Source organism: Erythrobacter sp. YT30 (assembly GCF_001542875.1).
Lineage (GTDB): Bacteria > Pseudomonadota > Alphaproteobacteria > Sphingomonadales > Sphingomonadaceae > Erythrobacter.
This window is the reverse complement of the sequence record NZ_LMAF01000003.1, coordinates 170,896-284,293: the sequence shown is the minus strand read 5'-3', so window position 1 is coordinate 284,293 and position 113,398 is coordinate 170,896. Positions and strand designations below refer to the sequence as shown.

The window sequence follows — 113,398 nt, the reverse complement described above, 5'->3', positions numbered from 1 at the left end:
GCGCCATCACTTTTTGGCTCGCCAGCTTATCGCCGCTTGCGCTCTGGATAAGCGCCCCATCATGGAGCGAATACTCGCGCGTTGGCTGGGGGTGAGAGGCCTGACGCGATAATTGCAGAACCACCATCGCGCCCTTCACCGACACGACTTGGCGCGCTTCGCATGGGCCATGGGTGACGATGATCGCGCCCGGACGCCAATACACGGAACAAGTGTCGATGAGGGTGTCGATCCCGTCGCACTGGCGCACCTCATGCATCACACCATCGGCGGATCCACTAATCACACATTCGTGCATTTGGCGGTCAGAAAATACCGCTGATTTGGGCTTCCTGACTGTGTTGGCTTCCTCATAAACGGTGATTCCAAGCGACGCATTGCCTTTAGCCATCAGGATGATGTTGGCTAGGGCATCAGCCCCGCGATGCGCGAATGTTGGAATGCCGAGCGGATACTGGCGCAATGCCGCGATCATGCTGCGCTGCCAAACCTGCACGAACGCCGTTGCAAAAACCGCGTCTGACAAAAGCCGATCAAGCTTTACGCAATCCTTGAGCGGCCGGCCTTCAGCGTAAGCCTCAACATCTTTCCTGATCGCGATCGTATTGGCGTGTGTCTGCCAAGGCTCAAGAGCGTCGAGAAATTCTTCCTGCATAACCCGCTGCGCTGCGCGGTCCGCGCGCAACGCGGCAATAGCCGGGTGGACCTGCATGGCCCGCGCGCCTTATCCCTGTGACTTTCCGAACGCTTCAGGCGGCAGGACATCGTAGAGATAAACCATGATATCCACGATCGTTTCGTTGTAGATCGGGCCTGATTGCTGCACGAGAGACCCGAACAATCCCTGCGAAGTTTCAAGGCCAGGAAGTGACGTGAGTTCGATCTTCGCCCCATTCATTGTGTTGTCCTCCACGACAAGCGGTCAGTATCTATCACCGTCTGACTCGCACGCGGCATGATGTGTCAGCCATGCTTTGCGACCGAATTAAAAGCCGTTAGTGGCGGAACAAACGAGATAAGGGGCGTATGAGCAAAACACTTGCCAGGTTTGATGCCAAGGAAGCATCCAAGTTTTTCTTTCGCCACGGTCACACAGGCTGGCTAGGCCTGCGATACAGCGCGCACGGTGAAAACTGGGTCGAGCTTGAACTGCCATGGCGCGAAGACTTGTTGGGAGAGCCTGGCGCGGTGCTAGCCTCTGGCCCAATCGTAAGCCTGATGGATATGGCGAGTGGCATGTCGATCTGGCAGACGAAGGGCACCTTTGTCCCGATTGCTACCCTCGATCTGCGTGTCGATTACCAGCGCCCCGCGCGCGAAAGGCTTGGCGTGTTTGGCAGGGTCGAATGCTATCGCACCACGCGCTCTGCAGCTTTCGTTAGGGGCGTCGCCTACGATCAATCGATCGACGAACCGGTCGCACATGTGGCCGGTGTCTTTATGACCATCGCCAAAGATCCGCGCACGGCTGACGTTGCAAAAAGCGAGGGCGAGGCCGATGACTGACACGCACGACATCAGCCCCCTTCCCGCCTATGCCTGCTCTTTGGGGATCACAGTTGCGGACGAGGCGGGAGAGATGCCCATCCTGACAGTCGCCTTTGGCCCCAATATCGAAGGAAGGCCCGGGTACTTCCACGGGGGGGCAACCGCTGGACTGCTCGAAAATGCAGGCTATGCCGCTTTGCGCACCGTTTTGGTGCAAGAGGGCCGCGATATTGTGATGAAGCCGATCAATATTACGGTGCAATATCTCTCTGCAGGCAAGCCCAAGCAGACTTATGCCGAAGGACGGATCACCCGGCTTGGCCGCCGCAATGCCAATGTCACTGTGGAGGCATGGCAGGATGATCGCTCTCGACCCATTGCAAGCGCGGTGATGAACATTCTGGTCGGTTAAAGCCAGTCGCTTATGGCTCGGCCGGCTCCACCGCGAGCCCGTTTTCATCCAGCCTCAGGTCGACGCTTACACCGTCAACCTCGGTGGTGAGCGTCACGCCGTCGGGATCAAAGCGCATTTCGGTGCCTTGATCATCCAGCGGGATGGTTTCACCTTCTTCAATGTCGAATTGCTCCAACGGACCTTCGGGATCGGGCGATGCTTTGGGCTTTGGTGCAGCTTCAAGCGACAATGCCCCACGCATGAAATCTTTCCAGATACGCGCAGGTAATCCACTTCCAGAAACCTTTTCCATGGGTGAATTATCATCATTGCCGACCCACACGCCGACCACCAGATCACCAGCATATCCGACGAACAATGCATCGCGATTGTTCTGTGTGGTTCCGGTTTTGCCGTAATTGGCAATGGGCAGTGTAGCAGCTCTTCCCGTCCCCCGATTGATCGCCGCGCGAAGCATGGACTGAAGCTCCTCATGCTCCCCGCTGGAAATGCTTTCCTCTTTTGTGGTGAGCCATTCCCACCATCCTTCCTCCTTTTTCGGGAATGCATGGGGCCGGACGGGGAATTCATTCGCCGCAATCCCGGCATAGGCAGATGTCAGCTCGAGCAGGGTCATGCTCGATGTGCCGAGTGCAAGGCTGGGATCACCTTCAGGCAGCGGGGAAGTAACGCCAAGCGAGCGCGCTGTCCGGATCACTCGTTCACTTCCCAACTCGTTGAACAAACGCACCGCGGCAACATTGCTGGACGTCGCCAGTGCATCTTCCAAGGTGATCTCGTCCGAATATTTCTCGCCCGCATTCTTGGGCCGGTATGATCCTTTTTCGATCGGGGTGTTCGCAATGGTGTCATCCGGCTCCCACCCCGCTTCCAATGCGGCGAGATAGACGAAAAGTTTGAACGTTGATCCTGGCTGCCGCTTCGCCTGTGTTGCGCGGTTGAAAGGAGATGCGGCGTAATCCTTGCCCCCGACCATCGCGACAACTTCGCCTGTTGGCCGCATGGCTACCAGCGCCACCTGAGCATCACCCAGCCCTGCTCTGCTTACCACGCGCCCGGCTAGCTTTTGAAGCCGCGCATCAAGCGTCGTTGTCACAACTTGCGCAGAATAGCTCGTCTCCATGCCAGCGCGCGCAAGCGGGAGCGCCCAATCTGCAAAATAGGTGCCCGTTGGCAGATCATCGCGAGTGCGAACATCAAGCCGCGGCACGGGCAGCGCATCGCGTTCGTCCTGCGTCATGTAGCCCGCATCAACCATCGCTTGCGTCACCAAGTACATACGAGAGCGGGCTCTTTCAAAATGCCGTGTTGGATTATACCTCGAAGGCGCCTGTAGGAGACCGGCCAGCATAGCCGCCTGTTCTGGAAGGAGGTTTTCAGGCTTGCGATAAAAATAATGCAGGCTCGCGGCCCGCAAACCATACTGATTGTCGCCAAAATAGGCGTTGGACAGATACCGGCCCAAAATCTCGTCTTTGGTCAGCCACGATTCCATCCAGAACGCAATCAGGGCCTCGCGTGCTTTTCTGCTGAGTGTCTGTTCGGGCGTCAGGAATGTGAATTTCGCAAGCTGCTGTGTTATCGTGCTGCCGCCGCCTCTACCGGTGAAGGCTGCGCGCGCTATGCCGCGCGGATCGACGCCCCAGTGCGAATAAAACCGCCTGTCTTCGATGGCGAGAAATGCTTCCACCACGTGATCGGGCAGCTGCTGCACCTCGACTGGCGCAGCCACCATTGCCCCACTTCGCGCGATCGGTGTCCCGTCGCTCGCAAGCAATGTCACCTGCGGCGGCGCAATCGGTTCAAGACTTTTGGAAAGCGGCGCGGTAACAGCAAGCCAACCGACGAGCAGGATGAAAAGAAACAGACCAAGCGCGACAATGCGCACCGCCCACCAGCGTTTCTTGCGACCGCGATAGCTTGCAGGTTTCCACCATGGCAGGCGCTTTCGTTCTTCCTGCTCGACATAACCATCAAGCTGGTCCAGCCGATCATCCCAGCTGGCATAATTAGGGGTAGCGCGCGCCGAGCCTGCAGGCTCCGGCGTCAGATCATCATCATCGAAAACAGGGCGTTGGCTTTCATAAGTCGCGAAGTATTCGCCAGCCGGGCCATCATCCCCAGCATGCCGATCGCGCCCCCGCGAACCTTTCCAGAATCGACCTAATACGCCCATACGCCTACTGTGTTAGCAGACTATAACACCAGTCTGCAATATGGGCTTGTGCGACGGCGCCTGTCTGGCGCCTTTACGCGCCGGCAGCCGCTGCCCCTTCGGGCAAATCCTCACCAAACACGCGCTGATAATACTCGCTTACCAGCACCCGCTCTGCCTCATCGCACTTGTTGAGGAATGAGAGGCGGAAGGCAAAACCTATTGAGTTAAAGATCGCCGCGTTTTGCGCCCAGGTGATGGCCGTGCGCGGGCTCATGACGGTGGAGATATCCCCGTTCATGAAACCCTGCCGAGTGAGATCGGCAACCTTGATCATATCAGCGATCACCTTGTCATCGGTCTCGGGCGTTTTCGATTTCACGATGTTCTGCTCGATTTCGGCGGGCAGATAATTCAACGCCACCACCACATTCCAGCGGTCCATCTGCGCCTGGTTGATCGCCTGCGTGCCGTGGTAAAGCCCAGACGTATCGCCCAGCCCGACCGTGTTGGTGGTCGCGAACAGGCGGAAGTAGGGGTTTGGCGTGATCACACGGTTCTGATCGAGCAGAGTCAGCCGCCCATCAAATTCGAGCACGCGCTGGATCACGAACATCACATCGGGACGTCCCGCATCATACTCGTCGAATGTCAGCGCCACCGGATGCTGAAGCGCCCACGGCAGGATGCCTTCTTTAAATTCAGTGACTTGCAATCCGTCTTTCAAGACAATCGCATCGCGGCCCACCAGATCAATCCGGCTGATATGCGCGTCGAGATTCACGCGGACACTGGGCCAGTTGAGGCGCGCCGCGACCTGTTCGATATGCGTCGACTTGCCCGTCCCGTGATAGCCCTGCACCATCACCCGGCGATTATGCGCAAATCCGGCAAGGATCGCGAGAGTGGTTTCGGGATCAAAGACATAGTCCTTGTCGAGCTCGGGAACGTGCTCGGTTGGCTCGGAAAAAGCAGGCACTTGCCAATCGACGTCGACACCAAAGGTATCGCGCACATCCACGGTCGTGTCGGGTGTATCAGGAATGGCGGTTGCGCCAGCGGTGTTCGGTGTTGCTGGAGAATTCATTACGCGCCCCGGTTAGAGGGACAGGGCGCGCGCTGCAAGCATGGTTTACTATATCACCGTCAACATTTTAATCAGGGCCGAAGGCTCCTATATCGCCAATAATGCCTGATCCGATTGAATCCTTGCGGCTAAAACTCGTCGACCAAGTGCGCGGTGTCTTCAACGACACGTCATCGGGCCAAAAGCCCGTGCCGCCTTCGGATGAGGCGCTGTTTGCGCGCGATACGCCTATTCGCATGGTTCATGCTGATCTGGTGGGAATGATGACGGGCGGTATACGCGGGTTGCTCTTGCAGATGCTGCACCCGCATGCGTTACAAGGAGTGCTCGATCACTCCAATTTCCGCGAAGACATGCATGGCCGCTTGCGCCGTACGGCTCGCTTTATTGCGGTGACGACTTTCGGGCATCGTGACGAAGCGATGAAGGCGATAGATCGGGTGAATCGCATTCATGCAAAAGTGGGCGGGACGCTGCCCGATGGTACGCCCTATCAAGCCGACAATCCGCGCACTTTGGCCTGGGTGCATGTGGTAGAGGCGCAGAGCTTTCTTGCCGGATATTTGCGCCATGTGCGCCCCGATATGCCGAACGCGCAAATGGATGAATATTACCGCCAGTTTGCGATTATCGCGCGGGCTTTAGGTGCGGACCCTGTGCCGGAAACGCGCAACGAGGCTGATGCCATCTTCCGCGAATTGCGCACCGATCTTCGCGCGTCACCCGAAGCGCGCGAAGTCGCGCAATTGGTGCTGACCCAACGACCACCTGGGACACCTCCCGGAGTGCAAGCGATGCTGGGCGCAGAAGCTGTATCCATGCTTCCCGACTGGGCACGCGGCATGCTGCGTTTGCAGCGCCCTCGTCTCACCGCCTTGCCTGCTCGCGCGGCGACATGGGGTGTGGGCCGCACACTGCGCTGGGCTTTCAAGCAAAACTGATTCCCTGGCTACTTCGGTCTGATAAGGTCCACCCACTCGAGTCGTCTGGAGGGAGGACAATCAATGTATGTAGCCATTGCCGTGCTGTCGGTGCCTGAGGCCAACCGCGAAGAATACGAAAAATCCGCCAGTTTCATGGCCGATTGGTCCATGAGCCATGGCGCATTGGAAGTGATGGAATTGTGGGAATCCAATGTGCCTGATGGCAAAACCACCGATCTTCGCAAGGCAGTCGCAGCGCCAGACGGCGAGAAGATCGTCGCAGGCTGGATCGTCTGGCCGGACAAGGAAACGCTTCAAAAAGCGCAACAGGCCATGGGCGAAGGCGAAGGGTTCGAAGGCTATCCCGAAGGCGATCCACCGTTTGATGGCTCTCGTCTGATTTGGGGCGAATTCACTCCTGTTCTGACGAGAGGACGCGACTGATATGGCCGAATTCACGTTTTACACCGTCGCGATGAGCCGCGGGCAGATATCGCGCTGGGCCTTGCACGAGGCGGGTGCGGATTATGATCAAGTGGTGTTCGATTGGGCGAGCCGGCCCGACAATTTCACAGACATCAATCCGATGAACAAGGTGCCTGCCCTTGTGCATCACCATGGCGATCATGATCATATCATCACCGAAGCTGCCGCGATCAATCACTACCTCGCCGAAACGCATCCCGACAAAGGCCTGTTGCCCGATGCGCATGAGAAGGCCGCATACTTTCGATGGATGTTTTTTGGCGCCGGTCCGCTGGAGCAGGCCGTGTTGGCTAGGACTCTTGGTTGGGAGATCCCTCCAGAACGGGAAGCAACAGCAGGCTTTGGCAGCCTTGAGCGGGCCTTGTCGGCAATGGATGGCTGGCTGTCCGCCAACGACTTTGTCGTCGGAAGCCGCTTTACGATGGCCGACACTTACGTCGGTAGCCAATTCGTGTGGGGCCTTCGCTTCGGCTCAATACCGGAAACGCCCGCATTTAAGGCCTATGTCGATCGCGTCACACAGCGCCCCGCTTATGCTGAAGCCAACGCAATCGATGCGAAATTGATCGAGGAGGCGCAGGGCTCATGAATGAGCTTTCCGTCACCCGTTTCATAGCCGCCCCTCCGGACAAGGTCTGGGAAGTCATGGCTGACCGGCAAGACGAATGGTGGTGCCCTTCCCCCTGGCGTTCAGAAACCAAAGTCATGGAACGCAAATCGGGCGGACGCTGGTTCGGGGTGATGCATGGACCAGAAGGCGAGGAGATTCCCAATGACGGCCTGATGCTTCATTGGGACGAAGGGCGAAGGTTTGTGGGAACTGACGCTGTGCAGATCGTCGACGGTGAGTATGTTCCGGCGCAAGCTTTCATGATTGGCACATGGGAGATTGAACCTGCACAAGAAAACGGGGTCTCAGGCACGCGATATACAGCGACTGCACGGCACTGGACCGCAGAAGCCTGCGAGCAGCACAAGGACATGGGGTTCATCGAAGGATGGAAAATCTGTGCCGAACAACTCGCGTCACTTTGCGAAAACTGAGGAACGCTGATTTTTAGGCTATCGCCTTGCTCTCACGCAGCAGCTGATAAGCTTCAACCACCTTGCCAAGGCGCGCCTCGTATTTGCGATCGCCGCCGTTCCTGTCGGGGTGATACCGCCGCACCAACTCTGAATAGCGCCGGCGCAATCGGCGGCGATCGGTGTTGAGGCCGAGGCCCATCGTCTCCAAAGCTTCAGCCTCATCTTTGGAAAAGCGTCCATCCATGGCCATATCGGCTTGTCGCTGGGCCTTGCTCTTGATGCCCGCGGCGCGCGCGGAGATCGCATCAAGTGGATCATCAAAGTCTGACCAGCGCGGCATTCCATCGACATGGGCGCGGGCTGAAAAACCGGGGCTTTCGGTGCGCCAACCGGCCATTGGGGACTGGGCGTTGAGGATTTCTTCCGCGCTCATCCCTTCGAACCAATCATAGCCCGCATTAAATTCGCGCACATGCTCAAGGCAGAACCAGCGCCATTCCCCAGGCCCATCAAATCCGGACGCGCGATAGCCCGGAGCGCGGAATTCGCCTGGCTCGGTGCAGCCTGGGCGCTCACATTGCCGGTCTGCGCCTTCGTGGCGGCCATGGAATCGAGTTTGAGCCATAAAGCTCTTGAGAATGGTGTCTTATATGCCAAATGCCAAGACATACACTTTGAGGAAAAGATGATATGCCCGGCGCAATAGCAGATGAGATGCAAGCGATCCTGACGGACACTTTTGTCCCAACCAAGCTCGAAATCATCAACGATTCCGCCAGCCACGCAGGCCATTCAGGCGATGACGGATCGGGCGAATCCCATTTCACGATTGTGATTGAAGCAACCGTTTTTGAAGGAATGACAAGGCTCGCCCGCCAACGCGCGGTGATATCAGCGCTGGGAGATATTGTTGGACAGCGCGTGCATGCTGTCGCGATCAAGGCAAGCGCTCCTGCTGCGTGATCGATCAATCCTCTTCAACCTTGCGCATCCGCCGGTCCGCGCGGATCATCGTGCTCGATCCGCTAGTTCGCGCGCTCATGTTCCGCTTCGACGTACCCGACAGGCCGCCTTTTTGGGTAACAGCAGGCGGCGAGTGCGAGCCGGGTGAAAGCTTTGAAGAAGCCGCCCGGCGCGAGCTTTTCGAAGAAACTGGCATCACCGCCGATCCCGGTAAGCAGATCGCGCGCACCACACCGCAGTTCGTCACTGTCGAAGGCGAACCGGTGCAGGCTGATGAACGCTACTTCCTCATCCGCGTGGCAGAGGCTGTCATCACTACGACCAACCACACCGCGCTCGAACAAAAGCTGATGACGCAGCACCGCTGGTTTACGCTTCCCGAGCTTGATCAGTGGCCTGAAGCGGTGTTTCCTGAGACTCTCGGCCAGATGATAAAGGAGCTTGCATAGATGATCACGCAGACCATCACGCCTGTGACCCACGATCTGGGCGACTTCGAAGTTCGCCGCGTACTCCCATCGCGCGAGCGGACAATGGTCGGCCCCTTTATCTTCGTCGATGAATTTGGTCCTGCCAATCTCGCGCCGGATACGGGCATGGCTGTGCGTCCTCACCCCCATATCAATCTGGCAACCGTCACTTGGCTGTTCGAAGGTGCCATCAATCACCGCGATAGCCTTGGCAGCTTTGCAACGATCCGTCCCGGCCAGGTCAATTTGATGACTGCGGGCAAAGGCATCGTCCATTCAGAACGCAGCCCGGCAGACGAGCACGCTCGTCTTGCACCGATCTTCGGGATGCAGACATGGCTTGCCCTGCCCGATGGGCGCGAGGAAATTGATCCTGCATTCGAGGCTGTCAAAGACGTGCCCGTGGTCGAAGACACCTGCGTCAAAGCATGGGTCATCATGGGCGATTTGTGGGGTAAGTCTGCCTCCACCACGACCTATGCCGACACGATCTACTCAGAAATCCTGCTCGCCCCGACCGGCGCGATACCAATCGAAACTGAAGCCGATGAACGCGCCGTTATGCTGGTGAGCGGTGAGGCCAGCGTCGATGGAACCGCGCTTGTTCTATACGAATTGGCGGTGCTCGCGCCGGGTAAGCAAATGGTTCTTGAAAGTGAAAAGGGTGGCCGCGTGATGCTGCTCGGTGGTGAAGCTTTCACCACAAAGCGCCATGTCTGGTGGAACTTTGTCAGCTCCAGCCGCGATCGGATCATTCAGGCGCGCGAGGACTGGGCCGAGGGGCGCTTTCCCAAAGTGCCGGGGGACGAGGAAGAGTTTATTCCCTTGCCCGGAAAGCCAAAGACCGTCAGCTATCCATAAAACAGAGGCATACTCAGGGGAGCTAGGAATGGATTTCAACGGCAAAACTGCGTGGATCACAGGCGCATCCTCAGGGATTGGTGCGGCTTTGGCGCGCGATCTTGCGGGACGCGGCGCGTATCTGGTGCTTTCAGGACGCGATGAAGCGCGGCTTGCAGAAGTGGCTAAGGAATGTGGCGAGACGCTGATCCTGCCGTTCGACGTGCGCGATGATGCAGCGCTGGCCGATGCGACTGCCAAGGCTATCGGATGGAAAGGCGGCGTTGATCTCGCATTCGCAAATGCCGGCGTGTCGCAGCGCAGCCGTGCTCTCAACACCGACATGCAGGTCTATCGCGATATCATCGATATCGATCTCACCGCGCAGATCGCATTCTCACAAGGGCTTATCGGGCACATAGCCGAAAGAGGATCTGGCGGCATCGCCTTCATTTCATCCATCGCTGGTAAGGTGGGAGTGCCGATGCGAACGGCCTATTGCGCCGTCAAATTCGGCCTCGCGGGATATGCCGACGCACTTCGCGCAGAGCTCTCGCAGACCGGCGTCAATGTCCATGTCATCTATCCTGGCTCTGTTGCCACAAATGTCGCGCGCAACGCTTTGGTTGGCGATGGAGCGAAAAGGGACAGGTCGGACAAAGCCATTGATGAAGGCATTCCCGCAGATGAGGCTGCCAAAATCATGATTGATGCCATCGCTAAAGGGCAGCGCGAAATCATCGTTGCGCGCGGAATGGAAGAGCAAATGGGTGAGATGCGCCGAACGCCGGATGCTCTATTTGATCAGGTCGCAGCGATGGTTGCAGCAGGCTACATGGAGAAGATGGAAGCCTGAATGGGGGCAAAAAATAGCCCAGCGTAAGGGGGCAAAGCGTCGGGGGGTCGCACCGCCAGTGTTTTCACGCAATTACAAGCCGTCGCCAAAACTCGCGCCCTATGTGCGCGACTATTACATCTTTCAGGCTCCCTTACCCGACGATCACGTAATCGATGATTTTCTGCTCGCTGAAACCGCGTTCGTGCGCTGCCTCATCAAAGGGGATTGGCGCGGCGGTGATGCGCCTGAAGAATTGGCTCGCGGTGGTACAGCCGTTTTTTCAGGTGCCAATAGCCGCCCTTTCAAAGTGCGACTTCGGGGCACTCTCGACAATGTCGGCATTGCCTTTCGCGCAGGTGGATGGCGCGGGCTCTTCACTCAATCACATGCCGATTATACTGACACCATGCTCTCGCTGCACGATTTGTGGGGCTCGCTTGCCGTTCAGCTCCATAACAGAGTCGCTGCCGCCCAAGAGGATGAGGAAAAAGTCGCCATCGTCGAAGACATTTTGGCGAAAAGACTGGAGGACGTGGGCACGTATGAAGTCGATGAAGCGATGGCGCAGTTTGAACGCTTTTCTCGCCAGGACAGCACCATCCGCATCGATGATGCTGCCGAACAGATCGGGCTCTCCGTTCGGCAGATGGAAAGACGCTGTAAATACCATTTCGGCCTGACGCCAAAGGCCGTTCTAAGACGCAGCAGGTTCCTTGACATGGCAGCAGCCCTGCGGGGTATCAGCAGCCCGAGTGACCAGGTGCTTGCAGAGCTGCGATATTTCGACGATTCACATCTCAACAAGGAATTCAGGCAGTTTGCCGATATGACGCCGGGACAATTCAAAGAGGCTGTTACGCCCCTGCAAACCGCCGGGCTGAGCTTTCGCGAGCACAGCCGTTATGAAGACTAAGGCTACACACTAAAAGGCACCGTCACCTTGGAACAAAAACGCGTCTCTCTTTCCAATGGCATTCATCTCGACATCGTTGATGAGGGCCCCGTCGATGCCCCGCCATTGATCTTCCTCCACGGTTTTCCCGAAAGCCATCGAACTTGGCGGCATCAGATCGCGCATTTCAAGGACCGCTATCGCTGTATTGCCCCTGATCAGCGCGGCTATCGAGGGTCATCAAAGCCGCAAGAGGTAAGCGCATACACACCGGACAAGCTGATCGGCGATGTATTCCTGCTCGCCGATGCGCTTTCGCTGCCAAGGTTCACGATTGTCGGCCATGACTGGGGCGGCGCGATTGCATGGGGAGTTGCTCTCGGCGGCCAGCACAGCCGCGTTGAACGCGCGATAATTGCCAATGCGCCTCACCCCGCAATCTTCCAGAAACTGCTCTACATCCATCCCGGCCAGCGCGAGGCGAGCCAGTACATTCGCGGATTTCGCGATCCGGCCAACGACGCGCTTGTCAAAAATCAGGGGCTGACCGGCCTGATGCTGAAAGAGGTCAAATGGGACCGGCCAAGCGCAATGGAACCCGAAGAGCGCGATGCTCTCTTGCGCGATTGGCAAAACCGCGATGCGGCGTTCGGGATGCTCAATTACTACCGCGCAAGCCCGATGGTTGTGCCGACAATGGACGAGCCTTTTGAACTGCCAGCCGATTATACGCCGCTCGACCTGCCAAAGCTCACCATTCCGACACTCGTGATCTGGGCGCTCGATGATCTCGCGCTTCCACCGGAAAATCTCGAAGGGTTGGAAGATATGATCGACCCGCTGACGATCGAGCGCGTGCCAGACTGCGGGCATTTTGTCCCTTGGGAGGCCCCGGATAAGGTGAACGCAGCGATAGAAAAATTTCTGCAACTTTGAAGGTTTATGCGCAAGGGAATCAGACACAGGAGTGCCCCCTTGCCATGACTGACAATCCCACCCGCGACGTCACCAAAACCTACACCACCGAACAAAACATCCAGAAGCTCGAGCGGCTCGTCGAGGCGCTCAAAGACGGCAAGGCGTTCGAAATCCAAGTGGACAATCAACGCCTTTACGTGCCTGCAGGCACGGAATTCTCAATCGAGCACGAACAAGAAGGCCCGATGCACGAATTGGAATTCCAATTCCGCTGGCGCACTGACGAAGACTAATATAAGCATATGATATACAAGGAGAATTGCAATGGTATATCATATCCCGGCTGATTGCTGCGATTGCGACTGCGCGAAATGTGAAAGCGGTGCAACCTGCTCAAACTGCGACTGCTGCTGAACTCGTTCAGTCAGCCAGCGCGTGGGCAATCCCGAATTCGTCTCGAATAGCTGAGACTTGTTGCTGACGATATTGGGCGTTGTCTGACCAGCGCCATTTCTTACGCATCTTACGTGAGCGCCACGCTATAGCGGCATAGTCTGGCAGGCTCGCAAAAAATCCTTTTGCGAGCGCCCACCACCCCACTTCCTTAATCACGCTCTTCTCTTCTGGCAGCTGCATGAACGTGCGGATGTCCTGCATGCCGATGTCGCTTGCCATGAGTGTCCATCCATCAGCCTGTGCTTCGTCGCGGAGATTGGTAGTCAACCCGAACAATACGTGGATTATATCGTGTCGCTCAAAGTGCATTTGCGCCTTCGCGCCCATTGCATCGTATTTGTGCGTTAGGCCGCTTTCCGCCCGAAACTGTACCAGCGCCTCTTCGAGCGTCAGATCAGCATAGGGAAGCGGTTTTCTCGTCACGTTCAGCGTCCTACCAATTTAGATTGCAAAATGCAACTTTAATTGGCAGTAACCTCGTCCCACTCCACCCACGCGCCATGCGGGTGCGCGTGTGCGAGTAACGTAGGCTCGCCTGATCCCGATAAACCATCCCATATCCGCACTTTCAATTCGTGGCGGAAAGTCGCCGGATCGGTTTCAAGACTGATCCAGGCAAGCGGTTTTTGAGGCGTCGCGCGCGCGCCTGCTTCGTCAAATGCCTCTTCAATCGCTTCCTGTGTTTCGGCGGGCATGTATTGCCACATGATCGAATGGAACATGGCCTTGGTAATCCCTTCGGCGTGCGGCTTGGCAAGTTCACCCAAGGCGAATTCCGCCGCGTCCATCTGCACGAGATCAGGCGCTTTTTCTGCAGCAAGCTGAATGGCGGCATCGATCCGTTCAAGACGCGCAGACGCATCGGGCCAGACATAGGCTTTGAGACGCAAGGCGCTGTCGGGATCGGCAAGGTTGATCGGGGTGAGATCGCAGCCTCTTGCGGACACAATTTCAAACGCCTCTGGTGGAGGCGGCGGTGCGCCCCTCCCTCGCCATTCGGGTGCGATGTGCATGGGGGAATTCTTCGGACCAGCTTCGACCCCGCCGAGATTGTAGTAATAACGATCAATCATGGTGTTGACCCCGGCACTTGCACCGAGCTCGAACAGGTCGAAGCGCGGGTGAACTCTCTGAGCCGCCCATAAAAGCCCCGCCATAATGCTCGCAGAGCGCCCAGCTTCATTGGTTTGCGGGGGGCCATCGAGCCATGGGACAAGCTGCGCGTCATGCTTGCTCACAATATCGAGGACCAGCGCGTCTATCTCCTCCTGATCGGTCAGATCGCTCGCATAGACGGGCCGTAAACGCTCATCCACGCTGGTCAGCACGAGGTGATGCAGCCCGCCCGTCACCCGCAAAGGCATCGCGTCCTTAAGCGTTAGCCCTTCCCAATTCGCCATGCGGCGGCCGAGCTGGGTATCACTTTGCCTAACTTGAGAAAGCGCCCGGATCACCCGCGCGGTGCATTCAGCGCCATTGTTCGCCGCGTGATCAGCCTGCCATTTGATGGCCGCGTCAAACTCTTCGATCAGCATGATCTCGCGCGTGTCCATGGGACTGGTCCTTTCGCTTCTGCCATTCTCTTCTGGTTGCCCTTTTGCAGGCCGCACCCTAAGTGCCGCAGCGCAATGACACCTTCCGCATCACAATCGCCAAAAGGCCAGCTGACTTTCGCCATTCCCAAAGGACGCATCCTTGATGAGGCGCTGCCCGTCATGGCGAATGCAGGCGTCGTGCCCGAAGATGGCTTTTTCGACAAGGCCAATCGCAGCTTGTCGTTCGCGACGAACCGCGATGATATGCGCCTGATCCGGGTGCGCGCATTCGATGTTGCGACCTTCGTTGCACATGGCGCTGCGCAACTGGGAATTGTGGGGTCAGACGTGATCGAAGAATTTGATTACGATGATCTTTATGCGCCTGTCGATCTTGATATCGGCCATTGCCGTTTATCGGTGGCGCGCCTCAAGGACGACGCGGCACCGAGTGCCCATGCGAGCCATTTGCGCGTTGCGACTAAGTATCCAAGCCTTACGCGCAGGCACTTTGAAAATCAGGGTGTGCAAGCCGAATGTGTAAAGCTTAACGGCGCGATGGAACTTGCGCCCTCGCTTGGGCTGGCCGGGCAGATTGTCGATCTTGTTTCAACTGGCACGACTTTGAAGCAAAATGGCCTTGCCGAAACGAGCCGCATTCTTGACGTGTCGGCGCGCCTTATCGTGAACCGCGCTGCGCTGAAAACAGATGCGCGTATTGCCGAATTGGTCACCGCTTTTCGCGAGGATGCTGAACGGCGGCAATCAAGCCAGGATGATAAGGCAGCCTGATGCAGAAATTCGCAACTCTCGATCCCGATTTCGAAAAGCGTTTTGAGCGGCTCGTTAATGCGCGCCGCGATGCGGATAGCGATGTCGCGGGCCAAGTGCAGGGCATTTTGTCCGCCGTGGCAAGCCGCGGCGATGATGCGCTTAAGGAATATACGCAGCGTTATGATGGATACGCGCTCGCGCAGGATGCCGACTGGACGATCACCAAAGAGCGCTGCGAAGAGGCGTATCAGACGATTGAGCCAGAATTGCGCGAAGCCTTAGACCTCGCCGCCAGCCGCATTCGTGCCTATCACCTCGCGCAATTGCCCGAAAACCGCGACTACACCGATGATGCGGGCGTAAGGCTTGGTGCAATGTGGCGACCTGTTGATGCCGCAGGGCTTTATGTACCCGGCGGCCGGGCGGCCTATCCCTCGTCGCTGCTGATGAACGCAATTCCTGCGCGCGTTGCTGGGGTTGAACGATTGGTGGTGGTGACACCAACACCCAAGGGGCAATCGAACCCGCTGGTTCTGGCTGCGGCGCATGTCGCGGGTGTTGACGAGATCTGGCGCGTTGGCGGGGCACAGGCGGTGGCTGCGCTTGCCTATGGGACAGACACCATCAAACCTGTCGATGTCATTACGGGCCCCGGTAACGCTTATGTCGCCGAAGCCAAACGCCAGCTTTATGGCCGCGTCGGCATCGATATGGTGGCGGGCCCATCAGAAATCCTCGTCATCGCCGACGGAGAGAATAATCCGGACTGGATCGCAGCCGATTTGCTGAGCCAGGCGGAACACGACCCGACTTCGCAGTCCATTCTCATCACCGATGATGCGCGTTTTGCTGCCTATGTCGAAGACTGCATCGACGTGCAGTTGGCGCAGCTTTCGACTGGCAAAGTGGCGAAGGAAAGTTGGGAAGCGCATGGCGCAATCATCATCGTCAACGATCTGGTTGAAGAAGCGCCGGGCCTTGCCAACAGGCTCGCTGCTGAACACGTCGAATTGGCGATTGATGATGCCGAAGCGATGCTGGACAGGATCCGCCACGCTGGCAGCATTTTCCTTGGCCGGATGACACCCGAGGCGGTTGGCGACTACGTGGCTGGGCCCAATCATGTTCTGCCCACAGGACGCCGCGCGCGTTTTTCAAGCGGGCTTTCAGTCCTCGACTTTATGAAACGCACCAGTTTTCTTGGCCTTGATAAAGAATCGTTCGAAAAGATCGGCCCTGCCGCCGCCACCCTCGCCCATGCAGAGGGCCTGCCCGCGCATGCCAAATCGGTGGAGCTTCGCCGCAAATGAACACGCCTGCCAAATCCCAATCCCGCTCTGCGGCCCGTCTCGCCGCAGTGCAGGCGCTTTACCAGCAGCAGATGGAAGGCACCCCGCTCGCCAAACTGCTCAATGAATTTCACCAACACCGCCTTGGCCGCGAAGTTGATGACGAAGATTACGAAGGCGAGGTTTATGCCGATGCTGAGACCGATTTTTTCGATGATCTGGTGCGCGGAGTCGATGCGCGGCGCGATGAAATTGACGGCATTCTGCTGGCAAAACTGGCTGAGGGCTGGACGCTAGCCCGCCTCGATAAAACCATGCTCCAAGTCCTGCGCGCCGGCGCTTACGAACTGCTGGCCCGCGCCGATGTGCCAAAGGCAAGCGCGATCAACGAATATGTCGATGTTGCAAAAGCATTCTTCGATGATCGCGAGGCGAAATTTGTGAATGGCGTTCTGGACGCTGTCGCAAAAGACGCGCGCGCCTAAGGATCCTTCGCATCGAGGAATGACAGCGGGATATCAACCCGTTGCGCCCATGCATTCTCTTCGTGCTCTGCGCCGAAGAAGACCCGGCTTTCATAGGCAGGAAGCTGCCATCCCAACTCTGCCATCATCCCATCGAACTGTTTGAAGTATGGCGGATAAAACGCATCGAGCGTGCCAGTTCCATGATCGACGTAAATCCGATTGCGCGCGGGATTGATCTCACTTTCGCTGAAATACTGGCGAAATGCTTCGGAAACTTGCGTGGCGCGCTCGTCCGGATCTCCGCCTTCGGGGCCTGTCAGCGGGAGATGTGTCGAAACTCCCGCAGCCTGGCCGAACACGTCCGGATATTCAGCAATGATATAGAGGCTGATAAGGCCGCCCATCGATGATCCCATGACGGCAGTGTCTTCAGGCGTGGTGAGTGTCCGAAACTCACTGTCGATCTTCGCTTTCAGATCGACTGCGACCACTTTTGCATACTCATCCCCACGCAGGGGAAATCCAGCCTCGATCCCTCCCATCTCAATGCCCGTAACGCCTTGTTGATAGCTTTCGGGAAGCAGGCCAAAGAGCTTTTGGGGGAAAAGCGTTTGGTACCGGTTTTCAGGGCTACTGAGTCCCACCAAGATCCATTCACGCAGATCGCCGCGCGCCGCCATCCGTGTGATCGCCTCATCCATGCCCCATTCCTTGTCAAAATTGGAAAGGCGGCGATCAAACAAATTTTCCGCATCGTGCATGTAGAGCACTGGGAAGCGTTTTCCCGGTTGGGAGGCGTAGCTTGGCGGGAGCCAGATCCAGATGTTGTCGACACCCACCGCTTCGGCCGGGGCAAAGTCCGGCCACCACACGATTTCACCTGATGAGACGATGGGAATATCGGGCTTTGGAGTATCCTCGGCCTGCACTTCGGCACATGAAGCAGCCAGGAATGCGCTCAACAAAATTGTGAAACGTATCAGCATCGGCGTTCAGCCCCTCTCCCTGCTTTCACCGTCATGCCGCTTTGCCCGCGCCATGGGAAGCGGTAAGGCGCGCTAAGTTCATTGAGGTTTGCTCAGAATACGAATGCAGATAAGCCAATAAGGCGGAATAAGCGGACACCATCACCAGCATGAACGAGTTGGAATTTTTGAAAGCCTTGCGCGCGCTGCCCCTGCATGATGGCGCGTGCGGGCTTGAAGACGATTGCGCGGTGCTTGAGGTCGGCAGTGAAACGCTGATCCTTACCCATGATGCCATGGCAGAAGGCACGCATTTCCGATCGAGCGCTGATCCGTATGATGTTGCCTGGAAATTGGTCGCGACCAATCTTTCCGATCTCGCAGCAAAAGGGGCAGAGCCCATTGGAATCCTGATCGGCTACGCGCTCGGCGAAAATGATGCGCGCTTTATCGAAGGACTGCGCGCAGTTTTGAGCGTGTATGATGTCCCTTTGCTTGGAGGTGACACAATCTCTGCCAATGGCCCGCAATCGCTAGGCCTAACGGCAATCGGGCGCGCGACGCACACGCCAGTTCCGATCCGAAGCGGGGCCATTGTGGGCGATGCCGTGTATGTCACCGGCATTCTTGGCCGCGCGATGTTGGGGTTTGATGGTGACCCAAATCATGCGGAGGCGTTTAATCGCCCTCGCCCCCTCCTTTCGGAAGGAAAAGCACTCGCCCCGCATGTGACTGCAATGATGGATGTGTCGGACGGACTGCTACTCGATAGCTGGCGACTGGCGCGGGCAAGTAACGTGACGATCCAATTAGACAGCGAAGCGGTGCCAGTTGCCGATCCCACGAGGCGGGAAGATGCGATCCGTTGGGGCGATGATTACGAGCTGCTCTTCACTGCGCCCGCCGACATGCGGCTGCCCGTTGCCGCAACTCGCATCGGCGTAGTTGGCGGAAGTAATATCGCCCCCCTGCTGCTCGATGGTGAGCCTGTCTCAACAGATGACAGCCTTGGTTACGAGCACGCCTCAAACAGCTGATCTCACCCCCAAAATAGGCAAGAGCCACAGGAATCCGACGCTTTCGCCTTGTCACCCGTGCTCAAGCCGATATGACTGCGCTCCACGCGCCCGATGGGATTTCTACAAGAGGCGCATTTTCCACGCTTTGGAGAGGGGATTCTACGTGGACCTTATACTCATATCTATTGGGCTGGGTGTGCTTGCCGTCGTGTATGGCTTTGTCACCAGCCGTCAGGTTCTCGGCGCAAGTGCCGGGAACGAAAAAATGCAGGAAATTGCTGGCGCCATTCAAGAAGGCGCACAGGCTTACCTCAACCGCCAATATACGACGATCGGCATGGTCGGTGTTGTGGCTGCGGTCCTCGTCGGAGTGTTCCTCGGCGTGGTTCCGGCGGTCGGATTTATCGTCGGCGCGGTGCTTTCGGGCGTTGCTGGCTACATCGGAATGAACATCTCCGTCCGCTCGAACGTTCGTACGGCTGCCGCTGCGGAAGCTGGACTGCAACAAGGCCTCACCATCGCTTTCCGCGCTGGAGCGATCACCGGTATGCTGGTCGCAGGTCTGGCGCTTCTCGCTATTGCGGTGTTCTTCTATGTGCTCGTAGGTCCAATGGGCCTTGAGGCGAACAGCCGCATCGTGATCGACGGTCTTGTCGGCCTCGCCTTTGGCGCATCGCTCATCTCGATCTTTGCGCGTCTTGGCGGCGGTATCTTCACCAAAGCAGCTGACGTCGGCGCTGACCTCGTCGGTAAAGTCGAAGCCTCGATCCCAGAGGACGACCCTCGCAACCCTGCTACCATCGCCGATAACGTAGGCGACAATGTGGGCGACTGCGCTGGTATGGCTGCTGACTTGTTTGAAACCTACGTGGTGACCGTTGGCGCAACCATGGTTCTGACCGCCCTGCTGTTCAGCGAGCAATTGAGCGCAGCAGGTCTGCTGCTTCCCTTGATGAGCTTGCCGCTGCTGATCGGCGGCGCTTGTATCGTTACCTCGATCATTGGCACCTACTTTGTCCGTCTTGGCAATGGCACCAATGTGATGGGCGCGATGTACAAGGGCTTCATCGTCACCGCAGTCCTCGCCATTCCGCTGATCTACCTCGTCACGCAATATGCGCTTGGCACTGCGGGCGCGGATATGAGCACTGGGATCGGCACCGGCCCCGGCGGCGTTGAGTTTAACGGGATGGACCTGTTCTACTGCTCGCTAATCGGGCTTGTGCTCACAGGCATCATCATCTGGATCACCGAGTACTACACCGGCACCAATTTCCGCCCGGTGAAGTCAATCGCCAAAGCCTCAGAAACGGGCCACGGCACGAACGTGATCCAGGGTCTGGCGATCAGCCTTGAATCGACCGCTCTTCCAACCATCGTCATCATCGCGGCGATCATTGCTGCGTACCAATTGGCTGGCCTTATCGGCCTCGCTTATGGTGCGACCGCGATGCTGGCGCTTGCTGGCATGGTCGTGGCGCTCGACGCATATGGTCCGGTGACGGACAATGCTGGCGGTATTGCCGAGATGTCGGGTCTTGATGAAAGCGTTCGTGAAAAGACCGACCTTCTCGATGCGGTTGGCAACACGACGAAAGCCGTGACCAAGGGCTATGCCATCGGTTCGGCAGGCCTTGCAGCGCTGGTGCTGTTTGCCGCCTACACCGCCGACCTTCGCGAATTCTTCCCGAATGCGGATGTCGATTTCAGTCTTGAGAACCCTTACGTGATCGTCGGCCTCTTACTCGGCGCGCTACTGCCCTATCTTTTTGGAGCGATGGGCATGACAGCGGTGGGCCGCGCGGCTGGCGATGTGGTTGTCGATGTGCGTGACCAGTTTGCGAAGGATGCGGGCATCATGGCCGGCACAAGCCGTCCGGACTATGCTCGCACGGTTGACCTTGTCACCAAGGCGGCGATCAAGGAGATGATCATCCCGTCGCTCCTTCCAGTGCTTGCTCCGATCGTCACCTACTTCGTGATCTATGGACTTGCCGGACAGGACAACGCCTTTGCAGCGCTCGGCGCTCTGCTTCTCGGCGTGATCGTGGGCGGTCTGTTCGTCGCGCTCTCCATGACCGCTGGCGGCGGTGCGTGGGACAACGCGAAGAAATACATCGAAGACGGCAATCATGGCGGCAAGGGCTCAGAAGCTCACAAGGCCGCTGTGACGGGCGACACCGTGGGCGATCCTTACAAGGACACCGCGGGCCCGGCTGTGAACCCGATGATCAAAATCACCAACATCGTCGCGCTGCTTCTGCTCGCGGCCTTGGCTGGTCACTGATCGCCTGGTCATTAAAGCCATCGCCTAGAGCGATAAGAATTGGCCTCGCTGCACCACCGTGTGGCGGGGCTTTTTCGCGAGGCCATGGATGATTGAGCCACCACCGCTTGACCTTCCATGGCCCTCACAGCATGGCGCATAGCCATGAGCGACACACCCACAAACGAGCAATTGGTCGAAGACCTCGTCCGCCTCCTAACGGTTGAAAAACGCGCTGCCGATATCTTTGAAGGCGGCCAGCAGATCGATGGATTTGGCAGAGTATTTGGCGGGCAGGTGCTGGCACAAGCGCTGCAAGCGGCCCAATCGAGCGTTCCCGACACCAAGACCGCGCATTCGCTCCACGCCTATTTCCTGCGCGGCGGGCGAGAGGGGCATCCCATTGAATACAGGATAGAGCGAGATTTTGACGGGCGCAGCTTTTCCAATCGCCGCGTTGTCGCTGCGCAAGAGGATGAGGAGGGACGCGCCGTTCCGATCCTGAACCTCACCGCCAGCTTCCAGGTGCCCGAACAGGGCCTTAAGCATGAAGACAGCCCAATGCCCGATGTCGCCGCGCCTGAAAGTCTCAAAACCGATATGGAAATGCGCCGAGCGATGGCTGACAAGATGGGCGACAAATTGAGCGAGGGCCAACGCGCGCTGATGCTGCGTCCTCGCCCTATCGAAATGCGCACGATAGACCGGCTTCACTGGATGAATTCAGAGCCCAAACCGCCGCGCGCGCACAGCTGGTTCAAGACGGCAGCGCCAGTCACGGGTGATGCCGACACGCCCGCGCTACACCGCGCTATCATCACCTATGCAAGCGATTACACCCTTCTCGGCACCAGTGCCCTGCCCCATGGCCTATCATGGATGCGCGGAGAGCTGGTCGGTGCCAGCCTTGATCATGCCATCTGGTTCCACCGCGAAGCGCGCGCTGATGAATGGCTGCTCTATTGCACCGACGCCCCATGGTCAGGCGCGGGTCGAGGTTTCAACCGCGGCCGCATCTACAATCAGGCAGGCGATCTAATTGCCAGCGTCGCCCAGGAAGGCATGATGCGCAAGCGCAAGTCGAAAAGCTGATGCCGCAACGCGCTGCCGCAATCAATGCGCGAGGAAGATTGGCAGTTGCGGATCGGTGAGCGATCTGCGGGTCACACCGCCGAACAAGGCCTCCGTTATCCGCATATGGCCATACGCGCCCATGACAACCATGCCGCAATCCTTGGCAAAGGCGTTCGTGAACAGCGTGTCTGACACTTTTGCCTTGCCCTTTGGAATTTCGAGTAATTCTGACTCGATGTCGTGGCGGCTGAGATAGAGTGATCCTTCGATCATTGGAAACTCTTCTGCCTGGCTTTCCTTTTCTTCGATCACTCGAGCAAGGATGACCTTGCTCGCCGTTTTCAGCATCGGCACCGCATTGCGCAGCGCTATGCATGCCTCAGGCGAACCGTTCCACGCGACCAGAACGGGCGCAGTCGGATCATAGCTTTTCCACTTTTGGGGCACCACGATAACGGGCGTTGATGATCGCAAGAGAAGCTCACCCACCATGATTGAGGGATGGCGCCGCTTTTCACCCACATCACGTGGGCCAACCAGAACAACATCCTGCAAGGCCGCCAATTCTAGCAGCTTCGTTTCTGCCATCCCGGGCTTGTATTGCCATTCCCACGAAACATCCTCTTTCGTGAGACGCTCTTCCAGCTCGGTTCTCAACTCATCAGCCGCCTTCTGAAGCGCAGGAAGCGCGGCTGCCATGGCAGACCCATAAAAATCGCCCGGCGCAAAGATCTCGAAATTCACCGCCTGAAGGCAGGTGATATGGCCGTTATGTGCTCGCGCGAGGTCCAGCGCGAATTGCAGACGCGCCTCCATGCAATCGTCGGCTTCGATGTGAAGTAAAATGGATTTCATGTCGCTTCTCCCTTCGACAAGTTTTTGCCGAACCAGCTAAACCTGTTCATTGATCGAAATCAAAACAAGCAAGGCGTCTATGTGTCGTCCCTTCCCCCGCTCGACACCTTTCGCTACGCTGAGAGTCGGGAGAAAATTCGATGCAGATCACACGCCATCCGCCTGTAAAAACGAGCTTGAAGCCGTCCAATCACCCCTACCTTTCGGGTCCTTGGACGCCTTGCCATGAAGAAGTGGACGTTGAAGAGCTGGAAGCGATTGAAGGGGATATCCCGGCTGATATCGACGGCATCTATCTGCGCAATACCGAAAACCCCGTGCATCAGCCTTTGGGCAGGCATCACCCGTTTGATGGGGATGCGATGGTGCATCAGGTGAGCATTTCAGGGGGCAAGGCGAGCTATCGCAACCGCTTTGTGCGGACATCGTGCTTTGAAGCTGAACAAATCGCAGGCGAGGCCTTGTGGGGCGGATTGATGGACCCGCCCGCGCTTTCCAAACGCCCGGGCTTTGGCGCGCATGGTAGTCTCAAAGACACCGCTTCCACCGACATCATCGTTCACGCGGGCACTGCGCTTGCGACACTCTATCAGTGCGGTGAGGCGTGGCAATTGGACCCGGTGACTTTGGAGAATTTGGGCAAGGCATCGTGGGGGCCGCTTGACGGTGTTTCAGCGCATCCCAAGGTGGATGAGGAAACCGGAGAGCTCATGTTCTTCAACTACTCGAAACACGCGCCGTTCATGCATTATGGAGTAGTAGATCGCGCAGGGAAGATTGCGCATTACGTACCCATTCCTCTCCCCGGCCCACGCCTGCCGCACGATATGGCGATCACGAAGAACTGGTCGATCCTTAACGATATGCCGCTTTTCTGGGATGAAGAGCTTCTTAAGCGCGATATCCACGCAGCGCGCATCCACGAAGGCGTGCCCACCCGTTTCGCGCTGATCCCGCGCTATGGCCAGCCAGAAGACATTCGCTGGTTCGAAGCCGATCCTACCTATGTGCTACACTGGACGAACGCATATGAAGTTTCTGGCTCGGAAGGCGACGAAGTCATCCTAGAAGGTTACTTCCAGGAAAAGCCGATGCCCGATCCACTCGAAGAAGCGGGAGAATACAGCCACATGATGGCCTATGTGGATGAGCATTCGTTCAAACCAAAGCTCCACCGCTGGCGCTTTAATCTAGAAACCGGTGAAACGCGCGAAGAAAGACTGTCCGATCGGATTGTTGAATTTGGCATGATCAACCCGGCCTACCTTATGCGCAAAAGCCGATATGTCTGGTCGACCACGACAAAGCCCGGCTGGTTCCTCTTCAACGGATATGTCCGCCACGACACTGAAACCGGTGAAGAGCAGGTTTTAGAACTTCCCGATGGCGTATATGCGAGCGAAAGCCCGATGGTGCCCCGCAAGGGTGCAGATTTAGAAGACGATGGCTATCTGATCACATTCCTGATTAATGAGAACACAGGAACATCCGAGTGCGCAATCCTCGACGCGAGCGATGTGACCAGAGGCCCGGTCTGCCGACTTGCCCTGCCGCACAAGATATCAAGCGGCGTGCATTCGACCTGGGTTGAACACGAACAGCTTCGAAAGGACGCTGAGTTCAAAAGAGAATTGCTTAGCGCTTGAGGTCCAGACCCTTTTCAATCGCATTTGCAACCATTACCGCCCGTGCGCGTTAGATTACGTGACACTTTCAATCTCTAAACGAGAGGGACCATTCATGGCTTTCAAACTCATCGACCTGCCCTATCCAGACACCGCTCTTGAGCCTGCGATTTCCGCTCAGACTCTCTCATTCCACCATGGCAAGCACCACAATGCCTACGTCTCCAAGATGAACGATGCGATTGACGGCACCGATCATGCTGACAAGTCGCTGGAAGAGATCGTCTCGGCCGCTCGTGGCAGCAATCAAGGCTTGTTCAACAACGCCGCGCAAAGCTGGAACCACGCCTTCTACTGGCATTCGATGGCTGCAGAAGAAACCGCGCCATCCGACGAACTCAAATCAAAAATCGAAGCCAAATTCGGATCGATCGACGAATTGAAAGAACAGCTGAAATCGCGTGGCGCAGGCCACTTTGCGAGCGGTTGGGTATGGCTTGCCGAAAAGAACGGCGAACTTTCGATCGAAGAAACCCATGACGGCGACACACTGGCCGACAGCGATTTCAATCCGTTGCTGACCATCGACGTGTGGGAGCACGCCTACTACCTCGATCACCAGAACGCACGCCCATCCTACCTTGATCACGTGGTCGGTTCGAAAATCAACTGGGCCTTCGCCAGCGAAAATCTCGCACGTGGGACGACTTGGGCTTATCCGAACTAAGTTTTGCCGCCATTATCGGTTGAAAGGCTCGGCTCATCATTAATGGGTCGGGCCTTTTCGTTGCTGCGTGCGACACTAACCGCCCTCGATTTTCACAGACTGTCCGTATCCCCGCCCAACACCGCCTTTGATGTAATCCGCCATCAAATCATAATACCCTTGAGTGACCCGGCGAAATTCACGCGTTCCATCAGGCGCCTGATTATATTCCCACATTCCGTGATCGGTGTCCGGAAACATGTAGATCGATATATTGCTTCCTTCGCCGCGGAGCGTTCGGAGCCGATCAAGTGTCAGGTCGATGGGTGCCTCGCGATCCTCCCCGGCAAGAACCCAAAGCTGCGGGACTTCAACGCCGCGAAGAACGGTCATCGGGTTCAAAGACCAGTCAATATCCAAATCCTTGAACTGCGGCACCCCGCGTTCTCGCAACTCATCTGGCGACGTGTTAAGCAGCACTCCGGTGTAGCCTCCACGGATGACCGAGAACCAATCTTCCGATGAGTATCGACGCTGGATTTCAGCCAGCTCTTCTAGTCCATCAGTGTAATCAGACGACGCGATGCGCGCGGTCACATCGGTAATGTCACGCGCTAAATTGAGCACATCAGAGCTGTAGCCAGCCTCGCGAAGCTCTTTTTGAACCTGGTCAGCGTCTTCCTCTCGAATGTCAGCGACCAAGCCATACCCGATCGCAATAAAATCCGCTTGAGCTCGTTCAGCGGCAAGCGGCGCAATCCAACCACCTTGGCTCAGGCCGACAAGTCCAAAGCGTCCAAATTTGCCACTGGCCAACCGCTTGGCTTCAGTCGAGGCCGCGACCAGATCATCAGCTAGGCGGGGGAAATTTTGCGAATACTTGCCCTCCGAAAGCCCAGTGCCTCGTTTGTCATAGACAAAGACCGAAATGCCTCGTCCGACCATTTGGTAAGGGTCACGAACCGTACCAATCCAGCCTGTCGGTTCTGATCCGTGGGCGTAAACAACAAGAGGTGTTGTTGTGTCGGCGTCTCTTGGCTCAAGAAGCCGACCCGCCAACGTGACGTCGCCGGATTTGAAGCGCGTGTCTGTTTCTCGAATGGGAATCTGATCCCACACCTCTCGTTGGTCGATACGTACGGAATTTATGCCGCATTCCACTCGATCGCCGTCTGGCGCTGCATCTCCAATGATGCCGTTGTTGAATGAGTGCCGGTAACCTTCAGAAGACCGAGTGATCGCCACGAACGCGCCTGCCCCATCACCGTAAATGCCAACTGCGCAGTCCGAGGAAGAAAAGTTCTCGGCGGGATCTTCGGTTTGTGCCGGCTCAATGCTCGATCCAGTAGCCGCACAAGCGGACAGTCCGAACAGAACGGCAATTGATAAAATTCTAGGTGTCATACTTATATAATACACCTGTCTCGATGACACGCAACATTGAATGCCTGCTCAGCAGGGACGATGACAGTCGACAATTACTCAGCCACTCGCGTGGTAGAAATCGTAAATCTGCTGCGCGACTTTGTCTGATACACCGGGAGCGCGTTGCAGGTCTTCCAATGCTGCAGCACGCACCTTGCTGGCCGTGCCGAAGTGCAGCAGCAGGGCGCGTTTTCGCGCCGGACCGATACCGGGGATTTCGTCAAGCGGGCTTGCTGTGATCGCTTTGGAGCGTTTCGCCCGGTGTGCGCCGATCACATAGCGGTGCACTTCATCACGAAGGCGCTGGGCGTAGAATAAAACCGGCGAGTTGGTCGGCAGCATCTTTTCACGGCCGTCCGGGAAGTGAAAGACTTCGCGCCCCTCGCGTCCATGATGTGGGCCCTTTGCGATGCCGATAACTGGCAGGTCTTCGATACCGAGTTCTCCCAATACCTCCATCACCGACGATAACTGCCCCTTGCCGCCATCGACCAGCACCAGATCGGGCCACACGCCCTCACGCTCCCGGTCAGGGTCATCCTTCATCGCGCGGGTGAACCGACGCTCCATGACCTCGCGCATCATCGCGAAATCATCGTTCGTTTGCGCGGTCTTGATGTTGAACTTGCGGTATTGCGACTTCTCAAAACCTTCTGGAGAGACAACCACCATCGCGCCAACAGCTTTCGCGCCCTGAATGTGCGAGTTGTCGTAAACCTCAATGCGCTGCGGCGGTTCGCTAAGCTCAAGGAATTCGGCAAGCTCGCGGTTTACCTTGGCCTTGGTGCCGGTCTCCGCCAGCCTCCGTTCGAGCGCTTCAACCGCATTTCTCTGCGCCTGTTGAAGCAATTTGCGCCGGTCGCCACGTTGCGGGATACTGATCGCGACTTTCTTCTCAGCCAATTCTGCCAACGCCGCTTCAATCAAGTCTTCTTCGGGCAGCTCGCGGTCCACCAGCACTGTCGAAGGCGGCGGGACTTCCTCATAGAATTGCAGCATCACATCCGCGAGAACCTGGGCCTCATCCACTTCTTTGGTGTGGCTGGGAAAGAAAGCGCGATGCCCCCAGTTCTGGCCGCCGCGAATGAAGAAAGCCTGCACACCCACATGGCCACCTTTCGATGCGAGCGCGAATACGTCAGCGTCACCCACACCGCTTGCATTGATGGCTTGCGAGCCCTGGATAAAGGTCGCCGCGCGCAGTCGGTCGCGCAATATGGCAGCGGTTTCAAAGTCGAGATCTTCGGCCGCTTTGGCCATCTGCTTTTCAAGGTCAGCCTGCACCTGCGAGGATTTGCCCGCGAGGAAATCCTTCGCTTGTTTGACCAGCCCTTCGTAATCGTCCTCGCTGATGCGGCCCACGCAAGGGGCAGAGCAGCGCTTTATTTGGTAGAGCAGGCACGGACGGTCACGACGGTCAAAAAAGCTGTCTGTGCAGGATCTTAAAAGGAATAGCTTCTGAAGCGCGTTAAGCGTTGTGTTGACGCTGCCAGCGCTCGCGAATGGGCCGTAGTAATTCCCCTTAGCCCGGCGTGCGCCGCGGTGCTTGTGGATGCGGGGGAAGTCGTGATCGGCGCGCAGAAGGATGAACGGGAAGCTCTTGTCGTCCCGGAGAAGCACATTGAAGGGTGGGCGAAACCGCTTGATCAACTGCGCTTCCAGCAGCAGAGCTTCAGCCTCGGAATTGGTGGTGACGATCTCCATCCCGCGGCACTGCGAGATCATCCGCAAAATCCGCTGCGTCAGCCCGTTGACTTGCGTGTAATTGGCAACCCGCGCTTTGAGCGAACGCGCCTTGCCCACATACAGCACATCGCCCCTTGCATCGAGCATGCGGTAGACGCCTGGGATCGGCTTCAGTGTCTTCACCACCTGCCGGATCGCTTCAATCCCAGCCTCGAGATTTGGCTGCGCACGCGACACAGTTTGAGCCGCGTTCTTCTCATTGAAACGCTCGGCCCCTTGCGGATTGTGGGGAGTGCCTGCCTTGGCCTTGGACATGGGCTGTAGATAGGGATTGCGAGTGGCGATTGGCAATGCGCGCAGACCCTCCTATCGCCAGCCCAATGGAGCAATTTGACGTTATCGTTCTGGGCGCAGGCGCGGCGGGCCTGATGTGCGCCGCGCGCGCGGGCAAAAGGAGCCTGCGCGTGGCCGTGCTCGAAAAGGCGGAGAAACCGGGAAAGAAGATCCTGATCTCGGGCGGCGGAAGGTGCAATTTCACCAATATCCACGCAGGCCCCGAGAACTATCTGTCCAGCAACCCCCATTTCGCGAAGTCGGCCCTTGCCCGTTACACACCGCAGGATTTTATCGACCTGGTCGATACACATGACATCGCGTGGCATGAAAAGACGCTCGGCCAATTGTTCTGCGATGGGTCGGCCAAGCAGATTGTCCAGATGCTGCTCGACGAATGCCCCGAGAGCGTGAACGTGATCTGCGACGCCGATGTCGAGGCGGTTGCGCGGGAGGACGGCGCCTTCGCCGTTTCCGCGAGCGGGAAGCGTTTTTCGGCGCCCAACCTTGTGATTGCGACTGGCGGCCCTTCAATCCCCAAGATGGGGGCAACCGGCATTGCCTACGATCTGGCGCGGCAGTTTGGCCTCAAAGTGGTCGAGCCCCGCCCTGCCCTTGTCCCGCTGACGCTCGGCGGAGAGGATGTCCTGTTCCGCGAGCTCTCAGGCGTATCTGCGCCCGTTCGCGCGCGGGCGGGTAAAGCGACGTTCGAGGAGGCCGCACTGTTCACGCACAAGGGGCTTTCCGGGCCAGCGATCCTGCAAGTATCATCCTACTGGAAGCATGGAGAGGAGATTGGGATCACGTTTACTCCCGAAGCCGGTGGCGATTGGCTTATCGAGGAAAAAAAGAAAAATCAGCGCAGAACGCTTGCAGATATCCTTTCAGACAGCCTTCCCAACCGCCTCGCAGAAGCGCTGGCTGAGCGGATCTCCCCGGAAGTCGGTATCGCTGGCACCTTAGGCGACAACACCGACAAGTCTTTGCGCAAGGTAGAGCAACGATTGTCGGACTGGCGCTTTTCTCCCAACGGCACAGAAGGATTTGCAAAGGCCGAGGTTACGATTGGCGGCATCTCTACAGCTGAACTGTCGTCGCAAACCATGGAAGCCAAGAGGGTCCGGGGTCTTTATGCCATTGGCGAAGCGGTGGATGTGACAGGGTGGCTCGGCGGTTACAACTTCCAATGGGCCTGGGCGAGCGGTGTCGCTTGCGGAGACGCTCTGGCCAATTCAAACGATTTGTAAAAACACGACACGGAAGTAAGATCATGTCACATTTGAGCATCACAATCGGGCGCGTATTGCTGGGTCTCTATTTCCTCGCTCCCGGCCTTTTGAAGGCCATGGGACCTGCCCAAACAATCGCCTATATGGAAAGCCACGCCATTCCTTTCGCAGCGCCCTTGATGTGGTTTTCGACCGCAGTGAACATTATCGGCGGTTTGCTACTTATCTTTGGTCGCCATGTGAAATTCGTGGCCTATGGGTTTGTGATCTATGTGCTTTTGGTGAATTTCTTGCTGCACGATTTCTGGACCATGGTTGAAGATATGGTCGACCGCGAGCGGCAGAATTTCATCAAAAACCTCGGCATTCTTGCCGGTCTGTTGGTGCTCGCCGGCACCGCGCAGGCCCGCAGCATATCGCTCAATGGTTGGTGGCAAAGCGACAGTCAGGCAGTTTAGGCGCGTAATAAAATTGCGCGGATAAGTCGTCCCAGAACAACACTTGCCGTGTGCGTCAGCTTGTCATGACACTGAAACATGCCTACGTGCCAATACGAGCCTGAAAACAGGCCGCTTTTGGAAAGGTTGTTTGTAGGAGGCCCGTTTGCGCCAATTGCAGGGCATGGATTCCTCGTTTGTCGCGTTGGAATCCCCCAATTCGCCGATGCATATCGGCAATCTGCTGATCTACAATCCGGAAACGGCGCCCGGCGGCTTTGTCCGCTTCAAAGACATTCTCGATTTCTTTTCCAAACGTATGCAGCTGTCGAAGACGATGCGCCAAAGACTGGTGCGCGTACCCTTCGATCTCGATTATCCATACTGGATCGAAGATCCGAATTTCGACCTAGAATATCACCTGCGCCACGTTGCACTGCCCAAACCGGGTGATTGGCGGCAGTTGTGTATTCAAACGGCGCGAATCCATGCACGCCCAATGGATCTGACACGCCCGCCTTGGGAGTTCACCGTTGTAGAGGGGCTGGACAATGTCCGCGATTACCCTCCCGGTTGCTTTGCCTTTGTTACAAAGGTTCACCATTCTGCCATCGATGGAATGAGCGGGATCGACATGATGGAGGCGATCCACACGCTTGCCCCCAACGCGCCGCCACCCAATGCACCCGATGAGTGGAAGCCAGAAAAGGTACCCGGCCCGGTCGAGCTACTCGGCAAATCCTATATCAACGCCCTCACAAATCCGGTGAAGCAGGCGCAGGTTGCAGCCCAGGCCGTTCCAGGCGTCGCGAGCGCTATCAAAGGTCTGGTTACCCGCCAGTTTAAGCTTACGAGCGATTATGTACCGCCTCGCACGCGGTTCAACCGCTCAATTTCGCCGCATCGAGTTGTCGAAGGGCGCAGCTTCCCACTGGCCGATATCAAGGCGATCCGCGCGCTTCTTCCCGAAGCGAAGGTCAATGATGTTGCACTCGCGATAATTGGCGGCGCTCTATACAAATATCTCACCGCAAAAGATGATCTGCCAAAGTCATCGATGACGGCGATGGCCCCGATTTCAGTGCGTTCTTCGGATGAAAAGAACGACATGGGCAATCAGGTTTCCGCCATGATCGCGCCTTTGGGTTCGCATATTGGAGACCCGGCCGAACGGCTTGAATACGTGTTCAAGCGGACCAAGAACTCCAAGGCGCTCACGAACGCCATCGGCGCGCGCACCATGACAGAAGTCAGCAAGGTTAATCCGCTGCTTTACATGGCCTTGGGCGCGCAGCTCTTTAACCGCGTCAGCCTTGCCCACCGGGTCGCAATGCCGTTCAACACGGTCGTTACCAATGTTCCCGGCCCGCCAGTGCCGATCTATTCGGCAGGTGCGCGGATGGAGAGCATGGCATTATCGCTTATCTGCCTGACAGACGGATTGGGCCTTGCGCACGTCGTTCAGAGCTATGTCGATGAAGCCTATATCAGCTTTACCGCCTGCCGCGATATCATGCCCGATCCGGAGTTCTACTCTGAGTGTCTACAGGAAAGCTTTGATGAGATGCTGGCAGCAGCGAAGACTGTGAAGAAACCTGCTGCGAAGAAAGCGTCGCCAGCAAAACCTGCGGCCAAGAAAGCGACAGCAAGACAATCTCGAGCCGCAAAAGGCCCGGCAAAGCGCAAACCGACTACGACGATGAGGCGCAAAACCAAACCGAATTAGAACCCTATTTCACACGATAAGCTTGCCGCAAGAGCAGGTCGCAAAATGCCCAAAGGGCCCTTGAGAGGAATACAAGAATGGCAAGCATACCAATCAGCGATCGAGCGGCACCCAAAGCCGTCCCACCCAAACGCATCTGGACGCTCGCAGAAGGGCGCGCGATGTTCGAACTGGGAATGTTTTACGCCAGCCGGCGACTGCTGACTTCGCTTCCCAAAGGCGATGGCCACGCGGTGATGTGCCTGCCGGGCTTTATGGCTTCGAACAGTTCAACAATCCCAATGCGCGGCCTTTTGAGAGAGCTTGGCTATGATGCGCATGGCTGGGATTCTGGCCGCAACATCCGGGTTGATAATGCGCTGCTACACCGGCTTGAAGGTCAGCTGCTGCGTCTTCACAAATCATCGGGTCGCAAGGTTTCGCTGATCGGTTGGAGCCTTGGCGGCGTGCTGGCGCGCGAGATCGCCAAATTGCACCCTGACAAAGCGCGGCTAGTGATCAGCCTTGGTAGCCCGATCTCGAACGATCGTAATCACACCAATGCGCGCAAACTCTTCGAGCGGCTGAACGGCAAAGAGCCAGAGCCGATGCGCGATGGTCGCTTCCTTGATTTGGAAACCGCTCCGCCGCTGCCGACAACTTCGATCTATACAAAGACCGATGGCGTGGTGCACTGGCACGGCAGCCTTCAAGCAGAAGGCGAGCACCCTAGCGAAAATATTGAGGTTCACGCGAGCCATTTGGGGCTTGGCGTCAATCCTTCGGTGATGGTTGCGATGGCGGACAGGCTGTCGCAGGCAGAGGGTAAATGGGCCCCATTCCGGCCTTCACTCAGCCAAAAATGGATGTTCCCGAGGACAAAGCTGCACTGATAACCGGCTGAATTTCAGCTAGAACAGTTTCCGAATATCAACGCCCACAAATCGGCCTGTGGGATCGATTACGAATGGCTGGTAATTGACGGGCGTCGCACCGCTTTCGTCGACCACTCGGCGCTGCGCGTCAAAGAGATTGTCTGCTCGGAACGAGACCCTCAGGTTTTTCAAAAGTGAGCTTTCACTGCCAAGCAATTGATCGATATTGGTAAACAGGCGCAAGTCGAAGGTTGCCAGATCTCCGAAGAAAAGGTCTGAACTCCCTGGAAGGCCTGAACCGTTCAGGCGCGTAGTCCCGGTGTATTGCCCCGAAAGCCGCGCGCCGATGCCATTGCCGAACAATCCCGCTTCGAGCCTGCTTGAATGGCGCGGAAAGCCGAATGCACTGGTGGCATCACCATCCAACTGATCGAGTTGCGCAAGGCCGGGGGCAATCAGGATCTCGTTTTGCAGTTCGATCGTGTGCGTCAGGTTCGCAAAATAGCGCCAAACCTGCCTGCCCCCTCCTCTTCCACCAAACGCAGCACCGATTAAACTGCCACCGCCTCGGCGACGTTGGCTGCCGTTTTGCGGGTTGCTCTGTTGATCGTTATTCCCTGCTACAGGCGACCCCCGGCGCATGGCGGCTGGGTTCATACTGCAAATCCGCTCTCGTATCATGGCAAGCCGCTCGGGATCGATTGAACCATCATCGCCGCGTGCGCGATCGAGCATGGATTGCATGCGCTGCAGATTGGAGCCGGGGATCTCCTCCGACAAGCCTTCGCCAGCCTCTACCCGCTCGATCAGGCGCGATAAGAATGCTGCACCGCCATCGGCGCATAGCTTTTCGCGAAACGCCATGAAAGCTGCTCGGCGCTCTTTCGAGGGCGCGCTCCCCGAGGGCGCTGCGCGAGGCGTGGGCCGATCTGAAGCAGCACCGCGATTTCCTGATCTTCCACCCGATGGGTCACCCCCGCCGAAACTGCCCCTTGTCGATAGGATGAACTGCAATCTGTCTGATCGCGTCTCTGCGAAGGTGACAAAGCGTTGATCGACCGCCGTCAGAACGCCATTCGCATCGCGAGTGATCCGCCCCGGAAAAGCGACCTCAATATCCGGCGTGATCTGAGGAAAAGCGCTCGTTACGTCATCTGAGCGGTTGCGGATGTATTCGATGGTGAAGCGAGAATTGTCCCAAAAAGGCAGATCCCAATTCGCTGCAAATTTCCAATCGCGCTGTGTTTCCGCCAGTAGATCGGGATTGCCTCCGCTCGTGACGGTTGCAAGCACGGTTTCGCCATTGGTGAAATCGAACACCGGCACATTGAAAGTGGTAATCGTGGGACTGCCAAGCGCTGAAAGATCGGGTGCCACCTCACGTTCAATATAGGTCGCCGAAAGATCAATCCCGTCGAATGGCGTCCAATTGAGACCCACCGTGTAGTCACCCAGCGTGCCGAAATCCGACAGGTGATCGAGCCCAATTTGTGCGTTCAGCGTAAAGCTGCCCAAAGCATCGGCAAAGCCGCGCCGACGGGACGTAATGGGCATTGTCAAATTCACGCCCGTCGCAAAGGTGCCGCGCGTCAGATCGCTTTCGGCAAAAGTGCGGGTGTCGGACGTCTCCAGATTGGTCCAGCTATAGCCCGCATCAAATGTCGCCAGCAACTCGCCGCCCGGCAAATTTGCCAGCGGCCCGTTCAGCGTGGTGACGGTTTCCCCGGCGATTGTACGAGACTGCGCAATATCGAACCCATTGTCCGCGTTGCTTGGCAATTCAACGTCTTGAGCAATGAGGCCAGCTGCCGCATCCTGAACAAGTCCGCTCACGTCAAACGGCCGGTCGATCTCTGTTTCACTCTCGGTCAGCGACGCATCGAAAGTGCTGGTGAGTTGGAAAGCGTTCACTCGCTTGCTCAGAGAGCCAGAACTCGAGAAGACATCGGTTGAATTGCGATTTTCAAGCGGGCTGTCTTCGCCAAATGTCCGCGAGACACTGTTATTCCCGCTGTCTGTCAGCGTCACGAAGTTCAGGCCCGATAGGCTGCGCGTGTCGCTGCGATCATAATTGACATTGGCGGAAAGTGTTGTGCCAGTCTCTATGATTGCTTTGGCCCAGCTGACATTGGCTTCCAGGCTGCGGCTGTCACTCACAAGGCTCCGAAACTCCGCCGGATCAGGATCGCTGGCGAGATCGGACAGCGAACCTTCCGTCTGGATGATGTCGCGCTCGCTTTCGGTCAGAAGCGATGTGTCGTTTGCTTCGAGATTGATACTGAAGCGACCCTCAGGCGTGATGCGAAGGTACCCGAATTCCTGCTCATTCACGAAATACCCGCCGCGAGATGGCCCTTCAAACTCGAACTCCACTTCGCGGCTCTGATAATTGTCTTTAAGGATAAGATTTATAACCCTGCGATCCGGGCCGAAGCCGAAACGCAGGGCAACCTCTTCTGGAAAGACTTCGACTTTCTTCAACGCTTCGGATGGATAAGACGCCAGCTCGCGAAAAGAGCCAACGCGGATGCCATTCACAAGAATTATTGGCCGAACGCCGCCGCCACGCCCGCGTGCAGAACCTGTGCGCGCGGTGATCTGGGTGATCAGATCGCTGATCGAAGCAACACCTTCTGCCGCGATATCTTCTTCCGACAGCTCAAGCAGCGGCTCCTGCTCGACATCAAGCTGCCCGCGAAGCCTGTCCGCCTGCACGATAATCTCACCGCCCGAACCGACGACGGCCTCATGCTCCTCGGGTACCTGTTGTGAAGCAGTGCTTTCGTCGCCCGCATTTGGCCCGCGCAGATCATCTTGTGCTGCAAGCGGTGCACAGGTGAGGCTGCCGGCACACACACCCGACAAAAGAAACAGGCGTCGTCGCCTGATAAGGCAAGAGGAGAGGATCATGCTGTGCCTTTTGACCAGTAGTACGTGACGAACAAAGCATTGAATTGTATCACTTTGTACCCATATCGTGGCCGACGATGCTTCTGAGGCACCTATGCGCTCCAACTCGGGTATGCTTCAGGGCCTAACGCACAAGGCTTCCCTTTTGTTCTCCTGATCGTTAAAGGGCGCCACCTGACTGACAGATTACGTTACAAAACCAATCAAAACTACGGCCAACACAAGGGACATACATGGCGAAAGAAGAACTCCTCGAAATGCGCGGGCGCGTGGTTGAATTGCTGCCCAATGCGATGTTCCGGGTTGAGCTTGAAAATGGCCATGAAGTGTTGGGCCACACCGCTGGCAAGATGCGCAAGAACCGAATTCGCGTGCTGGTGGGTGATGAGGTTTTGTGCGAGCTGACGCCGTATGATCTTACCAAGGCGCGGATCACCTATCGCTTTATGCCGGGCCGCGGCGGTCCCGGCCCGCAGTAAACCTCAGCGCTGATGATAGCGCTGCATCTGACATTGGCATCTGCATCCCCCCGGCGGCTTGAGCTGTTGGGTCGATTGGGCATTGCGCCAGATGCGGTGGCACCTGCCGACATTGATGAAACGCCGCGACATCAAGAGCTGCCAAAGGAGTACGCGGCACGGATGGGCCGCGAAAAAGCCGAGGCGATCGATGCACCTGGCTTCGTACTAGCGGGCGACACGGTGGTCGCGTGCGGGCGGCGCATCCTTCCCAAGACCGAAACAGAGGAAGAGGCGCGGGCATGCCTGAAACTGATGTCCGGGAGGCGGCACACAGTCCTCTCCAGCATTGCATTGCGCGCACCCGACGGCACAATTCGCGAACGCCTGTCGGAAAATGTGGTGCGGTTCAAAAACTTGAGCGCACAGGAGATCGACGCATACATCGCCAGCGATGAATGGCGCGGCAAAGCGGGCGGATACGCAATCCAGGGATCGGCCGAGGCGCTGATCCGGTGGATGCGGGGCAGCCATTCGAGCGTGATGGGCTTGCCGCTTTACGAAACCCGCGCGCTGCTGAAATCGGCGGGGTTTGCCATTGGCTGAGTGGCTCATTGAAGAGGGGATCGGCGAGGATCGGGCAGTTCTGTTTGAGAACGGGCAGGTTGTCGCGGCAAAGATCGATTGGCCGGGCGAAATTGCGGCCGGTTCCGTGATCGAAGCAGTCTACTTACGCAAAGGCCGAGTGGTCGGACGTGGGGTGGCGAGATTGCCCGATGGCTCCGAAGCGCTGATCGACAAACTGCCAACGTCGGCAAGCGAAGGAGCCACGATGCGCTTTCGGGTGAAGCGTTCGGCGAGGCGCGAATCCGGTCGTTCAAAGCTGGCCCAGCTAGAGCCAACCGATGAACCTTGCCGCCCCGCCCCTTCGCTCCGCGAGAGGCTCGATGCTCGCCGCGTCAACACGCTCGGTCGCGATGTCTGGGAGGAATTGCGCGCAGGTGCGTGGGAGGGCGAAATGCATTTTTCGGGCGGGTCGCTGCAACTCAGTCCGACACCCGCGATGACTCTCATCGATATCGATGGAGAATTGCCGCCCAAGCAATTGGCCATGCAAGGCACAGAATGGATCGGGAAAGCGATCCGATGCATGGACCTTTCCGGCTCGATCGGCATCGATTTTCCGACGCTGGACAAGCGGTCAGACCGCAAAGAGCTGGACCTCGCGCTCGGAGAAGCGATCGGTGACTGGCCGCATGAGCGCACCGCGCTGAACGGATTCGGCTTTGTCCAGATTGTTTCGCGGGTTGGAGCGCCATCATTGCTTCATCGCCAGCAGCTTCACAGAGAAGGAGCTGCCGCCCGGTGGCTGTTACGACGGGCAGAGCAACATGGTGGCGGAGCCGGGATCATGCTGCTCCGAGCCCATCCGCGCGTGATTTCAGCACTTTGCGATGAATGGCTCGACGAGTTGCGCCGCCGAACAGGCTGGAGCCTGAAGATCGAGCGCGATCCGAGACTTGCGCTGGACGCGCCTGATGTCCAAATCGTTGAACAATGACCAAGATCACAAAACCCTGCCCCATCTGCAAAAAACCGTGTTCAAGCGAGTTCAAACCCTTTTGCTCGTCGCGCTGCCGCGACCGTGATCTCGCCAAATGGTTTGGCGATGGATATGCGGTTCCGGGTGAGCCTGTGGAACCGGCAGAAATCGCCGCACGCGGAATGGACAGCGATCTGAATGATGATTTCTAACGATGCGGGCAAAACAGTCGGCACAGGGCATGCAAAACCTCTTGCCAACCGCGTCCAGCTTCGCCATAGCGCCGCCTTCATTGGCTCGCCGTCTCAAGCGCATCGCGCTATAGATGTCGCCGCAGCGAATGCCCGGGTAGCTCAGGGGTAGAGCAGCGGATTGAAAATCCGCGTGTCGGTGGTTCGATTCCGCCCCCGGGCACCATCGCTGGAGTGGGAGTTCCATACATGTCTCGTCGCCGCCAGATTTACGAAGGCAAGGCCAAGATCCTGTATGAGGGTCCTGAGCCCGGCACGATCATTCAATACTTCAAAGATGACGCGACCGCTTTCAATGCGGAAAAGCAAGGCACTATCAACGGCAAAGGCGTGATCAACAATCGCATTAGCGAGCACGTTTTTTCGCGCCTTTCACACATCGGCATCCCTACCCATTTCATTCGCCGTCTTAACATGCGCGAACAATTGGTTCGGCAGGTTGAGATCATCCCGATCGAGGTGGTGGTCCGCAATGTCGCGGCAGGCTCAATTAGCAAACGCCTCGGCATCCAAGAAGGCGAGCCGCTGCCGCACACCTTGATCGAGTACTACTACAAGGACGATGCACTGGGTGATCCGCTGATCGCTGAGGAACACATCGCCTGCTTTAACTGGGCAAGCCACGAAGAGATGCACGACATCTCCTCCATGGCGATCCGCATCAATGATTTCATGTGCGGAATGTTTGCCGGGATCGACATTCGCCTGGTTGATTTCAAACTCGAATTTGGCCGTCTCTATGATGGTGATTACAGCCGTGTGATCCTCGCTGACGAAATCAGCCCTGATGGTTGCCGTTTGTGGGACATGAATTCAGGCGAGAAGCTCGACAAGGACCGTTTCCGCCGCGATCTTGGCGGTGAAGAAGAGGCCTATCGCGAAGTCGCGCGGCGTCTTGGACTGCTTCAAAACGAAGATAGCGGACCCGGCGAAGTGCTGGACCTCTCCAGCCACCGCTCACGTCTCCGCGGAACACCGCCACTCAAAAAATAAGCTGACAGTCAGGTTCTGACCGCTAGTCTCCCAGTCCAAGAGGATTTGAGAGACTATCGCGTTTATGAAATTCACCAAATATGCGCTTGCATGCGGCCTGTTGCTTGCGCTTCCCAACCTCGCGCTAAGCCAGTCGCTTGCAGCTCAAGATACCGAGACATCCGCAAGCCAAGACGTCGCTGCTGATCCCGTCTGGCCCTTTGAAACCAGCGATATCCCGACCGATCCTCGCTTTGTTTACGGACGGCTCGACAATGGCATGCGGTACATCCTGCGCCAAAATGCAACGCCGCAGGGCACCGCGCTTGTCCGTATGCGGATCGACAGCGGCTCCCTTGAGGAAACCGAGGATGAGCGCGGTCTTGCGCACTACCTTGAACACATGGCTTTCAACGGGTCGACCAACATACCCGAAGGCGAGATGATCAAGCTGCTGGAGCGCGAGGGGCTGCAGTTTGGTGCGGACACCAATGCTGCAACCGGTCTCGAATCCGTTACCTACAAGCTCAATCTTCCGCGCAATGACGAGGATCTGCTCGACATCGCACTTATGCTGATGCGGGAGACGGCGAGCGAATTGACGATTGCCGAGGATGCCGTAGAGCGTGAACGCGGAGTAATCCTCGCCGAAAGGCGGGACAGGCGCGGATTTCGCCAACGTGCGGCAGAAGACAGTTATGCCTTTTCAGCGCCTGGTGCGCGCTTTGCAGAGCGCCTGCCCATAGGAACGCTTGATGTACTGCAAAGCGCGGACGCAGCTGATATTCGCGCGCTTTATGAGAGGACATACACGCCCGCCAACACCATCATGGTCATTGTCGGAGACTTTTCAACCGATGTGATGGAGGCGAAGATCAAAGAGCGCTTTGCCGATTGGCAAGGTCCCCCTGCCCCGCCAGAGCCTGTGACCGGGCCAATTGATCCGACACGCGGCGGTGAAACCGACATATATCTTGACCCAGCTCTTTCGGAAAGTGTGTCCATATTCGCTATGGCGCCTTGGCTGGATGAACCGGACACTCAGGCCAATCGCGACAAGCGCCTATTGCGCGGAATTGGTTATGGCATCATCAATCGCCGTCTTACGCGGCTTGCAAGAAGCGAAGACGCACCGTTTCGCGGCGCGAGCTTTGGCACGAGCAATTTCTTTGAGGACGCGCGAAGTACCGGGATCAATGTCGCAAGCGCCGATGGCGAATGGGAGAAAGGGGTGCTTGCCGCTGTTCAGGTGATGAATGAAGCGCTGACATATGGCTTCACACAGGCCGAAGTGGACGAACAGCTGGCCAATCGCCGAACGGCCGCAAAAAATGCCGTGAAAGCGGCTGAGACGCGCAGCAATGCCGCCTATGTGGGAAGCGCCATGCGTGTAATCAGCGCTGAAAGTGTGCTCACAACGCCTCAATATCGGCTGGAGCAGTTCGAGAGAATGGCGCCCAACATCACGCCGGAAGCCGTGTTTGAAGAATTGAAATCTCACGTCGCAGATCTCGACAATCCGCTAATCCGATTTCAGGGCCGCACCGCCCCTGCTGGTGGTAAGGAAGCCCTGCGAGATGCTTTCACCTCGGCAATGGCACTTCCAATCGCGCCGCCCGAGGATGCGGGGCCGATCGAATTTGCCTACACCGATTTTGGCGAACCCGGTGAAGTCGTCGAAGACAATGTTGAGGAGCGGCTTGGCATTCGCAGAATCCGTTTTGCCAACGGAGTGCGGCTCAATCTGAAAAAGACCGATGTGAGCGAGGATCGCATTTCGGTGCTGACGATTGTCGATGGCGGGGTGCTGCTCAACACCAAAGACGATCCGCTGAAGACTTATCTCACAAGCTCGCTTCCCGCAGGGGGGCTTGGGGAGCATAGCCGCGATGAGCTCTCCACGGTTCTGGCAGGCCGCTCGGTGGGCAACGGGTTCACTGCCAATGGCGACGGTTTCAGCCTCACAGGTGGGACAACGCCGCGCGATTTAGAGCTGCAGTTGCAGCTCATCACCGCCATGATCACCGATCCTGGATACCGGACCGAAGCGGTTGCCCGGTTCCGCAAGGGCATCGACAATTACTTTGAAACGCTCACCTCAACGCCGGGTCGTGCCTATGGCACAGCGATTGGCGGGATCGTTTCAGATCAAGACCCGCGCTACGCCCTGCCTTCGAAAGAGTCGTATTACGCGCTCGACTTTGATCGGCTGAAGGCCGCGATTGGCGATCGATTGGAAAATGGCGCGATTGAAGTTTCGATTGTCGGCGATCTGGACGAGGAAGCGACAATCGCAGCAGTGGCAAAGACCCTTGGCGCATTGCCGGATCGTGAGCCTGAATTCCTTCAACGCGAGGAAGCTCGCACCCGCGCTTTCACCGCGGACCGGACGCGGCGCACGCTTTTCCACCAAGGCGAAGAGGATCAGGCGCTCTTACGCATGGTATGGCCGACCACTGATGACAGCGATCTGGCCGAGGCTGTTCGTCTAAGACTGCTCGCCAGCGTCGTGCGGATCGAATTGTCCGACAGACTGCGAGAAGAACTCGGGCAGGCCTATTCTCCCACTGCCGGAAGCAGCACCAGCCGTATTTACCGCGACTATGGGACCTTCGCCTTGGGATCGTCTCTGGAGGCCGCCAACGTCGATGCGGCACGCGAGGCAATCTACGAATTGCTAAACGAATTGCGAGACGCACCGATTGATCCTGATTTGCTTGATCGGGCACGCAAGCCGATTCAGGAAAGCTACGACAATCTCCTGAAGGGGCTTCGCGGTTGGATGGGGCTTGCCCGGTTTGCGCAGAGCCAGCCTCAACGCATTGAGAGATACTTCGACTATCCGGAGGTATTGGCAAGCGTCACGCCCGAAGGCATTCAGGCGACGGCAGTCAAGTACCTCGATCCGGATGAGGCGCTTGAAGTGCTTGTTCTGCCTGAGGGGAATGGTGCTGCCGACGAGAACTAAAATGCAAAACGGGGCTGACGAAGATCCCGCCAGCCCCGTTTAATGTCACTTTCTTCGATTGTTAGTAATTGAAACCCAGCGAGACCCCAATCACACGCGGCTCATTGACGAAGGCCGTGTTGTTGTTGAAATCGATAACACCAAGCACATTGTCTTCAGAAGTGATATTGCGCGCGAACAGTGCCGCTTGCCATTGGCCATCACTGCCAGAATATCCGACCTGCAGACCCCCTTCAAACCGGCTCGATGCGTTGAATTCCAGGCTTTCGTAGAGCAGGAAGTTGGTGTCACCCAGGAACGTCCAATCGGTGAAGATAAAGAACTCACCGCTGTCGCCCACTGGCACACCGTAGCGCGCGGTGAAATCACCGCTCCATTCAGGCGCGTTCGGGAAAGGGTTGCCGTCCACTGCCGCGAAGGTAACGGGACCAAATGCACCTGCAATTGTGCGGGTAGGGTCCGTCACGGTGCACTGCGCACATGTGCCAACTTCCAGAGTGTTATCGTTGATCTGGGTGTCGTTGTAGGCAACGCCTAGTGTCACGACAAAGTCAGGTGTGATCTGGAAAGCGGTGTCTAGTTCGAAGCCGTAAGCCTCGCCTTCATTGGCGTTGATCAACTGGACGAGATTGCCCGCGCCGCCAACGGCGGTGAACTGCGGATCATCAACCGTATAATAAAACGCTGCGCCATTGATGCGGATCGTGCGATCAGCAAGCTCGGCTTTAAAGCCAACTTCGTAGCTCGTGATGTTTTCCGACTGCGCCACGCTCGGCGGATTGAAGAATGCGACATCGCGGCCCTGAATGGTCGGCGCTCGGAAGGCGTTGGCGACGCGCGCGTAAATACTCGCATCTTCGGAAAGGTCAGCAAACAGGCTGATATCCCAGTCGAGATTGTCATCTTCAACCGAGACCGGCTGCGGAGCGGCGCCCGAACGGACGAAGAAATCCTTCTGGTCATCGGTATAGCGCAAACCGCCTGTGGCGCGGAGCGTGTCGGTTAGCTGGTAAGAAAGCTGACCGAAAACAGCCCAGGTTTCGTTTGTGTGATTGACTGTGACCGGCGGTGGAAATGTGAAGCCCTCAGTGGTGACGTCAAAATCGCTCGCGAAAAGAAAAGCGCCAACTTGCCAGGAAAGCGGGCCATCGCCATTTGAAGCGAGGCGCGTCTCGTTGGAGAATTGCCAAAGATCAATCGAATCCTGCGTATCTGACGGGAACGGGATGAAACCCGGCCCGGTCACGAGATTACCGCCATCAATATCACCGCGGCTGAAGCCTTCGCTGGTCGAATAATTCGTAATCGAAGTCAGCGTCGCAAAGTCAGCTTCGTAAGTGCCTTTCAGCGTTGCGCCAAATTGCTGATACTCGGCCGGATTGCCACCACCCGCATCATAGAACACAGTGTCGCGGTCATAGTTCTCGTTCAAATCATTGCTGCCAGGTGTCAGCACGTTTGCGCGGAAAAAAGTCGAGCTACCGTCAAGATCGCGGAATTGCACCGATCCAAGGATCTCGCTGCGATCATCCGGTGTCCACAGCAACTGGCCGCGAACGGCAAAATCGGTATAACCGCCCAGCGCATTCTCCTCGCCGGTAAAGCCATTGTCGATCCAGTCACCGCGACGCTGTAACTGCGTTGAGACGCGGAATGCGAGCGTGTCCTCGACAATCGATCCGCCCGCTGCGCCGCTGAGCGAGAGCGTATCGAACGAACCGAATGACATGCCGACACTGATATCTGTTTCCTGGCTCGGCTTGACTGTATCGACCTTGACGATGCCTGCTGGCGTGTTGCGTCCGAACAGAGTGCCTTGCGGCCCGCGCAAAACTTCAATTCGTTCGACATCGAAGATGGGGAAGCTCTTTAGCGTCACATTTTCGAGCACCACATCGTCCATGATGAACGAAACGGGCTGCGATGCGGCAAGGTCGAAATCCGTGTTACCAAGGCCGCGGATGTAAAAACGCGGAGCAACCCGGCCATTTGAACTTTCGACGTTCAGACCCGGCGCAGATCCTGCAAGTGCGGTCGTATCAGCGGCAGCGCTGAAAATTGCGCCCACACGTTCTGCATCGAGCACATCAGCAGAAACTGGGACGTCTTGCAGGTTTTCCTCACGCCGGTTGGCAGTGACGATAATTGAAGAAAGCTGGCCTTCTTCGGCAGCGTCGCCATCCGCACCGTCTTGCGCAAAGGAAGGAGCCGAAACGCAAAGCGCGGCGGCCGAAAACATGGTGGAACAAGCTAAAGCTGCCTGTCTGGAAACTCGGTGAATGGTCATGTCGCAACCTCTTGGGATCAGACGCGTGAAAGAATAGGTGATCGCTTGAATTCTTGGTTCGCGCCTCGGCGGAACGCGCTGCGGCCTGCCAGACTTCGACGATTCGGACGAGGTGCAGACCCGCGTTTGTTGCCACAAAATGGCATTCCGCGGTCACTCTATGGACGATTGTTGCAAGGAAGTGACATGTCCTCGTCCCTCTCAAGCGTCTTTGCACCCGCAAATGCAGCTAGGGACAAGCATCTCGATCTGATTGCGCCTTTCATGTCGCAGGGTATATGGCGGCGCATAGCGTCGCAAAGCAGGAGTCCACCCCATGAAAGTCCGCATTCTCGTATCGCTCAAACCCGGAGTGCTCGACCCTCAAGGGCGCGCGGTGCACCACGCGCTGGATGGCCTTGGATTTGCTGGGGTCGAGGATGTCCGGATCGGACGCGTCGTTGAACTCGACGTTGCCGATGACACCAGCGATGAGACGCTCAAATCTATGTGCGACAAACTCCTCGCAAATACAGTGATCGAGGATTACGCGATTGAGCATGTCGAAAAGGAGCCTGCCTGATGGGCGCTGGCTCCAACGCCTTTAAGGCGGGCGTCATCACCTTTCCCGGATCAAACTGCGATCGCGATATGGCGGTCGCGCTCGAAGCGGTGACTGGCACCCCTACGATCCGCATCTGGCATGGCGACGCCGATTTGCCCAAGGGTCTCGACTTTCTCGCGCTACCCGGCGGGTTTTCGTATGGCGATTACCTGCGATCAGGTGCGATGGCGGCGAAAAGCCCGATTATGCGGGCCGTGGTCACAGCGGCAGAGGGCGGTTTGCCAGTGCTGGGCGTTTGCAACGGGTTTCAAGTCTTGACTGAAGCTGGCCTGCTTCCAGGCGCGCTGATGCGTAACGCTGGGCAAACGTTCATCTGCCGCACTGTTCCCCTTAAGGTCACCAACACCTCATCACCCTTTACGCAAGGGTTCGATATTGGTGAGACGATCCGCATCCCGGTCGCCCATCATGATGGGAACTACTTCGCCGATGACGCAACGCTCGACATGCTCGAAGGCGAAGGCCGGGTTGCGTTTCGGTATGAAGAGCCAGTCAATGGGTCACAGCGCGATATTGCCGGCGTTTTAAGCGCAAATGGCCGCATTCTCGGGATGATGCCGCACCCGGAACGCGCGATTGAACCGGCTGCGCATCCATCCATGGGCGGCGCTGATGGCAAACGATTGTTTGAAAGCGTTCTTGCCGCTCTCGTGAGCGTTTAGGCGCGCTGCCGCGCATGGGACGCGTCGAACAAGCGACGCGCCTCTTCTTTCGACATCGGCCTGCCGAAATAGAAGCCCTGAATCTTATCGCAGCCAAGGCTCCTGATCAGCGCGGCTTCCTCGCTATTCTCGACGCCTTCTGCAGTCGTCGTCATGTCGAGGCTCTTTGCCATGGCAACAACGGCGTTGATGATCGCCAGGCTTTCAGAGGCGCCCTGCGCTGCGCCTTGCACGAACAGGCGATCCACTTTGATCGTTGAGAAACGCAATTCGCGAATGTAGCCGAGCGATGAATAGCCAGTGCCAAAGTCATCGAGCGCAATTGAACAACCCAATGCCATGGCGTGTTCAAGTGCTGCACGTGCAATGCTTGCATCGCGCACAAAGATGCTTTCGGTGACTTCAATTTCCAGCCGGTCGGGCCGCAGACCGCTATCAGTAAGCGCCTGCACCACTTCGAGGTGGAAATCAGGCTCCAGCAATTGTTCGGGCGAAACGTTGACGTTGACCTTGATGTGATCGGGCCAATTCATGGCTTCCTGACAGGCCTGATACAGAACCCAGCGACCAATCGGGACAATCAGGCGTGTGTCTTCAGCCAGCGGGATAAATTTGCCGGGGCTGACAAAGCCATGATCCTTGCTGTTCCAGCGCACGAGAGCTTCGAAACTGACGATGTTCTCGCTCTTTGCATCGACGACAGGCTGATAATGCAGCACGAATTCGTCTTGGCCGAGAGCGGATCGCAGCGAAACCTCAAGCTTTCTGCGTTCTTCAGCATTGGCATGCAATTCCTGCTCGAAGGCAAAGTGTTCGCCCCCGCCCACATCCTTTGCACGGTACAAGGCCAAATCGGCATTGCGCATCAATTCCTCAACGCTGTTGCCGTCTCGCGGACCCACAGCTGAACCGACACTCGCACCTACGTACAATTTGTGTTGCTCGACCTGATAAGGTTCAGACAGCGCATCGATAATCTGGCGAGCAAGATCGCTGATCATGCCTTTCTCGCTCGCATCTTCGATTACGACTGCGAATTCATCTCCGCCAAGCCGTCCGCAAAGTTGCCCCTCGCCCATCAGTTTCTGCAAGCGTGCCGAAACCTGCGCGAGAAGCTTGTCTCCGGTCATATGACCAAGAGAATCGTTTACCGCCTTGAAGCGGTCGAGATCGACCATCATCAGAGCGCAGCGCGTGCGCCACTTTTCCGCATCCTCGAGGGCCCGTCCGAGCGCTTCGGTCAATTGCAGGCGATTGGGAAGGCTGGTGAGCGTGTCGTACCGGGCGAGATAGGCGATCTTTTCGGAGCTCGCGCGTTGCTCGGTCTTGTCAGATCCCACTCCGCGAAAGCCGACAAAGCGTCCGCGGTGATCGCGCATGGGCGAGCCAGATAATTCCCACCAGCGCTCAGCCCCTTTGATGGTGACTTTGACCAAGAGATTGGAGAAGTTCTCCTGCCGTTTCAGGCATTCGGCAAGCGCACGCAGGCTTTCATCATACTGGCCTTCTTCCCATTTTTGCCCAGCGATCAGCTCCATTATCGGCCTGCCCTGCACCTCGCTTTGTGCTTCCCCCAAGGCGAATGCAAAGCGCGGACTGACGCTGCGAAGGCGGCGCGATGGATCAATCTCCCAAAGCCAGTCCGCCTCGTTCTCCTCGAACTCGCGTAACAGGAGGGAGACGACCTCTTCCTTCTCGGCAATCACCTGTTCTGACAATCGCGCGGAAAGATAGGTGCGCCCGACATGGATCGTGCCGAACATCGCGGCGATCAGAAACAGGATAGTGGCGCCCATTACCAGCCATAATTCGTTTATCGCCAATTGGACGATGCAGGCTGCGCCTACCGTGAATCCCAGGATCAAAATGCTGAGCGGTGCTGCAGTGTAGAAGAACACCGAAGACGCTATCAGCAGAACGACGAGCATCAACAGCGCGGAGAAGTCCTCCACTGATCCATATGGGGCGAAGACCAGCGCGGGCACTGCCCAGAACACGCCGGTAAGGACAGCGAGAAAGGTCTGCCGATTGAATTCAGCGGGTGAGATCTTGCGCTTATCAGTGTCGGCAAAACTGCGATCCAGCCTCGCGCTTTGAATGTTGAGCAGCGCCACGGCTGCCATCCACGAAAGCACCATCCAGGCCGGCACCACATCGAGGTAAATGCGAGCAACAAATACCGCGAGCAGCGAATGAGCGAATGCGCGCTGGAAGGTAAGCCGCGCCAGACCTGCATTTTGCAAACCGCGCAGCCGCGACCAGTCGCGATCGGACTTATCTGCTAGACCGAGCACGGCAAATACCGATAAATTGCGCGAAGTCGGCTGTTTGGAAGGGATTGCAGGTTTGCTCACGACCTACGCGGATTACGTAGTAAAGGTTAGGGGTCTGTAAAATCTTGGGCGGAATCGGCTCGCTTTGTCGCATTTGTTAGGGGCAGCGTGCATTTGCCGCCTCAATCAAGCGTTAAGTATCTGCAATTAAGGAGATATTTGCGGGCCGACAAAGCCCGCCAATCACTCGACTGTCACCGATTTGGCAAGGTTGCGGGGTTGATCGACATCCGTGCCTTTAACCACGGCCACGTGATAGGCCAAAAGCTGCACCGGGATGGCATATACAAGCGGTGCAATAAGCGGGTGTACGACTGGCATTTCAATGGTCGCAATGCACCCTTCACCAGCATCTTTAAGGCCATCGCCATCGGAAATCAGGACTACCTGCCCGCCGCGCGCGCGCACCTCTTCCATATTGGACACGGTCTTTTCAAACAGAGGACCAGAAGGCGCGATCACCACCACCGGCACATCGTCATCGATAAGTGCAATGGGGCCATGCTTCATTTCGCCCGACGCATAGCCTTCAGCATGTATATAGCTGATTTCTTTTAGTTTCAGGGCACCTTCCAGTGCCAATGGATAATCCTGCCCACGCCCCAGATAAAGCACATCGCGCGCAGGCGCGACGAGGTGCGCCATGGCCGCAATATCATCGTCATGATTAAGCGCCGCATTCAAGGCAGCAGGTGCTTCTAGCAGGTGGCCTACGACCTCGATCTCTTCTTCGCGGCTCATCAATCCCTTCTTCACGGCCATATGCGCCGCAAGAGCAGCAAGGACAGCGAGTTGGCACGTGAAAGCCTTGGTTGACGCGACACCGATTTCCGGCCCGGCATGGGTTGGCAGCAACAAGTCCGCCTCACGCGCCATCGAACTCGTCGGAACGTTGACAACAACCCCGATAACCTGCCCGTTCTCCTTGCAATGACGAAGCGCCGCCAGTGTGTCTGCCGTCTCCCCGCTTTGCGAAATGAAAAGCGCCAGCCCGCCCTCTTCCAACACAGGCTCGCGATATCGGAATTCCGATGCGACATCGATATCAACGGGCACGCGAGCGAATTGCTCAAACCAATATTTCGCAACCATTCCAGCGTAATAAGATGTTCCGCAGGCGACGATTGTCAGGCGGCGAATGGCGGATAGGTCAAAATCGAACTGCGGTAGCGCGACCGAATTGTCATCGCGGCGCACATAGGATGCGAGCGTTTGGGCAACTACGGTGGGCTGCTCAAAAATCTCTTTCTGCATGAAGTGGCGATAATTGCCCTTCTCCACCGCGGCAGCGGACGCACCGGAGGTTTGAACGGGACGCTCAACCTCTTGGTTTGTCTCATCAAAAATCTGCGCGCCATCGCGAGTGATGATGACCCAATCGCCTTCTTCCAGATAGGTGATCTGCTGCGTCAGTGGGGCAAGAGCAAGTGCATCCGAGCCCAGATACATCTCTCCATCGCCATAGCCGACAACCAAAGGCGAGCCCAGCCGCGCGCCCACCAGCATGTCGGGATATTCGCGAAATGCGATGGCGAGCGAAAATGCGCCGCGCAGTTTGGGAAGTATCTCTGCCATCGCATCACGCGGATTTGCGCCTTTTTCGATGCGTGATGAAATCAGGTGTGCGACGATTTCTGTGTCAGTCTCGCTTTCGTATGAGCGGTTTTCGCTCGCCAATTCATCGCGCAGCGTCTTGTAATTCTCAATGATGCCGTTGTGCACGAGCGCAAGCTCACTGGTGGCATGCGGATGGGCATTGGACGCCGTAGGCGCCCCGTGTGTCGCCCAGCGCGTATGAGCGATGCCGACATGACCGGGGGCAGGTTCGTTCTCAAGAACGCCAACGAGATTGAGAAGCTTCCCTTCAGCGCGGCGACGCACCATCTTTCCATCGTGAAGAGTGCAAACGCCAGCGCTGTCATATCCGCGATATTCCATGCGGCGAAGGCCATCGACCAGCCGATCTGATACCGCTTCATTCCCGACGATTCCGATAATGCCGCACATACTTCGCCTGTTCCCCAATTTGCCCAGATGCAGAAAACGCTGCCCATAGCGGTGCGCCATGAACGCCACCTTGCGCCGCACCTCGCAGCTGTGATGCACTATGCGCTCTAACCGCTATCTTTTGATCGGCAAGCCCTGCTTTGGGGACGTGGCCCTAACCCCATCGCGCCATAGATACAGCCCAGCCGCGATGATTAGCCCCGATCCGGCCAAGGTGAATACATCAGGCACATCGTCAAAAACCAGCCAGCCCGCGACAATAGCGACCAACAATTGAACGTAAAGCGCAGGGGCAATGGCCGCCGCGCCCGCCTTGGCAGCGCCGATATAAGCGAGCCAGTGCGCGGTAGTGGCTGTTACTGCAACGACAACACACCGTAGCACCACGCCCCAGCTGGGCCAGCCGAAGTCGAGCTCAGGAATTCCCGAAAACTTGGCCGCAAGGGAAACAACAATGAGCACGGGCGCGCAAAAACCAGCGACAAACACCTGCATGGAAAGCCCGCTCCCCTGCCCCGCACTTGCGCGATTGGCGACCAGGAGCAGCGAGAAGAAGACCGCAGAACACAATGGCAGCAGCGCCGCCCAACCGAGCTCTGCAACATTGGGCCGGAGCACAATGAACACCCCAACAAGCGCAATCAGCGAGACCACAAACACTTGCGGCCGCAATCGCTCTTTCAGGAGAAGACCGCCGAAAGCCTGCGTCAGAATGGGCGAGAGGAAAGAGATGGCCACTGCTTCGGCCAAAGGCATAATGTAAATTGCGGAAAAGAATGAAAGGGATGCCGCCGCCAAACAAAATCCGCGCGCCATTTGTAGCCACAGGTTTTGCGGAACGAAGGCTTTCGTCCCCTCGCTGCGCCACAGCCACACCGATAGGGCTAAAGAGCCAATGCTGAACCTTAGAGCCGCCACAGCATAGGGCGGCCATGTGCCGGCCATCGTCTTGATCACAACATCGCCGATCGCGAGCGTCACAAACCCTGCGAGCGCGTAGGCGAGACCAGCGCGTGTATCATTAGCCATACGGAATGCTCTCACCAAAGCCCGCTTGAACTGCGGGACCTTCTTGTGCGCAGCCGATTAAGCGAAGGCGAAGAATTTGGAAAGCGCTGTGGTTCCGGCCTGAACGGTTATTTGCGCAATGCGATCGCGTCGGAATCCGGCTTGTTCGATCTTGCCTTCTTGTTTTCGAGGTAGATCCACGGGACATGCACTGGATCAAAGCGGGTCCGGATCGAACGCTGAAAAAATGGCGGCATGTGGTCACCAATGATCAGAACGTCTGCTTCTGGAAAAGCTGGATCAGCGACCTCTTCGAAAATCGCATCGGCAACGAGCTGGTGGACCATGTAATTACGGCACAGCATCGGGAAGTCTTCTCGCCATTCTGGATCGCCAATCGCACATTCGCTAGTCCCCAGCGCGCTTTCATGAGCGACGGGCAAGTGAGCGTTGAGAGTGAGCCAATAGACGAGGTTGCGGTCCGACGATGAGGCGCGAAGATCATCGGCAATCATCCTTGGAATATCGACATCGCAAGCACCTGGAAAAACGCCATCACAATGTCGAGCGCCTCTCTTCTTTAGATCGTTCTCGAATGAGTTTTCCTCAAAACCAAGCTTTGGATACCATTCGAAACGTCCAAAGAAATTGCGGCTAAAAGTGTGATAGGCCGACGTTTTGAATCCGGCGTCGCGAAACTGCTGGGGGAGACAATCAACTTTGTCGAAATCGGTCGACAGGTGATCTCCCCAGATGGCGCACAATTCGCGCATCTCGCCATTGGTTGTCGAGCCGTAATATGTGCTTTTACCGCGACTTATAGTGTAGCGGTTTTTGACGATGTCACCTGCCCATATTTGCTTGTCCAAAGCAATATCGTGCGGTTCAGAAGGCACGCCCCAGCTTTCAACCATGATGATCACGAGGTTTTTCGCGGCCACCGTCTCTGGCGAAATCTCATTTTGCAGGATCGCTGAATCAATAGGCGTTCCGGCAGGCGCTGAGGCTTTGTAGCTGCCCCTCGTACCCTCGGTTGCGAAAGCATCTGCATTGATCAGCAGGGCGACCATGCCGACGGCACCAATCACTTCCTTGCGATTGGCAAACGTTTGCATCCGTGCACCGAAAACTAGCGACAAGGAAACAGCACCTGCAACGACAAGCCCGGCGAGAAGGTATTCAGGCGATTTCGCCACATTCAAATCGACTAGATATTCGGTCACCAAAGTGATGTTCCAGAAATCGATGTTGAATGATTTCGTCACATAAATAGTCAGCTGGACGGCGTAGATGAAAATAAGCGCGAGCCGCCTGATCGCGACATTCTTCACCCACATCACGGCAATGGCGATCAATCCGCAGGCGAGCATCGAATCCGCCATCATCGGGCCGCCAATGGGCCACATCACGATGAATGCAAGATTGGGCAGCAGCAACCACCACAAAGCCCAGCGCCAAGGGAATTCGCGCAAGAGGCTTTCCTGCCAGAAACTGCGTAATTTGGACGGCATTGAATTCCTCCGGAGCAGCGGAGATACTCAAAGATGGTAAATGAAATGTGTGTCTTCGCGCCTCAATCGAGCCAGCGGCTATATGAGAAGCAAATAGCAATGCACGACTAAAAATGTGGCGAAATCATGGTTTACATTTATTTAACCACCCGCCGGCAATAGATCGACCGAGGCGTTGAGCATGTTGTGACGCCGCGCTGGGGGCAAACTCGACTGATGACCAAGCTGATTATACAGATTCCATGCTTGAATGAGGCCAAGGTTCTTCCCGGAACTCTAGCCGCATTGCCAAAAAGTCTGCCAGGGGTCGACTCAATTGAAATCCTCATTATTGACGATGGCAGCACCGACGATACTTCAGGCGTTGCTGCCAGGTGGGGTGTTAATCACATAGTCCGTCATCGACATAATCGTGGGCTTGCTGAAGCTTTCCGAAACGGTATTGATAGATGCCTCAAAGAAGGCGCGGATATCATTGTAAACACAGATGCCGACGGGCAATACGTTGGCGCGGATATCGCGAAGATCGTTGCGCCAGTCGTTTCCGGAAAGGCAGATATATGCATGGGCGATCGGTCAGTTGCCGATAACGCGCATTTTTCCCCATTCAAGCGAGTGCTTCAAAGGCTAGGAAGCTTCACTGTTCGTCAATTGTCAGGGACCGATGTCACCGATGCTGTCAGCGGGTTTCGCGCAATGAGCCGCGACGCTGCCCAACGGATCAATATCACCACTGAATTCAGTTACACGACTGATATGCTAATCCAGGCGGGTCGCAAGCGTTTGGCGATAGTTTCGGTTCCGATTGAAACAAACGCAGCCACTCGCCCGTCGCGGCTTTTCAAATCAATACCTCGCTTCATATTGTCGACCGGTTTGACAGTTGTGCGAGCCTACACGACCTTCAACGCGCTGCGTGTTTTTCTTGCAGCGGGCGCACTCTTGAGCGCGGCGGGTCTGGTGCCAATCCTTCGCTTTTTGTGGTTCGTCATTCAGGGCGACAGCTCTGGGCATCTGCAATCGTTGGTCTTGGGCGTTGCGCTAATTATTGTTGGCGTTCTCGTCGGTACACTAGGTATCCTAGCTGATCTAATAGCCACAAATCGCAAACTGCTCGAAGCAAACATGCTCAAACTTCGGCAGATCGAGGAAAAGCTCGAAAGAGGCGAAATTGCGCCTCTCGCACAGACAGACGAAGCAGAGCGCAAGATACTGCGGGAATCTGCGTGACCCAGCTTTCCGCACGTTTTCCGCAGCAGCGGGACTTACCGATAGTCAACAGTTGGGCAGTGGTCTGCACGGCAATCGCGCTGCTGCTATTGTTGCAGTTCAATCTGGTACTAACTCGGTCGATCAACTGGGATGAATATCACTTCTTAAGGCAGATCTACGAGTTTCAGCGTGGGACGCTGACAACGCCGATAAACACATTTCATGTCCGCCTTTTCTTTTGGTTACCCGACCTCAATATCCCGGCAGTTGACCAGATAGTCATCGCCAGAATTGTGATGTTCGCAGCCCTCCTCTGGACCTGCGCAATGATCTTCGTTGTTTCGCGGGCCTTCGTCGGACGAGAGGAAGCAGCTTTTGGTGTGTTGGCATACCTCTCATTTGTATATGTGATGCAGCATGGCTCTGCATTCAGGGTAGACCCGCTGGCTGCATCGCTTTGCATGACGGCGCTTGCGATTCTTACGCATGCGCGCTTGTCTTGGATAGCTGTTATGGCGGGAGCAATTTCCCTGGCCCTGGCTTTCAGCGTGACGATCAAGATCGTCCTCTGGGCTCCGGCCTTCGCGGGTATTGCCTGGAAAAGATACCGAGATGCCTCCCTTTCACGCCAAACAGCTTTGGGCATCATCGCAATGCCCACACTTGCCGCTCTCCTCGCGCTCGCTTTGTATTTCACTCACGGGGCAGGCCTCGCAGGCATCGACAAGGCGACAGGAATGGTGGGCAATGCCGGATCTCGAATGTTCAGTTGGGCTCTTAAGCCGCACTATGTTTTGAAAGCTGCCCTGCTTTCTATCACTTTTGTCGTTTTGTTCGGCGCAGCATGTTGGCAGACCGTGAAGGGCACTTTCGAAAGCGCAGGTGAGCGCTGGGCCATCCTGGGGTTGATTGCTCCGCTTTCAACGCTGGTTTTCTACACGAACAGCTTCCCATACTATTATGCTTTCATGCTGCCGCCAGTTTGCGCCTGGCTGGCAGTGGGGGTAGGATTACTGACGAAGCGTTTCAACGTAACTCTCATTGCTATCCTTTTTACGATGTCGGGTGCACTGGTCTGGGCAAATGATGGCCCCAGCAGGCAAGCCGAACAGCGCGCCATCGGAGATGCCATGGACGAGGTATTCCCGGAGCCTGTCGCATACTTTGACTATTCAGGAATGTTACCGCGGCATGAAAAGGCAAATTTTTTCATGACGACCTGGGGAATGGATTCCTATCAGGAACATGGTGAGCCGGAATTCGTAAGAGCGATGAGAGAGCGGCCGGTGCCAGCCCTGCTTGCCGTTGAGCTCACCGACAATCCCTATCTTGTGGCTGCAATGGAGGGAGGCCCAAGAGAAGCTGCATTCATTCCCGAAGATCTTGAGGCTCTGCGCTCGACTTATCGACCTTTCTGGGGGCCCATATATCTTGCTGGAATTGAATTGTCCCAAGGAGATAGCGTCCTATGGGATGTCATGGTGCCAGGAACCTACACGGTTGAAGGACAACTCTCGATTGATGGGACAGTTTTCGAACCGGGCTCGCTGATCGAACTTGATCGAGGACCTGTGCGCCTGTTGTCCCTAGGCCAAAACAAGGCGGGACTCTTGATCGGCTCGAACCTGCAGCCTCCCAGATTCGCACCGCCGAAGCGCCCTTACTGGACCGATTTCTGATGGCTATTGTCACAAAATCATTGCAGTCCTCAATTTTTTCCGCGGGACATCGCTTGATTGGAGTGGTGCAAGCGCTTCGCCAAACTGCGATAAAGCATCGCTCGATCCTTTTGACACTTGCGATGGGTATTTTTTTTGGTGGGCTTTTTTATTCGATCACACAGCTCAACCTGAGTTGGAGTGATGTCCAGCTCGCGCCGCTGCTTTTCCTTTTGCTTGTGATGGGTCCACTCACTCTGGTTTACAGTGGCATAAATATGCAATTGATGGCGAAAGCGATAAGCGTTCGGATCGGCTTTTTGCACAGCATCAAAGTAAGTGCTTATGCGCAAGTTGCCGAATTGCTTCCCTTGCCCGGTGGAGCAATTGTGCGCACTGCGGCTTTGATGAAGGAAGGCGCTTCAACCCGCGAAAGCGCAACAATTGTCGCGGGCTTAGCGCTGTTATGGATTTCGTGCGCCGCGGTTGGCGGCGGTGTTGCACTGCTTTCGGTCAGATTGGTGGGCGAATTTCTGTTAGTATTCGGTCTTGTCACGGTGATTGCGACAGTCTTTTGGCTTGCAAAAGTGGCAAACTGGTCAATTGCACTTTACGCCTTGGGATTGCGGGCTTTGGGCCTGCTGCTTGTCGCGTCACGGATCACAATTGCCTTTCTAGTGCTCAATGTAACTATCGATCCAATCGATGCCTTAGCTTTCGGGTTTGCAATCATTCTTGGCTCGGCGGCTGCGATCGCGCCAGCGGGACTCGGGATTGGTGAAGCACTTTCCGCCCTTATGGCTGAGCCAAACGGCGTCGCAGCTACAGCTGCCTTTTCAGCAGCTGCAATCAACCGTTTGGCGGGATTTGCAGTGAATATGATTTCCATTCTTTTTGTGTCCGGCTTTCGCTTTCGACTGGCAATGCCCGGTGGACCAAATGATGAGTAACTCTATGCGGCATCAGTATGATCTCAATGGCCTTGTGCGCATCGTCGTGGACGGAGACGCACGTTACCTGCGCTATTTCGACAATGAGTATCAGCGAATTGGTGGCAAGCCCATCAGAGAAGGGGCGCCAATTGTAACCTTGCGTATTGTAGATCGACTGGATGTCTCCTCAAGACGCGAAATTCATTACAAAGGGCTTTTTCGGTTCCGTTATTTGGTCCATGATCTCAATACGGCCAGTCCGACAATTGAATTTGAAAGGCACTGGCTAGATGGATTCTACACCACACCTGTAGGTGCGTTTATCCAAGGCCAATTGCTGGAGCCTGTAATTTACCAGAAGCTCCTAGAGTCCGGCGTGTTGTTCATGCATAGCGCCGGGGTCGCGCGTGACGGCAAAGCATTCGTTTTTCCAGCTCACGGGGGGACGGGTAAGACCACTCTATCGCTGTCGTTGATGCAGATGGGATTTGATTTGATGGGAGACGATTTGTTGATGGTCGACGCGGCCGATGGCACCGTATACCCCTATGCACGCCCGCTGCATCTTTTCACATACAATCTCAAAACACTTTCCGTTCCTCTGAGCATCCGGCTTTCTATCGGCGTGAAAGATGTGATCAGATTTGCGATATGGCTAGCTACTGGCCGTAAATTTTTGATCTCGACGCGTGCGCACGCGGACCAACTGATGAAGGTAAACAATGGCGCATCATCGAACCTGGCCAAACTGGTTTTTCTCAAACGTAGCGGTGACGCCGAGAAGTTCGTCATTGGTGAGCCAGATGATACTGTAAAGGCCATCGAAATGGTGAGGATGTCAGCAGATTTGAACGAGAGTTTGAAAGAAAACATCGGCATGGGCGCCTGCGTGCGGGATCTTGAATATGAAGTTATCAGGCAAGTTCTTGAACATGCAGGCGAAATGTATGCAGTCAACGCGAGAGCGATGCAGACCAACGCTGATCGTCAGGCGTTCGCGGAACGGTACCTCAGCTCCGCATGATAGATCCAGAAATTGTCTTCGCGAAAACAGACTGGAAACCCACCAAGTATGAGCCAACAGGTCTCGGGTGGCGCGTGTCTGGTGATGTTAAGCAGCTCTCTCCGGCAAGTGTTATTTCAGCATCGCTCGCGCTGCGCTCAACCTTATCAGCGCTGGAAAACCACGCCGCCGGTGATCTTGCCGATTTCGGTTGTGGCAACGCCCCATTTTACGGCGCATATAAAGAACACTCACGATCGGTTTTCTGGGTCGATTGGCCATCATCGCCGCATCAGACGAAACACCTTGATCTGGTGGCCGATTTGAATGAGCCTGTGGCGATTGATGATGCGAGTTTCGACACTGTCTTCGCCTCAAGCGTGCTTGAGCACATCTGGAAGCACGATGTCTTTCTTGACGAGATTGACCGCGTCCTGAGACCCGAAGGCAAGCTCATACTGATTGTCCCATTCATGTACTGGTTGCATGAAGAGCCGCACGATTTTTTTCGTTGGACGCGCCACGCACTTGAACGGGCATGCAATGAGCGTGGACTCGAAGTGGTTGAACTTGCGCCTTATGGCGGAGGGCCTGATCTGATGATCGACTTAACCGTCCGCACGTTTGCTTCGATCAATCTCTCCTTCGCCAAATTCGTTGCGAGGCCTCTCGCCAGACTGGTGACTTCGGCGTGGTTCCAGCGCTTTGGGCAGACTTCGCGCGAGAAACTGCCACTGGGTTACACTCTGGTCGCAAAAAAACGAAAAAATGGGGTTCTAAGCTAACGTAGCTTCAATCGGCGTCAGATATTCTTCAATCAGATTGTCCCATAGGTATCGAGCCAGAACTCTTTTTGCATTTTCAGCCGATCCTGGCTCTCTTTCCATCAGTCTTTCGAGCGCGCTCGAGAAAGCCGGGATGTCCTCCGGATCTTCGAGGAAGACGACATCCTTCTTTATCGCATCCCATTCCGGCAGCATCTCTATGTTAGTATCACGCGTGGCAAGCACTGGTTGCCCTCGCATCAACGCTTCAAGCAATGCCACCGGCAATCCTTCAACATCGCCGCCGCGCGCTTTTGCTGGAAAAGCAAAGCGTGCGCACGATGCGAGAAACTCTTCCTTCGTCGCGCCGCTTAAGAAACCGGGAAAATGAATATCGGCATTTTTTGCAAGGGCGGTGAGAGTGTCTTTTTCTTCTCCATCACCTGCAATGCCAATCTTCGATCTGACCCCCTTTTCCGCCGCTTGCCTCGCCGCACAAACGAGTAAATCTAGTCCCTTCTTCTTGGACAGCCGGCCAATCGTACCAATGTCAAAACGCGGAGCGCCCGCATTGACCGGGACAACTTTTGTAACACCCATCGGCAAAACCGAAGCACCAGTACATGCGTTCTTTCTCCCGACTTCCGGCAAAAACTGGCGGGCAATATCAAGTTGGCTGCTGTTGACGCAGAAAAAGTGCGAAGCTTCAGCGATAATTGATCGGGCTACGCGCTTCCCTAGCCATCCAAATTTGCCAAACACACCAAGATCACTCGAATGCGTTTGCAAGATGAAAGGGACTTTCTCAGTCCGTTTCAGGCTGAGCGCGACCAGTCCTTGCGGCATCACCCAATGCGCATAGACGAGATCGACACCCTCATCGCGCACAATCCGTCTCGCTTCATGAAGTTGGGCCGCGAGCAGGCCGGGAATTTGCAAAACCAGCCAAGGTCTAGCCGTGAGATTGGGAAGAATTGCAGGATAAGCAACGGACTGAAGCTTTTCTGGCCGGAGATAGCGATACCGCCGGATAGTCTTTCGGCCATGATGCTCGGACAATGCTGCTCCCGCTGAGTGCGGGGCTAGGATCGTGACCCTGACACAAGGCCGTGCCTTTATCCAAGCATCAGCTTGTTCACCAACGAAATTGGCTTGTGCATCTCCATTCCAGCGAGGAAGCGTCGAGGTAAGAAAAAGGATGTGCATAGAGAGATGATTGATGCCCTGCAGTTCTTGGCCCTTCAAGTGGTCAGCTTAGGAAAAAAATAAGGTTTCCAAATTATTCACCACGCTTCGAAGGACGGTGTTCGCGTTGATTTGAACATCTGCCAAAACTGATTGAGGCCTTGGGGGCTTAGGAATGAGCGCATTCGGGAAAAAAGGCGGTGGCGGGATGAAGCCGGGCGGACGTCCGGCGTTCGGGGTTGCACGCCCAATGAAATCCGGCGGAGCGCAAGCGAAAAGCGGCGGCGAACAATTCCCGCCTCTGCCCGGAGAGGAAGAGGAAGAGCCCAAGAAAGAGGCTCCTGCACCAGCGCCTTCCAAATCTGCCAAGCCTGCATCGACTGCTGACGCGATGGATCGCCTGACCGAGCGCATGAATGCGACGCATTCTGGCGAAGCTGAACAAGGCGGGTTCGAAGCAAGCGTTCACAAGATTAAGGAACAGGTGCTCCCGCGCCTGCTCGAACGTGTCGATCCCGAAGCTGCTGCGACGCTCACCAAGGAAGAGCTGTCGGAAGAATTCCGTCCGATCATCATGGAAGTGCTGGCCGAACTTAAGGTCACACTGAACCGCCGCGAGCAATTCGCGCTCGAAAAGGTTCTGATCGACGAACTGCTTGGCTTTGGTCCCTTGGAAGAGCTGCTGAACGATCCAGACGTGTCCGATATCATGGTCAACGGCCCTGATCAGACCTACATCGAGAAAAAGGGTAAGCTCGTTATCGCGCCGATCCGGTTCCGCGATGAACAGCACCTTTTCCAGATCGCACAGCGCATCGTGAACCAGGTCGGCCGCCGTGTTGACCAGACCACACCTTTGGCTGACGCCCGCTTGAAGGACGGCTCTCGTGTGAACGTCATCGTTCCACCACTCAGCCTGCGCGGCACCGCGATTTCGATTCGTAAATTCTCCGAGAAACCGATCACCTTGGACATGCTCAAAGAGTTCGGCTCGATGAGCGAAAAGATGTGCACCGCTTTGAAAATCGCGGGCGCATGCCGGTTCAACATCGTTATCTCGGGCGGTACGGGTTCTGGTAAAACCACCATGCTCAACGCCCTGTCGAAAATGATCGACCCGGGTGAGCGCGTGCTGACGATTGAGGACGCCGCCGAACTTCGTCTGCAACAGCCGCACTGGCTGCCATTGGAAACACGTCCGCCTAACCTTGAAGGGCAAGGCGCGATTACCATCGGTGACCTTGTTAAGAACGCCCTGCGTATGCGTCCTGACCGGATCATCCTGGGTGAGATTCGTGGCGCAGAATGCTTCGACCTTCTCGCCGCCATGAACACGGGCCACGACGGTTCGATGTGTACGCTTCACGCCAACAGCCCGCGCGAATGCCTTGGCCGTATGGAAAACATGATTTTGATGGGCGACATCAAGATCCCGAAAGAAGCTATTTCGCGCCAGATCGCCGAATCGGTGGACATCATTGTGCAGGTGAAACGTCTGCGCGACGGCTCTCGTCGCACCACCGACATCACCGAGGTGATCGGGATGGAAGGCGAAGTGATCGTGACGCAGAACCTGTTCAAGTTCGAATATCTGGACGAGACAGAAGACGGCAAGATCCTGGGTGAATTCCGCGCCTCGGGCCTAAGACCCTACACGCTCGAAAAAGCGCGTCAGTTCGGGTTCGATCAGGCGTTTCTTGAGGCGTGCCTCTAATTCGCTCTATTTGCCTAACATCGGCTACAGGGTGACAAAGGTTACACCGTGTCACCCTTCCAGCTGAGCATTTTATATCCATAAAGCAGTGCTTTAAAGCGCTTTCTCTGCAGCGGACGGACAGGGGGCATAAGCCCTTTTTCAGGCCACAACGCCCTTTTCCCATGATGCCTGCTCACAATTTCAAAGAACGCAGCACCAATTACCGGGCACGCTCTGTGTAGGAAATCCAGCACAGCCACATTTCATATGAACGCCGTTGCTTCAGCGCTTTTCCGGAAGTGCTCCCGCCTTCACGCGAGCTCACACATCGTTCAGAGGCTGCCCAACACAACCGGCAGGCTCATCGCCAGACAGCCGCCACCAATCATTGCGCACATGATGAAGATCGCGGTCCATGGCATCCAGCCAACCCGCTCTAGCTGCGCATAGTCGCGCACCTTCTTGCGTCGCCATTCCATCAGCGCAGCGAACGCAGCGAGCACCCAGAACGCAGCGCCCACTACCGCCAATTGTGTGGCATCGCTTGAAAGCGCCAATTGGGTCAGAACATCCATTGCGATGCGCCATGTAAGCGATGCGCGGCCTTGCGCAATCCCGCTCTATCGCCCAAGCGCGCGCACATGGATGGATCGATCGCCCAGCCCCGCCCGTTCGTGGCGCTAGCCCTGCGCCTTGCGACTGCGGCGGCCTTGGCCACCATGGCGATGCTATTAAAGCTCGCCAGCACCAACGGCGTGCATCTGGCAGAGCTCGTTTTCTGGCGGCAATTGCTCACCTTTGTGTTCGTGCTCATCGTCCTTATCGTGATCCGCCAATTGCACACCGTCAAAACGAAGCGATTTGGCGCCCATGCCCGCCGAGCAGCCTACGGCATTACAGGCATGTTCTTTGTTTATGGCGCGGTTGTTCTTCTACCGCTCGCCGAAGCAACAACGCTTAGCTTTACAGCGCCCTTTTTCGCGGTCTTGCTCGGCGTGATCCTGTTTAAGGAAAAGGTTGGCGTGTATCGTTGGGGAGCGGTTATTCTGGGCTTTGCGGGCGTTCTCATCCTCACCCAGCCTGGCTCTGCGACAATTGATCCGATCGGGGCCGCCGTCGCGCTGATTGCGGCGTTTCTGGTGGCGCTCATCAGTTTCCAGATTCAGGATCTCAACAAAACCGAGGCACCATGGAGCATCGTGTTCTGGTTTGCCGCTCTCACAACGCCGGTTGCCTTTATCGCGGTGCCATTTGTCTATCAGCCGCATGATGCTGAAACGTGGGGCATCATTGTTGCAATGGCTGCCACCGGCGCAATTGCGCAAATGCTTCTGACAGCATCGCTTCGCTTTGGTTCAGCTTCGGTTATCCTGCTGATGGATTATACTTCGCTGCTATGGGCGACTTGGTACGGGTACAACGTGTTTGATCGTACTCCGCCCACCAGTCTTTGGCTGGGCGCCCCTCTGATCATTGGAGCCGGGGCTCTTATCGCATATAGAGAACGGCTCCTCGCACGTGAGAAACCGAATACAGCCAACGCTGCTTAGTGTGACAAAACGAAAGGAATTCCGATGATCCGCAACACCGTAATCACTGCCGCCATGTCGGCGCTGCTGCTTGCCACGGCTGCATGCAACACTGTCAAAGGCGTTGGTGAAGATATCCAATCCGTTGGCGAAGCGGGTGAGCGCGCGATCGATTGATCGCGCTATTGCCTGCGGTAGACCAGCGACAGGTTGTTCGCAGGCATTTCGAAACGAGCTGTCCGAATAAAGCCGTTTTGTTCGGCGACCTTATCCATGTCTTCAATCCGCCGGATACCCCAATCGGGGTTGCGCGACTTCAGGCTCACATCGAACTGAAGGTTTGACGGCGCAGCTTGCACATTGTTCTCAAAGTATGGTCCGTAGAGGATGAGGGGCGCGTCCGGCGCATCCATCGTTCTGGCCGCGCCATCAAACAGGCCCTCGGTCGACGCCCACGGGCTGATGTGCGCCATATTGATGCACACCATCGCATCGGCGCGCTTTATCGGCCATGTCGCGGCGCATGCATCGAGCCGCACCGGTTCACGCAAATTCACGCCCGGATACTCCGCTCCATAAGCCTTAATCGATGCCAAGGCACCCGGATCGGGGTCGCTCGGCTGCCAGGTTAGCGCAGACATGTTCTCCGCAAAATAGATCGCATGTTCGCCGCTGCCAGAGGCAATTTCAAGCACAACGCCCCATTCGGGTAATTCCTGCCGCAACACGCCAAGGATGGCATCGCGATTGCGCAAGGTTGCGGGCGCGTGCTGCTTTGCGCCTTGCTCGCTCACATCATCCATGCTCGCCTTGTTTGACATCGGCGTTCCTTAGGAATTTCGCCGCTACCCGACCTGCCGCTCTTGCCCCTCCCAGTAGGGAGCGCGCAATTGTCGGCGAAGGATTTTGCCAGATGCATTGCGCGGCATTTCAGGAATAACGTCGACACTTTTGGGAGCCTTGAACGCTGCGATCCGCTCTCGCGTGTAAGCGATCACGTCGGCCTCCTCGATTTCCATGCCCGGCTTGGCGACGCAGCAGGCTTTTACTTCCTCGCCCCATTTCTCGCTCGGAATGCCAATCACCGCGACTTCGGCAATGGCTGGATGGCCATAGATCGCGCTTTCCACTTCGGCAGGATATACATTCTCGCCGCCTGAAATGATCATGTCCTTGATCCGGTCCTGGATGTAAACATAGCCATCGTTGTCCATGATCCCGGCATCGCCGGTGTGCAGCCAGCCATCATCGTCAATCGTGCTCGCAGTGGCTTCAGGCAGCTTCCAGTATCCCGCCGTATTAGAGGGCGACTTGATGCAAATCTCACCGATTTCGCCGCGTGGCATTTCCTTGTTGCCTTCTCCGCGCACTTCGATTTCCACGCCGGGAACAGCTTTGCCCGCAGATCGCATACGCTCGTTGCCCTCAAGGTCGTGATCCTCGGGCGGCAGCAGCGATATCGTGCCGGTCGTCTCCGTCATGCCATAAACCTGCATAAAGCCGGTATCGGGCATGGTGCGCACGGCCTCCTTCAAAAGCTCAAGCGGCATGGGCGCAGCGCCATACATAAGATAGCGCAGATTTGAAAAATCGGTCTCTTTGGCCCGAGGATGCTGGACCATCATCTGGATTGCGGCAGGGACGAGAAACAAGAGCGTCGCCCCGCTCTCAATCGCTTCCAGCGCGCCTTGCGGCGTATATTCGGGCTGCACCAACAACCTTACACCGTTGCTCACACTGATAGGCGCGGAACCCGTGCCCCCGATATGCGCGCATGGCATTGCGATGAGAACACAATCGTCTGGCTGGAAATTCTGCCATGGAAGCTGCGCGTCAATGCTTGGCTTGCGCAGGCTGAACAGGTTCGCGTTGGAGAGTTGCACGCCTTTTGGATTGCCCGTTGTGCCCGATGTATAGAGCTGAAGGACGGGCGCATCGGCATCAACTGGCGTATATTCAGCAGGGGAAGCAGCGCGCGCTTCTTCGAGGAAATCCTCACCCCGAACCACTTGCGGTGATGTGGAAAGGGAACCGGCGACCTGTGATGCTGTCTCAACAAAATCATCGCCTGCAACCACCAGCTTTGCACCGGTGTCTGAAAGGATATAGCCGATCTCGGGAGCTGCTAGCCGCCAGCCAATGGGAGCCATCACCGCACCCATCCGCGCTGCGGCATAAAGGGTCAGAAAGTAGATATCGGAGTTTTTGCCAAGCCAGCTGATCCGATCGCCCTTCCCGATCCCGCGATCTTGAAGGCAGGTAATGATGCGCCGAGTGAGTTCATCAGTTTCGGCATAGGTGAAGCGCCTGTCCCCTTCCTCCAGAGCCGTGGCATCTGGCCGCTCTTTGGCCCAGAAATGCAGGAATTGATCGAAGGTGGTAAAGCCGTGGTGCGCTTCTGCCGTCATAGATATCTCTCTGCCCGTTATGTCGTTGATCCGCAGGATTAAGCCATTCGCCCGGCCAAGGTCCAGCGAATTGCACACCGCGTTACGTCAGCGAAATCGCCCTTGGGCGCGCGCTGCCGGTTCGCGCACGATCAGCCAGATCAAGAGGCCCAATGGCCCCGCCATCAGCGTTGCAAACAGAATGGGTGCCTGAATGAAACGATTGACGCCTTTTGCATCGCCATCGCGCGCGATCCATAGCCCGACGAATAAGTCGAATGCGAGGTAGTGCGTCCAGCCCACGGTCAATCCGCCATCGCTCGCGAAAAACGCTCGCACACCTTCAATCGAGGAGATGTCCAAACTGCCAGCGTCTGATCCCGGCGAAATCATACCGGTGGCTATGCCGATGAGGCCGACCGAATAGATGAGGCACAACAGCCCGACCCCGACGTAAAGAACAGCTGATAACAGCGCGGGCCATCGCGGTAGAAAAATGAGCCCGATCCAGGCGATAAGAGCGAGCATGTTGACCGCGCCAAAGACCGGGTTCCAATCCATCAGTCTTCCTCTTCCTTTTCGGGAATTCCAGCCTTCATCCGCCATTCGCGGGCCGCGCGCTTCATCGCGTCATTATCGTGAGTAAAGCGGCCCTGCGCGCGCCTGATTGCAAGACCAAGCGCTGCCTCTGCCACCAGATCAGCATCAACCGAGCGGAACATTTCCCACTTCTTCGGCAGCAATGGATCAATGATAGGGCTAAGCGTTTTCGCAATCCCTTCCGCCATGCGGAAATCATCATTGCGCGCGCCTTTCAAAAGACCGGGCCGCAAAATGTCGAGCCGCTTGAAGCCGACTTTCGAAACCATCATTTCGGTTTCGCCTTTGACGCGCATGTAGAAATTTTTCGATCCGGGATTGGCACCTGCGGCGCTCACCAGCACGAGATTGGGCACGCCCGCTTCGTGCGCAGCGTTGGCGGTGTTCAGCACCATTTCCTGATCAACCGCTCGAAAAGCTTCTTCGTCCCCGCCCACTTTTTTAAGCGTCGTGCCAAGTGCGCAAATCAAAGCGCGTGGGCGAACCGCTTCGAAAACCTCGCCCCACTTGTCGGACGATGCGACAAACACTTCCATGCGCGTTCCGACAGGCATTTCAATCTCGCGTCGAGCGATGCCGACGATGCGGGCCGTCTCGCTGTGGCTTGAAATGTGAATGACACGGCGACCGATCAGGCCCGTTGCGCCGACAAGACCAATGCGCACGGGCGTCTTTGTTGCCTCGGCATCGGCCTTGCGGAAATATTCGCCCGTGGTCTCAGACATTGGTCAATCCATTGGGCACTTCGCCGTAAATCTCTGCGCACTGGTTCATTGCAAATCTGTCGCTCATCCCGGCGATGAAATCCGCAATGCACCGCGCGCGCGCCGGTTGTTCTTCAGGGAGGCGCTCGCGCCATTCGGCCGGCATCAGTCTCGCATCCTGCGAGTAAGCGGCAAACAACCGTGCCACTGCATCGCGCGCTTTTGCGGCGGCAGCAACTTGTTCGGGATGGAAGTAAAGCTTATCGTACATGAAGGCTTTAAGCTCACGCTCATGCGCTGCCATTTCGGGTGAAAAGCTGGCCAATTGGCGACCCGCCGCGCGCACGTTATCGACCGAAGTCATTCCCTTCACCTCGCGCCGCGTATGTTCCAGCACATCATTCACCATCAAACCAATCTGTCCCCGCACAAGCTCGCGCAACAGACGGTCTTTTGGCGCGGAGGGAAAGCGTTTTTCGACCATCCGCCATTGATCGCTGAGGAAATCCATTTCAAGCAGGTCATCAAGATCCAGAAAGCCTGCGCGCAAGCCGTCGTCAATATCGTGATTGTCATACGCGATATCATCGCTGATCGCGGCAATCTGCGCTTCCAATGATGGCCATGTACCCAAATCAAGCGGAAATGCCGCGTCCAGCCCCGCGAGCGCCCAGTTTGGCGCTTCAACCGGGCCATTGTGCTTGGCGAGCCCTTCTAGAAGATCCCAGGTGAGGTTCAATCCATCGTGGAGCGGATAGGGACTTTCCAGCCGCATGACCGTGCGAAGCGCCTGCGCGTTGTGGCAAAATCCGCCAAACATGGCCATCGCTTCTGACAACGCGTTTTCGCCAGCATGTCCGAATGGAGGATGACCCAGATCATGCGCGAGGCACAAAGCTTCGGTGAGGTCTTCATCCAAACCCAGCGCGCGCGCCAATACTCGGCCAATCTGCGCGACTTCCAGACTGTGGGTTAAGCGGGTGCGATAGTGATCGCCGTCGGGCGCGATGAAGACCTGCGTTTTCGCTTTCAACCGGCGAAAGCTCATCGAATGGATGATGCGATCACGATCACGCTGGAATGCGGTGCGCGGGCCGCGTCGCTCAGTAGAGCCTTCGATGCTGCCGCCGCCATCGAACTCGCGGCCGCCAAAGCCGCGCTCGCTGGGTGCATGTGGATCAGCAGCGTAGGCGGCGCGTGTCATAATGGGTTAGCGACCTAGGACAGCGCCGAAAACGGCTCAAGGCGAACAGATTGGCAACGCTCGGCGCGCTTGTGGACATTCTGTCCATCCGAAAGCCTTAACGGCGCAGTTTCGCGGTTTTAAAAAGGGTCGAGGGGCCGCTCGCCCGGCAGAATTTGGGGTTGGCAAGCGGCCCCGGGCTATCGGCAAAGCGACCCGAGAGCCCGGAATTTGCAGCGGTACAGAAAGACTACAAATTCATGACGGCACGTAGAGAGCCCAAGGCCTCGCCGCATCCCCCAAATAGAGAGCCCTGCGACCAACCGTTCCGGCATAGGGTTGAGTTGCGGACTAGTTAACTTCGTCGGAGCCGAGAATCCATTCAGCCGCTGCTTCGCAATGGATTACGGTCGAATCAAACACTGGCAGGACGTTCGCCTTGGTGTCGACGATCAGATCAAGTTCGGTGCAGGCGAGCACTATCGCGTCGGCTCCTTCCTGCTCCTTGTTGGTGATGATCGTTTTTAAGGCGCGTTCGGAATCGCGCCTGATCTTCCCGACCATAAGCTGATCGTAGATGATCCGGTCGAGCGTTTCGACATTGCCCATGTCGGGCGGAAGGATATCGATCCCGTGTGCTACCAGGCGGCGCCGGTAGAACCCTTCGGTCATGACATTGCGCGTGCCGAGCAGAGCGACATTCTTGATGCCCGATGCTTTGAGCTTCATCCCGACACATTCGGCGATATGAATGATCTCAACATCGACCTCGGCTTCGATATCACGGTAGACCCGGTGCATCGAGTTCGCGCCAATCAGCAGCGCCTCTGCCCCGGCATCCTGAAGCCGTTTGGCGCTTGCAACGAGCACTTCGGTTGCGCGTGACCAATCTTCGTCTGAATTCAATCCGTGCAGCTCGGTGAAATCGAGGCTTTCGATCAACAGTGGCGCGCTCGCCATGGGACCTGCGCCTTTCTGGATGAAGCGGTTGATCCGCTCGTAATACAGCGCGGTTGAGACCCAGCTCATACCGCCGATTAAACCCAGTTTGCGCAAAGTGGCCCTCGAATCTGCAAATCAATTCAGCAGGGTGTAGCGATGAAGCCTTGCCACAGTCCAGTGAAGGATAAACCCGAAGGCTTTTGAGGGGTTTACGTGGTTTCCGACAGATTCATCATCCACTCTTTGAGCGTTTCCAAAGTGGCCTCCGGCGTTTCTTCGTGAGGCAAATGGCCGATACCCGGATAGCTGACCATTCTGGAGCGCGGCCAATTCTCGTCATACCAATTGCATGACGGCATCGGGATCAGCGGATCCTCCTCTCCGCACAGGATGAGAGCGGGCACGTTCACCTTGGCCAGCTGTTCTGCTTCGAACGAAGTGCGGGGGTTGGAAAAGCGGGCAATGGTTGCCTCACGATTGCCGGGATAGCGCAGCAATTCCCAATAACGATCGACGACGTCATCGGTCATGATCGTCTTGTTGCTGACCATCTCTTCAAAGGAGTCTTCGATCATGGAACGCGGTGTGATCTGCGCCATGATCTGATTGATGCCGGGCGTCTGCGCGAGCTTGTAGGTTAGGCTGGATGTTCGATCGCCTCGAACGGGAGCGCCGCTCGCCCCGACGAGTACCGCGCCGGCAAGACGTTCAGGGTGCGCCATCGCATAGGCCGCCGTGTGCGAGCCGCCCATCGAGCTGCCCGCCAGGATGAATGTCTCGAGCCCCAAGCTGTCGGCGACTTCATCGATATCGGATACGAAATTGTCGAGCGAGTAATCGCCTTCAGGATCGGGCCCGGTCAGCCCGTGGCCAACCTGATCGAAGCGAATGACACGGAAAGTATCGCTGAGCCCTTCCACCCACGGCTCCCAAGTGTGAAGATCGGCTGCGGATCCGTGCAGGAGCACGATGGCCTGCGCATCTCTTGGCCCTTCATCGCGAAGGTGCACTTTCACGCCGTTGCCTATCTCGACAAATTGCGAAGGTTCGCCGCCATATTTTGCGCGCATTTCAGCGGGGTCGGTGTCAGGCGTGCGGAGCAGCAGAAACGCAATGCCCAGCACCACGGTCAAGCCCAATACGATGCGCAGAGCCCACTTCATCGCGCGATCAAAGCCCTTGCATCATCAGATCAAAACCGCAGCCACCTGCTACCGTCACCACTGTCTCAATCGCTTCGCGATCATCGACCCGGCGCAGCCGACCAAGCGCTTCTCCGGTGGAGCTTGGGACAGAGCCCTCACCCTCTTGCGGAGCGAAGCGTTCGAGTTTGCGCAATTGGGTGATGGTCAACCGGTCCACTAGACGCGGGGCCATGCATTCGGCCATGGGTATGGGAAGGCCGTTGTCGAGCAAGGCCTGTTCAACGCGCGCTTCGGTGACCTGCTCAACCACACCATCGCGGCTGAACAGCAGATAGCCGCCCGCCAAACCTGCGCACACAAGCAGCAGAGCAATCACCCATTTCATCGATCAATCCCCTCCCGAATTGAGCTTAGTCCAAGGCTTTGACGATTTCCTCGACCATCTTCTTTGCGTCCGAGAGAAGCATCACGGTCTGGTTCATATAGAACACATCGTTATCAACGCCCGCATAGCCGACACCGCCCATAGAACGCTTGATAAAGAAGACTTGCTTTGCCTTATCAACATCAAACACGGGCATGCCGTAGATTGGCGACGACTTGTCGGTTTTCGCCGCTGGGTTCACCACATCATTCGCGCCGATGATGAAGGCGACGTCGGCTTGCGCGAATTCTGAATTGATGTCTTCCAGTTCGAACACTTCATCGTAGGGCACGTTTGCCTCTGCCAGCAACACGTTCATATGCCCTGGCATCCGGCCTGCCACGGGGTGGATCGCATATTTGACGTCGACGCCTTTCTCTTTCAGCGCATCCGCCATTTCGCGCAACACGTGCTGGGCCTGCGCGACCGCCATGCCGTATCCGGGAATGATGATGACCTTTTCGGCCTGCTCCAACATGAAAGCTGCATCATCCGCGCTGCCTTGCTTGTAAGGACGCTGTTCGCGGGGCTCGCCGCTCACACCCCCGCTGTCATCCGCACCAAAGCCGCCCGCAATCACGCTGATAAAGCTGCGATTCATTGCCTTGCACATGATGTAGGAAAGGATTGCACCCGACGAGCCAACGAGAGCGCCGGTGATAATCATCGCCGAATTGCCGAGCGTGAAGCCCATCGCCGCCGCTGCCCAACCCGAATACGAGTTCAACATCGAGACAACGACCGGCATATCCGCGCCGCCAATGGGGATGATCAGCAGGAAGCCAATGGCAAAAGCGAGCACTGTGATCGCCGGGATCATCCAGCCCTCACCTGCTCCACCTTCGGGTGAGACAGCATACATGCCGACAAGCCCGAGGATCGCAGCAAGCGTGCCAAGATTGATGACATGGCGGGCAGGAAGCAGGATCGGCGACCCGCTCATTTTGCCCGATAGTTTGAGGAAGGCGATGACCGAACCTGAAAACGTGATCGCGCCGATGGCGATACCAAGGCCAAGCTCAATCCGGCTGACCAGCAGGATTTGACCCGCATCATCAGTTATTCCGAAAGCCGCCGGGTTCAGCCAAGCTGCAAGCCCCACGACAACCGCGGCAAGACCAACCAGCGAGTGAAAACCAGCGACCAGCTCCGGCATGGATGTCATCGCGATCTTGCGCGCAATGACAAAGCCAATCGCGCCGCCAATCCCGATGGCAATCGCTATTTCATACCAAGTCGCAAGCTGGTGGGTGATGAGCGTTGTCCCCACCGCCAGCACCATGCCGACCATCCCGTACCGGTTGCCCGCGCGGCTGGTGGCAGGGCTGGACAGCCCGCGAAGTGCGAGGATGAAGAACACGCCGGCCACGAGATAGGCGAGCATAGCCCAGGCAGGTGTACCCGTATCGCCCGTCGCCGCGTGAGCTGGCGTCGCAAGAAAAGTCGTCACCCCAGCGAAAGCTGGGATCGCTAAATATCGGGCGCGGAGCGGGCCGAACGAGATCCCAGCTTTCGCTGGGATGACGGAGGTGAGCTTTTCCATCCTCACTTCTCCTTCTTCTTGTACATCGCCAGCATTCGCTCAGTCACGGCAAAGCCGCCAAAGATATTCACGCTCGCAAGAACCACCCCGAACAAGCCGAGATATTTTGCAATAGGACTGCTTGCCTCAGCAGCCGCAATCAGCGCGCCGACGATAATCACCGAAGAAATCGCATTGGTCACCGCCATCAAAGGCGTGTGGAGCGCAGGCGTGACCGACCAGACCACGTAATAGCCGACGAAACACGCCAGCACGAAGATCGAAAGGATTGAGATAAAGTCCATTATACTTGCGCCCCTGCGCTGATTTGATCGACATCGCGTGCGTTGTCGCGCAGCGCCATATCCTTCCCAAAGGTGTATCCTGCGACGACAACCAGCAGGGCCGCCACCCACCATTTATGCTTCGTGACGAATTCGCGCGCTGCCTCGAAATTCACCCATTCAGCCTTTCATTCACGATCTCGCCGCCCTTCGTCAGACGAATGGCATCACCAATCTCTTCATCGAGTTCGGGCTTGCCCGCTTCCTTGTCCCAGAAGGCAGAGAGGAAGTTGAAGTGGTTGCGTGAAAACAGCGCGGATGCGTCCGCGGCAAGGTGCGCTGGCGTGTTGGCAAAGCCGATGATTTTGACGCCGTGCTTTTCGACCGTCTTGTCAGGTTCAGAGCCTTCGACATTGCCTCCTTGCGGGGCGGCAAGATCAAAGATCACACTGCCCGGTTTCATCGTCGCGATTTGCGCATCGGTGATCAGCACCGGCGCAGCGCGTCCGGGGATCAGTGCGGTGGTAATGACGATGTCCTGTTTGGCGATGTGCTCGCTCACCAGCTTTGCCTGAGCAGCCTTGTACTCATCGCTCATCTCGGTGGCATAACCGCCTGAACCTTCGCCTTCGATCCCTTCAACATCGGTGACAAAGATCGCTTTAGCGCCAAGACTTTCGATCTGTTCCTTGGTGGCAGAGCGAACATCGGTGGCAGATACCTGAGCGCCCAACCGCCGCGCGGTCGCAATCGCTTGAAGCCCTGCAACGCCCACACCCATGATAAAGCATTTGGCGGCCTGCACAGTGCCAGCCGCTGTCATCATCATCGGGAAAGCGCGGCCATAGGTATCCGCTGCCGCCAGAACCGCCTTATAGCCGGCAAGGTTCGATTGGCTGGACAGGACATCCATTGATTGCGCACGCGTGATGCGCGGCATGAATTCCATCGACAGCGCTTCAAACCCTGCCTTCGCGTACTCTTTGACCAGATCGCCTTTTTGAAAGGGATCGAACAAGGCCGCGATCATGGCGCCCGATTTTGCGCCTTTCAGCAGTTCCACCTCGGGTGCCTGAACGCCGAGAACAATATCAGCGTCCTTTACCGTGGATTCTGCCGTGCCAACGCTCGCGCCCGCTTCGGTGTAGGCTTCATCGGTGATCGAAGCAGTGAGGCCAGCGCCTTTTTCGACGAAAAGTTCATTGCCAAGGCCGGCAAACTTTTTGACCGTTTCCGGCGTCGCCGCAACGCGCGTTTCACCCGCGCTGCGCTCTTTCAAAATGGCAATTTTCACAAATGCGCCCCTGTTAACGGCTCTTTGGCCAGGCTCTTTATCTCTCCGATGCGTTATCGATCCCTAGTCAGCGATCAGCGAGATCACGAAAAGAACGATCACGGCGATAACGGGGATGGAATATTTCAGCGCGCTCATGAAGCCACCATAGGTCTCCCGCGCCTTTTCCATGTCATGCGTGCTCATTGTGTGAGTTTTCCCTCTTCAACCAAGTTTGATGTCTGATTTCGGATCCCAATTGGTTACCGAAAGCTTGCTTAAACCATCCGTTATCACACTAGACAACGGGGAGGTGGGCATAAGGTTGCGACAAATTTACCGCAAGCCTTGTTGGATGCGGGGTTGCATTGTCCGTTAGACCCAAGACTGGGCCCCTGCCAAAACCCGCCAAATTGTTAAATCCTTTATAAAATTTCATCCCGTTCATGTTCCCGTACCGAACGGCGTGCGAGGGCTCAAGCTCACTCATTTATCAGTCACGCAAAGTCAGGGCTTGCGGCTGGCCGCGCTGAAGGAGCGGCTCAGAATGGGTCGAGACGTGCATCGGGACTAACAGCCTTAACACCGTATTTACTCGATGATTCTATGCCCGACGAACGTTTCACCCCGGGACGATTGCCGGGGCATCGGAGGGTCCTTGCCAATCATGGCGGAGACAGAACAGCAAACAGACGCGCGTCTGGTCATGTTGATCGATGATGAGCCTGCACAGTCGCGGCTAATCTCGGCAATCGCTGCGCGTGAAGGCTGGCGCACACTGGTTGCGCCTGATGCTGACACCGCGATTGCCACGTTGGGCACGCGTGAAGGCATGCAGCTGTCCGCGATCCTTCTTGATCAATGGGTGCCGGGCGATGATGCCTGCGCGCTGATTGCAGAACTTAAAGAGCGTCGACCTGCCCTCCCCATTTTGATGCTGACGACCAGCGCTTCGCCGCTGCTTGCAGTTGAAGCGATGCGAGCAGGTGCGAGCGATTACCTCGTCAAACCCGTTTCGCCTGACCGTCTGATGGAAGCGCTTCGTGCAGTGACAACACGCGAAGCACCACGCGATGAGCTTGCACCGCTCACGGAGAAGATGTCAGCGAGCCTCGATTTTGATGCGATGATTGGCACCGCGCCAGGCTTTCGCACCGCGCTTGCGAAAGCTGCCAAAGCGGCTCGCGGTCACGGCCACGTCCTGATCGAAGGGGAAAGCGGCACGGGCAAAGAAATGCTGATGCGCGCCATGCACGCATCCTCGCCGCGCTCAAAAGAAGCGTTGCGGGTCATCAATGTCGCAAGTGTTCCGCCCAATTCGATCGAATCCGTGCTGTTCGGGCATGAACCAAACGCTTTTCCCGGCGCATTTGACCGCCAGATAGGCGCAATGCAGCACTGCGATGGCGGCACCTTGCTTCTGGACGAAGTGGACCGGTTGCCCGCTCCCGTACAAAAACGCCTTGCCGAAGCGCTCGACACCGGGATCGTTCGTCCCGTTGGCGCCGCGCACGGTTTCCGCATTGATGTGCGCCTGCTGACCGCAAGTAATTTCCCGCTCAAAACGCTGGTCGCAGCCGGTCAGTTCGAAAAAGATCTCGCCAAGAAACTTGGCGCCACGCTGATCGCCATTCCTCCGCTGAGGGAGCGCACCGGCGATATCACCGCCCTGACGCGCCACTTCCTTGCGCGCATTGGTGAACAGCCGGGATTGAAGCATCTCTCAGTCTCCGACAACGCACTCGCGCTGCTTTCGGCATTCGATTGGCCGGGCAACGTTCGACAGCTGCAATCGGTGTTGTTCCGCGCGGCCGTCTATTGCGAGGGCGATTCGCTTACTGACGAGAGCTTCCCGCAACTGTCCGAGCTTCTGGGCGATCAGAAAGAGAACGCCACCAATCACCTCCACGAAGGTGTGGGCGTGATGCTCTACACCGAAGACGGTAATCTGCGTCCGCTCGAAGAGATCGAGGCGGACGTCATTCGTCTTGCCATCGGCCATTATCGCGGCCGTATGACAGAGGTGGCGCGGCGTTTGGGCATTGGCCGTTCGACGCTCTATCGCAAGCTCAGCGACCTTGGCATCGACAACGTAGCTTGATTGCGCGCAGCGTTGGGCTAAGGCCCGCGCCATGACAAATCCTGCAGACTTTGAAGGACGCATCGCGCTTGTCACGGGCGCGTCGTCCGGGATCGGCGCTGCCTGCGCTGAATTGCTTGCCGAACGCGGCGCTGCCAAGCTTATCCTCGTGGATGTGGACGAGGCGGGTATGGCTGCGCTTGATCTTGGCAAAAGCGAGGCTGTGCGCATCACGGGCAGCGTTGCAGATGAAGCTTTGTGGGATGATCTTGGGCCGCAGTTGGAAGGTCTCAATCACGCTGTTGTAAATGCCGGGATTGGCACGGGCGGCGCGCTTGCAGATATCACGATGGCCGAGTGGCGGCGCGTGATGGATGTGAACCTCGACGGTGCATTTCTCACCATGCGCTCAGCGATTCGGGCGATGCGCGACGGAGGCAATGGCGGAAGCGTTGTGATTACCGCCTCAAGCACTGGGGTTAAACCAGTCCCCGGGACAGGGCCCTATGGCGTATCCAAGGCAGCCGTTGCTCATATGGCACGGATGGCAGCGGCTGAAAACGCTGTCGCCAAAATCCGCGTCAATGCAATTGCACCCGGCGGCGTCGACACGGCGATCTGGGAAAGCGGGCCTGATTTTGTCGCTGCCGTGGCAAAACACGGGCGGGAAGCTGTCATTGCCAATATGGCGAAGACGACGCCTCTCGGCCGCTTCGCAACGTCGCGAGAAACGGCTCAGAACATCCTCTATATGTTGAGCGATGCCGCCCCCAATCTCACCGGTCATGTGTTGGTCGATGATGGGGGCTTTACGCTTTAGCTTACCATTCGACCGTTCGCGTCACCCGCTCTTCACCCTCGCTGCCGCGCATTGACATGGTGAAAGTGCGATTGTCCCAATCGATCTCTATCAAGCCAAAATTCTCCTCAGATATAAAGTCAGTAAGACGTTTGGGATCGGGTTCGCGGGCCGTGTTCCGTTCGGTGCTCGAAAATGAATAGTTGAGCGATGAACTGGTGAGCTCCCAGATCATTTCGCCCTTGGTTTCTGGCGTAGCATCCGCGTAGATGCCGCCTGCATGGCGATCGCCTGAGAGAAGAACCATCCCGCTTTCCTCGCGGTTTGCCAGCATCTCGTAAAGCTTCGCGCGCTCCAGAGGCAGCGCTTCCCAGCTTTCATAATTATGCGCGTCGGTCAAAACTTGAATGGAGGAAGCGATGATCCGGAAATCGGCAGGCTTGGCGAGCTCTTGCTCAAGCCAGTTCCATTGGGCGTCACCCAGCATCGTCTTCGAAGCATCTTCGCTCGGCACATAGGGGCCAAGCGGCGGCCAATCGGGCGTGTATTCAATTCGATCAAACTCAGAACGAAAGAAACGGGTGTCGAGCACAATCACCTGGGTGCGCTGCCCTTCAAGGCCGAAAATCCGGCTTTCATAAACGCCGGGGCGCGAGCGAACTTCTTCTGACGAATTCCAGAAAGTCTCGAAGATCGTCTCGGCCCACCCGCGGTGGGCAAAATTTGCCCCGCCATCGTTAAAGCCGAAATCGTGATCATCCCAGGTCACCATCATGGGGACTTTGGCCATAAAATCGGCCAGCTCCGGGGTGTTCGCCTGCACCCCATAGGCATCACGCAGCGTGCCCAGCGACGCATCGCCCGCCCACCTTTGATCGCCATAATTGTTGTCGCCGATAAACAGGAACAGCTGCGGATCAGCTGCCGCAATCTTGCTCCATATGGCTTGCGAACGCAGTTGGTGATTGCAGCTGCCAAAGGCGAGGCGGGTGATGACAGCATCGGACGCAAGCGATGCATTGGCCGGTGCGACAGGCAATTCAACGCTTTTCGAAAGCTTCGCGTAGTACGGCGCCAAGAGGTCTTCGGCTGACAGCGGCACTTCGCCATGATCATCGGCAGTCACAGGCGATGTGGCGAGTGCAGCGATAGCAGTGGTAGCAGCGGCGAAGATCGAAAGACGGCGCATCGACGTTTCCTTGAATTGAATGATCAGGCATTTCTTATGGTTGCTTCATGACGCAATTGCGACGCGGAGCGAAGGGCACGGATTAAATGGCTGGCAATTGGCTGAAATCGGTCAGCGCTGCATCGCGCAATCCGCGCCATACATTTCGAGCCTGAACGGTTTCTGCAACATCGTGGACCCGCAACACATGGACGCCCGCCTCCATGGCGCGCATCGCAAGGGCAATGGATCCGCCGAGGCGTTGATCCGCATCTTCTTCGCGACTCAGCGCGCCGATCATCCGCTTACGGCTCGCGCCCACCATGAGTGGCGATCCAAGGGCATGGAACAGCGGCAAGGCATTCATCAGCGCGAGGTTATCGCCAAGAGATTTGCCAAAGCCGATACCGGGATCGAGCATGATGTGATGTTCCGCAATCCCCGCTGCGATTGCTTTGGTGCGTGCGTCTTTCAGGAAGTCGAACACTTCGCTCACCACATCTAGATACTCGCCGCCATCGTGCAGGTTTTCGCCAGCACCCGGCGCGTGCATGAGGATGACGGGACAGCCGGAGTTCGCGGCAAGTTCGCTCATGCGCGGATCGTACCGCATAGCGGAAACGTCGTTGGCGATCTGCGCGCCAGCTTCCAACGCTGCCTCCAAAACGCCTGCGCGCCTCGTATCGACGCTGATTGCTGCACCCATGCTGGTGCAATATTCGACCGCCGGGATCACCCGCTCAATCTCGTCGCCTTCGAAAGTGGCCTGCGCGCCGGGGCGCGTACTTTCCCCGCCTATGTCGATGATCGACGCGCCTGCTTCCAGCATAGCAGCGGCATGCTCTCGCCCCGCCTCCGCTGTGTCGAATTCACCGCCGTCCGAGAAACTATCAGGCGTCACATTGAGGATGCCCATCACTTGCGGCTGATCGTACCGGATAGTGCGCGCACCGACATCCCATGGCTCATGCGCTTTTTGGAGATTGGCCCACTGCGCGCGCGCTTCCTCAGACAATGTACCGCCCGGCTCATTGAGAGCGCCGTCCGCGTCCTTCAATCCGAAGACGCGGCGATGCGTCACCGCTCCATCCTCGCGCACCACCAGCGCAAACCGGCTGGCATAAGCCATTGAGCCTGCGAGCCGGATTGATGCCGGACCTTCCTCTCCCGCTTCGGATTGCGGAGAGGCGCTGAGGCCAATGGGATGGAGGTAGATTGCTGCGCTGCTCATCGCTCCGGGCTTACTCAGCCTGGCTGTATCGAGCAACTTGGCCGCGCTCATGCGCCCACAAAAAAGAAGCCGGACGTTTCCGCCCGGCTCCTCTTCATAACTCGTTTCTTTTCAACTTTGACTTCAAAGCTTGAAGCGGACACCCGCCGAAATGATCGACTGCGCGCTTTCAACGCCAAGCGTTGCTGGCAGCAGGTCAAGCTCGATATCGGCATCGCTGAAGTTGGAGCGGTAGGTATACTGGCCAAAAATCTCAGCTTGCTCGGAAAGCTCAAAGCTTGCGCCGGCCATCGCCTGATACGCGAACGAACCGTCGCTATCATCGCCAACAAGCACGCCTGATGGGCTGTATTCAACGTCAGTCGACTGATAGCCGACACCGGCGCCGACATAGGGCTTGAAACCACTGCCGGTCTGAATGTCATAAAACACGTTGGCAAAGATGCCGAGGTTCGAAACATCACCTTGCCCGTCGGCAATCACGGCACCCACTGTCGGGTTTGCAGCGTCGGGCGTGCCGCGAGTGAGCACGGCAACGTCCACAGCGTCGATGTTGGCACCGCCGACGGTCAGACCGGTGTGCGTGTCGACATTGTATTCGTTGTACGTGCCTTCCAGTTCAGCACGGAAACCGTTGCCGAAATCATAGCCAATCTGACCAGAAATCGCGAAGCCGGTGTCGTTCTCGGTTTCCCAAGCAAGTTCAGTCCCGGCGGGAATCTCACCGAAATCGGGGGTGGCAGGCACAGTGGCGTCAAACTCGCCGGAATTGTTGCTGTCGCTTGGCAGAGCGACGCCGCCGCTTACGCCGACGTAAATGCCGCCGTCATCATCTTGTGCCTGGGCAATTGAGGGGATCGCCAACGCGCTCATAGCTACTGCGCCAAGAGCAATTGTACGAATAGACATGGTATTCTCCTTAGGGGTGCGGCCCGGTGTTAGTGGGGACGAGCCGCAGAACAGTTTTTCCCGTCCAATCCCGGTGATTGAACCGGGATGCCCTATGATACGAAGTAACCTGAATATAAGTTGCAAATGATTGTCAGTAAAAGGTGAGGCGTGCCGCAAATGAGGCGGTGTGAGCAAGGCCGAAACTCAACCTAAACCTAACATTAACAGCAGGATAGGGGCGTCTCTTAGCAGCGATCAAAAGCGCTGCGAGCGTCTAAGCGCGGCTCGCTTTCAACCTTTGAGCATGCTCTTTTTCAACCGATCGCCAGGCCTTGAAAACGGAAAGATCGGGGTCTGTACGCCCGGTCCTACCCAGAGCGTAGATCTGCATGTAGAACCAGAATTGCGTGGCAAACCCTGCCATGGCTCGCACCGTCTTGATCCCTTCAAGAAACTTGAGCGCGCCGGGTAGCAATGACAGCGTTTTTTCAGCGCTCGGCAATTGGTCAGCGCCTTCAAGGATGCGTTTTGCGCCATCGGTCTGGACGCATAGCGGACGGCCAAGGCCCACCACGTCGGCAGCGCCGCTCGAAACTGCCTGTTCCATCGCCGCCCTGCTGCGGAAACCGCCGGTGACCATCAGCGGCACATCAACAGCATCCTTCATCGCCTTTGCGAAATCGACAAAGTATGCCTCCCGCGCGACCGTTGAGGATGCGACGCCGGGATTGTCGGCAGGCTCCATCCCTTCAATGCCGAGCAGCTTGGGTTGTTCGTAGGTGCCGCCAGATATCTCAATCAGATCAACGCCGCGTTCCTGCAGCCAGGTGACGACCTGAAGGCTGTCTTCGAATTCAAATCCGCCTTTTTGAAAATCCGCGCTGTTGAGTTTGACGCTGATCGGGAAAGCTTCACCCACTTCTGCGCGCGATTGTTCGATCACGGTAAGGAGCAGGCGGGCACGATTTTCAAGGCTCCCACCCCAGCGATCATCGCGCTGGTTGGAGCGTGGGCTTAGGAATTGCGAGATGAGATAGCCATGCGCTGCGTGGATTTGGACGCCGGTAAAGCCGACTTCCTTGGAGATCCGAACCGCCCTCACGAAGCCAGCTATGATCTCTTCAATTTCCGCATCTTCAAGTGCAACTGGCTCTCCAAACTGTCCGCCTGGTAGGCCCAACTTCACCGCCGACGGCGCTTTGGGATGCGGATTGATAGTCGAAAATGTCTGCCTTCCCGCATGGCTGATCTGGGCCCAGAAATGATTGCCATTGCGCGTTGCAGCGTTTGTCCAGCGCTGGAAAACAGCGCGCTCATCATTGTCCAATTCGCGGTCAATTATGACGTTGCCGGGCCGCTCCAGATGGTCGCGATCGATCTGGATATTGCCCGAAAGCAGCATCCCGCAGCCGCCATCCGACCAGATGCCATACAGTCTTTCAAGCTCCTCGGTGGGAATGCCCCGCGCATCGGCCAACCCTTCCGTCATCGCGGCCTTGGCCAGGCGATTCGGAAGCTGCGCGCCGCAAGGCAAGCTAAGCGATTGTGTGAGCGACATTTCTGGAACCCCTCCCTATTTTTAACGGAAAGGCATACCATAGCGCGGAATTTTGAATAGGTTTTAAATCGAGATTTAATCTTCGCTGGCCAGCAGATGGAGCTGTCGCGCAGCGTCAATCTGCACCACTTCACCGCCCTTTTCGTAATGCCAGAATGTCCAGCCATTACAGCTTGGCGCGCCTTGCAAATCCTTGCCCAGTGAGTGGATCGAGCCAGTCTGCCCATTGCAATCAAGCGAACCATCGGCCCGGACGATCGCGACCCAGCGGCGTTTCTTGTCGAACACCTTTGTGCCGGGCGCGATCTGTCCGGTTTCCACCAACGTCCCGAAGGCGACCCGGGGCGCGGATTTTCGTGACTGCATTGTCTTAAGAGCGCTTTCGTCGAGAGGAAGTTCCTTCTCTATGCGTTTATACGCAATATTCTGATAGAATTCCTCGCGTTCACAGCCCACCCATTGCCGACCAAGTCGCTTGGCAACGGCACCAGTAGTGCCCGTTCCAAAGAAGGGATCGAGCACGACATCTCCTGCTTCGGTCGTTGCGAGCAAAACGCGGTACAAAAGACTTTCAGGCTTTTGCGTTGGGTGCGCTTTCTTGCCGTCTTCTTTTAGCCGTTCCGAGCCTGAACAGATGGGCATTACCCAATCGCTGCGCATCTGCAGTTCATCATTGAGCGTCTTCATCGCGCGATAATTGAAGTGGTAGCGCGATTTTTCGCCCATGCTTGCCCAGATCAATGTCTCGTGCGCATTGGTGAACCGGGTGCCCTTGAAATTGGGCATGGGATTGGTCTTGCGCCAGATTATGTCGTTGAGGATCCAGAAACCCATGTCCTGAACCGCCGCACCCACGCGGAAGATGTTATGATAGCTGCCAATGACCCATAGCGATCCGTCTGGTTTCAGAACGCGGTGCGCTTCGGCAAGCCAAGCGCGGGTAAACTCATCATAGGCGCGGAAACTGTCGAACTGATCCCAGTGATCGGTGACAGCATCAACCTGGCTTCCATCGGGTCGATTTAGATCGCCGCCCAACTGCAGATTGTAAGGCGGATCAGCAAATACGAGATCGACGCTGTTGTCGGGCAGAGTGCGCATTGCCTCAACGCAATCGCCGCCAAGGATCGTACCCAGCGGAAGGCCCGGAATGGGGCGCGCATCGGCAACCTTGGGCGCTTTCGCAACGCCTGCCGGTTTCAATTTCCCTGTCTCAATCACGCCCATCTTGCTCGCCTCAAATCTCTGTCCCAGATCGGGATTCCAGCACTTATCCACAGGCATGGAGTCTCCGAGGACTCCGCGTCAAGCGCTGTTTTTGAGGCAGTTATGGTTAATGGCTCGTAAAGACTCGAGATCACCCTGCGGAACGAATTAAGAACCCACAAGATGTGGAGTCTCCGGCGTTTGGCGGGACTCGACATAGAGGGGGTCACGAAACTGTGACCTTGCGGACTCGAAATATTGAAAAATCTTTTGTGAACGCTCAATCACGCTCAACATTCGGCCACTTCATGCAAAAACGAAGGCGGTGTTCGCCACGAATGCTGTCAGAAGCGCTGTACCGATCACACGCCCGATGCTGCTCGCTTTCCACAAGATCAGTAGCAAGATCGCTGCGCTAGCGGTGAGCAATGCCATCTGCAGGCCTGCCAGCTCAGCCGGAAGGGGCAGCGGAGCGATGCTCATGGTTGCTCCGCCGATCAGCAGGATATTGTAGATATTGGAGCCGACCACATTCCCCAGTGCGAGCCCCGATTTGCCGCGTAAGGCCGCTGCAACGGATGCTGCAAGTTCCGGCAGGCTTGTCCCCACAGCGACAACGGTGAGGCCGATGACGGTTTCTGGCACGTTGAAGATTGTCGCCAGATCGATTGCGCCTGTCACAAGCGCGTTGCCGCCTGCGATAAGAACGCCAAGCCCCGCGACGAACAGCACGATGGCAATCCACAGCACAGTGGGGGCCTCGTCCGCATCCTCATCCATGCCAGCAGCGCCTGGGTGGCGATATCGCCAGATGATGTAGACGAGGATTGCAAGCAGCAGGCCTGCACCAATCCAGATCGATCCGACTTGCGCAATCGCCAAACCCCACAATAGCAAAGTCGCACCCAGAGCGACCACGGCATCGCGCCGCCCGGTCCCTGTCAGAGCAATGGGCATGACGAGGGCCGTCGCGCCAAGGATCAAGAGAGTATTGGCGAGGTTCGACCCCACCACATTGCCCCACGCAATCTCAGGGGAACCTGCAAGGCTGGCCTGAACGCTGGCCACCATTTCGGGCATGCTTGTTGCAAAACCGACAATCACAAGCCCGGTAAAAAGCGTCGACACGCCCAGTTTCTGCGCAATGCCCACAGCGCCGCGAACCAGCAGCTCACCGCCGATCGCAAGGCCGACAAGGCCGGCAAGACTGAGAAGAATGGCTTGAAGCATCGCGGGCGTTTAGGCGTGAGGAGCCTTAAAACAAAGACGCTTGCGCGACGGGTGCGAATGATTGGCGATGCAGGGGTGTGGGACCATGAACGCGCAACGCTTCCATATGCTCTTTCGTTCCATATCCCTTGTTCCGTTCCCACCCATATTCCGGATGGTCTTTAGCCGCCTCGATCATCATGCGATCGCGCCATTCCTTTGCGATGATGGACGCTGCGCTGATACCCGGCTCTACCGCGTCGCCGCCCACAATCGCGCGGGCGCGCCATCGCCATTCTTCGCATCGGCCCTTCGGCGTTTGATTTCCATCGATCAAGACTTCGCATTGCTGCCCGTCCAGTTGAGCCGCCAGGTCGCGCACGCACCGCGTCATGGCGAGCATCGTGGCCTGAAAGATGTTTACCCGATCAATTTCGGCAGGCTCGATCACGGCAACGGCCCATACGCACTTTTCCCGGATGGCGATATCGAGCCCTGCACGGCGCTTTGCGGAAAGCACCTTGGAATCCGCCAACCCTGCGGGTAGATGAGCGCCAACAGCCACCGCTGCTGCAACAACGGGCCCTGCCAATGGGCCCCTGCCCGCTTCATCCACTCCGATGATAACAGGGCGCGATTTGGCAGCGGTGCCAACAGGTTTATCCGGAGTTGTTTGATCCATGACTGTCTCTTCGAAACTCGCTCTTTCTCTCTCACTCCCAGCCATCATGGTCGCAAGCTGCAGCAATGCCGAAACCGGGGATAGCGCCGACACGCGAAGCAGCGCTGGCGATTTCTCGGTTGAAACCATGGGCGTGTTTGAAGAGCCATGGGCGATTGAGTTTGCGCCTGGCACGGGCGTCATGTTCATCACGGAAAAAGCTGGCGTCCTGAAAATCATGGACACATCGACCGGCGAAATTGGAACGGTAAGCGGCGCACCTGAAGTAGCCTATGGCGGCCAAGGCGGGCTTGGCGATATTGCCTTTCTCCCATCAGAAGCGGATCAGGAACTGACAGGCCGCACCATTTATCTCTCATGGGCCGAAATGGGTGACGGCGAAACGCGCGGCGCAGCATTGGGACGCGGGACGCTTTCCTGCGACGCGACTGATTTGTGTGCGATCGAAGGGCTTGAAGTTATCTGGCGCCAGTCGCCGAAAGTGACCGGGCGCGGCCACTATTCGCATCGCATTCTTGTCTCACCCGATGAGCAATACCTTTTCATCGCGAGCGGTGACCGGCAAAAGCAGGATCCCGCGCAAGACAAGACCAATACCCTTGGCACCATGGTTCGCCTGAACCTTGATGGGACACCTGCAGAGGGCAATCCCTTTGCTGATGAAAGCGGAGTGCCAGACGAAATCTGGTCTTACGGCCACCGCAATATCCTCGGCATGGATTGGGATGCTGAAGGCCGCCTCTGGGAAGTTGAGCACGGCCCAGCTGGCGGAGATGAATTGAACCTCGTTGAACGCGCGGCAAATTATGGCTGGCCCACCCGCTCCAATGGCGACAATTACAACGGCGTCGACATTCCTGATCACACCGAAGACGATGGTTTCACAAAACCTGCGATGCACTGGACCCCGGTGATCGCGCCGGGCGACATGATCATCTATTCTGGCGATATGTTTGCACCCTGGAAAGGTAATGCGCTGATCGCAGGCCTTAAGTCGGAAGCAGTAGTGCGCGTTGCGATTGACGGGTCGAACGGCACTGCGAGCGAAGAAGAACGCCTCGAAGTCGGCGGCAGGTTGCGTTCGATAGAACAAGGGCCTGATGGCGCGATCTGGGTTGCAGAAGATGGCGATGCAGGTCGGCTGCTAAAGCTCACCATGTGACGGTGTTAGTGCAGATCTAATTCGCTGCGCCATTGCGACATCATCCGCTTACAAATCCATGTCCTCTCAAACAGCATCCCTGATCCCGCTCGCCAGCGTGGAGCCCACCATGGTGGAGACGCTGCTGGACCGCGCGTTCGGCGCTGATCGCCATGCGCGAACTGCCTATCGCATTCGCGCTGGGATGGAGTGTCTCGATGCCCTCAGTTTTGCCGCGCTTGACGAGGAGGAAATGCTGGTCGGCACAATCCAGTGCTGGCCTATTGCCTTGCGGGAAAAGAAGGCGCGCAATGAGGAAGGCCGCGCGGTACCGCTGATTATGGTCGGTCCTGTTGCCGTGCTACCAGAAAGACAGGGCGAAGGCTTTGGCCTCGGATTGATGGCGGCAATGCTGGACGCTGAGAAACACCTTGCCGCCAACGGGCAAACCCCGCTTGCCCAGGTTCTGATTGGCGATGCCGACTATTACGGGCGCTGGGGATTTTCCGCTGCAATGACGGGCGGCTGGCGCTGCCCTGGACCATACGAACAGGAACGCCTGCTGGCGCGCGGCACTGCCATTGCTGCCATGCCCGCTGAAGGCATGCTTGGCCCCTGGGGAGAATGAGCGGCCAATAACCACTTTCCCAGTGCGCCCGCTTCTGCCATCGATCATCAAACACTATGCCATACGATCCCCCACCCTACCTCGCTGAACTCACTCTTGCGCAGATCGCTGATGAAGTAGCGCAGCGCAAAATCCCGCCTGTCGAAACCTGGTCCCCGCAGCATATCGGGGAAAGCGATATGCGCATTGCTGCTGACGGCACCTGGTATCACGAGGGTGGTATAATCCATCGCCCGGCGATGGTGCGCGCGTTTTCGTCTTTGCTCATCCGCGATGAGGCAGGTCAACACTGGCTCCAGACCCCGGTCGAAAAGCTCAGCATCGAAGTTGATGATGCCGCCTTTGTCGCGGTCGATTGCGTCGCAAAGGAGGGTGAAATCGCGCTTCGGCTGAACACCGACGAACTGGTTCTGGTTGGCCCCGATCATGGGCTGCGTGCGGCAGGCGATCCGGAAACGCCTGCCATCTATCTGCATGTCCGTCGCGGATGCGAGGCGCGCCTCAATCGTTCCACCTACACGCAATTGGCCGAGATCGCGATGGAGACGAGCGGCGATGATTGGCTGGTGACGAGCCAGGGCGCGATCTTTTCCCTGATTGCGACAGGCTGACCCTGTGAGCGCGCTGTTTGATGAACTCGCGGCGCTCTATGAAAAAGGGCATCGCGAAGAGCTCAATGGTCTTTTGACCGATGCAGAGCTTGCCGATGGCCGCGCCACGCCAGCAGCGGTGTTGATTGCGGTTGTAGAGCATGACGCCCCCACCGTGCTACTGACCCAGCGTCCCACAACGATGCGCGATCATCCCGGACAGGTGGCATTTCCAGGCGGCAAGATTGATCCCGGCGAAGACGCTGTCGCCGCAGCCCTGCGCGAAGCAGATGAAGAACTCGCGCTCCCTCGCGAAGCTGTGAGAGTGATCGGCACAACCGACACCTATCACACAGGAACAGGCTTTATTGTGACGCCAGTTCTTGGAGTTATCGAGCCAGGCCTACCGCTTGTCGCCAACGCAGACGAAGTCGAGGCTTGGTTCGAAGTGCCGCTTGCCACCCTTCTCAATCCGGAATGCTGGACTGAACGCAGCACCATTTGGAAGGGCCGCAATCGCCGCTATCTCGATATGCACTATGACGGGTTTCGCATCTGGGGCGTAACCGCTGCCATTTGCTATAACCTATCGAGGCGGATTGCCGCAGGAAAGCTGCGCATCTAAAGGGGCAGTACCATGCCCAAACCGATCGCTCCCACCTTGCCGCGTGCACCATGGACAAGCCGCGAAGCTTTATCGCAGCTAACTGCGGCCTTGGGCGCTGAAAACATGCGCTGGGTGGGCGGCGCGGTTCGCGACACATTGCTCGATATCGAAGTGAATGACATCGACTGCGCCACCACTCACCGGCCAGAGACCGTGATCGATCTTTGCGCAAAGGCAGGCATTCGAACCGTCCCGACAGGTATCGATCACGGCACACTCACAGCTGTTTTCGATGATTGCACGATTGAGGTGACGACCTTGCGCCGCGATGTTGCGACCGACGGACGGCGGGCGACAATTGCGTATGCGCAAGAATGGAAAGAAGACGCGGCAAGGCGCGATTTCACCATCAACGCTCTGTATGTGCATCCCGAAACGCTCGAGATTTCAGACTATTTCGGCGGCCTCAAAGACCTGGCAGCTCAGCGCGTGCGCTTTATCGGTTCGGCGCGCGATCGGATTGCCGAGGATCATTTGCGCATTCTTCGGTACTACCGTTTCCAGGCCCGTTTCGGGGCGGAACTCGATGAAGAGGCAGAGGAAGCCTGCGCGGACATGGCCGAGACGATGAAAGGCCTGAGCCGTGAGCGCGTGTCTGATGAATTGCTCCGTTTGCTCACCCTGCCCGATTGCCACCCTACCATCGCGCGAATGCACGAACGCGGCGTCCTGAAAGTCATTTTGCCTGAGACTTGCAATGCATTCATCGCCGATCTTGCTGGGTTGATGGCAGAGGAGGAGCAGCAAGGTTTCGCGCCCGATCCCGTTCGTCGCCTAGCAGCGCTGCTTCCAACTTCGCCCGATATTGCCGAGACCGTTTCCGCACGCCTGCGGTTTTCAAAAGCGCAAAGAGCGCAATTGGTATCAGCCGTCAGTCGCGATGATGACGATCAGGTCAACCCTCGCGCCCTTGCCTATACCATCACGCCTCCCTTCGCGATTGATCGCCTGCTATTGCTTGGGGCTGACGCAAAGCTGCTTTCCGACTGGCAGCCCCCTACCTTCCCATTGAAAGGCGGAGAGATCGTCGCGCGCGGCGTCGATAAAGGCCCTGATGTCGCAAAAACGCTTCAGAAGGTCGAACGGCGCTGGGTCGAAGAGGGGTTTCCTGGCAAGGATCGCGTCGATGCCATGCTGGAAGAGGAACTGGGCAAATAGCGTCCTGGCCTCGTTTGCCCACACACCACAGCCCACCGAATGAAAGGCTCGCATTGTCCCTTTTCAGTACACCCAGCGCACGCAATCGGGAACAGAGCGCGCGGTTGTTGCATTAAGTGGTTGTGGGGATTCGATCTTATTCATGCGAGGTGCTCGCACCTCTGATTGCCATTGACGGCACATCATGCGCTGAGCGCGCGTGAGACCCACAGCCGCATTCCTCTCTAAACAACCGGATACAAGGAGAATTTTGGAAATGAAATTTGGTAAAGTAGCACTTGCAGTCGCTCTCGTCGCGGGCACTTCAGTCGTAGCGAGCGCGCAAGACGCAGGCACGGTTGTTTACGGAAATGACGATGCTCCGGTTGGCACGATCACCAGCAATGTCGATGGGATCGTGACGCTCGATACGGGTTCATACAAGGTTCCGCTCCCAGCAGATCTTCTTGCTGAGCGTGAAATCGGTTGGACTGCAAACACCACCAAGGCTGATCTCAACGCCATGATGGCAGCAGACGAAGCTGAAGCCGAAGCGAAAATGGATGCTGCTCTGATCGTCGGCGCCGAAGTGATGAGCGCAGATGGCATGCCAGCGGGCAAGATCCACCTCGTCGACAAAGACCTCGATCAGTACATCCTCATGCGCGATGACGGCATCATCACTCTGAAGCGCGAATTTTTCGCTTTTGGTGAGAACGACGTGCTTATGGTTCGCATCACCGAAGAGCAGATCGCTGCAAACGTGACGGAAGTGCCAGAAGGCGCTGTCATTCAAACTGCAGGCTCTGCAAGCGATGGCACATCGGGCGGCTAAGCCACTTTCGGATTGACCGGATTAATACAAAAAACCGCGGGAAAGCTCAGTGCTTTTCCGCGGTTTTGTTTTGCCATGCTTAGGCCAACGTTTTCTTAGAAGCGGTTGTTTTTTGGAAAGCCTTGTGGTGGCAAGCGCCCGGCGGCTCCGCGTGCAACTTTCCACTGCCAGATTTCGGTCTCTGTACGGGTGCGTTCGCCCGATCCGCCCATCTGCCAGCTCAAGCCCTCTTCCAACTTGAAAGTCGTCGCATCCGACAGCCCGCCATCTCGATAGCGTTGCAGCATCACGCCCTGCCCGCGCGCCATCACAGGCATTTCTTCAAGATTGAATACGATTAGCTTGCGATTGTCTCCAACAGCGGCGACGTGATCGTGGTCCTTCTCCACCTCACGGATGACTTGCAGTTTCGCGGTGCCCTTAAGGTTCACCACCTGCTTGCCCTTTTTCGTTTCGGCAACCAGCTCGGCAGTTTCCGCAACGAAGCCCTTGCCATTTGAAGCAGCCAATAGGAGACGTCCGCCATCCTTGTGCACGAGCATCTTCGCAATGCTCGTGTCGGCTTCAAGATCAATCATCGTGCGCACCGGCTCGCCAAAGCCGCGCGCACCAGGCAGTTTGTCGCAACCCAGCGTGTAAAACCGCCCATTTGCCGCCGCGATCAGCAGCTTGTCGGTCGTCTGCGCATGAACGATGTCGAACAGCGCATCGCCCTCTTTGTATTTGAATTCCTGTGCCAGATCGACGTGGCCCCTCGCCGCCCTGATCCATCCTTTTTGCGAAAGGATCACGGTGATCGGCTCTTTCTCGATCATCGCATCCATTGAGAATTCGACCGCAGGGGCGGCCTCTTCGATCAAGGTGCGCCGACGGCCAAGCTCGGTTTCCTCGCCATATTCCTTGCGTAAAGCCGCCATGTCTTTTTTGAGGCGCGTGCGCTGGCGTTGCGGACTGTCGAGCAGTTTTTGTAAGGCTTCCTGCTCTTCCAGAAGCGCGGTCTTCTCATCGCGCAGCTTCATCTCTTCAAGCTTGCGAAGCGAACGCAAACGCGTGTCGAGGATCGCTTCGGCCTGCCGGTCAGTGAGATCAAATTCGGCGATCATCACCTTCTTGGGTTCATCCTCGTACCGAATGATCTCGATCACGCGGTCGAGATTAAGGAAGGCGATGATATAGCCCTCGACCAGTTCCAGCCGCTTCGCGATCTGATCGAGGCGATGTCGTGTGCGGCGTTGGAGAATGTCGATCTGCGCGGCGATCCAGTTCTGGAGCAGTTCCTTCAGCCCCATAACCATCGGCGTGCGGCTGGCATCGAGCACGTTGAGATTGAGCCCAAACCGCGTTTCCATATCGGTGAGCTTGAAGATGCTCTCTTTGAGCAGTTCCGGGTCAACATTGCGGCTGCGCGGCACCAGCACGATGCGGATGCTCTCATCGGATTCGTCGCGCACATCTTCGAGGATAGGGAGCTTCTTGTCCGCAATTGCCTGCGCGATCTGCTCGATCAGCTTGCCCTTGGCGACCTGATAGGGGATTTCAGAAATGACGAGCTGCCATTGCCCCCCGCCCAGCCGCTCAATGCCCGCTGCAACATCTTCGGCCTTGTCCGCCTCAGGGGCGTGAAAACGCCCACGCAAACGGAACGACCCGCGCCCAGTGGCATAGGCTTCCGAGATTACCTCGGGGCTATCAACAATCTGCCCGGCTGTCGCAAAATCCGGCCCCTTGAAGACGCCCATCAGCTCTTCGTGTGTCACATCGCGATTGAACAGCACCAGCTCGGCTGCATCCAAGACTTCGGCAACATTGTGCGACGGGATGTTGGTCGCCATCCCCACCGCAATCCCGCTAGCCCCATTGGCGAGCAGATTGGGGAACAGGCCCGGCATGATCTCCGGTTCCTGCTCTTCGCCATTATAGGTCGGGATGAAATCAACCGTGCCCTGATCCAGCCCTTCCATAAGCTGCATCGCCGTCTTGGTAAGGCGGCATTCGGTGTAGCGATAGGCAGCCGCGTTATCACCATCGACATTGCCGAAGTTGCCTTGGCCTTCAACAAGCGGATAGCGCAGCGAAAAATCCTGTGCGAGGCGCACCATCGCATCATAGGCGGCAGTGTCGCCATGTGGGTGGTATTTACCGATCACCTCACCCACAACGCGGGCGGATTTCTTGAACGTACTCGTGGGCGTCAGGCCCAATTGCCGCATCGTCCAAAGCAGCCGCCGGTGAACAGGCTTCAACCCATCGCGCAAATCCGGGAGCGAGCGGGCGGTGATCGTCGAGAGCGCGTAAACAAGATACCGCTCCTCCAACGCCGCATCAAAGGGCGCATCGGTGATAAGGTCAAATTCGTCCTTGGGGGAATCGTCGGAAAGCGTCGTGTCTGCCATTCAATTCGCTTAGCAAGCACCGCGCGCACGCGGGAGAGGGGTTTCCACAGACTTCGCCTAGATGAGGGATGTCGTCATCTGAAAAACCATTCGCCCCTTCATTCAATCCAAGGGCCTTGCCTTGATCGACAAATCCAGCGGGATCTTTGAGATGTTTTTCAAGGCGACCACAATCTGTCCGTTCTTGGGCGTAAATCCAACGCCAGCGCCGTACGTGCCGATTGCATAGATGCCATTTTCGATAACGCGTCGGCCATCGCTTTCGAACACGCCGGCGCAATTGGGGAATTTCAGATTCTCGGGATCCGCGCGCCACCCCTGACATTTCAGGGCTACTTCTGATTCTTCTTCAACGCTGAACCCCACCATCAGCGGCTCATTTGCGCGAAAGGTATAAATCCGGAACTCGCCGGGCTGCAGTCGCACAATGCCGTCTGTTTCGGCAGACGCACTGGCTGCGGATGTCGCAAACCCAATCGCCGCAGCAAACGCCAATGCTTTGCGAGCTACTGAAGAAAAGATCATCGACCTCGCCCCTTTTCAAAAAATCAGGCTCTGATTGGTCTTGATCTAAGTGGAACGGCCTAATTCGACGTTAAGTCTGGGATCGGACGGCACGAAAAGCAGCTTTGACGACACTAGGCGTCAAGGAATGGCCGCACGTGCGAGTTTGGCGGATTTAAAGCTCGATGATGCGATCAAATCCGACCCGTTCAATGAACGAGACGTCATGGCTCACCACCAAAAGTGCACCGTCATGATCTCGCAAGGCAGATTCGAGCACCTCTAATGACTCGATATCAAGATGGTTTGTCGGCTCATCGAGGATCAGCATCCATGGCGGGTTTAGCGCAGAGAACGCGACAGCCAATCCAGCTCTCAAACGCTCCCCACCGGAAAGCGAGCCCACGATCCGATCTGCCTCGATATTGCGAAAGGCAAACCGCGCACAGGCAGCATGGGCTGCCTCATTGTCCAGATCAGGATGGTGATCGCGCAGATTTTCGAGCACGCTTTTACTCGGATCAAGCAAGCCGATATGCTGATCGAGCATTGCTATGCGGCCCTCCGCTCTTTCGACTTTGCCCGCAGCCGGAGAGCCAAAACCTGCGATAATACGCAGCAAGGTAGTTTTGCCAGAGCCATTTGCGCCTCGCAATTCGACGCGCTCTGGCCCATCAATGCGCATCGTCCACGGGCCAAGACGGCGGTTGCCGACAGCAGCTTCCACTTGATCAAGCTGCACCAATTGCGCACCCGATGGGATGTCCGAAGCGGGAAGCTCGATCGACAAGGGGGTCACAATCTCGACCTTGCTTTGCGCCTCTTTGCGTTTCGCGTCCGCTTCGACAATCGCGCGATCACCCAATGCCTTGCCGCGGGCTGTGGTTTTTTCGGCCGTTTCCGCTCTTTTGTTGAGCAGGATCTTGGGATCGGATCCCTTCGCCGCGGTCGCTCGTCCTGCCTTGTCACGCTTGGCCTGATTCTCAAGGCGCGATTGTGCCTCCCGTCTTGCCGACTTTGCGGCAGCGTTTGCACGATCTGCTTCACCCGCTAGCCGTTCGCGTTCCTCGGCTCGGGCCGCTTCGAATTCCGACCAGCCGCCACCGAAATTGCGGACACTTTGAGGTGCGAGCGCCACGATCCGATCCACGCTTTCAAGAAGCGCTCGATCATGGCTCGCCACGATAACCCCGCCGTGCCAGTTCAGAACCAGATCGATAACTGCATCCCGGCCTGCGCGGTCCAAATTGTTGGTTGGTTCATCAAGCAAAACGAAATCGTGGGCTTCAATCATCAATCGCGCAATCCCGATGCGTGTGCGCTCGCCACCCGAAAAGCTCTCGATTTTTCGTTCCAGAGAGACATCCGTCAATCCGCATGTTGCCAATGCTGCATCAATTCGCGCGCTAAGATCCCAGTCTGCATTTTCCAAATCATCGCCGGTGCCATGCCCCGCGATGACCCGGCTAAGGACGGCGTGTTCTTCAGCGATGCCCAAAGCGTGCGCGGCGGTCCAATCTGCCGGGATATCCTGCTTCAGCAAACCGATTGATCCGGTGGCGGTAACGCTGCCCGAATTGGGTTTTACAAGTCCCGCTATCACTCGCAGCAGCGTCGATTTGCCGGAGCCATTGCGTCCGACAATCCCAACTCGCTCACTACCAACCGAAAGAGTGAGATTGTCGAAAAGCTGACGGCGCGATGGCGTTTGGACAGATATCTGGCTGAGAGTGATGTACAATTGGGAAGCTCGTCGCTGAAACGCGTCTCCTCGCTTCCTTGCTCGTCGCTCGGCGCTTTGTCCACCAGAGCGCCCGATAGCTTCCGATTTGGAACGATCACCCTTCCTTCCCTGTACGTGAGGTAACACCAAACACGAGCTTAAGGAGCAATCATGAAACGCATTTTGATCTTCGCAACCGATGGTTTTGAACAGTCAGAGCTAATGGAACCGAAGGCCAAGCTGGAAGATGCTGGCGCAGAAACCGTTGTCGCAAGTCTTGAAGAAGGTTCAATCAAGGGCTGGGATGAAAAAGACTGGGGCGAAAGCGTCGATGTCGACATTACGGTCGAAGAAGTCAGTGCCAATGATTATGACGCACTGCTGCTTCCAGGCGGACAGATCAATCCCGACGTCCTTCGTATGGACGAAAATGTGATCCAGCTGATCCGCGATTTTAACGATGCTGGGAAGCCGATTGCAGCGATCTGCCATGCGCCGTGGCTGCTTGTCGAAGCAGACATCGTCAAACTCAAAGTGGTAACTAGTTGGCCATCAGTCCGCACAGACCTGCGCAATGCAGGTGCCGAAGTAATCGATCGCGAAGTGGCCGTCGATGGCAATATCATCACAAGCCGCAATCCAGACGATATTCCGGCATTCACCGCCGCACTGGCCGATGCGATCGGTCTGCAGACGCTCGCAAAGGCGGCATAAGCAAAAGAAATACTCGTGACCGGCCATACCTCCCTACGCTGGCCGGGATCGATGCGAAGTCCCGTTGTGCCTTGTGGGCGTAGCGGGGCTTTTTGTGTCAGATATCGCGTTCTTTACGCAATGCCGCCATGTCGGCTCTCAGAGCTTTCAACTCGGAGATGATCTCTTCGCGCTCGGAATGCGCTTCCTCGTCAGTAGCCTCGGCCATGGCATTGACAATCACACCGATAAACAGATTGAGCACGATAAAGCTGGTGAGCAGAATAAACGGCACGAAGAAAGCCCACGCATAGGGGTACACCTCCATTACGGGGCGCACGATGCCCATGGACCAGCTTTCCAAGGTCATGATCTGGAACAGCGAATAAAGCGATGCGCCGATATTGCCGAACCATTGGGGGAATGCCTCGCCAAACAGCTTCGTTGCCATCACCGCGCTGATGTAGAAGAGCAGAACCAGCATAACGATCACCGTGCCAATGCTGGGGATAGCACTGAACAGCCCCACGATGACCTTGCGCATGCTTGGCACGACCGAAACGAGGCGCAATGCGCGAAGGATGCGCAAGGCCCGCAGAACCGAAAATTGATCGCCCGCAGGCATGAGGGCCGCACTCACGATCGCAAGATCAAAGACGTTCCAGCCTGACTTGAAGAACCGCCAGCCATAGGCCAGCAGTTTTAGCCCAAGTTCCACGACAAATATGGCAAGCGCCAGGCGATCTAGCTGCATCACCAAGGCGCCGACTTCGGCCATGATCGTAGGCGATGTCTCAAGGCCGAGGCCGATTGCGTTGATCACAATGACGGCGATGATGAAGCGCTCGAAAGGCTTCGATTCAACCAAAGCGCGCACCTTTGCGCGGATGCCTGTGGTCGGCAATTCGGAAGTCTGAACGCTTGCAGTCATGGAAGGGCAAATGGAGGGGAATTTCCCCCGGATCAATTGCTCTTGTGGGGTGGATCAAGAGAATATGGCTTGTGCTCGTCTCAATTGTGGCGTAATTATGGCAACATTAAGGCGGAAATGAGGCGTAGCTTGATGGAATGCCCCTTTTTCGCTTCCAATTTGGGCAGAGGAGTTTGGAACATGCGTAAAGCTTGGATTGTTGCCGGATGTGCAGCCATGGCGCTTGCCGCTTGTAGCGAAGCGGAAATGGCCGAAGGCGTCGCTGCAGATGCTTCCCTGGACATGGCAGTCGCCCCCTCTGAAGATATGGTAGCTGATGCGGGCGCTGCCGCCTCTCCAGAGCCACTCGATGCAGACAATCCCAGCGTTGGAGCGCCTCAGATCGCCTATCGCTATTCGCTCGGGTTTCGCCTTCCCAAAGAAGCCATAAAACCATTGCAGGAACGCCACGCCGATATGTGTGAGGCCAAGGGGCCGCGTGTGTGCCGGATCATTTCGATGGACCAGTCCGAAAGTGACGGCGATTATGCCTACGGCAATCTCCGCCTTGCAGTTGCGGCGCGCGAAGCGCGTGATTTCTCCAAGGCGCTGGAAGCAAGTTCAGGCGAAAGTGACGGCGAACTTACTTCATCCTCAATCCAGGGCGAGGACCTTTCCAAGCAAATCGTCGACACCGAGGCAAAGCTTCGCGCTCGCACCCTGCTGCGTGATCGGCTGATGGAGATTTTGCGCACACGTCAAGGAACAGTCGCCGAACTGGTCGAGGCTGAGCGCGGCGTTGCGCAGGTAAACCAAGAGATCGATCAAGCACAAAGCTGGCTTACCGAAATGCGCGGGCGCGTGGCTTTCAGCCAGATGGAAATCAGCTACAATTCGGGCAATCGCAGCTCGGGCAGCTTCACCGATCCGATCCGCGATGCGTGGAATTCGCTCGGCGGAATTCTTGGCTACACTATCGCGTTTCTCATGATGGCGGCGACGGCGCTCATCCCGATTGGCTTGCTGATCTGGATAGCCGTGCGCCTAGCAAAGTGGACACGGCGGGATTCAGACGAGAGCGAGGCGTTGGCCCGCGAAGTGATTGCCGACGCGGCGGCAGAAGAGACGACCTGACCTAGCCCATGCCTCTGGCGTCGCGCGCTTCGCTAGGAACGCTTACTGTCAATCCATCGAGTTCGGGCGTCAGCTCGATCTGGCAGGAAAGACGGCTGGTGCGGCGCGCGCCCGAGGCGAAATCGAGCATGTCCTCTTCTTCCTCCGAGGACTCGGGCAGTCGATCAAACCATTCTGCCGCAACGATCACATGACAGGTTGAGCATGCCATTTGCCCTTCGCAGGTTCCTTCTAAGGGAAGCCCTGCGGCCTGCCCCACGCGTAGCAAATTATCGCCGCGCTCAGCTTCCGCTTCATGCAAGTTGCCGCGCGGATCAACGAAGTTGACTTTCACCCCCATTGCTCCTGCTCCTTTGCAGCTTTGTTGATTGCATTGGCGGCCGTCTCAATCTCATCAATCGTGGTATAGCGCCCAAAGCCCAGACGGATCGATGATTTGGCCTGCTTGTCCGACAGACCTATCGCTTTCAGTACATGGCTCGGCCGGCCAGAACCGCTGGCACAGGCTGAGCCTGCAGAAAACATGATATCTCTGCATTCCGACATCAGCCTCGCAACATCTAGGCCGTCTTTTCGGATGTTGAGATTGCCCTGCCAACGCGCATCCTCACTGCCGTTCAACACCCAACCGTCGAACATCTCGCGCGCTCGGTTCCAGAGAGCGAGCGTATGCGCCGCGTCTTCCTCCATGCGCTCTTTGGCAAGCGCCGCCGCTGCGCCCATTCCCGCAATAAGGGCAGGCGACAGAGTGCCCGAACGAAGGTTATGCTCCTGCCCTCCTCCGGTTTGCACTTCGTTGAGCTCCACACCATCGCGCACCCACAAGGCGCCGACGCCCTTTGGCCCGTGAAACTTGTGCGCTGAAATCGCGATCATGTCGGCCTGCGTAACGGTAATCTTGCCATAGGCCTGTACCGCATCGACCAGGAACAGCGCGCCCGCTTCCTTCGCCTTTCGATGCCAGTCGATTGTCGGTTGGATCGTGCCGATCTCATTATTGACCTGCATCACCGCAACCATCCGCACATCATTCGGCATATCCTGTGCGGTGTTGCATTGTCCTTCCTTAGAGACATTCAGGACGTGCGATTTCCCCGCCGCATCAGCCGTGTCGCCAACGGCCGAATGTTCTATCGCCGAATAGGATACAGAGCCTTTATTCCCGCTTCCCCTGATTGCGAGATTGAGCGCTTCGGTCGCACTTCCAGTGAAAATGACTTTGCCGCCCGGCGGAAAGAGCGATGCGACTTTGTCGCGCGCTGCTTCGATTGCGGCAGCAGCTTGGCGCCCAAGCTTGTGCGAAGAATGCGGATTACCAAAACCTGTCCCCTCAGGCCCATCGAGCCACCGCAGCATGGCATCGCGCGCTTCGGGCGCGAGGGGAGTTGTGGCTTGGTAATCGAGGTAGATCATTGCTTTTGGCCAATACCCGCTCGCCCTGAGCTTGTCGAAGGGCTGTTTTTCCTATGCAAGCGAGCGCCAAGCCTCTGCAAATTGCTCCAGCTCGTCCGGAGTGGTCGACCATCCAATGCTGACCCTAATGGTGCGCGCAGCGACATCATCGGGCACGCCAAACGCATCAAGCACACGGCTCTTCTTGAGAGTTCCGGAGGAGCATGCGCTCCCTGCCGAAACGGCGAAGCCCATCGCGTCAAGACGGATCAGCAGCGCTTGTGCGGACATGGTGGGGTGGGCCAGAGCGAAAACATAGTCACATTGCTCGCCAAATCTCAAAACCTGGTCGCCAAATTCGTTCGCAAACTGAAGTCGCTCGTCACTGGTCGTTTCCCAATCGCCGGCCTCCAATGCCGCCGCCATGGCCAGAGCAGCGGGAGCATTTTCAGTGCCCTGCCGATAGCCACGCTCATGCCCTCCAATGGGTTCTAGCAAACTAAAGTCACGCACCAACAGCGCGCCTACACCGATCGGTCCGCCAAATTTGTGGGCCGAAACAACCAGCATATCTGCATTTGGCAGCGGCATCTTTCCGGCGCTTTGCGCGCAGTCAGAAAGCGTGAGCGGGCCCATATCACGCACCGTTTCAACCATCTGATCGACCGGATTTATCGTCCCGGTTTCCGAGTTGACGTGCTGCACTCCCAGCAATGAACCCGCGCCAAACGCAGTGTCGTCATTGACGATCTCCGCATCCGGCGCGGCTCTGAACACGGCGTCATGCTCCACCGCGCTCACGACACGGCGGTATACTTTCGCTCGGTTTAGCGCGATCCAGAGCGCCTCGCTCGCGCCGCTGGTGAAGATCAGTTCACCATCCCATCCGAGCGCCTTTTTGATCCGGTCGCGCGCGTCTTCGAGCGCCTGCTTTGCCCTGCGCCCTTCTGCGTGCGGGCTGGATGGGTTCGCCCATATCGCAAAGCCTTCCTCCATCGCGGCGCGCGCTTCGGGGCGCAGCGGCGAAGTGGCGGCGTGATCTAGGTAAATGCGATTTTTGGCCATTTGGGGCTTGGAACTGGCGCCTATTGAGAACGATTCTTAAAAAATTGCAGATTGCAACTGATCTCTATATAGGGCGCGCAAACGCTGGTGTCAGCCGACACTTTGCGCACCTTAAAAAAACAGGGTCTATCCATGCCATCAGTCATCTTTCCCGGTCCAGAGGGCCGTCTTGAAGGCCGTTTCTCTCCTCCACCGCGCCCGCGCGCACCTGTCGCGATGATCCTTCATCCCCACCCCGAAGGCGGTGGCACCATGAACGATCGGATCGTCCAGCGCCTTTACAAGACCTATGTCGATCGCGGCTTTGCCGTTTTGCGTTTCAACTTTCGCGGTGTGGGCCGCAGCCAGGGAAGCTTTGACAATGGCATTGGCGAATTGTCCGACGCCGCAAGCGCACTCGATTGGGTGCAGTCAATCCACCCTGAAGCGCAGACGACCTGGGTCGCCGGCTATTCGTTCGGCGCACTGATCGGCATGCAATTGCTGATGCGGCGCCCGGAAGTGCGCGGCTTCATCTCAATCGCTCCACCGGCAAACATGTACGATTTCAGCTTCCTGGCGCCGTGCCCTGCAAGCGGAATTTTTGTGCAGGGCGCCGCTGATACGGTGGTGCAGCCAAGCGCTGTGCAAAAGCTTGTCGATAAGCTTCGGACACAAAAGCACATCACAATCCACCACGATGAGATCCCTCGCGCCAATCACTTCTTCGAAAACGAAATCGAAGAAATGATGACGAGCGTCGACAATTACCTCGATTTCCGCCTCTCGCCGGATTGTCCAATCAAGTGATTTTGTGATCACTTGATTGTTTTTTGTTTTCCGCACCCCATCCGGGGTACAAAGTCCTCGCTCTTGCGACCTGAAGGTCGCGTCGCTGCGGGCGCCCGGTCGGGCTGGCGGGCCTTCGGCCCGTGCTCTGCGAGCTTATTTCAACCATGGGACAAGCGCGAGCTGCAGGCGAGCCAAAGGGCGGCCGCCCGCCCGCAGGTGCTCAAACCCGGTCGAAGCCCGGGTTTGAAATAGCACCGAGTATGAACTTGCGGAGTCGCTGCGGAAACACACAACCCGTTTCATTTCGCACACCAGTTTCATCCCGCGACGGGTCGCAAACAGCAACTCGAAACTATTAGGAAACAAGTACTTGGCTGTGTACGCTTCGATTCGAGCGGGCGGCCTGGCTCCCCCTCACATCTACAGCCCGGCCCACCTTGCTCGCGTAAGAATAAGGAGAGCCGCCCATGAATTACGCAAAACAAGCCAGTCGCCCCAGCCCAGTCGCCATGTTGGGCGCGCTAGGTGTTCCGGCTGCTTTTGGTGCCGTCCTGATCGCAGGTCTTGCGGTTACGGTCGTGATGACGGAGCCAAAACCCAATCCAACGGGCGTGATCGTCACTCCAAAACCGATCGATCCGCTTCCCCCGCCCCCAAAGACAGACCCGAAACCAAACCCCTCGCAAAGCCAGAACACCAGCCAGGTTGATAATTCGAACATCACCGCACCGCTGCCTCTGGTTGATCTTGGGAATTCCGGGCCGATTGCGGAATTGCCGGATTTCGGTGCTGATGTGATTGGCCCTGTCGACTTGGGCATTGATCGTCCAGCCCCTCCTCCATCGCCCATGTTTGATCCCGTGAAAGCAAGCCCAATCGGCAATCCGGGCAATTGGGTAACCGATAACGATTACCGCTCAAGCTGGGTCAGGCGCGGCTATTCAGGAAAGGCCAGTTTCACGCTGGAAATTACCGCAACTGGCAAAGTGCGCAATTGCTCGATCACGCGCTCGACGGGACACAATGCGCTTGATCAGGCGACGTGCAAATTACTCTCCGAACGGGCTCAGTTCAATCCTGCCAAGGATAGCAACGGTAATGCCGTCGCCGGGACCTATTCCAATTCGATCAATTGGAACTTGCCCAAATAAGACGAGTACCGAGCCACCTGCCAGTGCGTGGGTGGCTCACCTTTTCGCCAATCACTCCTCCAGCGATTGCGCCTGATCGAGCGGGCTTTCACCGCTGCCAGTCGGCAATGTCCAGATCAACACATTGGCAATCGCGATAATTGCGAGCAAAACCATCAGAGCCGGTTGCTTCGCCTCTCCGGTGCGCCGCCAAAGGAAAATCGCGCCGGCAATCAGCGCAAGCGCCGCCAGCATCACAATTGAAAGCACGATATCGGTCATCAGAGGTTCGGCACCCTTCCCAGGCGGATATTGTCAAATTACGTCAACGCACTGGAACATGCGCACCCAATCCGATACCTCGTATCAAGGCCTGAAAAAAGGAGGATCTAATGGGTATTTTCAGTTCGATCAAAAATGCGATCTGGGGTGATGACGAGGAAAAGCAGGAGGCTGCGCCTGCCCCGGCTGCTCCGGCGGCCAAGCCTGAGCGCGCGGCTATCAGCGAAGTCGATGTCGTTGCGCGTGTTAGTTCGATTCCCGGCGCTGAAAAGCTCAACTGGCGCACATCCATTGTCGATCTGATGAAGCTGTTGCGGCTCGACCCAAGCTATGAAAACCGCAAGGAGCTGGCGCATGAAATGGGCAACACCGATTATTCCGGCACGGCGGAAGACAACATCGCCCTCCACCGCTCGGTCATGAAGGCATTGGCAGATGCTGGCGGTATCGTGCCACCCGAACTAAAGGACTGATACATCCACTTCGGTTGAACTCTTCCATGGCGCGCGATACAGCCTGCGCCATGCAAGAAAGAGATACAAACATCACACGCCGTCAAACCCTTAAGGGGCTTGGCGGCGTTTCTGCATTGGCACTCGGTTCAGGAACGCTTGGCGCATGCGCGACGGCCGCCACCACCCCTAGCAATAGCGCACCGATGGCGCTCGCCGGTCCCGATGCGATGCTGGAAGAGATCGGCTATCGCATGCTTTCTCATGAGCCTGCTCGCGCAACTGGGCTCGGAGTGGATACGGGCAAATATGCTGAATGGCGCGGCACTTTCGGAACGCCCGGCGCAACGGGACGCGAAGCATACAAAGCCACTTTGAAACAGCTTCGCGAAGATGCGCGCCAGTATCCCAAAGAAGGGCTCACCCCCGATCAGGCCACCAGTTTTCAAGTCGTCGAAAGCGCATTCACCAATGCACTCGAAGGCATGGACCTTCCTTATGGAGACGTCGCGGTCGGCAGTTGGCGCAACGCGCCCTATGTCGTGATCCAGAATGTCGGCGCATACATCGACCTGCCGCGCTTCATGTCCTCCACCCAGCCGGTGAAATCAGAAGAAGACATCTACTACTACCTAAATCGTCTCTCCCAGATACCCAGCGTGCTCGACGGTGAAACCGAGCGAATGCAATCAGCACGCGGCCTTGGCGTCATTCCGCCTGATTTCCTGCTCGATAAAGCCATCACGCAGATGGAATCTTCTATCGCCGATGCTGCGACAGGCGGCATCTACACCGGCGCGTTCACCAGCCAGATCACGGAAAATTTCGGCGAAGAGGCATTGGGCGAGAAGGGCGAATACGCATACGGCATCGTCACAAACGACATCGCGCCTGCGCTCGAACGCCAGCTTGAAGAACTCAAGACGCAGCGCGCGCTTGCAAAATCGGATGCAGGCATGTGGGCACAGCCCGATGGCGATGAGTGGTATGATTGGGCAACCAGAGCATCGACGACCACCAAATTGAGCGCGGACGAGATTCATGAACAGGGTCTTGAAGAGCTTGCCGAATTGCACGCTCGGATGGAGCCGATCTTGCAGGAGATCGGATACACGAAAGGCACCGTGGGTGAGCGGATGCAGGCTTTATCCGAAGACCCGCGCTATCAATTCTCCGATGGCGACAAAGGCCGCGAGGAGATTCTCAGCTTTATCGATGAGCAGGTCTCTTACATCAAAGCGCAAATGCCGCGTGCATTCACGCAGCTCGTCGATCCGCCGTTTGAAGTTCGCCGTATTCCAATTTCCGAGGAACTGGGCGCACCAGGTGCCTATGGCGGCGGGGGGAGCAAGGATGGATCGATCCCTGGTCGTTTCTGGATCAATCTGCGCACCCCCGATCTTCATCGCAAATACGATCTGCCCGATCTCACCTTCCACGAAGCGATACCGGGCCATGTGTGGGAAGCGGCCTATTCCAATCGCCTGCCACTGATCCGCTCAATTCTCGCCTTTAACGCCTTCAGCGAAGGTTGGGCCCTTTATGCAGAACAACTGGCCGACGAGTTGGGCGCGTATGACGAATTCAAGGTCGGGCGCCTTGGTTATCTCCAGGCACTCGCATTTCGCGCATGCCGATTGGTCGTCGATACCGGTCTCCATTCAAAACGCTGGACCCGTCAGCAAGCGCGCAATTTCTTTGTCGAACGCAACGGCTCAAAGGAACAGGAAGTCGCCTCTGAAGTTGATCGATATTGCAGTTGGCCAGGCCAAGCTTGCGGGTACAAAATCGGCCATTCGGAAATCGTGCGGCAACGTGGCCGCGCGCAGACGGAATTGGGCGATGCCTACGATTTCAAGGCGTTTAACACGGCTGTCATCCTGGGCGGCAATTCTCCTCTCGACGTCGTCGACAAAACCGTCAGCCGATACATCACGAATGCGCGCACTTAAAACACCCGATCAATAGGAGCTTTGCATGGAAACCTTTGGTGAAGAACTGGAAACCATGCGCCGCGTGCCATTGGCCGATGCCCATGTCGAAGCGATAAGGGAAGCAGGCAGCGAGGTTACCTTCGAGGTCGGGCACATCGTCGCCGATATCGGCGATCCGATGGATCGATTTATCTATGTAATCGAAGGCGAGTTGGAGGTCGTAAATCCGTACACGGACGAACGATTGATGGAAGCGTCTCTGGGGCCGACCCAGTTCATGGGCGAGATCGGGTTTCTCAACCGTGCCACCAATTTTTTGAAAATGCGCGCTGCCCAGAAAACGCGCGCGCTTGAGGTTCCTCGCGAAACAATGCTCGATCTGATGGCCCGCATTCCGGAGCTTTCTGATCACATCATTACGGTTTTCGCAGCTCGAAGGCGCAAACAGTTCGAGCTGCGCAACAGCGCGGTGAAGATCATCGGGGCCGACCGCGATGCAGCCGTGCAGGCATGCGAGCGGTTCCTTTCACGCAATCGCATCCCGTTTCAAAGCTACGATATGGGCGCAAGTGATGCAGAAACGCTCGAAGTGTGCGAAATCACGCGCCACAAACCCTCGGTAATCCTCGGCGTTGAAGAAACTCTCGATGACCCTACCCCCCGCAAGGTCGCGCGCTATCTCGGGCTTGATCTCAACCTGTGTGACAGCTCCGATGTTGATCTGCTGATTGTTGGCGGCGGACCTGCTGGCGTTGCGGCGGCTGTTTATGCGGGGTCTGAAGGGCTGAACGCTTTGGTGGTCGAGGATATGGCCATCGGCGGCCAGGCAGGCACATCAAGCCGGATCGAAAACTACATGGGCTTTCCCACGGGTATCAGCGGCACGGACCTCACCTATCGCGGGCAAATCCAAGCACTCAAATTCGGCACTCGGTTTGCTATGCCGCGCCGCGTTGAAAAACTTATGCGACGCGAAGACGGCAGCTATTGTGCGACTTTGGATGAAGGCGAAAATGGTCGCGACGAAATCTGCGCCCGCGCCATTCTCGTAAGCACGGGCGTGCAATATCGTCGACTGCCGCTCGATAATCTTCGCGAACTCGAAGGGTCAGGCGTTTTCTATTCTGCGACCGAAATGGAAGCGCGCTTTTGCAAGAATACACAAGCCGTGGTGATCGGCGGCGGCAATTCAGCGGGGCAGGCAGCGATGTACCTGTCGCGCACCGCCAGCCATGTTCACTTGCTCGTGCGGTCCGATAGCCTTGCTGCATCCATGTCGAGCTATCTATCAAGCCGCCTCGAAGCTGACCCGCGCATCACCATTCACTACCACACCGAAGTGAGCGCATTGCATGGCGAAGACTGGCTGGACGCGGTCACCCTCAAAACCAAGGATGGCGAGAGGCGGTTGGATACGACGGCATTGTTCATCATGATCGGCGCCGCGCCAAACACCGATTGGCTTTCCGGCTTAGTGGAGACAGATGAAAAAGGCTTCGTCATCACCGGGGTCGAAGCAGGTCGCGATACGCCTTTTGAAACCGGCACGGATGGCATATTTGCGGTGGGAGATGTGCGCGCAGGCTCTGTCAAAAGAGTGGCGAGCGCCGTGGGTGAAGGCTCTGTCGTGGTGAGCAGAATCTGGAACTATTTGGACAGCCTCGATTAAAACACTTCTCAGTTTCGGTCACAGCCTTACAAAAGACTGGCCAAAAATTCGCAAACCCTTATCGTTGCTGGGTAATTGATTGGCAGCAATGCGCGGTCATTCGCGCTGTTCGACGGGGATCAGATGGGGCTTTTCGGGAAATTATTTACGCTAATTGCGGCTTTCGGGCTGCTTTTTCTTGTACATCAACCTGCACAAGCCGCCTGGTACGAAGCATCAAGCGATCATTTCGTTGTCTATGCCGATGACAAGGAAAAGGACATTGCGCGTTTTGCTGAAAATCTTGAGCGTTTTCACAGTGCCATGGAAGCGCTCACCGGGCGGCGTGTAGAAAAGCCCAGCCCTTCCAACCGCGTCGTTATCTTCGTCGTTGGCAGCGAAAGGCAATTGCGAAAGGTCGCAGGCAAAGGCAGCCGCAACCTTGCCGGTTTCTATGTGCCGCGTGCTGGTGCAAGCCGGGCATTCGTCCAGACCATCCGTAACAAGAATGGCTATCCGGATTTCTCAACGATCGTCTTGATGCACGAATATGTGCACCACTTCCTCATTTCTTCTTCGCGATACGAAATGCCGCGCTGGTTGAGCGAGGGAGCGGCGGAATTTTTCGCCGCCGCTTCTTTCGAGAAAGATGGCGGCGTGCTGATTGGCCGCGTTGCACGGCACCGGGCTGCTGAATTGGCATATGCGCAGGATGTATCCGTTCGCGAACTTCTGGATCACGAGCTCTACGAGGAGAACCGCGGCAGGCGATACGATGCTTTTTACGGCCGTTCCTGGCTGCTCTATCACTACCTGACCTTCAATCCTGATCGCCGCGGTCAACTGGTCGATTATGCGCGCGCTGTTTTTTCCGGGTCATCCTCGATTGCGGCGGGTGAGGAAGTCTTCGGTGATCTCGACGCGCTTCAAAAGGAACTCGACACATATATGCGGGGACGTCGTTTCAGCATGTTGACGCTGCCGCCGCAGGACTTGCCGATTGGCAAGATCACCATCCGCCGCCTGCCCGAAGGCGAAGCGAAGATGATGCCATTGCGCATCCGTTCGCAGCGCGGTGTAACCTTGGAGCAAGCAAAAGAACTGCTGCCAGAGGTCCGCGAAGTGGCGGCAAAATACCCCGACGATCCGGGTGTCTATGCCGCACTTGCCGAGGCAGAATTCGATGCAGGCAATGACGATAAAGCCATTGCTGCTGCAAACAAGGCGATCGCGCTCGATCCCAATCGGGCAAACCCTTATGTGCAGAAAGGCTATGCGCTTTTCCGCAAAGCCGACAACACTGACGGTGATGCACGAGATGCAGCCTATGAGGCGGCAATGGAGCCGTTTACCGCGCTCAACCAGATCGAAAACGATCACCCCATGCCGCTCATTTACTATTATCGCAGCTATGTGGAGCGCGGCGAGGAACCGCCTGAAAACGCCAAACACGCGCTTGAGCGGGCGGCGCAATTGGCACCTTTCGACAAGTCACTGTGGCTGAATGTTGCGATGATGCAGTTGCAGGAGGGCAAAATCGAGCTTGCTCGCCAGTCGCTTCAACCCATCGCCTATGATCCCCATGGCGGCGATTTCGCGGAGAAAACGGCCGCGCTTATCAAATCACTCGAAGACAAGCCCGATGGAACGCCTGTGAATGCGACTTTGGCAGGAGTGCAGGACGCGCCCTCAGATGTCTCCCCAGCCGATGATGACAGTGGGCAAGGAGCCGAATCTCTCGAGCCTGCCGGGGAAAGCGAAGAGGGTTCAGCCGAAGAAGTCGCTAACCTGGAGGCCGCGCACCAGCACTAGGGCGTTTAGCGCATCATCCCGCCAACAATTGATCCGAGGATGCCGCCCAGCGGATTATTGCCGCCGCTGCTTCCACTTGGCGCCGCTCCACCGCTGCTCGCCGACTTTGCCAGATAGCCTCCCACAGCCATGGCGAGGATGGGAAGCATCTTTTTGAGCATTCCTTCGTCAAGACCGGTGAGCGCAGCGACTTCCCCAGCCACCGAACGGCTCACATCCTTGCTGCCAAAGATATTGCCGAGGATATCGTTGCCGGGTTGCGTTGGCGTAGGGCTGCTTCCGAGCACGGCATCAAGCATCGCACCACCCAGCATTCCGCCAATGCCGCCTGATGACGCCCCGCCACCCGAGCCAGAGCCGCCGAGAATTGCCCCCGCGAGACTGCCAAGCCCGCCAAGCGGTTCCGGCGTTGAAGTTCCGCCAGTGGCGCTGCGCCCCATGCCCGCAACGATAGCGGGCAATAACGCGCCAGCCGCAGTCTTTGCGGTGCTTTCATCAATCCCAAGCTCGCGCGCCATCGATGAAATCGCACCCGTTTGTTGCAGCATTTGTGCAAGGCTCATATCAGCCCTCCCCTGATGTGTTTGAAGCTTGGCGCGTGCCCGCCGAGCAGGCCGGCACTGGGGCCTATTTCTTGCCGAACAGGCTCGATGCCATGCTGGTGATATCGTTCAAGGGATTGCCGTCGCCATCGCGATCAAGAATTCCCATGACGCCAGCAAGACCGCCCTCACCATCGGCCTGCAATCTGCTAGCGATGTCGCTCAGCGCATTCTCACCGCCGAGTTGCTCCATGATGCCGCCAAGCTGGCTTTGATCAAGGCCAGTCTTTTCCGCAGCCAGTTCCACCGTGTCCCCGTCCTCTGCGTGCGATGCACCGAGCGCAGCAACGGCTTTTTCAGCCATAGCAGGATCAATCCCGACCTTTTCGGCAAGGCTTGCAACCGTATCCGGCGAACCTGCCACCTGCTTCATAATGCCGTCGAGAATGCTCATAGTGATCCCTTTCCATTTCAGACTGGTACGCGATTCTTATCTCAGAGTGTGCGCTGCAATCCGGCAAAAGAAAAGGCCCCACTCGGCGTGCGAGCGGGGCCTTTACAAGATTAAACCTCGAGGCGTTTTTAGGCTGCGGCGGGTGCTGCCTGCCGGACGCCCTCGTCAACATGCGCTTCAAACTCAGCAAAGTTGTCAATGAAGAGCTGGACGAGTTTTGACGCGGTCGCATCATAGCCGTCTTTGTCTGCCCATGTGCTGCGCGGGTCGAGAATGGTCTGGTCAATGCCCGCTTCAGCGAGAACAGGCACATGCACAGGCACATCAAATCCGAAATTCGGATCAGCGCGGTATTCGACATTGTCGAGATCACCATCAAGCGCCGCATTCAACAGCGCGCGCGTCGCCTTGATCGGCATGCGATTTCCGACGCCGTATTTGCCGCCGGTCCAACCTGTGTTGAGCAGCCAGCATTGAACTGAACCTTTGGCAATGCGCTCTTTTAGAAGATTGCCGTAAACGCTTGGGTGACGCGGCATGAACGGCGCACCAAAACAGGTCGAGAATGTTGCCTCGGGCTCAGTGACACCAATCTCGGTGCCGGCCACTTTCGCGGTATAGCCCGATAGGAAGTGATACATCGCCTGCTCTGGCGTCAGACGCGCAATCGGAGGCAGAACCCCGAATGCATCAGCTGTCAGCATCACGACATTGGCAGGAACCGGGCCAAGGTTCTTCTCGGACGTGTTCGGAATGAAGTGGATCGGATAAGCACCACGCGTGTTTTCAGCGAGAGAATTATCGTCGAAATCAAGTTCGCGCGTCACCGGATCCATAACGACGTTTTCAAGCACGGTACCAAACCGGCGAGTGGTCGCATAGATTTCCGGTTCTGCCTCTTCTGACAGGCGGATCATCTTTGCATAGCAACCGCCTTCGAAATTAAAGACCGCAGTGTCGGACCACCCATGCTCATCATCGCCAATCAGCGTACGGCTTGCGTCAGCGGAAAGCGTCGTCTTGCCCGTGCCAGAAAGGCCAAAGAACACTGCTGTCTTGTTGTCAGCGCCGATATTTGCCGAGCAGTGCATCGGCATCACGCCCTTAGTGGGCAGGAGGTAGTTGAGGATGCCAAAGACGCTCTTCTTCATTTCCCCTGCATACTTGGTGCCGCCGATCAGGATTAGCTTTTCCGACAGGTTTACCGCGATCACGGTCTCACCACGCGTGCCGTGGCGCTCTGGGTCAGCGCGGAAACTGGGAAGATCGATGATGGTGTATTCAGGTGCGAAATCCGCAAGCTCATCGACAGTTGGACGTACCAACAAGGTGCGGATGAATAGGTTATGCCAGGCAAGCTCATTGATCACGCGCACATTGACGCGATGCTCTGGCTGCGATCCGCCGAAAAGGTCAGCCACATAGAGCGTATCCTTCTTGGCAACGGCTGCCATGAAGTCTTCTTTGAGCGCGGCAAAATGCTCGGGCGTCATGCTCTTGTTGACTTTGCCCCACCACACTGTGTCCTCGGTTTCAGCATCGCGGACGATAAACTTATCATTCGCGCTGCGGCCGGTGTGAGCACCTGTCTGCACAACGAGAGCGCCATCCTTTGAAAGGGCGCCTTCATCATTGGCGAGCGATGCTTCGATCAAAGCGGCCGTGCCGAGATTTGGGTGGATATCGGCTGTGGCAGTGATGCCCTGTGAAGCCAGCGAATGGGCGAGCGGTGTCAAAGTGATCTCCTGTGTCGAACCCGATTGCCGCGGATTGGATAATTGCTCAGACACTTAGTCCGGGGGAAAGCAACTTTGCCGATTCGTATTGGATCAGATCCCGTCCGTCGGCTTTTCATACTGGCCTCAACCCCCAGCGTAAACCGCTCAAATGGGCTAGGCTTACCCAATAGAGTAGGATTGAAGGCCACAATTGGTGGCCAAAAATTCCCCAATTCAAGACCATTCAGGCGGGGTTGCGAAGCTGCGCTGTAACGCTGGAATTGTTTAAGCCGCCGCTTAGCGCTAATCCATGCAAATACCCGCGGCCTTCGGGCTTTTCAGGAGCGTTCAAATGTCTGTAGAGACGCCGTCAATGTCCGATCAGCGCGATACACATTCGGCATCATCACCCGATGGCACTCCTCCATCTGACCGGGACGTTGCGAAAAACGCCGAAGCGAGCACCGCGCGCGATGAGACCGTCGAAATTGCGCTGGTCGATGATGATCGCAACATCCTTACGACTGTCTCCATCGCACTTCAGGCCGAAGGCTTTGTAACGCGCCTTTATTCAGACGGCGAAGCAGCGCTCAACGCTCTTATCGAGAATCCGCCTGATCTTGCCGTCTTCGATATCAAGATGCCAAAGATGGACGGGATGGAATTGCTAAGACGCGTGCGCGAGCACACCGCATTGCCCGTCATCTTCCTCACCAGCAAAGACGATGAAAGCGATGAAGAGGCGGGGCTAGAGCTGGGCGCGGATGATTACATTGCAAAGCCGTTTAGCCTGCGCCTTTTGACTGCTCGTATCCGCGCAATCCTGCGGCGCGCAGATCCCGGCCGCACCTTTGGCAATGAAACGCAGGACACAGAGCCTGCGCACTCCATCATCGCACGCGGCAGGCTCTACATGGACCCGGCCCGGCACCACGTCACTTGGAACAATCTGCCGGTCAGCCTGACAGTCACGGAATTTCTCATTCTCGAAGCCTTGGCTGCGCGTCCGGGCGTCATCAAAAGCCGCAATCAATTGATGGATGCGGCTTATCCAGACGACGTATTTGTCGATGATCGGACCGTTGACAGCCATATCAAGCGGATGCGGCGCAAATTTCGAGTAGTCGACCCAGAATTTGGAGCCATCGATACACTGTACGGAGCTGGCTACAGTTTCACCGATGGCTAAGGGGCAAGACAATGACGGCGACGCGAACAAACCGCCCGTCGTCCGCGCAAGGGAAAAGCTGACACGGAAAGGGCGCTTTGCGCTCACTGCGCGTATTCTTGTCGTGAATATCCTGCCGCTTGCCTTGCTGGGCGGCGGGCTGTTCTATCTCGACGTGTATCGCACACAGCTCATCAACGAACGCTTCAAGCTTGCCCGTATTGAGGCGCAGATTACGGCGGAGGCCCTTGCCGGGGCAACCCTTGAGCGTCAGCAAGCGCTTCTGGTTCAGATCGGTAAAGAACAGCGGATGCGCCTACGCATGTTCGATGCTGAAGGGCGCCTGTGGGCTGACAGCTTCGAGCTTGATGAGCCCGCTTTCGAATTCAACGATATAACCGATGATGACTGGGAGCAACGTTTTGCCCGGTGGCTCGATCGCACTGTGGACGCAATCGTCAGCGCAGAGCCCGTGCCCGATTATGTTGAGCCCGAAGCGATGGAAGCCGACGCGTGGCCCGAGCTTGCTCGGGCCAGGGAAGAGGGTCTAAGCCAAATTACGCTTTACGATTGGCCCGACGGAAGCCCCGTTATTACCGCCGCTGCCCCAGTGGGATTGAACGGCGCGACGTTGCTCACTGTGCGCAATCCGGTCGACATTACCGAAAGTGTGCGCGCAGCTCGCTCTGCTCTGGGCTTTGCAGTGATGCTCGTACTGTTCGCGTCGGCTTTGTTGTCGCTGTTTCTCGCTCGCACCATTGTGACCCCGTTGCGCGCTCTTGCAAAAGCAGCGGACCGCGTGAAGCAAGGCCGCGAACGCGAGGTGGAAGTTCCAAGACTGCCCGAACGCAGCGATGAAATTGGACAGCTTGCCCGGGCCTTTTCCGATATGACAAGCGCGCTTCGCCACCGCATCGACGCGGTCGATAGTTTCGCGGCTGACGTCGCGCACGAAATCAAGAACCCTCTCGCCAGCCTTCGCAGTGCGATTGAATCGTTGCCGCGCGTGGAAGACCCAAAGCTCAGCAAGGAATTGCTCCAGATCGCGACCCACGATGTCCGCCGGATCGACCGATTGGTGAGCGAGATTTCAGACGCGAGCAGGATTGATGCCGAACTGTCGCGCGCCACTTTTGAAAGCATCGATATGGCGGATCTGGTTCGCGCTATTATCGGCAGCCGCGAAAATCGCGCAGAAAACGATGGCCGCCCAATCGAACTTGATGCCCGCGGATACGCTGCCTTGGTGATGGGCGTCGGAGCCCGATTGGAACGCGTTGTCGAAAACTTGCTCGACAATGCAGTTTCATTCTCACCTCGCGGCGCTCCTATCGAAGTGCAGCTCGAAAACGATGGTGAATGCGTCACCATAAGAGTGTGCGACACTGGGCCAGGCATTGCCCAAGACGCCCGCGAAAAAGTGTTTCAAAGGTTCCACTCCATCCGGCCGGATGAAGAAGACTTTGGCAACCACTCCGGCCTCGGCCTCGCAATTGGCCGCGCCATTGCCGAAGCGCATGATGGATCACTGACGGCGGAAGCGAGGCCCGATGGCAAAGAGGGCGCTTGCCTGTCCCTTCGACTTCCCGCCGCGCAATAGGTGCGTTCTGAATGGAGCAAGAGCTCATCTTTGAAGGAAGCGGCGTCGCGATCAAAGGCCGCGCTTTGTTGATCGAAGGGCAGCCAGGCGTGGGCAAGTCCTCCCTCGCCTTAGCCCTGATTGATCGCGGGGCTGTTCTTATTGGTGATGATGCTGTGAGGTTGTCTCGGAGCTCTGCAACTCCACTTCTGGCTCATCCTCCGCCCAATATTGACGGTTTGCTGGAAATTCGTGGCGTCGGAATTGCAAAGGTCGAGAGCTCAGGAGATATCCCTGTCAGCCTCATTCTCTGCCTCGCCAGTGAAGTGCGAATGGCGGGCCCAAGACTGCCCGAAAGCCTTGAAGAACGAGATATGCTGGGCGTTCAAATCCCGGTCCTACCATTCATCGCTGGGCCCACAGCGCCTGCTCAAAGAGCAGAATGGGCGCTCAAGATGCACGGAATTTAGCTGTTTCTTGCGCATTCGCGGGAGCCTTGCCGCGCATTTACCTCACCATATGCTACGCATTTGGCACTTGCTCGGACAACTCCAGCGCGTACGATAAGGTATGGATCAGCCACTCGTCTCGAATGTCGCAAGCGATCAGCATGGGCCGCAGCGCCTGTTGCTCGTCACTGGCCTTTCGGGCGCAGGGAAATCCACCGCGCTAGATGTGCTCGAGGACCTAGGCTGGGAAACGATCGACAATTTCCCGGTCCGCCTTCTGAAACGACTGGTTGCAAAACCTGAGCAGCAGGCCAACCCGCAGCGCACGCCCATGGCAATTGGCTTTGATTCTCGCACGCGCGGGTTTGTTCCTTCCGACATCATCGATCTGGTAAAAGACCTCACCACGCGTGAAGATCTCGCGGTCACCTTCATGTTCATCGATTGCGCTGGCTCTGAACTGGAGCGTCGCTATAATGAAACTCGCCGCCGGCACCCTATGGCTCAAGGTCGGCCCGTCCAAGACGGCATCGCAGCAGAGCGCGAGCTGCTCGAACCCTTGCGCCGCTGGGCTGACATGGTGGTGGATACAAGCGCGCTATCGGTGAACGAACTCCAGCAGCATGTGCGCAATGTCTTCGGGG

Annotated in this window: 111 protein-coding genes and 1 tRNA gene (2 of these 112 running past the window's edge); 62 read left to right on the top strand and 50 right to left on the bottom strand. The window is 56.9% G+C overall.

Annotation, left to right across the window (positions count from 1 at the left end; translation table 11 throughout):
- Together AUC45_RS15150 and AUC45_RS15810 are read right to left on the bottom strand one after the other, a co-directional pair.
- On the bottom strand, window positions 1-712 hold the 5' portion of the coding sequence (locus tag AUC45_RS15150; protein ID WP_067604418.1) for a hypothetical protein. 269 nt of this gene lie to the left of the window's left edge; the window shows 712 of its 981 coding nt (coding positions 1-712); the start codon lies at window positions 710-712; the stop codon falls past the left edge of the window.
- 12 nt (window positions 713-724) lie between these two features.
- Window positions 725-898 (bottom strand): hypothetical protein, encoded by a 174-nt coding sequence (locus AUC45_RS15810; protein ID WP_156423904.1) that lies wholly within the window; start codon window positions 896-898, stop codon window positions 725-727.
- A gap of 128 nt (window positions 899-1,026) precedes the next feature.
- Here AUC45_RS15810 and AUC45_RS15145 point away from each other — a divergent pair, with 128 nt between their 5' ends.
- Both AUC45_RS15145 and AUC45_RS15140 read left to right on the top strand, forming a co-directional pair.
- The gene (locus AUC45_RS15145) at window positions 1,027-1,506 is read left to right on the top strand and encodes a PaaI family thioesterase (protein WP_067604416.1); all 480 of its coding nucleotides are present in this window, start codon (window positions 1,027-1,029) and stop codon (window positions 1,504-1,506) included.
- Window positions 1,499-1,900 carry a PaaI family thioesterase gene (locus AUC45_RS15140; protein ID WP_067604414.1) on the top strand — a complete coding sequence of 134 codons (402 nt, stop codon included), beginning with the start codon at window positions 1,499-1,501 and terminating at the stop codon, window positions 1,898-1,900. Before AUC45_RS15145 ends, AUC45_RS15140 begins: the two co-directional genes overlap by 8 nt.
- 10 nt (window positions 1,901-1,910) lie before the next feature.
- Here the strand turns inward: AUC45_RS15140 and AUC45_RS15135 are convergent, their stop codons facing one another.
- Window positions 1,911-4,079: a transglycosylase domain-containing protein gene (locus AUC45_RS15135; RefSeq protein WP_067604412.1), complete on the bottom strand. Its 2,169-nt coding sequence runs from the start codon at window positions 4,077-4,079 to the stop codon at window positions 1,911-1,913.
- A 73-nt stretch (window positions 4,080-4,152) separates the two neighbouring features.
- A complete protein-coding gene (gene cobS, locus AUC45_RS15130) occupies window positions 4,153-5,145 on the bottom strand; it encodes a cobaltochelatase subunit CobS (RefSeq protein WP_067604411.1) in 993 nt (330 codons plus the stop codon).
- Window positions 5,146-5,246: 101 nt separating this feature from the next.
- Here cobS and AUC45_RS15125 point away from each other — a divergent pair, with 101 nt between their 5' ends.
- The 4 genes from AUC45_RS15125 to AUC45_RS15110 all read left to right on the top strand — a co-directional run bounded on the left by AUC45_RS15125 (window position 5,247) and on the right by AUC45_RS15110 (window position 7,598).
- The gene (locus AUC45_RS15125) at window positions 5,247-6,086 is read left to right on the top strand and encodes an oxygenase MpaB family protein (protein WP_067604409.1); all 840 of its coding nucleotides are present in this window, start codon (window positions 5,247-5,249) and stop codon (window positions 6,084-6,086) included.
- A 63-nt stretch (window positions 6,087-6,149) separates the two neighbouring features.
- Window positions 6,150-6,512 (top strand): DUF1428 domain-containing protein, encoded by a 363-nt coding sequence (locus AUC45_RS15120; protein WP_067604407.1) that lies wholly within the window; start codon window positions 6,150-6,152, stop codon window positions 6,510-6,512.
- Window position 6,513: 1 nt separating this feature from the next.
- Window positions 6,514-7,143 (top strand): glutathione S-transferase family protein, encoded by a 630-nt coding sequence (locus tag AUC45_RS15115; RefSeq protein ID WP_067604405.1) that lies wholly within the window; start codon window positions 6,514-6,516, stop codon window positions 7,141-7,143.
- Window positions 7,140-7,598, top strand: coding sequence for an SRPBCC domain-containing protein (locus AUC45_RS15110; protein WP_067604403.1), 459 nt, complete (start codon window positions 7,140-7,142; stop codon window positions 7,596-7,598). The genes AUC45_RS15115 and AUC45_RS15110 overlap by 4 nt, the downstream gene beginning before the upstream one ends.
- A gap of 13 nt (window positions 7,599-7,611) precedes the next feature.
- Here AUC45_RS15110 and AUC45_RS15105 read toward each other — a convergent pair whose 3' ends face one another.
- Entirely contained in the window at window positions 7,612-8,205 is a 594-nt protein-coding gene (locus AUC45_RS15105) for a DnaJ domain-containing protein (RefSeq protein WP_067604401.1), read from the bottom strand.
- A 65-nt stretch (window positions 8,206-8,270) separates the two neighbouring features.
- Between AUC45_RS15105 and AUC45_RS15100 the strand changes: the two genes are divergently transcribed.
- The 7 genes from AUC45_RS15100 to AUC45_RS15070 are packed head-to-tail and all read left to right on the top strand — an operon-like array spanning window position 8,271 to window position 12,794.
- Window positions 8,271-8,543, top strand: coding sequence for a BolA family transcriptional regulator (locus AUC45_RS15100; protein WP_067604399.1), 273 nt, complete (start codon window positions 8,271-8,273; stop codon window positions 8,541-8,543).
- On the top strand, window positions 8,543-8,992 hold the full coding sequence (locus AUC45_RS15095; protein ID WP_067604600.1) for an NUDIX hydrolase: 450 nt from the start codon (window positions 8,543-8,545) through the stop codon (window positions 8,990-8,992). Before AUC45_RS15100 ends, AUC45_RS15095 begins: the two co-directional genes overlap by 1 nt.
- Entirely contained in the window at window positions 8,993-9,874 is an 882-nt protein-coding gene (locus AUC45_RS15090; protein ID WP_067604397.1) for a pirin family protein, read from the top strand.
- Window positions 9,875-9,902: 28 nt separating this feature from the next.
- Window positions 9,903-10,709 (top strand): SDR family NAD(P)-dependent oxidoreductase, encoded by an 807-nt coding sequence (locus AUC45_RS15085; protein WP_067604395.1) that lies wholly within the window; start codon window positions 9,903-9,905, stop codon window positions 10,707-10,709.
- A gap of 58 nt (window positions 10,710-10,767) precedes the next feature.
- Window positions 10,768-11,604, top strand: a complete 837-nt coding sequence (locus tag AUC45_RS15080) for a helix-turn-helix domain-containing protein (RefSeq protein WP_067604394.1) — start codon at window positions 10,768-10,770, stop codon at window positions 11,602-11,604.
- A 27-nt stretch (window positions 11,605-11,631) separates the two neighbouring features.
- A complete protein-coding gene (locus tag AUC45_RS15075) occupies window positions 11,632-12,519 on the top strand; it encodes an alpha/beta fold hydrolase (protein ID WP_067604392.1) in 888 nt (295 codons plus the stop codon).
- A 44-nt stretch (window positions 12,520-12,563) separates the two neighbouring features.
- Window positions 12,564-12,794 (top strand): amphi-Trp domain-containing protein, encoded by a 231-nt coding sequence (locus AUC45_RS15070; protein ID WP_067604390.1) that lies wholly within the window; start codon window positions 12,564-12,566, stop codon window positions 12,792-12,794.
- A 127-nt stretch (window positions 12,795-12,921) separates the two neighbouring features.
- Here the strand turns inward: AUC45_RS15070 and AUC45_RS15065 are convergent, their stop codons facing one another.
- Both AUC45_RS15065 and AUC45_RS15060 read right to left on the bottom strand, forming a co-directional pair.
- Window positions 12,922-13,380, bottom strand: coding sequence for a hypothetical protein (locus AUC45_RS15065; RefSeq protein ID WP_067604388.1), 459 nt, complete (start codon window positions 13,378-13,380; stop codon window positions 12,922-12,924).
- A 38-nt stretch (window positions 13,381-13,418) separates the two neighbouring features.
- Window positions 13,419-14,510, bottom strand: a complete 1,092-nt coding sequence (locus AUC45_RS15060) for a DUF2332 domain-containing protein (RefSeq protein WP_067604598.1) — start codon at window positions 14,508-14,510, stop codon at window positions 13,419-13,421.
- Between the two features lie 75 nt (window positions 14,511-14,585).
- Here AUC45_RS15060 and hisG point away from each other — a divergent pair, with 75 nt between their 5' ends.
- From hisG to nusB, 3 genes are read left to right on the top strand one after another with little or no spacing between them, the layout of a single operon-like run.
- Window positions 14,586-15,284: an ATP phosphoribosyltransferase gene (gene hisG / locus AUC45_RS15055; protein ID WP_067604386.1), complete on the top strand. Its 699-nt coding sequence runs from the start codon at window positions 14,586-14,588 to the stop codon at window positions 15,282-15,284.
- Window positions 15,284-16,576, top strand: coding sequence for a histidinol dehydrogenase (gene hisD, locus AUC45_RS15050; RefSeq protein ID WP_067604384.1), 1,293 nt, complete (start codon window positions 15,284-15,286; stop codon window positions 16,574-16,576). Before hisG ends, hisD begins: the two co-directional genes overlap by 1 nt.
- Entirely contained in the window at window positions 16,573-17,040 is a 468-nt protein-coding gene (gene nusB, locus AUC45_RS15045; RefSeq protein WP_067604382.1) for a transcription antitermination factor NusB, read from the top strand. The genes hisD and nusB overlap by 4 nt, the downstream gene beginning before the upstream one ends.
- Here the strand turns inward: nusB and AUC45_RS15040 are convergent.
- The gene (locus tag AUC45_RS15040) at window positions 17,037-18,008 is read right to left on the bottom strand and encodes an alpha/beta hydrolase (protein ID WP_067604380.1); all 972 of its coding nucleotides are present in this window, start codon (window positions 18,006-18,008) and stop codon (window positions 17,037-17,039) included. The genes nusB and AUC45_RS15040 overlap by 4 nt on opposite strands.
- A 149-nt stretch (window positions 18,009-18,157) precedes the next feature.
- Between AUC45_RS15040 and thiL the strand changes: the two genes are divergently transcribed.
- From thiL to AUC45_RS15025, 3 genes are all read left to right on the top strand, one after another.
- On the top strand, window positions 18,158-19,024 hold the full coding sequence (gene thiL, locus AUC45_RS15035; RefSeq protein WP_067604378.1) for a thiamine-phosphate kinase: 867 nt from the start codon (window positions 18,158-18,160) through the stop codon (window positions 19,022-19,024).
- A 145-nt stretch (window positions 19,025-19,169) separates the two neighbouring features.
- The gene (locus tag AUC45_RS15030; RefSeq protein ID WP_067604376.1) at window positions 19,170-21,293 is read left to right on the top strand and encodes a sodium-translocating pyrophosphatase; all 2,124 of its coding nucleotides are present in this window, start codon (window positions 19,170-19,172) and stop codon (window positions 21,291-21,293) included.
- Between the two features lie 144 nt (window positions 21,294-21,437).
- The gene (locus AUC45_RS15025) at window positions 21,438-22,364 is read left to right on the top strand and encodes an acyl-CoA thioesterase II (RefSeq protein ID WP_067604596.1); all 927 of its coding nucleotides are present in this window, start codon (window positions 21,438-21,440) and stop codon (window positions 22,362-22,364) included.
- A 21-nt stretch (window positions 22,365-22,385) separates the two neighbouring features.
- On the opposite strand, the gene AUC45_RS15020 is transcribed toward AUC45_RS15025, so the two are convergent.
- A complete protein-coding gene (locus AUC45_RS15020) occupies window positions 22,386-23,201 on the bottom strand; it encodes a universal stress protein (RefSeq protein ID WP_067604369.1) in 816 nt (271 codons plus the stop codon).
- Window positions 23,202-23,341: 140 nt separating this feature from the next.
- On the opposite strand from AUC45_RS15020, the gene AUC45_RS15015 reads away from it, so the two are divergent.
- A complete protein-coding gene (locus tag AUC45_RS15015; protein WP_067604367.1) occupies window positions 23,342-24,847 on the top strand; it encodes a carotenoid oxygenase family protein in 1,506 nt (501 codons plus the stop codon).
- A 94-nt stretch (window positions 24,848-24,941) separates the two neighbouring features.
- Window positions 24,942-25,553 carry a superoxide dismutase gene (locus tag AUC45_RS15010; protein WP_067604365.1) on the top strand — a complete coding sequence of 204 codons (612 nt, stop codon included), beginning with the start codon at window positions 24,942-24,944 and terminating at the stop codon, window positions 25,551-25,553.
- A 75-nt stretch (window positions 25,554-25,628) separates the two neighbouring features.
- On the opposite strand, the gene AUC45_RS15005 is transcribed toward AUC45_RS15010, so the two are convergent.
- Together AUC45_RS15005 and uvrC are read right to left on the bottom strand one after the other, a co-directional pair.
- Window positions 25,629-26,936, bottom strand: coding sequence for a S9 family peptidase (locus AUC45_RS15005; protein ID WP_067604363.1), 1,308 nt, complete (start codon window positions 26,934-26,936; stop codon window positions 25,629-25,631).
- A gap of 78 nt (window positions 26,937-27,014) precedes the next feature.
- On the bottom strand, window positions 27,015-28,958 hold the full coding sequence (uvrC, locus tag AUC45_RS15000; RefSeq protein WP_067604361.1) for an excinuclease ABC subunit UvrC: 1,944 nt from the start codon (window positions 28,956-28,958) through the stop codon (window positions 27,015-27,017).
- 35 nt (window positions 28,959-28,993) lie between these two features.
- Between uvrC and AUC45_RS14995 the strand changes: the two genes are divergently transcribed.
- The 4 genes from AUC45_RS14995 to AUC45_RS14980 all read left to right on the top strand — a co-directional run bounded on the left by AUC45_RS14995 (window position 28,994) and on the right by AUC45_RS14980 (window position 33,240).
- Complete coding sequence (locus tag AUC45_RS14995; protein ID WP_233998901.1) at window positions 28,994-30,223, top strand: NAD(P)/FAD-dependent oxidoreductase; 1,230 nt, start codon at window positions 28,994-28,996, stop codon at window positions 30,221-30,223.
- 23 nt (window positions 30,224-30,246) lie between these two features.
- Window positions 30,247-30,663, top strand: coding sequence for a DoxX family protein (locus AUC45_RS14990; protein WP_067604359.1), 417 nt, complete (start codon window positions 30,247-30,249; stop codon window positions 30,661-30,663).
- A 145-nt stretch (window positions 30,664-30,808) separates the two neighbouring features.
- Window positions 30,809-32,368, top strand: coding sequence for a wax ester/triacylglycerol synthase family O-acyltransferase (locus AUC45_RS14985; RefSeq protein ID WP_233998899.1), 1,560 nt, complete (start codon window positions 30,809-30,811; stop codon window positions 32,366-32,368).
- A gap of 77 nt (window positions 32,369-32,445) precedes the next feature.
- A complete protein-coding gene (locus AUC45_RS14980) occupies window positions 32,446-33,240 on the top strand; it encodes a triacylglycerol lipase (protein ID WP_067604355.1) in 795 nt (264 codons plus the stop codon).
- A gap of 18 nt (window positions 33,241-33,258) precedes the next feature.
- On the opposite strand, the gene AUC45_RS14975 is transcribed toward AUC45_RS14980, so the two are convergent.
- Window positions 33,259-36,132, bottom strand: a complete 2,874-nt coding sequence (locus AUC45_RS14975) for a hypothetical protein (protein WP_156423903.1) — start codon at window positions 36,130-36,132, stop codon at window positions 33,259-33,261.
- A 233-nt stretch (window positions 36,133-36,365) separates the two neighbouring features.
- On the opposite strand from AUC45_RS14975, the gene infA reads away from it, so the two are divergent.
- From infA to AUC45_RS14940, 7 genes are all read left to right on the top strand, one after another.
- Window positions 36,366-36,611 carry a translation initiation factor IF-1 gene (gene infA / locus AUC45_RS14970; protein ID WP_007163491.1) on the top strand — a complete coding sequence of 82 codons (246 nt, stop codon included), beginning with the start codon at window positions 36,366-36,368 and terminating at the stop codon, window positions 36,609-36,611.
- A gap of 12 nt (window positions 36,612-36,623) precedes the next feature.
- Window positions 36,624-37,196, top strand: a complete 573-nt coding sequence (locus tag AUC45_RS14965) for a nucleoside triphosphate pyrophosphatase (protein ID WP_197409602.1) — start codon at window positions 36,624-36,626, stop codon at window positions 37,194-37,196.
- Window positions 37,189-38,151: a hypothetical protein gene (locus tag AUC45_RS14960; RefSeq protein ID WP_067604351.1), complete on the top strand. Its 963-nt coding sequence runs from the start codon at window positions 37,189-37,191 to the stop codon at window positions 38,149-38,151. Before AUC45_RS14965 ends, AUC45_RS14960 begins: the two co-directional genes overlap by 8 nt.
- The gene (locus tag AUC45_RS14955; protein ID WP_067604350.1) at window positions 38,148-38,345 is read left to right on the top strand and encodes a DNA gyrase inhibitor YacG; all 198 of its coding nucleotides are present in this window, start codon (window positions 38,148-38,150) and stop codon (window positions 38,343-38,345) included. Before AUC45_RS14960 ends, AUC45_RS14955 begins: the two co-directional genes overlap by 4 nt.
- Window positions 38,346-38,475: 130 nt before the next feature.
- Window positions 38,476-38,550, top strand: a tRNA-Phe gene (locus AUC45_RS14950).
- A gap of 23 nt (window positions 38,551-38,573) precedes the next feature.
- Window positions 38,574-39,377, top strand: a complete 804-nt coding sequence (purC, locus tag AUC45_RS14945; RefSeq protein ID WP_067604348.1) for a phosphoribosylaminoimidazolesuccinocarboxamide synthase — start codon at window positions 38,574-38,576, stop codon at window positions 39,375-39,377.
- 64 nt (window positions 39,378-39,441) lie between these two features.
- Window positions 39,442-42,324, top strand: a complete 2,883-nt coding sequence (locus AUC45_RS14940; protein WP_067604345.1) for a pitrilysin family protein — start codon at window positions 39,442-39,444, stop codon at window positions 42,322-42,324.
- Window positions 42,325-42,385: 61 nt separating this feature from the next.
- Here the strand turns inward: AUC45_RS14940 and AUC45_RS14935 are convergent, their stop codons facing one another.
- Entirely contained in the window at window positions 42,386-44,611 is a 2,226-nt protein-coding gene (locus AUC45_RS14935; protein WP_067604343.1) for a TonB-dependent receptor, read from the bottom strand.
- Window positions 44,612-44,927: 316 nt separating this feature from the next.
- Here AUC45_RS14935 and purS point away from each other — a divergent pair, with 316 nt between their 5' ends.
- Together purS and purQ are read left to right on the top strand one after the other, a co-directional pair.
- Entirely contained in the window at window positions 44,928-45,173 is a 246-nt protein-coding gene (purS, locus tag AUC45_RS14930) for a phosphoribosylformylglycinamidine synthase subunit PurS (RefSeq protein ID WP_067604342.1), read from the top strand.
- The gene (gene purQ, locus AUC45_RS14925; protein WP_067604340.1) at window positions 45,173-45,877 is read left to right on the top strand and encodes a phosphoribosylformylglycinamidine synthase subunit PurQ; all 705 of its coding nucleotides are present in this window, start codon (window positions 45,173-45,175) and stop codon (window positions 45,875-45,877) included. Before purS ends, purQ begins: the two co-directional genes overlap by 1 nt.
- On the opposite strand, the gene AUC45_RS14920 is transcribed toward purQ, so the two are convergent.
- The 4 genes from AUC45_RS14920 to AUC45_RS14905 all read right to left on the bottom strand — a co-directional run bounded on the left by AUC45_RS14920 (window position 45,874) and on the right by AUC45_RS14905 (window position 52,736).
- Window positions 45,874-48,231: a bifunctional diguanylate cyclase/phosphodiesterase gene (locus tag AUC45_RS14920; RefSeq protein WP_067604338.1), complete on the bottom strand. Its 2,358-nt coding sequence runs from the start codon at window positions 48,229-48,231 to the stop codon at window positions 45,874-45,876. The two genes, purQ and AUC45_RS14920, sit on opposite strands and share 4 nt — an antisense overlap.
- A 162-nt stretch (window positions 48,232-48,393) precedes the next feature.
- Window positions 48,394-50,217: a glutamine--fructose-6-phosphate transaminase (isomerizing) gene (gene glmS, locus AUC45_RS14915; RefSeq protein WP_067604336.1), complete on the bottom strand. Its 1,824-nt coding sequence runs from the start codon at window positions 50,215-50,217 to the stop codon at window positions 48,394-48,396.
- 114 nt (window positions 50,218-50,331) lie between these two features.
- Entirely contained in the window at window positions 50,332-51,246 is a 915-nt protein-coding gene (locus AUC45_RS14910) for a DMT family transporter (RefSeq protein WP_067604334.1), read from the bottom strand.
- 107 nt (window positions 51,247-51,353) lie between these two features.
- Window positions 51,354-52,736 carry a hypothetical protein gene (locus AUC45_RS14905; protein ID WP_067604332.1) on the bottom strand — a complete coding sequence of 461 codons (1,383 nt, stop codon included), beginning with the start codon at window positions 52,734-52,736 and terminating at the stop codon, window positions 51,354-51,356.
- 216 nt (window positions 52,737-52,952) lie between these two features.
- On the opposite strand from AUC45_RS14905, the gene AUC45_RS14900 reads away from it, so the two are divergent.
- From AUC45_RS14900 to AUC45_RS14880, 5 genes are all read left to right on the top strand, one after another.
- The gene (locus AUC45_RS14900; RefSeq protein ID WP_067604330.1) at window positions 52,953-53,966 is read left to right on the top strand and encodes a glycosyltransferase family 2 protein; all 1,014 of its coding nucleotides are present in this window, start codon (window positions 52,953-52,955) and stop codon (window positions 53,964-53,966) included.
- Complete coding sequence (locus AUC45_RS14895; protein WP_156423902.1) at window positions 53,963-55,627, top strand: hypothetical protein; 1,665 nt, start codon at window positions 53,963-53,965, stop codon at window positions 55,625-55,627. The genes AUC45_RS14900 and AUC45_RS14895 overlap by 4 nt, the downstream gene beginning before the upstream one ends.
- A gap of 122 nt (window positions 55,628-55,749) precedes the next feature.
- Window positions 55,750-56,556 (top strand): hypothetical protein, encoded by an 807-nt coding sequence (locus AUC45_RS14890; RefSeq protein ID WP_156423901.1) that lies wholly within the window; start codon window positions 55,750-55,752, stop codon window positions 56,554-56,556.
- A gap of 4 nt (window positions 56,557-56,560) precedes the next feature.
- On the top strand, window positions 56,561-57,562 hold the full coding sequence (locus tag AUC45_RS14885) for a hypothetical protein (RefSeq protein WP_067604324.1): 1,002 nt from the start codon (window positions 56,561-56,563) through the stop codon (window positions 57,560-57,562).
- The gene (locus AUC45_RS14880) at window positions 57,559-58,326 is read left to right on the top strand and encodes a class I SAM-dependent methyltransferase (protein WP_067604322.1); all 768 of its coding nucleotides are present in this window, start codon (window positions 57,559-57,561) and stop codon (window positions 58,324-58,326) included. Before AUC45_RS14885 ends, AUC45_RS14880 begins: the two co-directional genes overlap by 4 nt.
- Here the strand turns inward: AUC45_RS14880 and AUC45_RS14875 are convergent.
- Entirely contained in the window at window positions 58,318-59,511 is a 1,194-nt protein-coding gene (locus tag AUC45_RS14875) for a glycosyltransferase (protein ID WP_156423900.1), read from the bottom strand. The two genes, AUC45_RS14880 and AUC45_RS14875, sit on opposite strands and share 9 nt — an antisense overlap.
- Before the next feature lie 154 nt (window positions 59,512-59,665).
- Here AUC45_RS14875 and AUC45_RS14870 point away from each other — a divergent pair, with 154 nt between their 5' ends.
- Window positions 59,666-61,204, top strand: a complete 1,539-nt coding sequence (locus AUC45_RS14870) for a CpaF family protein (RefSeq protein ID WP_156423899.1) — start codon at window positions 59,666-59,668, stop codon at window positions 61,202-61,204.
- A 314-nt stretch (window positions 61,205-61,518) separates the two neighbouring features.
- Here the strand turns inward: AUC45_RS14870 and AUC45_RS14865 are convergent, their stop codons facing one another.
- Window positions 61,519-61,761: a hypothetical protein gene (locus AUC45_RS14865; RefSeq protein ID WP_067604318.1), complete on the bottom strand. Its 243-nt coding sequence runs from the start codon at window positions 61,759-61,761 to the stop codon at window positions 61,519-61,521.
- A 66-nt stretch (window positions 61,762-61,827) separates the two neighbouring features.
- On the opposite strand from AUC45_RS14865, the gene AUC45_RS14860 reads away from it, so the two are divergent.
- Window positions 61,828-62,736, top strand: a complete 909-nt coding sequence (locus tag AUC45_RS14860; RefSeq protein WP_067604316.1) for a DMT family transporter — start codon at window positions 61,828-61,830, stop codon at window positions 62,734-62,736.
- A gap of 24 nt (window positions 62,737-62,760) precedes the next feature.
- The gene (locus tag AUC45_RS14855) at window positions 62,761-62,892 is read left to right on the top strand and encodes an entericidin A/B family lipoprotein (RefSeq protein ID WP_067604314.1); all 132 of its coding nucleotides are present in this window, start codon (window positions 62,761-62,763) and stop codon (window positions 62,890-62,892) included.
- Window positions 62,893-62,897: 5 nt separating this feature from the next.
- Here AUC45_RS14855 and AUC45_RS14850 read toward each other — a convergent pair whose 3' ends face one another.
- From AUC45_RS14850 to AUC45_RS16130, 13 genes are all read right to left on the bottom strand, one after another.
- Complete coding sequence (locus AUC45_RS14850; protein WP_067604313.1) at window positions 62,898-63,536, bottom strand: DUF938 domain-containing protein; 639 nt, start codon at window positions 63,534-63,536, stop codon at window positions 62,898-62,900.
- A gap of 24 nt (window positions 63,537-63,560) precedes the next feature.
- The gene (locus tag AUC45_RS14845) at window positions 63,561-65,123 is read right to left on the bottom strand and encodes a fatty acid--CoA ligase (protein WP_067604586.1); all 1,563 of its coding nucleotides are present in this window, start codon (window positions 65,121-65,123) and stop codon (window positions 63,561-63,563) included.
- A gap of 87 nt (window positions 65,124-65,210) precedes the next feature.
- The gene (locus AUC45_RS14840; RefSeq protein ID WP_067604311.1) at window positions 65,211-65,663 is read right to left on the bottom strand and encodes an ABA4-like family protein; all 453 of its coding nucleotides are present in this window, start codon (window positions 65,661-65,663) and stop codon (window positions 65,211-65,213) included.
- Window positions 65,663-66,427, bottom strand: a complete 765-nt coding sequence (locus tag AUC45_RS14835) for an NAD(P)H-binding protein (protein WP_067604309.1) — start codon at window positions 66,425-66,427, stop codon at window positions 65,663-65,665. Before AUC45_RS14835 ends, AUC45_RS14840 begins: the two co-directional genes overlap by 1 nt.
- On the bottom strand, window positions 66,420-67,610 hold the full coding sequence (locus AUC45_RS14830; RefSeq protein WP_067604307.1) for a deoxyguanosinetriphosphate triphosphohydrolase: 1,191 nt from the start codon (window positions 67,608-67,610) through the stop codon (window positions 66,420-66,422). Before AUC45_RS14830 ends, AUC45_RS14835 begins: the two co-directional genes overlap by 8 nt.
- A gap of 330 nt (window positions 67,611-67,940) precedes the next feature.
- Window positions 67,941-68,645, bottom strand: coding sequence for an aspartate/glutamate racemase family protein (locus AUC45_RS14825; RefSeq protein WP_067604305.1), 705 nt, complete (start codon window positions 68,643-68,645; stop codon window positions 67,941-67,943).
- Between the two features lie 95 nt (window positions 68,646-68,740).
- Entirely contained in the window at window positions 68,741-69,694 is a 954-nt protein-coding gene (locus AUC45_RS14820; RefSeq protein ID WP_067604303.1) for an alpha/beta fold hydrolase, read from the bottom strand.
- 7 nt (window positions 69,695-69,701) lie between these two features.
- Complete coding sequence (locus tag AUC45_RS14815) at window positions 69,702-70,061, bottom strand: hypothetical protein (RefSeq protein WP_067604301.1); 360 nt, start codon at window positions 70,059-70,061, stop codon at window positions 69,702-69,704.
- A 25-nt stretch (window positions 70,062-70,086) separates the two neighbouring features.
- On the bottom strand, window positions 70,087-71,484 hold the full coding sequence (locus AUC45_RS14810) for an NAD(P)(+) transhydrogenase (Re/Si-specific) subunit beta (RefSeq protein ID WP_067604585.1): 1,398 nt from the start codon (window positions 71,482-71,484) through the stop codon (window positions 70,087-70,089).
- Window positions 71,485-71,645: 161 nt separating this feature from the next.
- Window positions 71,646-71,927: an NAD(P) transhydrogenase subunit alpha gene (locus AUC45_RS14805; RefSeq protein WP_067604299.1), complete on the bottom strand. Its 282-nt coding sequence runs from the start codon at window positions 71,925-71,927 to the stop codon at window positions 71,646-71,648.
- Entirely contained in the window at window positions 71,927-72,082 is a 156-nt protein-coding gene (locus AUC45_RS15805; RefSeq protein ID WP_156423898.1) for a hypothetical protein, read from the bottom strand. The genes AUC45_RS14805 and AUC45_RS15805 overlap by 1 nt, the downstream gene beginning before the upstream one ends.
- On the bottom strand, window positions 72,079-73,200 hold the full coding sequence (locus tag AUC45_RS14800; RefSeq protein ID WP_067604297.1) for an NAD(P) transhydrogenase subunit alpha: 1,122 nt from the start codon (window positions 73,198-73,200) through the stop codon (window positions 72,079-72,081). Before AUC45_RS14800 ends, AUC45_RS15805 begins: the two co-directional genes overlap by 4 nt.
- 63 nt (window positions 73,201-73,263) lie before the next feature.
- Window positions 73,264-73,386 carry a hypothetical protein gene (locus AUC45_RS16130; protein ID WP_255356327.1) on the bottom strand — a complete coding sequence of 41 codons (123 nt, stop codon included), beginning with the start codon at window positions 73,384-73,386 and terminating at the stop codon, window positions 73,264-73,266.
- 460 nt (window positions 73,387-73,846) lie between these two features.
- Here AUC45_RS16130 and AUC45_RS14795 point away from each other — a divergent pair, with 460 nt between their 5' ends.
- Complete coding sequence (locus AUC45_RS14795) at window positions 73,847-75,280, top strand: sigma-54 dependent transcriptional regulator (RefSeq protein ID WP_067604295.1); 1,434 nt, start codon at window positions 73,847-73,849, stop codon at window positions 75,278-75,280.
- A gap of 31 nt (window positions 75,281-75,311) precedes the next feature.
- Window positions 75,312-76,079 (top strand): SDR family NAD(P)-dependent oxidoreductase, encoded by a 768-nt coding sequence (locus AUC45_RS14790; RefSeq protein ID WP_067604293.1) that lies wholly within the window; start codon window positions 75,312-75,314, stop codon window positions 76,077-76,079.
- Window position 76,080: 1 nt separating this feature from the next.
- On the opposite strand, the gene AUC45_RS14785 is transcribed toward AUC45_RS14790, so the two are convergent.
- The 7 genes from AUC45_RS14785 to AUC45_RS14755 form a co-directional block, all read right to left on the bottom strand.
- Complete coding sequence (locus AUC45_RS14785) at window positions 76,081-77,247, bottom strand: alkaline phosphatase D family protein (RefSeq protein ID WP_067604291.1); 1,167 nt, start codon at window positions 77,245-77,247, stop codon at window positions 76,081-76,083.
- An 82-nt stretch (window positions 77,248-77,329) separates the two neighbouring features.
- Window positions 77,330-78,457: a dihydropteroate synthase gene (folP, locus tag AUC45_RS14780; RefSeq protein ID WP_067604583.1), complete on the bottom strand. Its 1,128-nt coding sequence runs from the start codon at window positions 78,455-78,457 to the stop codon at window positions 77,330-77,332.
- Between the two features lie 123 nt (window positions 78,458-78,580).
- Window positions 78,581-79,366 carry an outer membrane protein gene (locus AUC45_RS14775; protein ID WP_082701209.1) on the bottom strand — a complete coding sequence of 262 codons (786 nt, stop codon included), beginning with the start codon at window positions 79,364-79,366 and terminating at the stop codon, window positions 78,581-78,583.
- Between the two features lie 256 nt (window positions 79,367-79,622).
- Window positions 79,623-80,906, bottom strand: coding sequence for an NADH:flavin oxidoreductase/NADH oxidase family protein (locus AUC45_RS14770; RefSeq protein WP_067604288.1), 1,284 nt, complete (start codon window positions 80,904-80,906; stop codon window positions 79,623-79,625).
- A 75-nt stretch (window positions 80,907-80,981) separates the two neighbouring features.
- Window positions 80,982-82,133: a site-specific DNA-methyltransferase gene (locus AUC45_RS14765; protein ID WP_067604581.1), complete on the bottom strand. Its 1,152-nt coding sequence runs from the start codon at window positions 82,131-82,133 to the stop codon at window positions 80,982-80,984.
- Window positions 82,134-82,418: 285 nt separating this feature from the next.
- A complete protein-coding gene (locus AUC45_RS14760) occupies window positions 82,419-83,342 on the bottom strand; it encodes a calcium/sodium antiporter (RefSeq protein WP_067604286.1) in 924 nt (307 codons plus the stop codon).
- 25 nt (window positions 83,343-83,367) lie between these two features.
- Window positions 83,368-84,003, bottom strand: a complete 636-nt coding sequence (locus tag AUC45_RS14755; protein ID WP_067604284.1) for a ribonuclease HII — start codon at window positions 84,001-84,003, stop codon at window positions 83,368-83,370.
- Here AUC45_RS14755 and AUC45_RS14750 point away from each other — a divergent pair.
- The 6 genes from AUC45_RS14750 to AUC45_RS14725 all read left to right on the top strand — a co-directional run bounded on the left by AUC45_RS14750 (window position 84,002) and on the right by AUC45_RS14725 (window position 89,001).
- On the top strand, window positions 84,002-85,165 hold the full coding sequence (locus AUC45_RS14750) for a PQQ-dependent sugar dehydrogenase (RefSeq protein WP_067604282.1): 1,164 nt from the start codon (window positions 84,002-84,004) through the stop codon (window positions 85,163-85,165). The genes AUC45_RS14755 and AUC45_RS14750 overlap by 2 nt on opposite strands.
- A gap of 58 nt (window positions 85,166-85,223) precedes the next feature.
- Window positions 85,224-85,772, top strand: coding sequence for a GNAT family N-acetyltransferase (locus AUC45_RS14745; protein WP_067604281.1), 549 nt, complete (start codon window positions 85,224-85,226; stop codon window positions 85,770-85,772).
- A gap of 56 nt (window positions 85,773-85,828) precedes the next feature.
- Entirely contained in the window at window positions 85,829-86,383 is a 555-nt protein-coding gene (locus AUC45_RS14740; RefSeq protein WP_067604280.1) for a DUF1285 domain-containing protein, read from the top strand.
- A gap of 4 nt (window positions 86,384-86,387) precedes the next feature.
- Window positions 86,388-86,987, top strand: coding sequence for a CoA pyrophosphatase (locus AUC45_RS14735; protein ID WP_067604279.1), 600 nt, complete (start codon window positions 86,388-86,390; stop codon window positions 86,985-86,987).
- Window positions 86,988-86,999: 12 nt separating this feature from the next.
- Complete coding sequence (locus tag AUC45_RS14730; RefSeq protein ID WP_067604275.1) at window positions 87,000-88,187, top strand: CCA tRNA nucleotidyltransferase; 1,188 nt, start codon at window positions 87,000-87,002, stop codon at window positions 88,185-88,187.
- A 256-nt stretch (window positions 88,188-88,443) separates the two neighbouring features.
- On the top strand, window positions 88,444-89,001 hold the full coding sequence (locus tag AUC45_RS14725; RefSeq protein WP_067604273.1) for a hypothetical protein: 558 nt from the start codon (window positions 88,444-88,446) through the stop codon (window positions 88,999-89,001).
- A 95-nt stretch (window positions 89,002-89,096) separates the two neighbouring features.
- Here the strand turns inward: AUC45_RS14725 and parC are convergent, their stop codons facing one another.
- The 3 genes from parC to AUC45_RS14710 all read right to left on the bottom strand — a co-directional run bounded on the left by parC (window position 89,097) and on the right by AUC45_RS14710 (window position 93,639).
- Window positions 89,097-91,394, bottom strand: a complete 2,298-nt coding sequence (gene parC, locus AUC45_RS14720) for a DNA topoisomerase IV subunit A (RefSeq protein ID WP_067604270.1) — start codon at window positions 91,392-91,394, stop codon at window positions 89,097-89,099.
- 102 nt (window positions 91,395-91,496) lie between these two features.
- Window positions 91,497-91,919: a hypothetical protein gene (locus tag AUC45_RS14715; protein ID WP_067604269.1), complete on the bottom strand. Its 423-nt coding sequence runs from the start codon at window positions 91,917-91,919 to the stop codon at window positions 91,497-91,499.
- Between the two features lie 154 nt (window positions 91,920-92,073).
- Complete coding sequence (locus AUC45_RS14710) at window positions 92,074-93,639, bottom strand: ABC-F family ATP-binding cassette domain-containing protein (RefSeq protein WP_067604267.1); 1,566 nt, start codon at window positions 93,637-93,639, stop codon at window positions 92,074-92,076.
- A 153-nt stretch (window positions 93,640-93,792) separates the two neighbouring features.
- On the opposite strand from AUC45_RS14710, the gene AUC45_RS14705 reads away from it, so the two are divergent.
- On the top strand, window positions 93,793-94,335 hold the full coding sequence (locus tag AUC45_RS14705) for a type 1 glutamine amidotransferase domain-containing protein (protein ID WP_067604265.1): 543 nt from the start codon (window positions 93,793-93,795) through the stop codon (window positions 94,333-94,335).
- A 97-nt stretch (window positions 94,336-94,432) separates the two neighbouring features.
- Here AUC45_RS14705 and AUC45_RS14700 read toward each other — a convergent pair whose 3' ends face one another.
- Entirely contained in the window at window positions 94,433-95,245 is an 813-nt protein-coding gene (locus tag AUC45_RS14700) for an ion transporter (protein WP_067604263.1), read from the bottom strand.
- 180 nt (window positions 95,246-95,425) lie between these two features.
- Here AUC45_RS14700 and AUC45_RS14695 point away from each other — a divergent pair, with 180 nt between their 5' ends.
- Window positions 95,426-96,358 (top strand): DUF4349 domain-containing protein, encoded by a 933-nt coding sequence (locus tag AUC45_RS14695; protein WP_067604259.1) that lies wholly within the window; start codon window positions 95,426-95,428, stop codon window positions 96,356-96,358.
- A 1-nt stretch (window position 96,359) separates the two neighbouring features.
- On the opposite strand, the gene AUC45_RS14690 is transcribed toward AUC45_RS14695, so the two are convergent.
- Genes AUC45_RS14690 through AUC45_RS14680 form a run of 3 tightly spaced genes read right to left on the bottom strand, consistent with a single transcriptional unit; the run spans window position 96,360 to window position 98,815 of the window.
- Entirely contained in the window at window positions 96,360-96,698 is a 339-nt protein-coding gene (locus AUC45_RS14690; protein WP_067604257.1) for a 2Fe-2S iron-sulfur cluster-binding protein, read from the bottom strand.
- On the bottom strand, window positions 96,689-97,771 hold the full coding sequence (locus AUC45_RS14685; RefSeq protein ID WP_067604255.1) for a cysteine desulfurase family protein: 1,083 nt from the start codon (window positions 97,769-97,771) through the stop codon (window positions 96,689-96,691). The genes AUC45_RS14690 and AUC45_RS14685 overlap by 10 nt, the downstream gene beginning before the upstream one ends.
- 51 nt (window positions 97,772-97,822) lie before the next feature.
- A complete protein-coding gene (locus tag AUC45_RS14680; protein WP_067604253.1) occupies window positions 97,823-98,815 on the bottom strand; it encodes a cysteine desulfurase family protein in 993 nt (330 codons plus the stop codon).
- 132 nt (window positions 98,816-98,947) lie between these two features.
- On the opposite strand from AUC45_RS14680, the gene AUC45_RS14675 reads away from it, so the two are divergent.
- Both AUC45_RS14675 and AUC45_RS14670 read left to right on the top strand, forming a co-directional pair.
- On the top strand, window positions 98,948-99,604 hold the full coding sequence (locus AUC45_RS14675; protein WP_067604251.1) for an alpha/beta hydrolase: 657 nt from the start codon (window positions 98,948-98,950) through the stop codon (window positions 99,602-99,604).
- Between the two features lie 449 nt (window positions 99,605-100,053).
- Entirely contained in the window at window positions 100,054-100,737 is a 684-nt protein-coding gene (locus AUC45_RS14670; protein ID WP_067604249.1) for an energy transducer TonB, read from the top strand.
- Between the two features lie 51 nt (window positions 100,738-100,788).
- Here AUC45_RS14670 and AUC45_RS14665 read toward each other — a convergent pair whose 3' ends face one another.
- The gene (locus AUC45_RS14665) at window positions 100,789-100,998 is read right to left on the bottom strand and encodes a hypothetical protein (RefSeq protein WP_067604247.1); all 210 of its coding nucleotides are present in this window, start codon (window positions 100,996-100,998) and stop codon (window positions 100,789-100,791) included.
- Between the two features lie 110 nt (window positions 100,999-101,108).
- Between AUC45_RS14665 and AUC45_RS14660 the strand changes: the two genes are divergently transcribed.
- The 4 genes from AUC45_RS14660 (at window position 101,109) to AUC45_RS14645 (ending at window position 106,844) form a co-directional block, all read left to right on the top strand.
- Window positions 101,109-101,471, top strand: coding sequence for a DUF3597 domain-containing protein (locus tag AUC45_RS14660; protein ID WP_067604246.1), 363 nt, complete (start codon window positions 101,109-101,111; stop codon window positions 101,469-101,471).
- A 26-nt stretch (window positions 101,472-101,497) separates the two neighbouring features.
- A complete protein-coding gene (locus tag AUC45_RS14655) occupies window positions 101,498-103,402 on the top strand; it encodes a DUF885 family protein (protein ID WP_233998888.1) in 1,905 nt (634 codons plus the stop codon).
- 25 nt (window positions 103,403-103,427) lie between these two features.
- Window positions 103,428-105,053 (top strand): cyclic nucleotide-binding domain-containing thioredoxin-disulfide reductase, encoded by a 1,626-nt coding sequence (locus tag AUC45_RS14650; protein WP_067604245.1) that lies wholly within the window; start codon window positions 103,428-103,430, stop codon window positions 105,051-105,053.
- Window positions 105,054-105,176: 123 nt separating this feature from the next.
- Window positions 105,177-106,844 carry a DUF1570 domain-containing protein gene (locus AUC45_RS14645; RefSeq protein WP_082701224.1) on the top strand — a complete coding sequence of 556 codons (1,668 nt, stop codon included), beginning with the start codon at window positions 105,177-105,179 and terminating at the stop codon, window positions 106,842-106,844.
- Window positions 106,845-106,849: 5 nt separating this feature from the next.
- On the opposite strand, the gene AUC45_RS14640 is transcribed toward AUC45_RS14645, so the two are convergent.
- The 3 genes from AUC45_RS14640 to AUC45_RS14630 form a co-directional block, all read right to left on the bottom strand.
- A complete protein-coding gene (locus tag AUC45_RS14640; RefSeq protein ID WP_067604241.1) occupies window positions 106,850-107,407 on the bottom strand; it encodes a DUF937 domain-containing protein in 558 nt (185 codons plus the stop codon).
- A 64-nt stretch (window positions 107,408-107,471) separates the two neighbouring features.
- Window positions 107,472-107,840, bottom strand: coding sequence for a hypothetical protein (locus AUC45_RS14635; RefSeq protein WP_067604239.1), 369 nt, complete (start codon window positions 107,838-107,840; stop codon window positions 107,472-107,474).
- Between the two features lie 128 nt (window positions 107,841-107,968).
- On the bottom strand, window positions 107,969-109,576 hold the full coding sequence (locus AUC45_RS14630) for a phosphoenolpyruvate carboxykinase (RefSeq protein WP_067604577.1): 1,608 nt from the start codon (window positions 109,574-109,576) through the stop codon (window positions 107,969-107,971).
- A 334-nt stretch (window positions 109,577-109,910) separates the two neighbouring features.
- Between AUC45_RS14630 and AUC45_RS14625 the strand changes: the two genes are divergently transcribed.
- The 4 genes from AUC45_RS14625 to rapZ all read left to right on the top strand — a co-directional run.
- Window positions 109,911-110,747, top strand: a complete 837-nt coding sequence (locus AUC45_RS14625; protein ID WP_233998886.1) for a response regulator transcription factor — start codon at window positions 109,911-109,913, stop codon at window positions 110,745-110,747.
- A complete protein-coding gene (locus tag AUC45_RS14620) occupies window positions 110,740-112,326 on the top strand; it encodes a HAMP domain-containing sensor histidine kinase (protein WP_067604237.1) in 1,587 nt (528 codons plus the stop codon). Before AUC45_RS14625 ends, AUC45_RS14620 begins: the two co-directional genes overlap by 8 nt.
- A gap of 11 nt (window positions 112,327-112,337) precedes the next feature.
- The gene (locus tag AUC45_RS14615) at window positions 112,338-112,775 is read left to right on the top strand and encodes an HPr kinase/phosphorylase (protein ID WP_067604235.1); all 438 of its coding nucleotides are present in this window, start codon (window positions 112,338-112,340) and stop codon (window positions 112,773-112,775) included.
- A 100-nt stretch (window positions 112,776-112,875) separates the two neighbouring features.
- Window positions 112,876-113,398, top strand: the 5' portion of a protein-coding gene (rapZ, locus tag AUC45_RS14610; protein ID WP_067604233.1) for an RNase adapter RapZ. Its footprint extends 419 nt past the window's final position; 523 of the gene's 942 nt are visible here — the first part of the coding sequence; the start codon lies at window positions 112,876-112,878; its stop codon lies beyond the right edge, outside the window.

What these genes read in the sequence shown, in the direction of transcription:
- AUC45_RS15810 (WP_156423904.1), bottom strand. Translation starts at nt 898, where the DNA reads ATGAATGGGGCGAAGATCGAACTCACGTCACTTCCTGGCCTTGAAACT.
- AUC45_RS15145 (WP_067604416.1), top strand. Translation starts at nt 1,027, where the DNA reads ATGAGCAAAACACTTGCCAGGTTTGATGCCAAGGAAGCATCCAAGTTT.
- AUC45_RS15140 (WP_067604414.1), top strand. Translation starts at nt 1,499, where the DNA reads ATGACTGACACGCACGACATCAGCCCCCTTCCCGCCTATGCCTGCTCT.
- AUC45_RS15135 (WP_067604412.1), bottom strand. Translation starts at nt 4,079, where the DNA reads ATGGGCGTATTAGGTCGATTCTGGAAAGGTTCGCGGGGGCGCGATCGG.
- cobS (WP_067604411.1), bottom strand. Translation starts at nt 5,145, where the DNA reads ATGAATTCTCCAGCAACACCGAACACCGCTGGCGCAACCGCCATTCCT.
- AUC45_RS15125 (WP_067604409.1), top strand. Translation starts at nt 5,247, where the DNA reads ATGCCTGATCCGATTGAATCCTTGCGGCTAAAACTCGTCGACCAAGTG.
- AUC45_RS15120 (WP_067604407.1), top strand. Translation starts at nt 6,150, where the DNA reads ATGTATGTAGCCATTGCCGTGCTGTCGGTGCCTGAGGCCAACCGCGAA.
- AUC45_RS15115 (WP_067604405.1), top strand. Translation starts at nt 6,514, where the DNA reads ATGGCCGAATTCACGTTTTACACCGTCGCGATGAGCCGCGGGCAGATA.
- AUC45_RS15110 (WP_067604403.1), top strand. Translation starts at nt 7,140, where the DNA reads ATGAATGAGCTTTCCGTCACCCGTTTCATAGCCGCCCCTCCGGACAAG.
- AUC45_RS15105 (WP_067604401.1), bottom strand. Translation starts at nt 8,205, where the DNA reads ATGGCTCAAACTCGATTCCATGGCCGCCACGAAGGCGCAGACCGGCAA.
- AUC45_RS15100 (WP_067604399.1), top strand. Translation starts at nt 8,271, where the DNA reads ATGCCCGGCGCAATAGCAGATGAGATGCAAGCGATCCTGACGGACACT.
- AUC45_RS15090 (WP_067604397.1), top strand. Translation starts at nt 8,993, where the DNA reads ATGATCACGCAGACCATCACGCCTGTGACCCACGATCTGGGCGACTTC.
- AUC45_RS15085 (WP_067604395.1), top strand. Translation starts at nt 9,903, where the DNA reads ATGGATTTCAACGGCAAAACTGCGTGGATCACAGGCGCATCCTCAGGG.
- AUC45_RS15070 (WP_067604390.1), top strand. Translation starts at nt 12,564, where the DNA reads ATGACTGACAATCCCACCCGCGACGTCACCAAAACCTACACCACCGAA.
- AUC45_RS15060 (WP_067604598.1), bottom strand. Translation starts at nt 14,510, where the DNA reads ATGGACACGCGCGAGATCATGCTGATCGAAGAGTTTGACGCGGCCATC.
- hisG (WP_067604386.1), top strand. Translation starts at nt 14,586, where the DNA reads ATGACACCTTCCGCATCACAATCGCCAAAAGGCCAGCTGACTTTCGCC.
- hisD (WP_067604384.1), top strand. Translation starts at nt 15,284, where the DNA reads ATGCAGAAATTCGCAACTCTCGATCCCGATTTCGAAAAGCGTTTTGAG.
- nusB (WP_067604382.1), top strand. Translation starts at nt 16,573, where the DNA reads ATGAACACGCCTGCCAAATCCCAATCCCGCTCTGCGGCCCGTCTCGCC.
- AUC45_RS15040 (WP_067604380.1), bottom strand. Translation starts at nt 18,008, where the DNA reads ATGCTGATACGTTTCACAATTTTGTTGAGCGCATTCCTGGCTGCTTCA.
- thiL (WP_067604378.1), top strand. Translation starts at nt 18,158, where the DNA reads ATGAACGAGTTGGAATTTTTGAAAGCCTTGCGCGCGCTGCCCCTGCAT.
- AUC45_RS15025 (WP_067604596.1), top strand. Translation starts at nt 21,438, where the DNA reads ATGAGCGACACACCCACAAACGAGCAATTGGTCGAAGACCTCGTCCGC.
- AUC45_RS15020 (WP_067604369.1), bottom strand. Translation starts at nt 23,201, where the DNA reads ATGAAATCCATTTTACTTCACATCGAAGCCGACGATTGCATGGAGGCG.
- AUC45_RS15015 (WP_067604367.1), top strand. Translation starts at nt 23,342, where the DNA reads ATGCAGATCACACGCCATCCGCCTGTAAAAACGAGCTTGAAGCCGTCC.
- AUC45_RS15010 (WP_067604365.1), top strand. Translation starts at nt 24,942, where the DNA reads ATGGCTTTCAAACTCATCGACCTGCCCTATCCAGACACCGCTCTTGAG.
- AUC45_RS15005 (WP_067604363.1), bottom strand. Translation starts at nt 26,936, where the DNA reads ATGACACCTAGAATTTTATCAATTGCCGTTCTGTTCGGACTGTCCGCT.
- uvrC (WP_067604361.1), bottom strand. Translation starts at nt 28,958, where the DNA reads ATGTCCAAGGCCAAGGCAGGCACTCCCCACAATCCGCAAGGGGCCGAG.
- AUC45_RS14995 (WP_233998901.1), top strand. Translation starts at nt 28,994, where the DNA reads ATGCGCGCAGACCCTCCTATCGCCAGCCCAATGGAGCAATTTGACGTT.
- AUC45_RS14990 (WP_067604359.1), top strand. Translation starts at nt 30,247, where the DNA reads ATGTCACATTTGAGCATCACAATCGGGCGCGTATTGCTGGGTCTCTAT.
- AUC45_RS14980 (WP_067604355.1), top strand. Translation starts at nt 32,446, where the DNA reads ATGGCAAGCATACCAATCAGCGATCGAGCGGCACCCAAAGCCGTCCCA.
- AUC45_RS14975 (WP_156423903.1), bottom strand. Translation starts at nt 36,132, where the DNA reads ATGATCCTCTCCTCTTGCCTTATCAGGCGACGACGCCTGTTTCTTTTG.
- infA (WP_007163491.1), top strand. Translation starts at nt 36,366, where the DNA reads ATGGCGAAAGAAGAACTCCTCGAAATGCGCGGGCGCGTGGTTGAATTG.
- AUC45_RS14965 (WP_197409602.1), top strand. Translation starts at nt 36,624, where the DNA reads ATGATAGCGCTGCATCTGACATTGGCATCTGCATCCCCCCGGCGGCTT.
- AUC45_RS14955 (WP_067604350.1), top strand. Translation starts at nt 38,148, where the DNA reads ATGACCAAGATCACAAAACCCTGCCCCATCTGCAAAAAACCGTGTTCA.
- purC (WP_067604348.1), top strand. Translation starts at nt 38,574, where the DNA reads ATGTCTCGTCGCCGCCAGATTTACGAAGGCAAGGCCAAGATCCTGTAT.
- AUC45_RS14940 (WP_067604345.1), top strand. Translation starts at nt 39,442, where the DNA reads ATGAAATTCACCAAATATGCGCTTGCATGCGGCCTGTTGCTTGCGCTT.
- AUC45_RS14935 (WP_067604343.1), bottom strand. Translation starts at nt 44,611, where the DNA reads ATGACCATTCACCGAGTTTCCAGACAGGCAGCTTTAGCTTGTTCCACC.
- purS (WP_067604342.1), top strand. Translation starts at nt 44,928, where the DNA reads ATGAAAGTCCGCATTCTCGTATCGCTCAAACCCGGAGTGCTCGACCCT.
- purQ (WP_067604340.1), top strand. Translation starts at nt 45,173, where the DNA reads ATGGGCGCTGGCTCCAACGCCTTTAAGGCGGGCGTCATCACCTTTCCC.
- glmS (WP_067604336.1), bottom strand. Translation starts at nt 50,217, where the DNA reads ATGTGCGGCATTATCGGAATCGTCGGGAATGAAGCGGTATCAGATCGG.
- AUC45_RS14910 (WP_067604334.1), bottom strand. Translation starts at nt 51,246, where the DNA reads ATGGCTAATGATACACGCGCTGGTCTCGCCTACGCGCTCGCAGGGTTT.
- AUC45_RS14905 (WP_067604332.1), bottom strand. Translation starts at nt 52,736, where the DNA reads ATGCCGTCCAAATTACGCAGTTTCTGGCAGGAAAGCCTCTTGCGCGAA.
- AUC45_RS14900 (WP_067604330.1), top strand. Translation starts at nt 52,953, where the DNA reads ATGACCAAGCTGATTATACAGATTCCATGCTTGAATGAGGCCAAGGTT.
- AUC45_RS14890 (WP_156423901.1), top strand. Translation starts at nt 55,750, where the DNA reads ATGGGTATTTTTTTTGGTGGGCTTTTTTATTCGATCACACAGCTCAAC.
- AUC45_RS14885 (WP_067604324.1), top strand. Translation starts at nt 56,561, where the DNA reads ATGCGGCATCAGTATGATCTCAATGGCCTTGTGCGCATCGTCGTGGAC.
- AUC45_RS14880 (WP_067604322.1), top strand. Translation starts at nt 57,559, where the DNA reads ATGATAGATCCAGAAATTGTCTTCGCGAAAACAGACTGGAAACCCACC.
- AUC45_RS14875 (WP_156423900.1), bottom strand. Translation starts at nt 59,511, where the DNA reads ATGCACATCCTTTTTCTTACCTCGACGCTTCCTCGCTGGAATGGAGAT.
- AUC45_RS14870 (WP_156423899.1), top strand. Translation starts at nt 59,666, where the DNA reads ATGAGCGCATTCGGGAAAAAAGGCGGTGGCGGGATGAAGCCGGGCGGA.
- AUC45_RS14865 (WP_067604318.1), bottom strand. Translation starts at nt 61,761, where the DNA reads ATGGATGTTCTGACCCAATTGGCGCTTTCAAGCGATGCCACACAATTG.
- AUC45_RS14860 (WP_067604316.1), top strand. Translation starts at nt 61,828, where the DNA reads ATGGATGGATCGATCGCCCAGCCCCGCCCGTTCGTGGCGCTAGCCCTG.
- AUC45_RS14855 (WP_067604314.1), top strand. Translation starts at nt 62,761, where the DNA reads ATGATCCGCAACACCGTAATCACTGCCGCCATGTCGGCGCTGCTGCTT.
- AUC45_RS14850 (WP_067604313.1), bottom strand. Translation starts at nt 63,536, where the DNA reads ATGTCAAACAAGGCGAGCATGGATGATGTGAGCGAGCAAGGCGCAAAG.
- AUC45_RS14845 (WP_067604586.1), bottom strand. Translation starts at nt 65,123, where the DNA reads ATGACGGCAGAAGCGCACCACGGCTTTACCACCTTCGATCAATTCCTG.
- AUC45_RS14840 (WP_067604311.1), bottom strand. Translation starts at nt 65,663, where the DNA reads ATGGATTGGAACCCGGTCTTTGGCGCGGTCAACATGCTCGCTCTTATC.
- AUC45_RS14835 (WP_067604309.1), bottom strand. Translation starts at nt 66,427, where the DNA reads ATGTCTGAGACCACGGGCGAATATTTCCGCAAGGCCGATGCCGAGGCA.
- AUC45_RS14830 (WP_067604307.1), bottom strand. Translation starts at nt 67,610, where the DNA reads ATGACACGCGCCGCCTACGCTGCTGATCCACATGCACCCAGCGAGCGC.
- AUC45_RS14820 (WP_067604303.1), bottom strand. Translation starts at nt 69,694, where the DNA reads ATGAAGTGGGCTCTGCGCATCGTATTGGGCTTGACCGTGGTGCTGGGC.
- AUC45_RS14815 (WP_067604301.1), bottom strand. Translation starts at nt 70,061, where the DNA reads ATGAAATGGGTGATTGCTCTGCTGCTTGTGTGCGCAGGTTTGGCGGGC.
- AUC45_RS14810 (WP_067604585.1), bottom strand. Translation starts at nt 71,484, where the DNA reads ATGCTCGCCTATCTCGTGGCCGGCGTGTTCTTCATCCTCGCACTTCGC.
- AUC45_RS14805 (WP_067604299.1), bottom strand. Translation starts at nt 71,927, where the DNA reads ATGGACTTTATCTCAATCCTTTCGATCTTCGTGCTGGCGTGTTTCGTC.
- AUC45_RS16130 (WP_255356327.1), bottom strand. Translation starts at nt 73,386, where the DNA reads ATGAGCACGCATGACATGGAAAAGGCGCGGGAGACCTATGGTGGCTTC.
- AUC45_RS14795 (WP_067604295.1), top strand. Translation starts at nt 73,847, where the DNA reads ATGGCGGAGACAGAACAGCAAACAGACGCGCGTCTGGTCATGTTGATC.
- AUC45_RS14790 (WP_067604293.1), top strand. Translation starts at nt 75,312, where the DNA reads ATGACAAATCCTGCAGACTTTGAAGGACGCATCGCGCTTGTCACGGGC.
- AUC45_RS14785 (WP_067604291.1), bottom strand. Translation starts at nt 77,247, where the DNA reads ATGCGCCGTCTTTCGATCTTCGCCGCTGCTACCACTGCTATCGCTGCA.
- folP (WP_067604583.1), bottom strand. Translation starts at nt 78,457, where the DNA reads ATGAGCAGCGCAGCAATCTACCTCCATCCCATTGGCCTCAGCGCCTCT.
- AUC45_RS14775 (WP_082701209.1), bottom strand. Translation starts at nt 79,366, where the DNA reads ATGTCTATTCGTACAATTGCTCTTGGCGCAGTAGCTATGAGCGCGTTG.
- AUC45_RS14770 (WP_067604288.1), bottom strand. Translation starts at nt 80,906, where the DNA reads ATGTCGCTCACACAATCGCTTAGCTTGCCTTGCGGCGCGCAGCTTCCG.
- AUC45_RS14765 (WP_067604581.1), bottom strand. Translation starts at nt 82,133, where the DNA reads ATGGGCGTGATTGAGACAGGGAAATTGAAACCGGCAGGCGTTGCGAAA.
- AUC45_RS14760 (WP_067604286.1), bottom strand. Translation starts at nt 83,342, where the DNA reads ATGCTTCAAGCCATTCTTCTCAGTCTTGCCGGCCTTGTCGGCCTTGCG.
- AUC45_RS14750 (WP_067604282.1), top strand. Translation starts at nt 84,002, where the DNA reads ATGACTGTCTCTTCGAAACTCGCTCTTTCTCTCTCACTCCCAGCCATC.
- AUC45_RS14755 (WP_067604284.1), bottom strand. Translation starts at nt 84,003, where the DNA reads ATGGATCAAACAACTCCGGATAAACCTGTTGGCACCGCTGCCAAATCG.
- AUC45_RS14745 (WP_067604281.1), top strand. Translation starts at nt 85,224, where the DNA reads ATGTCCTCTCAAACAGCATCCCTGATCCCGCTCGCCAGCGTGGAGCCC.
- AUC45_RS14740 (WP_067604280.1), top strand. Translation starts at nt 85,829, where the DNA reads ATGCCATACGATCCCCCACCCTACCTCGCTGAACTCACTCTTGCGCAG.
- AUC45_RS14730 (WP_067604275.1), top strand. Translation starts at nt 87,000, where the DNA reads ATGCCCAAACCGATCGCTCCCACCTTGCCGCGTGCACCATGGACAAGC.
- AUC45_RS14725 (WP_067604273.1), top strand. Translation starts at nt 88,444, where the DNA reads ATGAAATTTGGTAAAGTAGCACTTGCAGTCGCTCTCGTCGCGGGCACT.
- parC (WP_067604270.1), bottom strand. Translation starts at nt 91,394, where the DNA reads ATGGCAGACACGACGCTTTCCGACGATTCCCCCAAGGACGAATTTGAC.
- AUC45_RS14715 (WP_067604269.1), bottom strand. Translation starts at nt 91,919, where the DNA reads ATGATCTTTTCTTCAGTAGCTCGCAAAGCATTGGCGTTTGCTGCGGCG.
- AUC45_RS14705 (WP_067604265.1), top strand. Translation starts at nt 93,793, where the DNA reads ATGAAACGCATTTTGATCTTCGCAACCGATGGTTTTGAACAGTCAGAG.
- AUC45_RS14700 (WP_067604263.1), bottom strand. Translation starts at nt 95,245, where the DNA reads ATGACTGCAAGCGTTCAGACTTCCGAATTGCCGACCACAGGCATCCGC.
- AUC45_RS14695 (WP_067604259.1), top strand. Translation starts at nt 95,426, where the DNA reads ATGCGTAAAGCTTGGATTGTTGCCGGATGTGCAGCCATGGCGCTTGCC.
- AUC45_RS14690 (WP_067604257.1), bottom strand. Translation starts at nt 96,698, where the DNA reads ATGGGGGTGAAAGTCAACTTCGTTGATCCGCGCGGCAACTTGCATGAA.
- AUC45_RS14685 (WP_067604255.1), bottom strand. Translation starts at nt 97,771, where the DNA reads ATGATCTACCTCGATTACCAAGCCACAACTCCCCTCGCGCCCGAAGCG.
- AUC45_RS14680 (WP_067604253.1), bottom strand. Translation starts at nt 98,815, where the DNA reads ATGGCCAAAAATCGCATTTACCTAGATCACGCCGCCACTTCGCCGCTG.
- AUC45_RS14675 (WP_067604251.1), top strand. Translation starts at nt 98,948, where the DNA reads ATGCCATCAGTCATCTTTCCCGGTCCAGAGGGCCGTCTTGAAGGCCGT.
- AUC45_RS14670 (WP_067604249.1), top strand. Translation starts at nt 100,054, where the DNA reads ATGAATTACGCAAAACAAGCCAGTCGCCCCAGCCCAGTCGCCATGTTG.
- AUC45_RS14665 (WP_067604247.1), bottom strand. Translation starts at nt 100,998, where the DNA reads ATGACCGATATCGTGCTTTCAATTGTGATGCTGGCGGCGCTTGCGCTG.
- AUC45_RS14660 (WP_067604246.1), top strand. Translation starts at nt 101,109, where the DNA reads ATGGGTATTTTCAGTTCGATCAAAAATGCGATCTGGGGTGATGACGAG.
- AUC45_RS14655 (WP_233998888.1), top strand. Translation starts at nt 101,498, where the DNA reads ATGGCGCGCGATACAGCCTGCGCCATGCAAGAAAGAGATACAAACATC.
- AUC45_RS14650 (WP_067604245.1), top strand. Translation starts at nt 103,428, where the DNA reads ATGGAAACCTTTGGTGAAGAACTGGAAACCATGCGCCGCGTGCCATTG.
- AUC45_RS14645 (WP_082701224.1), top strand. Translation starts at nt 105,177, where the DNA reads ATGGGGCTTTTCGGGAAATTATTTACGCTAATTGCGGCTTTCGGGCTG.
- AUC45_RS14640 (WP_067604241.1), bottom strand. Translation starts at nt 107,407, where the DNA reads ATGAGCCTTGCACAAATGCTGCAACAAACGGGTGCGATTTCATCGATG.
- AUC45_RS14635 (WP_067604239.1), bottom strand. Translation starts at nt 107,840, where the DNA reads ATGAGCATTCTCGACGGCATTATGAAGCAGGTGGCAGGTTCGCCGGAT.
- AUC45_RS14625 (WP_233998886.1), top strand. Translation starts at nt 109,911, where the DNA reads ATGTCTGTAGAGACGCCGTCAATGTCCGATCAGCGCGATACACATTCG.
- AUC45_RS14620 (WP_067604237.1), top strand. Translation starts at nt 110,740, where the DNA reads ATGGCTAAGGGGCAAGACAATGACGGCGACGCGAACAAACCGCCCGTC.
- AUC45_RS14615 (WP_067604235.1), top strand. Translation starts at nt 112,338, where the DNA reads ATGGAGCAAGAGCTCATCTTTGAAGGAAGCGGCGTCGCGATCAAAGGC.